The organism is Streptomyces sp. NPDC029292 (assembly GCF_055569295.1).
In genome coordinates this window covers 373,918-486,310 of the sequence record NZ_JBVHXR010000002.1, presented here as the reverse complement: position 1 = coordinate 486,310, position 112,393 = coordinate 373,918, and the positions used below count along the sequence as shown (strand labels likewise).

Here is a 112,393-nt window from a genome sequence, read left to right as displayed (position 1 = left end):
CGGCCACCGAGCGCGGCACCCGGTTCCAGTAGATCTTGGCGATCTGCCACGGTTCGCCGAGATCCGGACGGAAGGAGGCTTCTGCGGCCAGCTCGGCGGCCCGCATCGCGACGCGGTGGGCCTGGATGTGGTCCGGGTGCCCATAACCCCCGTCGGGGTCATAGGTGACGAGCACCTGGGGACGTACCTCGCGGATCACCTCTACGAGGCTCTCGGCGGCGTCGTCGACGGCGGCGGACCAGAAGGCGCCCGTGCGGTGGTTCTGCTCGACGCCCATCATTCCGGAGTCACGGAAGCGCCCGGGGCCGCCGAGGAACCGGTGGTCCGTGACCCCCAGCTCCTTCATGGCGGCGGCCAGCTCACCGATCCGGTGCGGGCCGAGCCCGCCCTCGCGGTCGGGCGCGAGCCGCGCGAGCTCGGGCGGGATGACCTCGCCCTCCTCGCCGAGGGTGCAGGTCACCAGCGTCACATGGGCGCCCTCGGCCGCGTACTTGGCCATGGTCGCGCCATTGTTGATCGACTCGTCGTCCGGGTGCGCGTGCACCAGGAGCAGACGCCGGTCGGGCAGTTCCGTCATGGAGCCACCCTACGAGGTGACCGACCTCCCCCACCGCCTCCCCAGCCGCCGGTTCCGGCCGGTCCGTTTCCGGATCCCACCCCTCCGGACAGCCGGTCACCCGGCCTCTCCAGGTCCTGCTCAGCTGATCGGTAGTCGCGGCACGGTCTCAGCAGTGCCGATGAGCCGACGGTTCAGAAACCCAGATACGTGATCTGGACGATGTAGACGCGCTCGCTTCGCACGACGACCTGGTACGTGAACATGCCGCCGGGGACGATGATGTCGCCGCCCTTCGGGTCGACCCCTCCGTGGGCCCGGCCGTGGACGTGGAAGGCTTCGGCCGCCCTGACCAGTTCGTCCGCCTTTCTTTCCACCCTGGCGAGGAAGTCGGCCGGAGCGGTACGAGCGGCTTGCTCCGCGCCGAAGGCGTACTCCCACTTCCAGCTCACGCGCGGACTGCCTTCATGGCCTCGTCCAGGACGGAGGTCAGTTCTCGCAGGGCTTCCTGAGCGGTGGCCGGATCTTCGTGTTCCAGATGGCTCTTCGCACGGGAGTAACGGGCGGACAGATCGGGGCGGCGCGCGATTTCGATGTCCCTGGCCCAGGTCAGGACCCAGCCCCGCACGGGGCTGAGGGACTGCCACTCGACCGCCTTGGCGAATGCCTCGTCCTTCTTGGCCTGCATCTCGCCCAGGCGGCCCGGGTCGACGACGGCGAGGGCCGCACGCAGGGCGTCAGGGGTGTGCTCGGGACGGGGGATCAGCTCGTGTCCGTGATCAGACTGGGTGCTCATCGTGTCCTCCTGGGGATGCCCCAGCCAGGGTATCGAGCCGGGGCGGCAGCCGAGCCGACCTCGGGCGGAGGCCGGAAGCGCGTCGGCGGAGATTCCGTCCACGGGTGGGGAGCTGACCATGGTGGGGCCCGGAGCCTTTCGTGTCGCGGAGCCGGTGATCTGAACAGGCGTGTGTGTCAGGCGGCCGCGGGAACGTCCACCCGACAGTCACGGCAGCGGCCGGGTTCGGGCGCGCGGAAGGCGCGGTCACAGCCGTCGCAGGTCTGGAGCGGGTGCCGGGTGGCCGGCGGTGGGGTGGGTGCGCGGAATGGGGGCGGGGGCGGCAGCTGGGTGGTGAGGCGGTGGGCCAGGAGGGCGGCGGGCCGCCGTAAACCCTCGGGCGGGAGGTCGGCGGTGAGCGCCTGTCGTACGGCGATGGCACTGACGTCTCGTTCCAGCCAGGCGGCGACGCCGGGGGCGAGGTGGGCCGTGTCGCAGGCGGAGAGGAGGAGGCGGGGGTCGTGGCGGCGGAGGTCCGCGAGGAGGGCGGCGGCGGCCTGGAGGAGGGCGGGGGCGGGGTACGCGGGGCGCGGGACGGCGGGGAGGGGCTTGCGGGGTGCGCGCTGCTTCGGCTGCGTCGGCTGCTTCGGGGTCACCGGGCCGTGGTCGACGGCTGCCTGGCGGTGGTGGCCGGGCTGGTTGCAGGAGATCGTGCGGGTGACGATGCGACCGCCGGGGGTGCGTTGACGTTCGCGGCGCAGGTAGCCGTGGGCCTCCAGCTCGCGCAGGGCGGCGGCGATACGCGTCGCGCCCTCGGGGAAGCGGGCGGCGAGGGTCTTGATGTCGACGCGGGCGCCTGCGGGGAGGGACTGGATGTAGACGGCCAGTCCGATGGCGAGGCCCGACAGCTCCGGGTGCTGGGCGAGGTGGTTGCCGATCACCGTGAAGCGGGTGGTGTGGCGGGCGTTGTCGTGAGTGAGGCCGCCGTGGCCGGAGTCTCCGGAGCGGGGGTGCCGCCGGTTCGGGTGTTTGTCGGCGGCAAGGCGGGACTGGGCGTGCGGGGGCACGCTAATGTCGTGCGTATCCATCAGGAAGGTCCGATCTTCCTCGGTGGTCAGGCCCTCGCATTGGGATTGCCGTCCCGGCGGGGGCCGTCGCATGTCTGCGGTTGTGTTGCGCCGAGCGTAGGCCAGGCAACCGGCCCGGAATCCAGCCGAGTTGGTGATGTTCACTCGCGCGAGTGAGGGGCATGCCGACGTGGGCGGGAGGGTGGGGTGGGGCTTGGTGGAGTCCTTTCACCCGCGTGGTTCTTTGGGAAGAGCGCCCCTGGCACCGGAGCACGTGCGGGCGGACTCCGGTGGGAGGGGTACGAGGTTCAGTTCCGCCCAGACCGTCTTGCGCGGGTGCGGCCCCTGGGCGACGCCCCACCGGTCGGCGAGCGCCTCGACAAGGACGAGACCCCGGCCGGACTCGGCGTCAGGGGTGGGGTCTTGGGGGCGGGGCAGGCGGTCGCCACAGGTGTCGGTCACCTCGATGCGCAGGGTGTCACCGACGACGTAGAGGGTGAGCCTGAAGTCCCGGCCAGGGACGCGACTGTGCGCGGCCGCGTTGGCCGCGAGTTCGGCGACGACTTGGCGTGCCGGGTCCAACGTGAGTTCCCAGGCCCGGAGTTGCTCGGTGGCGAGCAGGCGGGCGAGGCGGGCGCCGCGTGGCGTGGGTGACAGTCGCACGCTGAAGTCGCGGATGGAGTGGTCGAGTCGAGCCTCGGGGGCGGCGGTTTTCTGGATCACGTCACTCAGCGTGGCCGTCCGTGCCTACCGTGAACAGTGACAACTCCGTTGCGTACGGTGACTGTCCGGACGTTGTCCAGTCGTGTCCGGGCTGTCGGGAGCGGTCGTGCGGGTACGGGCGTCGCGGCACGGTCGTACGACGGAGGGGTGCGGGATGCGGCAGGTGGACGGCAGCGCGGCGCGGCTCAAGAGCGAGGCGGACGAGCCGGGTTGGGAGGTGGACCCGGACGACGACTGGGGTGTGGCGGTCGTCGCGACCGTGGGGCGGCAGTTGCGGCTGCGCCGGGAGGCCGTGGGGATGCGGGCCGCCGACTTCGGGGTGGCGGTCGGGTACGGCGAGGACTTGGTCTACAAGATCGAGAGCGGGAAGCGGATTCCACGGCTTGAGTACCTGGACAAGGCGGACGAGGTGCTGGGGGCGGGTGGGCTCATCTCCGCGATGAAGGAGGACGTGAAGAAGGTCAGTTACCCGAAGAAGGTGCGGGATCTGGCGAAGATGGAGGCGAAGGCGGTCGAGATCGGGGTGTACGAGTGCAACATCATCCCTGGGCTGTTGCAGACGCCGGAACATGCGCGTGCCCTGATCGAGGCAGCACAGCCGCCGTACTCACCGGGTGATGTGGAACGCATGGTCGCCGCTCGGTTGGCCCGGCGGTCGGTCTTTGAACGGGACCCGGCCCCGTCGATCCACTTCGTGCTGGAAGAGGCACCGCTGCGCAGACAGGTTCGGGGCACAATGGCCTGGCGACAGCAGCTCGAACATCTCCTGGAAGTGGGGCGGTTGCACCACGTCACGCTCCAGGTCATGCCGACGAACACCGACCCCCATCCCGGGCTGGACGGCAGGATCGAGTTGTTGAAGTTCCCGGACGGGACGGCGGCAGGGCGTTCCGACGGCGCCTTTAGTGGTCGGCCGATCACCGATCCAAAGCAGCTTCGCATCCTTGAGCTGCGATACGGCACCATCCGGGCGCAGGCTCTCCCACCACGGGAGTCGCTGGCCTTCATCGAGCAACTGCTGGGAGAAACATGATCCGCAAGGCCTCCGCAGGGGACGCCTCCGAACTGGCGTGGTTCAAGAGCAGCTACAGCGGCGGCACTGACGGCGAGTCCTGTGTTGAAGTCGCGCTGGCGTGGTTCAAGAGCAGTTACAGCAGTAGCTCCGAAGGCGACTCCTGCGTCGAACTCGCCACCACCCCCGGCACCGTCCACGTCCGCGACTCCAAGAACGTGGACGGCCCCCGCCTGGCCTTCTCCCCCGCCGCCTGGGCCGACTTCGTGCCGTACGCGTCCGAAGACTGACCGGCCCCGCTACTCGGTGGGTTGCCCGCAGCTCCGCGACCTGCGTCCGCAGCTCCTCGATCTGTTCGGCGTACGCGGTCTTGGTCTGCTGGGCACTGGCATGAGGGCCTCGGCCTCTTCACGGGCCCGCCGCGGGGATTCGGTCCCCGGCTCCTGGCACTCACCCAGCACCCGTCAGAACTTGATGCTGCCGATCATGCCCGCGATGTTCGTCGTCACCTCGTTGATCGTGGGAGCGACGGTGGAGGAGGCGAGGTAGAACCCGAGCAGGACACACACGATGGCGTGCGCGGCCTTCAACCCTGACTTCTTGACCAGGATGAAGACAATGATCGCCAGCAGCACCACCGCCGAAATCGAGAGTGCCACGGCAGTTCACCTCCAAAGATCACAAACAGAGCAGAGAAATTAGTACATCCATACAGCGGCCAGCAGGTTCATACCCACACAGCGCTAGTGATCATAACTATCCGTACGCGCGCATCGATCGGCGCACGGCCGCACAAGGGGGCGCATGGCCAATATGGTCGGGGCATGACGACCGAGCCTCTCTCCTTCCCGCGCCGGTACGCCCGCACCCAGCGGTTCACCCTCGGCGCGCCACACGCGTTCACCGTGTCGCCCGACGGTTCCCGGGTCGTGTTCCTGCGGTCCAGCTCCGGTACGGACCGGGCGAATCAGCTGTGGGTTCTCGACGTGGCGGACGGAGCGATGGGGGTCCCCCCGGCCGGAGGCTGGGGGAGGATCGCGGCCGATCCGGCGGCACTGCTCGGGGGTGCCACGGAACGCCTGTCGGCCGAGGAGCGGGCACGCCGCGAACGCAGCCGCGAGGGCGGTGCCGGGGTCGTCGCCTACGCCACCGACACGGCGGTCGAGTTGGCCTCTTTCGCGTTGTCGGGGCGGCTTTTCACAGCGGAGCTGCAGGCCGGCACGGCACGTGAACTGCGCGTACCGGGACCGGTGATCGACCCGCGCCCCTCGCCCGACGGACGGCTCGTCGCATACGTCGCCGGGGGCGCCCTCAGGGTGGTCGGCGCCGAGGGCGAGGACGACCGGGCGCTCGCGGAGCCGGAGCCGGCGGCGGGATCGGCGTCGGTTTCCTATGGGTTGGCCGAGTTCATCGCGGCCGAGGAGATGGGGCGTTCGCGCGGCTTCTGGTGGTCGCCGGAAGGGGACCGGCTGCTCGTCGCGCGGGTCGACGACACGCCCGTACGCCGCTGGTGGATCTCCGATCCGGCGCATCCCGAGCGCGATCCGCAGCGCGTCGCGTATCCGGTGGCGGGAAGCGACAACGCGGACGTACGGCTCTTCGTCATCGGTCTCGACGGGGTGCGCACGGAGGTCGTGTGGGACCGGCGCCGCTACCCGTATCTGGCACATGTGCACTGGTCAGCGGCGGGTGCCCCACTGATTCTGGTGCAGGCGCGGGACCAGCGCAGCCAGCTGTTCCTGGCCGTGTCGCCGGACACCGGGGCGACCCGGATGGTGCACGCGGACGAAGATCCACAATGGCTTGATCTTTTCCCCGGTGTGCCGTGCTGGAGCCCCGGCGGTCAGCTCGTGCGGATCGCCGACGAGGGCGGCGCCCGGGTGCTCGCGTTCGGCGAACGCCCGCTGACCGGACCGCAGTTGCATGTGCGCGCGGTGCTCGACGTGTCCGACGACGACGTGCTGATCTCGGCGTCTGCGGGCAAGGCGGCGACCGCGCCCGAAACAGGCGAAGTGCATGTGTACCGCGTCAACGAGCTCGGTATGGAACGCCTTTCGCAGGAGCCCGGCGTGCACTCCGCGGTGCGCGCCGGGGGCGTGACCGTGCTCGTGTCGGCGGCGCTCGACCAGCCGGGCGCCCAGGTGCAGGTGCTGCGCGAGGGCAAGCGAAGCGCGACGGGGGTCTCCCCGGCCGGAGGCTGGGGGAAGACGGCGACCGTGGCCTCGTACGCAGAACATCCCGGTTTGTCCCCGCGCGTAACCCTCACCCAGGGGGGCGCACGGAAAATCCCATGCGCCGTGCTTATGCCAACGGACTACCACGGTGACACCCCCCTGCCGGTCCTCATGGATCCCTACGGCGGCCCGCACGGCCCGCGCGTGCTGGCCGCGCACAACGCGCACCTCACCTCGCAGTGGTTCGCCGACCAGGGTTTCGCGGTGGTGGTCGCCGACGGCCGCGGCACCCCCGGCCGCTCCCCCGCCTGGGAGAAGGCGGTCCGCGACGACTTCACGCTCTCCCTCGACGACCAGATCGACGCGCTGCACGGTCTCGCGGAGACCTTCCCGCTGGATCTGTCCCGGGTGGCGATCCGCGGCTGGTCGTACGGCGGCTGGCTCGCGGGGCTGGCCGTGCTGCGCCGACCGGACGTCTTCCACGCGGGCATCGCGGGCGCTCCGGTCACGGACTGGCGGCTGTACGACACCCACTACACGGAGCGGTACCTGGGCAATCCGGCAGCGAGCCCGGACACGTACGCGAAGAGTTCACTGATCACCGACGAGGGACTCTCCGCGCCCGCCGAGCCGCACCGGCCGCTGATGATCGTGCACGGTCTCGCGGACGACAACGTGGTGGTGGCGCACGCCCTCCGGCTGTCCTCGGCGCTGCTGGCCGCGGGCCGCCCGCACGAGGTGCTGCCCCTCTCCGGTGTCACGCACATGACCCCGCAGGAGCAGGTCGCCGAGAACCTGCTGCTGCTCCAGGTGGACTTCCTGAAGCGCTCGCTGGGACTGGCGTAGGCGGGGCAACGGGCCGGGGAGACATGGCGCGCCCCGGCCCGTTTACGGCACCCGCACGGCCGTACGTTGTTCAGATTGACGCGTCCGTATATCGGGATGGCGTCAGCTAAGTTGCCTGCTTGTTAACGCAGTTGATGCGCATTTGTGCGGTTATTTTGGCTCGTCACCATGATCGTCCGGCGCTTTCTCCTGCGGCACGACCCGCTTCTCCTCCGCGAAATGACAGGCCGAGTCGTGCGCGGCCGGACCCTCGGTGAGGCGGAATTCCGCGGGCACCGCGAGCAGCGGCACCTCCAGCGTGCACCGCTCCTGCGCCTTCCAGCAGCGGGTGCGGAAGCGGCAGCCGGAGGGGATGTTCGCCGGGGACGGCACGTCTCCGGTGAGGATGATCCGCTCCCGGTGCTCACGGGCCTCGGGGTCGGGGACGGGCACGGCGGACAGCAGCGCCTGTGTATAAGGATGCGTCGGGTGGTCGTAGATCTCGGCGTCCTTGCCGGTCTCCACGATCCGCCCGAGGTACATCACACCGACCCGGTCGGAGATGTGCCGCACGATCGACAGGTCGTGCGCGATGAAGACGTAGCTCAGGTCGAACTCGTCCTGGAGCCTGTCCAGCAGGTTGATCACCTGGGCCTGCACGGAGACGTCGAGCGCGGAGACCGGCTCGTCCGCGACGATGATCTCGGGGCGCAGCGCCAGCCCCCGCGCGATGCCGATGCGCTGGCGCTGGCCGCCGGAGAACTGGTGCGGGTAGCGGTTGATGTACTCGGGGTTGAGCCCGACCACGTCCAGCAGGTCCTGGACCTTCCGCCGGCGGTCGCCCTTCGGCGCGACCTCGGGATGGATCTCGTACGGCTCCCCGATGATGTCGCCGACGGTCATCCGGGGGTTGAGCGAGGTGTACGGGTCCTGGAAGACCATCTGGATGTTGCGGCGTACTGCCTTCAGCGCACGCCCCGACAGTTTGGTGATGTCCTCGCCCTTGTACTTGATCGTCCCGGCCGTCGGCTTCTCCAGGTTGACCAGCATCTTGGCGACCGTCGACTTGCCGCAGCCGGACTCGCCGACGATGCCGAGGGTCTCGCCCCGGCCCAGCACGAAGTCGACGCCGTCGACGGCCTTGACCGCGCCGACCTGCTTCTTGAAGAGGATGCCCTGGGTGAGCGGGTAGTGCTTGACGAGCCCGCTGACCTCCAGGAGCGCCTCAGGCACCGAGCCCTCCCGACTCGCCTCAGTCGCTGTCCCGGCCATCGCGGCACTCCCTCCAGAAGAAGCAGGCGCTCCTGCGCTCCTCGTCCACCTCGAACAGCGGCGGCACGTCGGTCCGGCAGATGTCCTGGGCCATCGGGCAGCGCGGGTTGAAGGCGCAGCCCGGCGGGATGTGCATCAGGTTGGGCGGCAGGCCCTTGATGGCGTAGAGCTCCTGGCCCTTCTGGTCGAGCCGCGGGATCGACTCCAGGAGCCCCTTCGTATAGGGGTGCGCCGGGGCTTTGTAGATGTCGTGGACCGGCGCCGACTCGACGATCCGGCCCGCGTACATCACGGCGATCTTGTCGGCGACGTCCGCGACCACGCCGAGGTCATGGGTGATGAGGATGAGCCCCATGTTGAGCTCGCGCTGGAGCTCGGCGAGCAGGTCCATGACCTGGGCCTGGACGGTGACGTCGAGCGCGGTGGTGGGTTCGTCGGCGATGATCAGCGCGGGTTCGAGGGCCAGCGCCATGGCGATCATGATGCGCTGGCGCATCCCGCCGGAGAACTGGTGCGGATAGTCGCGCACCCGGTCGGCGGCGGCCGGGATCCGTACCCGGTCCATCAGCTCGATCGACTTGGCGCGGGCGTCCTTGCGGGACATCCCGCGGTGCACGGTGAACATCTCGCCGAGCTGGTCGCCGACGCTGAGCACCGGGTTCAGGGAGGACAGCGCGTCCTGGAAGATCATCGCCATCTCGGCGCCGCGCACCTTGCGCCGCTCGTCCTCCTTGAGCTTGAGCAAGTCCTTGCCCTGGAAGAGGACTTCGCCAGCGGTGATCTTCCCGGGCGGCATGTCGAGGATGCCCATCACGGCCTGCGCGGTCACCGACTTGCCGGAGCCGGACTCGCCGAGCACGGCGAGCGTCTCGCCCTCGTCCACGCTGTAGGTGACCCCGTTGACGGCCTTGGCGACCCCGTCCCTGGTCCGGAACTCCACGTGCAGATCGCGCACTTCGAGCAGCACGGCCGTCACCTCAGCTTCGGGTCGAGGGCGTCGCGCACCGCGTCGCCGAGCATGATGAACGCGAGCACGGTGATCGCGAGGGCACCGGCGGGCCACAGCAGCATGTGCGGGGCGTTGCGGATGTAGGCGGAGGCCGAGGAGATGTCGATGCCCCAGCTGACCGTCGGCGGCTTCAGCCCGACGCCGAGGTAGGAGAGCGTCGCCTCCAGGGAGATGTACGTACCGAGCGCGATCGTCGACACGACGATCACCGGCGCGACGGCGTTGGGCGTGATGTGCCGCAGCATCAGCCGCGAGTTGGAGGCACCGAGCGCGCGGGCCGCCTGCACGTAGTCGTTCTGCTTGGTGGTGATGACGGAGCCGCGGGCGATCCGGGAGACCTGCGGCCAGCCGAGCAGCACCATGAACCCGATGACCGGCCAGATCGTATTGCTGGTCACCACGGAGAGGAGGACCAGACCGCCGAGCACGACGGGGATGGCGAAGAAGATGTCGGTGATCCGGGACAGAACCGCGTCCCCCGCCTTGCCGAAGAACCCGGCGAGCCCGCCGAGCACCGAGCCGAGGATCGCGACGCCGAGGGTGGCGCAGACGCCGACGCTGATCGAGACGCGGGTCCCGTACACCACCCGCGTGTAGACGTCGCAGCCCTGGCCGTCGAACCCGAAGGGGTGTCCGGGCTGGGAGCCCTCCTGAGCCTTGGCGAGGTCGCACTTGAGGGGGTTCTGGGAGGCGATCAGCGAGGGCCACAGGGAGATGACGACCAGGAAGAGGATGACGAGCGCGGAGATGATGAAGACGGGGTTGCGCCGCAGGTCGCGCCAGGCGTCGGACCAGAGGCTTCTGGGCTTCTCCTGCGGCCCCGTGCCTTCCGGTCCGCCCGGAGCCCGTCCGCCGGAGGCGGCTGATGGATGCTGCTCCAGAGTCTCCGCCTCGCTGGTGCCGAGGTCCATGGTTCCCCCCATGCCGGTCGGGGCGATGGCGAGGTCCTCCGGGGGAGGACCTGCCTGCCCCCCAGGTCCCTGCCCCCCGATGGCCTCTGGCTCGTACGGCGGCTGCTCAGGCATAGCGGATCCTGGGGTCGAGTACGGCGTAGAGGAGGTCGACGAGCAGGTTGGCGACCAGGAAGACGAGGACGAGGACGGTCACGAACCCGACGACCGTCTGGGTGTTCTGGTGCACGATGCCCTGATAGAGCTGATAGCCGACGCCGTGGATGTTGAAGATCCGCTCGGTGACGATCGCGCCGCCCATCAGCGCACCGATGTCGGTGCCGATGAAGGTGACCACGGGGATCAGCGAGTTGCGCAGCAGGTGCTTGGTGATCACCCGGTGCCGGGGCAGGCCCTTGGCGATGGCCGTACGGACGTAGTCGGACCGTTTGTTCTCCGCGATGGAGGTCCGGGTCAGCCGGGTCACGTAGGCGAGGGAGATGGAGGCCAGGACCAGGCCCGGCACGATCAGTTCGCCGATCGTGGCGTCCGTGGAGACGGACGGTTTGATCCAGCCCCACTCGACGCCGAGCAGCAGCTGGAGCAGCAGACCGGTGACGAAGGTCGGCACCGAGATGACGACGAGGGTGAGCAGCAGGACGCCGGTGTCGACGGGCCGCCCGCGGCGCAGGCCGGTGATGACGCCGAGCACGATGCCGATGACGATCTCGAAGAGGATCGCGACGATCGTCAGCCGGATGGTGACCGGGAAGGCGGTCTTCATCAGTTCGGTGACCTCCTGCCCGTTGAAGGCGGTGCCGAAGTCGCCGGTGAAGACGTTGCCCATGTAGGTCAGGTATTGCTGCCACACGGGCTTGTCGAGGCCGAACTCCTTGCGCAGCTGGGCGGCCGTGGCGGGGTCGCACTGCTTGTCGCCGCACAGGCCCGCGATGGGGTCGCCCATCACGTTCACCATCAGGAAGATCAGCAGTGTGGCGCCGATGAAGACCGGGATCATCTGCAGCAGACGCCGGATTACGTACCGTCCCATGAGGGCTCCGGAGGTAGTGGGACAGCCGTGGTGAACGGCTGTCCCCGCGGCTCAGCTGACCGTGATCTCGTTGTAGACGGGGACGCTGAACTGGTTGAGCGCCACGTTGGAGATCTTGTCCGAGTAGCCTGCGCTGCCGTTCTGGTACCAGAGGGGGATGGCGGCCATGTTGTCCCGTACGACGCCCTCGGCCTGCTGGAAGAGCTTGACGGCCTTGGCCCGGTCGGTCTCGGCGTTCGCCTGGTCGACGAGCTTGTCGAAGTCCTTGTTGGACCACTTGCCGTCGTTGGAGGAGGCGTTGGTGTAGTACAGCGGCTGGAGGAAGTTCTGGATCAGCGGGTAGTCCATCTGCCAGCCGGCCCGGAACGGACCCGGCATCTTGTGCCGGCCGATCTGGTTGCGGAAGTCGGCGAAGGTGCCGATCGGGTTGCCGACGCAGGCCTTGTCGTTGCCGAGCGCGTTGTTGATGGAGTTGCAGACGGCGTCGATCCACTCCTTGTGCGAGCCGGTGTCCGCGTTGTACGAGAGCTTGATCTGCCCGCCGGGCAGGCCGCCGCCCTCCTGGATCAGCTTCTTCGCCTGCGCGGGGTCGTACGTGCAGGAGTCGCCGCACAGCCCGTCCTGGAAGCCGCCGTCCGTGCCGAGCACCGGTGAGGTCCAGTCGGTGGCCGGGGTGCGGGTCTTCTGGAAGATCGTGTTGGTGATCTGGTCGCGGTTGATCGCCATGGACAGGCCCTGGCGGACCTTCACCGCCCCGCTCGTGTCCCAGTTCTTGTCATAGAACGGGAAAGCGAGCGTCTGGATGATGCCGGCCGGTGTATTGATGTAGCGATCACCGAGGTCGCTCTTCACGTTCTTGAGCTGAGAGGCGGGCACGTCGTCGACAAGGTCGAGGTTGCCGGCCAGCAGGTCGGTGTAGGCCGTGTTGTTGTCGGTGTAGACCTTGAGGTCCACGCCATCGTTCTGCGCCTTGTCGTCGCCGGAGTAGCCGTCCCACTTCCGCAGGGACATCACCGAGCCCTTGGTGTAGGAGTCGATGGTGTACGGCCCGTTCCCGACCGGCTTCTTCACCCAGGCCGCGTGGTCGTCGAAGAACGCCGTGGGCAGCGGCGCGTACGCCACATAGCCGAGGGTGTCGGGGAACGTCGAGAACTTCTGGTTGAGCTTGACGGTGAAGGTGTCCGTGCCCGTCACCTTGAGCCCGGAGAGAGTGTCGGCGCTCTGCGTCCCGGCGTCGGGGTGGACCTTGTCGTATCCCTCGATGTATCCGAAGAAGTACGCGTTCTTCTGGTTGTTCTTGAGGCTGGCCCCGTAGTTCCACGCGTCGACGAAGGACTTCGCGGTGACGGCCTCGCCATTGCTGAATTTCCAGCCGTCCTTGATCGTGATCGTGAAGTTCTGCGAGTCGGACGTATCGATCTTGTCGGCGAGCATGTCCTCGGCCGCGCCGGTCTTGGCGTCGTAGCGCTTCAGGCCGCGGAAGAGCATGTCGAGGACCTTGCCGCCCTGCACCTCGTTGGTGTTGGCCGGTTCCAGCGGGTTCTGCGGGTCCCCCCAGGAGGAGGAGACGATCCCGGAGCCGTTGCCGCCACCGCCGCTGCTCCCTCCGCCCCCGCAGGCGGTTGCCGCGAGGGCTACCACCGCCGCGCATGCGGCCCATTTGGCGTGCGTGGCTCCACGCATGGAGTGCCTCCTCAAGAGTGCGCTGTGCCGCCGGCGCCGGGGCGTCGGACTCCGGCTCCGGTGCGCTGTACCTTTAGCGCCCAATATCGGGGCATACAGGGCGCATCGCACATTCACTCCACCCTTCCGGGTGCCAATGTCATCCAGATGATTCGGATGCGGACACTCCGGATCCCGGACGCAATGGATCTTTGCCGTTCGATGCGCAACCGTTGGATTGAGTGCACCGGATGTACGCATTCCGAGACTCTGGCGTCCGCTTATCGAACTCCTTGCCCGATTAGCGCAGTTGGTCCGATTCCGGACACAGAACGGCCACAGTGCGCTACACGCGTAGTTACGCTAAGGTCAAGTCCAGGCAAAGAAGGTAAAGAGAAACCCAAGGCGACCGAGAATTTATTGACCTTGAATGAATTGCGTTGAAAAAGTCCGGCGTAGCCCGTAGGGAGCGCCCTGCGGAGCCCTTGACGTCCTTCGGGCCTGGAGCACCATGACCCCCCCTACTCCTTCCGCGGCCGCCCCGCTTGAGGTGACCGACGAGAGCGTCGAGAAATCGGCGCCCTCTCCCGCCACCAAGGCCAACGAGAGCCGGTCCCCGGGACAGCTCGCATGGCTCCGCTTCAAACGGGATCGCACGGGCGTCATATCGGCGTGCATCGTGATCTTCTTCTTCGTGATCGCGATCGCCGCTCCGCTCATAGCCAAGCTGTACGGCAAGGACCCGTACACGACATATGGCATCAACATCCCCGGCCTGCTCGCCGACAACAGCCTGCCGGTGGCCCCCAACGGCGGCATCAGCAGCGACTACTGGTTCGGCATCGAGCCCCAGCTCGGCCGGGACGTCTTCACCTTCCTGCTCTACGGGATCCGCAACTCGCTGCTGATCGCCGCGGCGGTCACGGTCCTCGTCGTGATCATCGGTGTGGCGGTGGGCATCACCGCGGGCTATCTGGGCGGCAAGACCGACTGGTTCATCGGCCGGGTCATCGACATCCTGCTCGCCTTCCCCTCCCAGCTGTTCTTCGTCGCGTTCACCCCCGTGGTGCTGGCGCTGTTCGTCTCCGCCGACGAGAACACGCCGGTCTGGCTCACCGTGGTCTGCCTCATCGGCATCCTCACCGTCTTCGGCTGGGCCTCCATCGCCCGACTGCTGCGCGGCCAGGTACTGGCCCTGCGCGAGCGGGAGTTCGTCGAGGCCGCCAAGGTCACGGGCGCGTCTCCGGCACGCATCATCTTCAAGGAGCTGCTGCCCAACCTCTGGACCCCGATCCTGATCCAGGCAACGCTCAACCTGCCGCTGATGGTCACCACGGAGGCGGGTCTCGCCTTCCTCGGTGTCGGCATCCAGGACCCGACCCCCGACTGGGGCGTCATGATCGGACGCGCCGCCTCGATCTACCAGGACGACATCACCTTCCTGCTCTTCCCCGGTCTGACCATGGTGATCTTCGTCCTGGCGTTCAACCTCCTCGGCGACTCGATGCGCGACGCGCTCGACCCGAAGACCAAGCGCTGACTCCGGCTCTTCAGGACCACGGCAACGATGCCGGGTGCCGGCTTCTCTCATCACACTCACTCAAGGCAGGATGCGATGTCGTTTTCGCGTAGAAACTTCCTGATCGCCACCGGTGTTGCGGCCGCGGCGGGCTCGGTGCTGACCGCGTGCAGCAGCGGCAACTCCGGCAGCAGCGGTGGCACCGGCGGCAAGCAGGGCGCCGCCAAGGCAGACACCACGGTGGTCAAGATCGGCACCAAGGCCGACTCCACCGGTCCGGCCCCCGAGGTTTCCGGCGCCACCAAGGGCGGCACCGTCTACCTGCTGAACGACGACGACGAGTCGCACCTCGACCCGCAGCGCATCTACTACGCGTGGAACTCGCTCGCGTCGATCGTGCTCAACCGCGCCCTGACCGGCTACAAGGTCGCCGACGACGGCACCATGACCCTGGTCGGCGACCTCGCCACCGACACGGGCACCATGTCGGACGGCGGCAAGACCTGGGCCTTCACCCTGAAGGACGGCGTCAAGTGGGAGGACGGCACCGACGTCACCGTCGACGACGTCCGGCACGGCATCGAGCGCGCCTTCGCCAGCTACATCACTGAGGGCGCCATGTACGTCCAGCAGTGGCTGACAGGCTCGCAGGACTACCGCAAGTCCTACTCGGGCCCGTACAAGGGCAAGCACCTGAAGTCGATCGAGACCAGCGGCAAGACGGTCACGTTCCACCTCTCCGAGGCGCGCCCCGACTTCAACTACGTCGTCGCGATGAGCACGTACGCGCCGACCACGGTGAAGAAGGACACCAAGGAGGACTACGACAAGAAGCCGCTCTCCAACGGTCCTTACCGGGTGAAGTCGCACGTCACCGACAAGTCGATGGTCCTGGTCCGCAACGAGCACTGGGACGCGGCCACCGACCCGATCCGCAACGCCTACCCGGACGAGTTCGACTTCAGCTTCGGCATCGAGCAGCTCACCGCCATCGACCGCCTGCTGGCCGACTCCGGCAAGGACCAGTACGCCGTGTCCTGGCGCACGATCCCCCAGGAGCGCATCGCCAAGGCGCAGTCGACGGCCAAGGACCGCATCTTCGAGGAGCTCGGCAGCGGCGTCAGCGTCTACTGGATCAACACGACCCGGATCACGGACAAGTCCGTCCGCGAGGCCATCATCAAGGCCTGGCCGACCGCCGCGATCCGCCAGCTGCAGGGCGGCTCGGTGCGTGGTGACTACGCCACCGGCATCATGAGCCCGCTCGTCGCCGGCTACGAGTCGCAGGACGTCTGGGGCAAGCTGAAGACCCCGGCGGGCGACCCGGCTGCCGCGAAGAAGATCCTCGCGAAGGCCGGCAAGACCGGTCAGAAGATCGTCTACGCCTACCAGCAGGACGACACCCAGTCGAAGATCAAGGTCGTCATCGAGCAGGCCCTCAAGGCGGCCGGCTTCGACGTGGTCACCAAGGGCATCGACTCGACGACCTGGTACGACCAGACCGGCAAGGTCGCCAACCCGTACGACGTGTACTGGGGTGGCTGGTCCGCCGACTGGCCGACCGGTTACTCGGTCTTCCAGCCGCTGTTCGACAGCAAGGGCATCACCGACGGCGGTTCGAACTACTCGCACCTCAAGGACCCGGCCGTCGACGCCGCCATCAAGGCCGCCACGGCCGAGACGGACCAGACCAAGGCCAACAAGATGTGGGCGGCCCTGGACAAGCAGGTCACGGAGACGGCGTCGTTCATCCCCGACGTCTACATGCGCCGTATCTACCTGCACGGTTCCAAGCTCGGCAACGTGAAGATGGACCCGAACTTCGACGGTTGCATGCTCTACAAGATGTACGTCAAGTCCTGATCCACACCTGATGGGTGGGGCGGCGCGAGCCGCCCCACCCTCGGCCCCGCCTTCCGTGGCCTCTCGTCACACCCGGTCCGAACTCGCTCCGCACGACGGCCCATCCCAGGAAAGCCACTCCCATGCTTCGCTTCCTCGTCCGCCGCATCCTCGGCGCCGTGATAACGCTGGTGATCATCAGCGCCGTCACGTTCATGCTCTTCTACGCGGTGCCGCGCGATCCGGCCCGGATGGCCTGCGGCAAGCTCTGCACCCCGGAGACGCTCGAGCTGATCCGCCACAACATGGGGATCACGGACCCGCTGCCCCTGCAGTACTGGCACTGGCTGACGGGCATCTTCCTCGGCCGGGACTTCACGTCCTACGGCCACTGCAACGCGCCGTGCCTGGGCTACTCGTTCGTCAACCGCGAGCCGGTCCTCGCCACGATCATGGACCGGTTCCCGACGACCATCTCGCTCGCCCTCGGCTCGTCCGTGGTGTTCCTCATCGGCGGTATCGGCGCCGGCATGATCGCCGCCGTCAAGCAGGGAAAGGCGCTCGACAAGATCGCCAGCAGCGCCTCGCTGATCGCCTCGTCGATGCAGATCTACTTCGTGGGCACGCTGGCCCTGTACTTCTTCGTGTACCAGTGGCACATCCTGGACCAGCCCTCGTACACGGACTTCACCAAGAACCCGGCCGAGTGGGCCAACGGACTGCTGCTTCCCTGGCTGGTCCTGGCGCTGATCTGGACCGCGAACTACACCCGCATGACGCGCTCCCAACTGGTCGAGACGCTCAGCGAGGACTACGTCCGCACCGCCCGCGCCAAGGGGCTCTCCAGCAGAAACGTCTTCTTCCGCTTCGCCTGGCGCGGCGCGATGGGACCGATCGTCACCATCTTCGGCATCGACCTCGGCGTCCTGCTCGGCGGCGCGATGATCACCGAGAAGACCTTCAGTCTTCAGGGCATCGGCATGCTCTCCGTCAAGTCCGTGCTGACGAACGACCTGCCCATGCTGCTCGGCATCATGGTGATCACCGCATCCTTCGTGGTGATCGCCAACATCATCGTGGATGCCCTGTACGCCCTGATCGACCCGCGTATCCGGCTCGCCTGATCCGCCGCCCCCACCAGCTACCCCGCATCACCCCCTCAGGAGCGTCCCCGTGACGAGCACCGACCAGCAGCCCTTCCTGTCCGTCAAGGACTTGAAGGTGCACTTCTCGACCGAGGACGGCACCGTCAAGGCCGTCGACGGTCTCTCGTTCGACCTCGTACGCGGCAAGACGCTGGGCATCGTGGGTGAGTCGGGGTCCGGCAAGTCGGTCACCAACCTGACCATCCTGGGGCTGCACAACCCGGACAGCACGACCGTCGAGGGCTCCATCACCCTCGACGGCCAGGAGCTGAACGGCGCTTCGGAGAAGACTCTGGAGAAGCTGCGCGGCAACAAGATGTCGATGATCTTCCAGGACGCGCTGACCTCCCTGTCGCCGTACCACACCATCGGCAAGCAGATCGGCGAGACCTACCGCAAGCACACCGGCTGCTCCAAGAAGGAGGCCCGGGAGCGGGCCATCGAGATGCTGACCCGCGTCGGCATCCCGCAGCCGGACGTGCGCGTCGACGACTACCCGCACCAGTTCTCCGGCGGTATGCGCCAGCGCGCGATGATCGCCATGGCGCTGGTCTGCGACCCCGAGCTGCTGATCGCGGACGAGCCGACGACCGCCCTGGACGTCACCGTGCAGGCGCAGATCATGGACCTGCTCAAGGACCTCCAGCAGGAGTTCGGCACGGCGATCATCTTCATCACCCACGACCTCGGTGTCATCGCCGACATCGCGGACGAGGTGCTGGTGATGTACGGCGGCCGGTGCGTGGAGCGCGGGACGAAGAAGGAGGTGCTGCGCGCGCCGCAGCACCCGTACACCTGGGGTCTGCTCGGCTCGATGCCGAGCCTGGAGGGGCCGGTCGACGTACCGCTGTCGCCGATCCCGGGCTCGCCGCCCTCGCTGCTGAACCCGCCGTCCGGCTGCCGGTTCCACCCCCGGTGCAGCTTCACCGAGAAGGTCAAGGACGGGCTCTGCTCCTCCGAGCGCCCCCTGCTCCAGCTCACGGACGGACGCGGCTCCGCCTGCCACCTGACCGCCGACCAGCGCCGCGACTTCTTCGCCGACTTCGCCGGCAGCCGGGCCAACTGACGTACACAAGACGGGAATTCACCACCATGGGCATCACCACTCCCCTCCTGGACGTCTCCGGGCTCACCAAACACTTCCCGATCAAGGGCGGCTTCCCCATCCGGCGTACGGTCGGCGCGGTCCAGGCCGTCGACGGTCTGGACTTCCAGGTCGCCGAGGGCGAGAGCCTGGGTCTCGTCGGTGAGTCCGGCTGTGGCAAGTCGACGACAGGCCGGCTGATCACCCGGCTCCTGGAGCCGACGGCGGGCCAGATCCTGTACCGCGGCAAGGACATCACGCACGCGGACCGCAGGCAGCTGGCGCCGGTCCGCTCCGAGATCCAGATGATCTTCCAGGACCCGTACGCCTCGCTGAACCCGAGGCACACGGTCGGAAAGATCATCTCGGGTCCGATGGAGGTCAACAACATCAACCCGGCGGGCGGGCGCGAGAACCGCGTGCGCGAGCTGCTGGAGACCGTCGGTCTCAACCCCGAGCACTACAACCGCTTCCCGCACGAGTTCTCCGGCGGCCAGCGCCAGCGCATCGGGGTGGCCCGCGCGCTGGCCCTGGAGCCGAAGCTGATCGTGGCGGACGAGCCGGTCTCCGCGCTGGACGTCTCGATCCAGGCGCAGGTCGTCAACCTGCTCCAGGAGCTCCAGCGGGACCTGGGCATCGCCTTCGTCTTCATCGCCCACGACCTGGCGATCGTGCGGCACTTCTCGCAGCGCGTCGCGGTCATGTACCTCGGCAAGATCGTCGAGATCGCCGACCGCGAGGACCTGTACGCGAACCCGCGCCACCCCTACACGCGCGCCCTGCTCTCCGCCGTCCCCGAGGCGACCGCGGACGACACCCCGGCCCGCGACCGCATCCGCCTCACCGGCGACGTGCCCTCACCCATCAACCCGCCGTCCGGCTGCCGCTTCCGCACCCGCTGCTGGAAGGCGACGGAGAAGTGCGCGACGGAGGCCCCGCCGCTGGTGCACGTCGAGGGCAACACCGAGGGTCACCTGACGGCGTGCCACTACCCGGAGGTCAAGGAGACCGTTCCGGCTCCCCGCCTCTCCAAAGACCCCGAGGTCACGGCCTGACACACCCCTTTACCGTCAGCCCGTGACCGGCGGGACCCGACTTTCGCCGGCCCATTGACCCGAGCCCGAACGTCCGGTTCCCGGGGAACAGAAGGCCCGTGCCCTCCTGAGGAGGACACGGGCCTTCGCCCTGCCGGTGCGCGTCAGCAGTACTTCTTCTTGGCCCCGTGGAATTCTTCGAGGAAATGTTCAGCCCCGGGCGGGCCGGCCCGCGCGTACCTCGACCACCAGGATCCATTGTTTGCCGTGCTCGATCGAGACACGGCGGTCCCGGCCGTCCTCGCCCGTGCCCACGTAGGTGTTCGGCGCTGTGCCCGTGGGCTTGAGACCACAGGTGGACAGGGTTTCGTGCAGGTCCTTGAGCAGGGCGTCGACTGTGCCCGTGCCGTCGAGGTCCGCGTAACGCTGCCAGGCCACGGCGTCCCGGCTGCCCTTGTACTCAAAGGTGTACCGCCAGCCGGAGTACTTGTCGGACCCGGCCCACCCGTCGCAGACCATCACCCTCGACAGCGAAGCGTCGGTGTCGTTCGACGGCACGTCCTGCGTCTGCCAGTGCCACGTCCCGTTCCACGGCAGTTGCTCGGCCCTCCGCAACTCGAGGGTGTCGCCCTTCTTGTACGGGCTGTAGTCCCCCTCGATCGAGGGGGAGGCCGTCGGTGTCTTCTCAGGGCGAGCGGGACGCGATCCGTCCCCGGGCAGCGCCGCCCACGACGTCCCCGCCACGATCGCCGCGACGACGGCTGCCACCGCGCCTGCGCGCCGCCGGTTGCGCCGCTGGTTTCCCCGGGCGCGCAGTGTTGTGGCCGGGGGCAGGTTCAGCACCACGTCATCCAGCAGTTCCTCGACCTCAGCCATGCTGGGCCACCCCCTCGGTGGTGAAAACGGTGGGCTCGGCGAGCCGTGCGCCCAGGGTCTTGCGGGCCCGGCTCAGCCGGGTGCGGACCGCGCCGCTGGACGCACCGGTCTCGCGCGCGACCTGCTCCACGGGCAGGTCCAGGAGATGGTGCAGGACGACCACCTGGCGCTGCTCCGGGTTCAGCTCACGCAGGGCGTTCATCAACGCCACGCGGTCCGCGGACAGTTCGGGCACGTCGGCCTGCGGGCCGTGTCGGAACTGGGCGCGCAGCCGACCGCGCGTCCTGCGCCAGGTGCTGATCGCCAGCCGCATCGCGACGGTCCGCACCCACGGCAGCGGGTCCTCGTCGTCCCGGGTCAGCCGGTCCCATCTCTGCCACGCGCGTATGTACGCCTCCTGCACGGCGTCCTCGGCCTCCGCCACGTCGCCGGTCATCGCATAGACCGTGGCGACCAGGCGCTTGGCCGTGGCGGTGTAGAACGCGTCGAAATCCTCCGACTGCGTCGCCATCTCTCCCCGTTCGTCATGCTTCTCGTCAGCACTTCTCGTCATCGCTTCCCGGCGGGTGCGATCACTCTCCCCGTCGTTCCCGCTGACTTGAACACGCCTGAGGGGCCGAGGATGTTACAGGTGACTTTCGTGCGACAGCAGACAGCAGACAGCACGAAGGCCCGTGCACCCTTCAAGGGTGCGCGGGCCTTCTCTCTCCTGCGTGGGCTCAGACTCTCTCCTGCTCGGGATCAGACCGCGGACAGGTCCAGTTCCCCCACGACCTGGTCCCCGCTCGTCTCTCCCGCACGGCGGAACCCGAGCCGCAGATAGAACTCCTCGGGTCCGCCCTCCCCCTCGACCCAGGTCACCGTGAGGCGGGAGTCGCCGCGTCGACGCCGCCCGGCGTCACCTTCTCCGGGCTCAGCACCGTCGCTCAGCCCAACTCGCCGCGCTCCACACAGAATTCGTTCCCCTCGAGGTCCGCCAGGATGACCCAGCCGCCGCCGTCCGGGCGGGTGTGGTCCGCGATCTGGCGGGCGCCGAGCCCGAGCGCGCGCTCGACCTCCGCCGCGCGGGTGCGTCCCTGGGGCTGAAGGTCGAGGTGGATGCGGTTCTTGGCCGACTTGCCCTCCGGGACGTGCACGAAGAGCAGCGTCGGGCCGCCGCCCGGGTCCCGCAGAACCGCCTCAGGATCCCCGGGCTTGTCGTCCTCGTCCAGTGGCCGCCCGAGCAACTCGCTCCAGAACAGCCCGAGGTCGTACGGGTCACCGGTGCAGTCGAAGGTGATGGTGCGGATGGTGGGATTCAACGGCCCTGCCTCTGCCATGGTCTAGGCGCCCGTCCGGCCGTCGGCCAGTTCGCGCAGGATGTCGAGGTGGCCGTTGTGGCGGGCCGTCTCCTCGATGAGGTGGAGGATGATCCAGCGGAGGTCGACGTGGCGGCCGTCACGGATGGGCCGCTCGGCCTTGTCGTCCAGCGAGTGCTCGGCGATCAACTTCCCGTAGCGGGCGCTCTGTTCCTCGTACTGGGACAGCAGGTCCGCCAGCGGCACGTCGACGGCGATGCGCATCTCGCGGTCGGGATCCTCGTCCGTCCAGGGCCCTTCGTCCTCCTCGCCGAGGAACACCACCTGGAACCAGGAGTACTCGACCCAGCGCAGATGGCTGATCAGTCCGCACAGGGTCATCAGCGGGGAGCCGGGCAGCGGGGCCTTGCGGGCGTCCTCCGCCGAGACACCGTCGCACTTGGCACGAGCCGTGTCGCGGACGTAGTCGAGGAAGGTGGTCAGCTGGGTGCGCTCGTCCCAGGCGGGAGGCGTGTCAGTTCGAGTCATCGGGGGAAGCATCCCCGTCCGCCCGTTCGGTGTCGAGCGATTAAGGCACACCGGATTCCTTCCCGATCACTGGTTCGGCGGAGCCTACGGGCTGAGACACTGCTGCGATGGCTGATCATTCGTTCAGTGATGTCTCGCTCGCCGCCCTGTACGACGCCCTCAATCCATGGGGTCCGAGTGACGACTTCTACCTGGACCTGGTGATGTCCGCGCGGTCCGTGCTCGATGTCGGGTGCGGGACGGGGCGGCTGTTGGCGCGAGCCCGGGAGGCGGGGCACGCGGGGCGGTTGTGCGGGCTCGATCCCGCCGCGGCCATGCTCGTGCAGGCGCGGCGGCGGGCCGCCGTCGAGTGGGTGCTCGGAGATCTCGCCTCGGCGCGCTGGGAGCGGGAGTTCGACCTCGTCGTGATGACCGGGCACGCCTTTCAAGTACTGCTCGGGGACGAGGAGTTACGGGCGTCGCTGGGCGCGATACGCGACGCGCTCAGCGACGGCGGGCGGTTCGTCTTCGAGACGCGGAACCCGGCCGCCCGCGCCTGGGAGAGCTGGACCCCGGAGCACGTGCGCGAGGTCACCGGCTCCGACGGCGCTCTTGTACGTGTCTGGCACGAGGTCGAGACACCCGTCGCCGGGGACCGCGTGACGTTCACCGAGACGTTCGAACACCCGGCGTGGGACCGGCCCCGGGTCAGTCGCAGCACGCTGCGGTTCCTGGGCCCGGACGCCCTGTCGCGGTTCCTCGGCGAGGCCGGGCTCTGCGTGCACGAGCGGTACGGGGGCTGGGGGCGGGGGCCGTTCACCCCCGCCTCCTCCGAGATCGTCACGGTGGCCCGGCCCAACAGGGCCTGAGGCCTGTCCGGCGGATCAGCGGATCAGGCCGGACACGCGGCCCCGGACAGGTCCTAGCTGTCCGCGATGCCCTCCTCCAGCGCCGCCAGCGCCGGGTCCAGCACGATGTCCTCGGCACGGGCCTCGATCGTCGGATCCTCCGGGAAGTGACAGGCCGTCAAATGACCCTCGGCGTTGCCCGAAAGACGGATCAGCGGCGGTTCCTCCTGCGCACACTTGTCCTGCGCCTTCCAGCAGCGTGTACGGAAGCGGCAGCCGGACGGCGGGGAGATGGGGGACGGGACGTCGCCCTGGAGGCGGATGCGTTCCTTCTTCTCGGCGTCGATGTCCGCTTCCGGTACGGCCGACATCAGCGCGTGGGTGTAGGGGTGGCGGGGTCCGGTGTACAGCGACGCACGGTCGGCGATCTCCACGATCTTGCCGAGGTACATGACCGCGACACGCTGCGAGAAGTGCCGCACGATCGCCAGGTCGTGGGCGATGAAGACGAACGCGATGCCCATCTCCCGCTGGACCTCCTGGAGCAGGTTCACGACCTGCGCCTGGATGGAGACATCGAGGGCGGAGACCGGTTCGTCCGCCACGATCAGCTTCGGCGACAGCGCCAGCGCACGGGCCACCCCGATGCGCTGCCGCTGGCCGCCGGAGAACTCGTGCGGGAAGCGGTTGTAGTGCTCGGGGTTGAGGCCGACGGTCTCCAGGAGTTCGCGTACACGGGCCTCGCGGCCGCCGGGCGGATGGATGCCGTTGATCTCCATCGGGGAGTTGATGATCGTGCCGACCGTCTGACGGGGGTTCAGGGACGCGTACGGATCCTGGAAGATCATCTGGATCTCGGAGCGGATCGGGGACAGCTGGCGCCGGGTGGAGCGGCTGATGTCCTTTCCGCGGTAGGAGATCGTGCCCTGCGTCGGCTCGAGCAGCCGGGTCAGCAGCCGTCCCGTGGTGGACTTGCCGCAGCCCGACTCGCCCACCAGGCCCAGGCTCTCGCCGGGGAAGACGTCGAAGGAGACGCCGTCCACGGCCTGCACCGCGCCGACCGTACGGCGGATCGGGAAGCCTCCCTTCACCGGGAAGTACTTCGTCAAGTCGCGTACCCGCATCAGCGGTTCGGCCGGGTCCGCGTCCCGCTGCCCGGGGATCGCGTCGGTCACCACCGCGGTCTTCTCGTCGCTCACAGTCAGTCCCCTCAGCCCAGCCTGGGCCGAATCGTCTCGGTGAAGATGCGGTTTTTTTGATCCGGCGTCAGATGGCAGGCCGCGCCACGCCCCACCGGCAGTTCGGGCCGTACGTCCACACACCGGTCGGAGCCCTCGACCTCGCTCCGGAAGGCGCACCGCGGATGGAACGGGCACCCCGAGGGCGGGTTCAACAACGACGGGGGCGCGCCCGGAATGGGCGTCAGCGGCTCGTCCACGTCCGCCGAAAGGCGCGGCATGGAGGTCAGCAGGCCCCAGGTGTACGGGTGCCCGGGAGATTTGAGCACCTCACGGACGGTGCCGCGCTCCACCGCCCGTCCCGCGTACATCACGAGGAGGTTGTCCGCCATGTTCGCGACCACCCCGAGATCGTGAGTGATCATGATGATCGCGGAGCCGAACTCCTGCTGGAGATCCTTCAGGAGGTCCAGGATCTGCGCCTGCACGGTCACGTCGAGGGCCGTCGTGGGCTCGTCGGCGATCAGCAGGTCCGGGTTGCAGACCAGGGACATCGCGATCATCGCGCGCTGGCGCATACCGCCGGAGAACTGGTGCGGGTAGTCGTCCACGCGCTGTTTGGGGTGCGGGATGCCGACCTTCGCCAGCATCTCGATCGCCCGGTCCCGCGCCTCCTTCTTGGAGGCCCCGGTGTGCTTGCGGAACGGCTCGCCGATCTGCCGGCCCACGGTGTGGTACGGCGACAGCGCGGTCAGCGCGTCCTGGAAGATCATCGCCATCTTGTTGCCGCGGAGCTTCTCCAGCTCGGCCTCCGTGGCGGTGATCAGCTCCTTGCCGTCGAGGATGATCTCGCCGTCGATCGTGGTCGTCATCGGGTTGTGCAGGCCGAGGACGGTCAGGTTGGTGACGGACTTCCCGGACCCGGACTCACCGACGATGCCGAGTGTCGTACCGCGCTCCAGGTCGAAGGAGATGCCGTCGACCGCCTTGACGACGCCGTCCTCCGTGGAGAACCGCACATGCAGGTCGCGGACCGAGAGGAACGCGTCGGATCCGGTGGGCGCCGGGGAGTCCTCCGGCTTGGTGAGTGTGGTCACTGCGGTTTCTCCCAGGAGCAGGACTACGAGCGGGACGACTACGACATGACGACGAGCAGGGCTACGACAGACGGACGCGTGGGTCGATCACCGCGTACAGGGCGTCCACGATGACGTTGAGCAGCAGGATGAACGCGGCGCTGAAGATCATCACGCCCATGAGTTTCGGCAGGTCCTTGCCGACCACGGAATCCACGGCGAGCCGGCCGAGACCCGCGAGACCGAAGGTGAACTCGGTGACGACGGCACCGCCGAGCAGCGCCGAGAGGTCCATGCCGAGGATGGTCAGGATGGGGATGAGCGAGCCGCGCCAGGCATAGCGGAAGAAGACGTATCTGCCGGTCATGCCCTTCGCGCGGGCCGCGCGCACATGCTCCTCCTGGAGCTGCTCGATCATCGTCGAGCGCGCCATGCGCGTGTAGTTGGCGGTGAAGATGACGGACATGACGAGCCAGGGGATCAGCAGGCCCATGAACCACTGGGCCGGATTCTCCGTGAGGGGCACGTATTTGGGTTTGTCCAGCCAGCCGGTGCTGTACACGAAGATGCCGAGGACGACCGGGCCGAGGAAGTAGATCTGCATGGAGCTGAGCACCAGCGAGATGCTGCTGAACGTCTTGTCGAGCCAGGTCCCCCGGAAGCGCGCGGCGATGAGGCCGGTGCCGAGGCCGACGACGAGGAAGACGAGGAGACCGCCGACCGTGAGGGACAGCGTCAGCGGGAAGCGGTCCATCATCGTGGACCAGACCATCTGCTGGTCGCGGAAGGAGACACCGAAGCAGGGGGCCGGGCAGTGACCCACGGCGAAGTCGCGCCCGGCGAAGATGCCGACGAGGAACTTCCAGTACTGCACCGGCACCGGATCATCGAGGCCCAGGTTCTTGTGGATGATCGCCAGCGCGTCCGGGGTGCAGTTCTTGCCGCACGCGAGGGTCGCCGGGTCCTGGGGGATCGCGTAGTACATCCAGAACGTGAACGCGCTGATCAGCAGGAGGATGAGCACAGCGCCGAACGTCCGGCGAAGGAGGAATCGAAGCATGGCGGAACGCTGCTCTCAGGACGGCGGCCAGGGACAGGAGCGCCCGGGGCGCACCGGAGTGCGCCCCGGGACCGTGGTCAGCTCTTGAGGAAGATCCGGGTCGGGTCGGTGTAGCTGGTCACCGTGGAGTAGCGCAGGCCACCCACGTTGGAGCCGGCGATCTGGAACACCTTGGTGTAGTAGATCGGCGACGCCGGGTTGACCTTCTCGCTGATGTACTGGTTGAGGGCGGTCCAGGCCTTGGTGGCCTCGGCGGTGTCCGTGATCTTCTGGATGCGGACGATCTCCGAGTTCACGTGGTCGTCGTTGATGTGCGCGTAGTTCGACGCACCGTCCTGGATCTGCGTGCCGTCGTACAGCGGCGGGAAGACGGTGTTGGCGGACGGCCAGTCCTGGCCCCAGCCGGTCATGTAGATGTCGAAGCCGTTCTTGACCTTGCCGACCTGCTCGTACCAGGTGGCGGCGTCGATCTCCTTCTTCTGGACGTCCAGACCGATCTTCGTGAGGGCGTTCTCGACGAGGACGGCCTGCTGCTGGCGGACCGGGATGTTGGCGTAGGCGTAGACGATCTTCATGCCCTTGGCGCCGGCCTCGTCGATCAGCTTCTTGGCCTTCGCGATGTCACCGTTCGGGTGCTTGGCCCGGTCGAACGGGTCGTAGTCCTTCTGGTAGCCCGGAGTCGTGGGCGACATCAGGCTGTTGGCGACCTCACCGCCGTACGCGCCACCGTCTGCCTTGTACACCGCGGTGGACGGCATGGCGTAGGTGATCGCGTCGCGGATCTTCTTGTCCTTGAGGCGGTCCATGTTGAAGTTCATCTGCCACACGTACGGGGCGTAGCCCTGGATCGTGCGCTTCATCGCCGCGGGGTCGGAGACGACCTTCTGCACCTGGGTGGTGGCGACCTGACCGGTCATCATGATGGCGTTCTTGGCGTCACCGCGGTCGGCGAGGATCGTCTTGGTCTGGTCCTCGTCGTCGTGGTTGATGTCGATGTTGAAGCCGTCGACATACTGGTGACGCATCGGGTCCGTCTTCGGGTCCCAGTTGGTGTTCTTGACCAGCTTGACGCTCTTGCCGGCCTTGAACTCCGAGATCTTGTAGGGGCCGACGGCGACCGGCTTGGTGTCGTACTTCGCCTTGGTGTCCGTCTTCTCGGGGACGACGGAGTAGCCGGCCATGGCCAGCGCCTGCGGCAGGTCGGGCTGCGCGGCCGCGAAGTGGAAGACGACCGTCTTGTCGTCGGGGGTCGCGAGGACCGTGTCCGGCAGGTGCTTGCCCTTGAACGGACCGGCGTACGCCTTGCGGTAGGCGGTACCGGAACCCGACAGCCACTGCTGGATGTAGGACGGGCCGTCGGTGATGAACGGGTCGTAGAGCCGCTCGAAGGTATGGCGGATGTCGGCCGAGTCGATCACATGACCGGTCTCGTCCTTGACCCCGTCCTTCAGCGTGTACGTCCAGGTCTTGCCGCCGTCCGAAATCTTGCCGGCGTCCGTGGCGAGGTCACCGACGACGGTGAGACCGCCCTTGGCGTCCTCCTTGTACGTGGTGAGGCCGCGGTAGATGAGCTTCGAGAGCAGGCCGCCGTCACTGACGTAGATCTGGCCCGGGTCGAGGTGCGAGAAGTCGTCCTCCTCGTACACCTGGACCGTGCCGCCGGGCTTGGCTCCCGTGACCTCTTCGGCGGGGCCCGTCGAGTCCTGCGCGGTGCCCATCTTCACCGCCGCGGACTGTGCGGCCGCCTGCTTCTTGTCTTTGCTCTTGTTCTGGCCGTTGCCGTTGTCGCTGCTGCTGCAGCCGGCCAGCGCGAGGGCGCCGGCCGCTACCGCGACGACGGCGGTCCGCGCTCTGCGGGAACTGAGGATGCTCATCGAGTCGAGTCCACCTGCCTGTGAGTTGTGATCAGTGATCCACTGGTACTGCCTGGCAGTGCACGGCCGGTCGTCGCCGGCTCCCGGGTGACAGCGGTCTCCCGCTCTCGAAATCAGCGGCCCGTCTTGGGATCGAAGGCATCCCGGACCGAGTCACCGAGGAGGTTGAACGCCACGACGAAAACGACCATGGCGACACCCGGGAAGAACATGTAGACGGGGTCCTGTTCGTAGATGTCCGACCCGATGGCGAACATCCGGCCCCAGTCGGGGGTCGGTTCGGAGTAGCCGACGCCGACGAAGGAGAGAAAGGCGACCGAGAGAATGGTGTTGGGCAGCATGTAGGTGCCCTGCACCAGGATCGGTGTGACGAGGTTGGGCAGCAGTTCCTTGCGGATGATCCGCCAGGGGGAGGCGCCCGCGACCTTCGCCGCCTCCACGAACTCCCGCTCGCGCAGCGAGAGGGTGACCGCCCGGAGCAGCCGGGCGAGGCCCATCCAGCCGAGGAACCACAGCACGCCGATGATCGCGAGCGCGTGGATGTAGGTGGGCGTCTCCTCGTCGGGGGCGACGAACACCGCGGTGATCACCGGCATCGACGCGATCATGAACAGCTGCTGCGGAAAGGCGAGCAGGAAGTCCGTGAGCCGGCCGAGCCAGTAGTCGACCTTGCCGCCGAAGTAGCCGCCGGCCAGGCCGATCAGCACCCCCATCAGCACCATCGCGACCGTCGCCGCGAGCGCCGTGAACAGCGAGGTGCGCATGCCGTACAGGAGCTGCATGAACACATCGCGCCCCAGGGTCGGTTCGATCCCGAACCAGTACTCCGAGGTGATGCCTCCGTTGGGTCCGGAGGGCATGTTGAAGTCGTTCAGGAGCAGCGGGTTGTCCTGCCCGTAGAGCGTGTACGGGTTCTTGCCGTACAGCTTCGAGATCAGCGGAGCGAGGGCGGCGACCAGGAAGAAGAAGATCACGATGTACGCGGAGACGACACCGCTGCGGTCGCGCTTGAACCGGCGCCACATCAGCTGGCCGGGCGATCGGCCCGCCAGCTTCTCCGGCGTGCCGGAACGCTTCTGCTTGACCTGCTCGTCGACCTCGGTGGAGGCTTCCGCGCCCTGGATCTCGATCGGACTCGTCATGATTCGTCCATTTCATGGGTACGCCGAGTCCGCGGCCGCCACAGGGTGTGGGCGGCCACGAATCGGACCATGCGGATCAGGAGAGACGTATGCCTATCGGTCGCTGGGCGCCGGGGCGCGGCGTGCGACAACTCGCAGATGAACACGCGTAGTTGGCATCTGATGCCTCCTCATGACTCAACCGGTGCACGGACAGGAGGGGTCCCTGACTGACCTCCGACACCCCTGACGGAGGGTCAAACACCCCACTGTGCTCGTGAGTCGGCGCTGTCCCCACAGCGCATGACCCATTGACCCGAGCGTTACGCGGCTAACTATCTGACATGAGTCAGATACCGACCACCGCCTTTAGGTCTCGGTTCCATCACAGCTGACGCGTACATCTTCCAAAATCTGGACAAACTGATCCGAGGGAGAAGCCCGCGAAACGGACGTGTTACATGCGTATCGGGCGGGAGGTTCCGCATTTCGGACGCGGCGAGCGGAAAAAACCGGTTGCAAAAAGCCCGGGTGCCCCCAGCATGGGGACACCCGGGCTCAGTCGGTACGGACCAGCCGTACCGGACAGCCGATCAGCCGTGCTTGGCGCGGCTCGCGGCGCGGCCACGCTCGCGGGCGTCCAGGTTGACCTTGCGGATGCGAACGGCCTCCGGGGTCACCTCGACACACTCGTCGTCGCGGCAGAACTCCAGCGACTGCTCCAGGGAGAGCTTGCGCGGCGGCACGATCGCCTCGAACGAGTCGGCCGCGGCCGACCGCATGTTGGTGAGCTTCTTCTCCTTGGTGATGTTCACGTCCATGTCGTCAGCGCGCGAGTTCTCGCCGACGATCATGCCCTCGTACACCTCGGTGCCCGGGTCGGTGAACAGCACGCCGCGCTCCTGGAGGTTCGTCATCGCGAACGCGGTGACGGAGCCGGAGCGGTCGGCGACCAGCGAGCCGTTGTTACGGGTCGTCAGCACGCCGAACCAGGGCTCGTGGCCCTCGTGGATCGAGTGCGCGATGCCGGTGCCGCGGGTGCCGGTGAGGAACTCGGTCCGGAACCCGATCAGACCGCGGGACGGCACGACGAACTCCAGACGCACCCATCCCGAACCGTGGTTGGACATGTTGTCCATCCGGCCCTTGCGGACGCCCATGAGCTGCGTGACCGCGCCCATGTGCTCCTCGGGGACGTCGATCGTCATGCGCTCGACCGGCTCGTGGACCTTGCCGTCGATCACCTGGGTGACGACCTGCGGCTTGCCGATGGTCAGCTCGAAGCCCTCGCGGCGCATCTGCTCGACCAGGATGGCGAGCGCGAGCTCACCACGGCCCTGGACCTCCCACGCGTCCGGGCGCTCGGTGTCGAGCACACGGAGGGAGACGTTACCGACCAGCTCGCGGTCGAGGCGGTCCTTGACCTGGCGGGCGGTGACCTTGCGGTCCTTGACCGCGGCCTTGGCGTCCGCGCCCTTGCCGGTGCCACCACGGCCGACCAGCGGCGAGGTGTTCGTACCGATCGTCATCGAGATCGCCGGCTCGTCGACCGTGATCAGCGGCAGCGCGATCGGGTTCTCGGGGTCGGCCAGGGTCTCGCCGATCATGATGTCCGGGATACCGGCGACGGCGCAGATGTCACCGGGGCCGGCCACCTCGGCGGGCTTGCGGGTGAGCGCCTCGGTCATCAGCAGCTCGGTGATGCGCACGTTGGACATCGTGCCGTCGCGCTTGATCCACGTGACGGTCTGGCCCTTGCGCAGCTCGCCCTGCTCGACGCGGAGCAGCGCGATACGGCCGAGGAAGTTGTCCGCGTCGAGGTTGGTGACGTGCGCCTGGAGCGGGGCGGTCTCGTCGTAGGACGGGGCCGGCACGGACTCCAGGATCGTGGAGAAGAACGGCTCCAGGCTGTCGCTGTCGGCCGGGACGGTGCCGTCCTCCGGCTTGGTCAGCGAGGCCACGCCGTCACGCGCACACGCGTAGACGATGGGGAACTCGATCTGGTCCTCGTCGGCGTCGAGGTCGAGGAAGAGGTCGTACGCCTCGTTCACGACCTCGTCGATGCGCGAGTCGGGGCGGTCCGTCTTGTTGATGCACAGGATGACGGGCAGGCGGGCCTGCAGCGCCTTGCGCAGCACGAAGCGGGTCTGGGGCAGCGGGCCCTCGGAGGCGTCGACGAGGAGGACGACCGCGTCCACCATCGACAGACCGCGCTCGACCTCGCCGCCGAAGTCGGCGTGGCCGGGGGTGTCGATGATGTTGATCGTGATGGCCTCGCCGCCATCCTTGGGGTGGTACTTCACGGCCGTGTTCTTGGCCAGGATCGTGATGCCCTTCTCACGCTCCAGGTCGTTGCTGTCCATCATGCGGTCGTCGAGCGACTCGGCGGCGTGCGCGGCGAAGGCACCGGCCTGCTTGAGCATGGCGTCGACCAGGGTGGTCTTGCCGTGGTCGACGTGGGCGACGATGGCAACGTTGCGGATGTCGTGGCGCGTGGCCATATTGAGGCGCTTCTCCCGGGGTGAGTGGACGGCCGCCGCTGCGCGGGGCCTGCCGGGCTGAACACGCCACGGCCTTACCCCATGGTACGTGGCCTTGACGGAGGCGGCCTCCGCGGGCCCGAGCGCGAGGGCCCGGGACCGCGATCCCGGCCTCGTGATCAGGCGCTCTTCGCTGCCGGTGAACCGGCCGGGCAGGTCTCGCGGGCGGCGGTGCGCGCGGCGGCGTCCGACTTCGAGGGGCCTTCGTCGATCATGGGGTCACCGCAGGTCAGGAACCCGCCGCCGAGCGTCTCCCAGCTCATCACATGGCCCCTGACCGGCTCGGCGCCGCCGCCCGGGCAGGTGTACGTGAAGTCGGCCTCGACCAGAGCGACGGACCCCCACGCGTAGTACGACCCCTTGAGGTCCCCCGTGTTCATCCGGAAGTACTCCCCGGTCTTCTCCGGCACGGCCGACTCCGAGGGGTCCGCGAGCGGTTCCTCCGTCTTGAGATGCCGGCCCAGGGCCTTGATGGCGTCCGCCGCGCGGACTCCGGCCCCCGTGGACGTCATGTGGGGCTTGTAGCTGACGCCCTGCACCGGCTTGATCAGCACCGATACGGAGTCCGTCTTCTTCTTCAGCGTGATCGGGTCGGCGAGCCCGGTCAGCTTCTGCTCGCGCACGATGCCGGACCAGACGTACGTGCCGCGCGCACACGCCGCGGCGCCCTTGTCGCCCTTCTCGTCCTGGCCGTCCCCGCCGCCGGTGCAGGCCGTGGCGCCGAAGAGCAGTGCCCCCGCGGCGAGGCCCGCCACCGTGTTCGTGAGCGCGCGCCGGCGCATGGTCGTCCCCCGTTGTGTCCCCCGTATCCAGTGATGATCACTGGATACGGGGGACACCCTACTTGTCCGTCCGCGCCGCCCCAGGCGTCTGCTCCGCCCGCCGCACACCCTTCTTCAGGAAGCCCATGTCCTCGTAGACCGGGGTCTGGAAGCCGAAGGCGCCGGTGTTGGCGAGGTCGGCGCGGGCGGCGGTGAGCTGGGGGCGCTGGTAGAGGGGGATGGAGCCGGCGGCGGCCCAGATGCGGGCGTCGGCCTTGCGGACCAGGGAGCGCTCCTCGTCCTCGTCGAGTGTGGCGATGGCCTGGTCGAAGAGCTGGTCGACCTGGTCGGTGCCGACGCGGGTGTAGTTCTGCTCGATGGTCAGGGAGCCGTCGGCGGCCGGCACCGGCTTCGCGTAGATCGGGCGGGCGTCGGTGGCCGGGAAGGCGGAGGCGGGCCAGGAGTACAGCGCCAGGTCGTACTGGCCGGAGGCGATGTGGTCCTTGAAGTAGCTGTTGTCCGAGACCTTGGTCGTCTCCGTACGGATGCCGATGCGCTCCAGCATCTGCGAGATGCGGTCGGCGACGACGTGCAGGGGCTCCGAGCCGGGACCGGAGGGCAGTACGAAGCGGAGCGTCAGCGGCTTGCCGTCCTTGGCGAGCGCACCGGCCGCGGCTCCCGCGGGGGCGGCCGTGCCCTTGGGGGCGGCCGTGCCCTTGGGGGCGGCCGTGCCCTTGGGCGCGTACGCCCCCGGCGCCCCGCCCTGCTTGACGTCGTTGTGCTCGTACTGCTTGCCGTCGAAGTGCTTCCCGGCCTGCTCGTCCGTGTGCTTGTGCTTCTCGGAGTGGTCCTTGGGGTGGTCCTTGGGGTCCTTCTTCTCCCGGTCGGCCTCGGCGGGCTTGTCGTCCTCGCCGACGATGTACGTCCCGTCGTCGCCGGTGCCGTCCGAGTCGTCCTCGGAGTCCGCCTTCTTGCCCTCGGCTCCGGCCGCCTTCTCCGGCTTCTTCTGCTCCTTGACCGGCCCGCCGGGCACCCATCCGGCATCGGAGAGCAGCGCCTGCGCCTCGCCGGTGTCCTGGCCGCCGAGAGCGCCGCTGTTGTCGGCGTACGCCTGCTGGCCCGAGAGGGCGAGGTGGCTGCCGACCGGCACGGCGGGCAGTCCCAGCGGCTGGAGCACCACCCGGGCGAGCTCCTGGCGGTCGAGGGCGCGGGCCACGGCGCGGCGGACGCGCTCGTCGGCAAGCGGGCCCTCGGAGCCGTTGAGGGCGAGCTGGGTGAAGGCGGGTTCGAGGGACTTGCGGACCACGAAACCGCTCAGGGCGGACTGCTGGCCCGCGTACTTCGCGATCGCCTTGCGCTGCTCCTTGCGGGCGCGGGTCTCCTTGCCGGCGGCGTCCTCGTCGGTGCCGTGCGCGACGGCCCAGGAGCGCAGCGCCTTCGAGGGGGTGACGGTGGCTCCGGGCCCGTCCAAGGGGGTGCTGCTCTTGGCGCCGGCAAGCGTGATCCGCTGGGCCTCGGCGGGGTCGATCTCGGCCAGGTCGAGTTGGCCGGCGGCGAGCGCGGCGGCCCGCTTGTCGCGGGCGACGGCGACCAGATCGATCTCGGCGAGCTTGGTGGGGCGGCCCCACCAGCGCGGGTTGCGGGTGAGGCGGACCTCGCCGTCCTGGCGGTCGTCCGTCTTCAGCGCGAAGGGACCGGCGGTGACCTTCAGCTTGCGGCGCGCACCGTCGTTGAAGGTGTCCGGGGTGCCCATGACGTCCTTCGGGTACAGCGGCGAGAACAGCGACTTCCAGTCGGCGTACGGCCGGCTGAAGGTGACACGGACCTCCAGGTTGTTCTTGCCGCGCTCGATCTTCTCGATGCGGTCGTAACCGGCGTTGCGGGCCGTCCAGTACGCGGTGTCCTTGCCGGAGAGGGCGCGCCACTGGGCGGCGAAGTCGGCGGCGCCGATCTCGCGGCCGTCGCTCCAGACCGCCTGCTGGTTGAGCTTGTAGAGCACGACCTGCTTGGGCTCGCGCTCGACGACCTTCGCGGACTCCAGGTAGTCGGGGTTGACCTGCGGGCGCCCCATCGCGTCGAACCGGTACATCGAGGGCAGTACGGCTCCGGCGACCCGGGTGGTCGCGGCGTCGGCGTCCGCCTGGAAGGTGTTCAGGGTCTCCGGTACGGCGTCCACGGCCCAGCGCAAGGTGCCGCCGTCCGCGATCAGATCACGGGCCGCGGGCGCGATGTCCTGCGCGGCGACGGGCTTGCTCGCCTCCTCCTCGGCGCTGCACGCGGCGAGGGCGGGTACCGCGAGCGCGCCCGCGGTGAGGAACGCGACCGAGCGCATCACCGCGCGCAGTCCGACGCCGTCGTGGGACATCACTGCAACCTCCGGGGGACGCTCCGCTGTGGGGGCAGGTCAGGTTCTGATCACGTTTGGCGGTATATGGAGCTGATCAGATCTATGCGCCCACTGAAGGGGGAGAGGGTCGGGCGGGGGCGGCGACACGACGGTGGGCGGGCCGAAGATCACCCGTGCGGCGCAATCTGCGCGGCACGGAGTGGGCTGCCGAGAGGCGCGGGCCCGCGCCGGAGAGCCGGGCGGTGCTCGACTGGACTGCGGCTCCGGATGGTGCTCGACTGGACTCACAAGGTGCCCGGCCTGCGCCGGAGAGGTGTGCGCGGCCGCACTGGGGAGTGCACGCCCGTTTCGGGCGCAGCCCGGCGCATTCGGAGCGCACATGGGCGCGTTCGGAGGGTCGCGATCCGCCAATCGGTGCACATCCCTTCACACGGCCAGGTGTGACGCGCAACACTCGCAGGCGCATGAACGTTGCCGCCTTGGTCCCGGACCCACGGAAGTGAGGTCACGTCATGTCCGTGCACGACGAACTGACGTCAGTCCAGCGCTGCCTCGACGACCTGAACCGGTCAGTGGGGCGGCTGGAGCAACAGATCGGTAGCGGCGGGCTCGACATGCGCCGCGTCCACACCGACGCCGACCACCTGCGCGAGAGCGTGGCACTGCTGCGCGAGGCCCTCCCCGGACTCGCGAACCCCCGGCGCCCTGATCTCGTCGCCATTCCCGACGCGCCGTACGACAACAGCTTGTGGACGGACTCGGACGACGAGGGACTCGGCGCCCGCGACCGCCACGCCCCCTGAGCATTGAGCACCCGCGGTCGGCACGCTCCTCGCTTCAAGGACCGGCCGACCACGCCTCTACTGCTACTTCAAGGAGTGGACCGATTGACCACTGGTACGGAACCGTTCCTCGGCACCGGAGTAGCACAGGCCTGTCCGGCGGCACGCCCCGAACGGTCTTGGGCGCACTGGTCGCCCGCTTTCGCCCCCGGGCGGCGACGCATGTCCTGCATGCGGTCCGAGTACGGGAGGGCGGGGTCCCTCACGACCCGGATCACCTGGTGAGGCAACCGACTTCGAAGAGGCCCTGGCCCATCTCTCTGGTGGGGCAGGGGCGACGAAGCCGACCCACAGGCAGATGTCCCGAATCGCACCCCGAACGCTAGCCGAGATCGCCGGAGGACCCACAAGCCGATGATGCGAACATCACTCGATCAGGGGACGTCCGACGTCGGTAGCCGACAAGGCGGCGTACGCACCGGTACGCGCGCCGCGATCGCCGCCCCGCATCTGCGGACCGACCGCTGGTGGCTGGCGCCCGCCGCGACGGCGGCCGGCCTGCTGGCCTTCGTCGTCTACTCGACCTGGCGGGCCTTCGCGGACACGCACTACTACTCGGCCCCGTACGTCTCGCCGTTCTACTCGCCCTGTCTGGCGGAGCGGTGCCGGACCATGCACGCCGGGCCCAACGCGGACCTCTTCGGGAGCTGGTGGGGCATCTCCCCCGCCATCATCATCCTGATCTTCCCGCTCGGCTTCCGGCTGACCTGCTACTACTACCGCAAGGCCTACTACCGCGGCTTCTGGGCGTCGCCCCCGGCCTGCGCGGTCCCCGAGCCGCACAAGAAGTACACCGGCGAGACCCGCTTCCCGCTGATCCTGCAGAACATCCACCGGTACTTCTTCTACGCCGCCATCGTCGTCGCGGGGATTCTGACGTACGACACCGTGCTCTCCTTCCGCGACGAGCACTATCGCTGGGGCCACATGGGCCTGGGCACCGTGGTGTTCCTGATCAACATCACGCTGATCTGGGCGTACACCGTCTCCTGCCACTCCTGCCGGCACATCGTCGGCGGGAAGCTGAAGCACTTCTCCAAGCACCCCGTGCGCTACCGGATGTGGCAGTGGGTCGGGAAACTGAATGCCCGTCACATGCTGCTCGCCTGGGCTTCGTTGGTGAGCGTGGCACTCGCCGACTTCTACGTCTTCCTGGTCGCGTCCGGCGCCTTTGACGATCCGCGCTTCTTCTAGATGAGTGGGGCCTTTTGATGTCCGTGGTCGACCGGCAGGAGTGGGACGTTGTCGTGGTCGGCGCCGGGGGCGCCGGACTGCGCGCCGCCATCGAGGCGCGGGAGCGCGGCGCCCGTACGGCGGTGATCTGCAAGTCCCTGTTCGGCAAGGCGCACACCGTGATGGCCGAGGGCGGCATCGCGGCCGCCATGGGCAACGTCAACTCCGGTGACAACTGGCAGGTCCACTTCCGCGACACCATGCGGGGCGGGAAGTTCCTCAACCAGTGGCGGATGGCCGAGCTGCACGCGCAGGAAGCACCCGACCGCGTATGGGAGCTGGAGACGTGGGGCGCCCTCTTCGACCGTACGAAGGACGGGCGGATCTCGCAGCGCAACTTCGGGGGGCATGAATATCCGCGGCTCGCGCATGTCGGCGACCGGACCGGGCTCGAGCTGATCCGCACCCTCCAGCAGAAGATCGTGTCCCTCCAGCAGGAGGACAAGAAGGAGACGGGTGACTACGAGAGCCGCCTGAAGGTCTACCAGGAGTGCACGGTCACCCGGGTCCTGAAGGACGGGAACCGCGTCTCCGGGGCCTTCTGCTACGAGCGCGAGTCCGGCCGTTTCTTCGTCCTCGAAGCGCCCTCGGTCGTGATCTCCACCGGCGGTATCGGCAAGTCCTTCAAGGTGACGTCGAACTCGTGGGAGTACACGGGCGACGGACACGCGCTCGCACTGCTGGCCGGGGCGCCCCTGCTGAACATGGAGTTCGTGCAGTTCCATCCGACGGGCATGGTCTGGCCGCCGTCGGTGAAGGGCATCCTCGTCACCGAGTCGGTGCGCGGTGACGGCGGGGTGCTCAAGAACTCCGACGGCAAGCGGTTCATGTTCGACTACATCCCGGACGTCTTCAAGGAGAAGTACGCGCAGTCCGAGGAGGAGGGCGACCGCTGGTACGACGACCCGGACCACAACCGCCGTCCCCCTGAGCTGCTCCCCCGCGACGAGGTCGCGCGCGCCATCAACTCCGAGGTGAAGGCCGGACGCGGATCGCCGCACGGCGGCGTCTTCCTGGACGTCTCCACCCGGATGCCCGCCGAAGTGATCCGGCGCCGGCTTCCCTCCATGTACCACCAGTTCAAGGAGCTGGCGGACGTCGACATCACCGCCGAGGCGATGGAGGTCGGGCCGACCTGTCACTACGTGATGGGCGGCATCGCGGTCGAGTCGGACACCGCGGCGGCCCGCGGCGTGCCCGGACTGTTCGCGGCCGGGGAGGTCGCGGGCGGCATGCACGGCTCCAACCGGCTCGGCGGCAACTCGCTCTCCGACCTGCTGGTGTTCGGGCGCCGGGCGGGGCTGCACGCGGCCGAGTATGCCGCGGGGCTCCCCGACGGGCGCCCCGCCGTGGACGAGATCCAGGTCGACACGGCCGCCGCGGAGGCGCTGCGGCCCTTCTCTGCGGAGGGTCCCGAGCCCGGCCAGGAGAACGGCCGCCCGCCCGAGAACCCGTACACCCTCCACCAGGAACTCCAGCAGACCATGAACGACCTGGTCGGCATCATCCGCCGCGAGGGAGAGATGGCGCAGGCCCTGGAGAAGCTCGCGGATCTGCGGGTACGGGCGCGCAGGGCGGGCGTGGAGGGGCACCGGCAGTTCAACCCCGGCTGGCACCTCGCCCTCGACCTGCGCAACATGCTGCTCGTCAGTGAGTGCGTGGCACGCGCCGCCCTGGAGCGTACGGAGTCGCGCGGCGGCCACACCCGCGAGGACCATCCGACGATGGAGCGGGCCTGGCGGCGCATCAACCTCCTGTGCCAACTCGCCGATCCCACGGGCGGACTGGCGGCGACCGACGCCGTAGGCGGCCAGATCGACCTCGTACGCGAAACCACCGAACCCATCCGTCCCGACCTGCTCGCCCTCTTCGAGAAGGAGGAGCTGGTCAAGTACCTCGCCGAAGAGGAGCTGTACGAGTGAGCAGCTACGAGGCCCGCTTCAAGGTGTGGCGCGGGGATGTGAAGGGCGGCGGCCTGGAGGACTTCAAGGTCGAGGTGAACGACGGTGAGGTGGTGCTGGACATCATCCACCGCCTCCAGGCCACCCAGACCCCGGACCTGGCCGTGCGCTGGAACTGCAAGGCGGGCAAGTGCGGTTCGTGTTCGGCGGAGATCAACGGGCGCCCGCGGCTGATGTGCATGACGCGGATGTCGGTGTTCACGCGGGAGGAGACGATCACCGTCACGCCGTTGCGCGCGTTTCCCGTCGTACGGGATCTCGTCACGGACGTCGGCTTCAACTACCACAAGGCGCGCGAGGTGCCCGCCTTCGTACCCCCCGCCGACCTCGGCCCCGGCGAGTACCGCATGCAGCAGGAGGACGTGGACCGCTCGCAGGAGTTCCGCAAGTGCATCGAGTGCTTCCTGTGCCAGGACACCTGCCATGTCGTCCGCGACCACGAGGAGAACAAGCCGGCGTTCGCCGGGCCGCGCTTCCTCATGCGGGTCGCCGAGCTGGACATGCACCCGCTGGACGCGGCGGCGGAGTCGGGCCTGGACCGCAAGCGGACGGCCCAGGACGAACACGGCCTCGGCTACTGCAACATCACCAAGTGCTGCACGGAGGTCTGCCCCGAGGGCATCAAGATCACGGACAATGCCCTGATTCCCTTGAAGGAACGGGCAGTTGACCGCAAGTACGACCCGCTGGTGTGGCTGGGGTCGAAGATCAGGAGGCGGGAGTCGTAGCGGGGCCGCGGCGGCGGTCGCGCATCGCACGATTCCGCATGACGACGCCGGTGATGATCCCGGCGCCGGTCATGAGGGAGGCGGCGAACTGGACGGGGCCGGGACCGAACAGGGCCAGGGCCAGGGGCTGAAGTGCGAGGGACGCCGTCAACACCAGCGTCGCCTGGCCCCACAGCCGTCGCCGGACGACGCTGCCGCGCGCCCGCCTCGGCAGCCAGCCGGTGTGTATGGCGGCGATCCCGACGGCGGCCGCGAGTCCCAGGGCTACGCCCATGGCAAGCCCCAGCGCGAAGTGCCAGTCCGCGATCACCGCGGGCCCCCCATCATCCCGGGTCTGTCGTCATCGGCTGTGCCGGGCGGCCGGGGCGCTTCCCCGCCCACTGGAGCGTCCCGCCCACGAAGAACAGGACCAATCCGCTCATCGCGTAGGGCGCCATGTCGAGGTCGGGCCCGCGCAACGGCCCGAGGAACATGAACAGGGACATGCCGACGGCGCCCACCACAGCGCCGGATCCCCACAGCCTCGGCCGCAGAACGCGGCCGCCCCACGACGGCAGCCAGCCAGTCGTCACCGCCGCGATCCCGAGCCCCGCCAGAAGGGCCACGGAGAGCGCGCACACCGACACCAGAATCCAGTGCATCATTTCCCCATCCCGGTGCGTGCCGGACGCGGCACGCACCCAGATCATGGCACGCCGGGATCAGATCCGATCCGGGTCCTCAAGGAACATGACCGTCTGTTGAATGTTGAAGAGGCGGTAGACGCCCTTCCTTGACGGTCATCGGACCCATCCCTCCTCGTACGCCGTCCAGTCCTTTTCCCGCGCGGCGAAGTCCACGTACAGGGCGACGCCGAAGTGTTCGCGGGTGCGGTCGGTGCGGGAGAGGCCGAGGCGGGTGCCGCGCACGGCTGCCGGGACCGTCTCGGCGTTGCCGTGGTGGTCCATGTTGTCCTCGTAGTAGAAGGGCAGGCCCATCAGCAAGTCGGTTGATTTCGGGGTGACTTCGAGGGCGAGGGAGGTCTGTTCGGCGACGTAACCGCCGTACAGGCTCTCCAGCGGCTGCGCCGTGTCGTACGACATCACGGCGATCTGGTCGACCCGGCGGGCGACCTGCCCGAAGAACGACTGGGACCACCACTTGGGGTGTTTCGTGAAGACGCCCCAGACGGAGTGGAGGTTCGGGAGCGGGTCGATCTGGTGGGCGGCGACGGAGAGTTGGGCGTCATGGGCGCGGGTGACGCGGCGCAGGTCGTCGAGGAGGGAGAGGTAGTTCGAGTCGCCGGAGTGCAGGGGCTCCAGGTCGAAGTGGGCGCCGTCGAAGCCGGTGTCGAGGATCTGCCCGGCGGAGCGGACCACGGCGGCGCGGGTCGCCGCCCGTTCCAGGTGCAGCCCGACCTCTCCCTCGGTGGCGAGCACATCGCCGAGCCAGGCCTGGACTCGCACGCCGGGCAGCTCACGATGCACGGCCGCGATCAGCCAACGGGCCCACGAGTAGGCGGACTTGGGCAGCGTGCCGTCGTGCTCCAGCGGTCCCGCGTGCACATACAGATCCCGGATACCGGTGGTGCGCAGCCGCTCGGCCAGCGCCTCGACATCCGCGTCCCGCTTCCGCCCGTCGACCCAGGCGTGGCCCATCCAGAGAGCGTCACGGTTTCTGGTCTGGGTGCCGGGGGCCGGGTCTCCGGCGTAGTTCACGCGGAGGGCGATTCCGGCCGCGAGGGTCGGCAGGAGGAGGGCGAGGAGCAACGCGAACGCGATGCGCTTGGGCCAGCGGAGGCGGGGGTGCCGCCAGGTCCGTGCGAGGCGGGCCCGGGCGGGGGCGGGAGTGCGCTGCGAAGACTCCCCGGGGTCACCGGCCGACTCATCGGGGCCACGCGCTGGGTCCCTGTCGCTGTCCGCCGACTCATCGGGGCCACGGCCTGGGTCCCCGTCGCCGTTCACCGACCCCTCGGCGCCACGGCCTGGGTCCCCGTCGCCGCCCGCCGACCCCTCGGCGCCACGGCCTGGGTCCCCGTCGCCGCCCGCCGACACCTCGGCGCCACGCCCTGGGTCCCCGTCGCCGCCCGCCGACACCTCGGAGCCACGCCCTGGGTCCCCGTCGCCGCCCGCCGACACCTCGGAGCCGACCGCCGGCTCCCGGACGCCGTCCGCCGACTTCCTGACGGCCCCCACCGACTCCCCGGAGTCGCCCGTCCGGCGCTCTCCGTCCTCCGCCGCGAACTCCACCCGCTCCGTATTCATCCCCCGCGCCCCTCCCGTACGCCCCCGTATCCCCCCGTACCTTAGGCGCCCTCACCTCGGCGTACGCCCGGTCGCGTCGGCGCGCAAGCGGTCATACGCTCCCAAATGTGACGTCGCCCCTGAGTCGAAACCGGTCGCGCCGAGCGACGTCGCACATAGCCGTGCGCATAGCGCATACCGTGGTCGGGGGGCTGGCGGCGGTGGGGTGGCTGGTGCTGCCGCTCGCGAGGGTGAACGCCGGGGATCCGGTGACCGTCGCGGGGAACGTGCGGGTCGCCGAGGAGGCGGGGGACCGGGAGGGCGAGGCCGCGCCCGATGGGAACCGGACGGCCACCGGGGACCTCGTACTCCCCCTCGTCGCGGTGGGCGCCGCGGGCGTGCTGGCGGCGTACGGGTACGCGCGGCGCAGGCGGCGAGCGAGGACGCGTACGACACCGGGCGGGGGCACCCCACAAGTCGTACCGATCCGCGAACTCGACCGGCAGATACGGCAGTTGCTGGTAGAGACGGACGACTGCGTCCGCACCAGCGCCGAGGAACTCGGCTTCACCACGGCCCAGTTCGGGGTCGAGGCGGTCAGGCCGTACGCGGAGTCGCTGGCGTACGCGCGGTCCGAGCTGGCGGCGGCCTTCCGGCTGCGGCAGCGGATCGACGACACCGCCCAGCAGGACAGCCGGCGCCTGCTGGAGGAGATCGCCACCCACTGCACGGAGGCGGGCGGGCGGCTGGACGCGGAGGCCCCCGGATTCGACCAGCTGCGCGCCCTGGAGCGGAACGCGCCGACCGCGCTGGAGTACGCGGAGACCCGTTTCCGGGAGCTCGCCGCCCGCACGCCCGGCGCGGAGGCGACGATCGGCGAACTCCACAAGCGGTACGCCCCTTCCGCGTCCCTGCCCGTCGCGGGCCATGCCGAGCAGGCGAAGGACCGGCTCGTGTTCGCCACGATCCACCTCAACCAGGCTCGGCAGTCGCTCGACCGGGGTGACGTCGGGAAGGCGGCGGCTCATCTGCCCGCGGCGGAGGGGGCCATCGGGCAGGCGGCGGTCCTGGTGGCCGGCGTCGAGCGGCTCGCCGGTGAACTTGCCTCGGCTGCCGAGCAGTTGCCCGCCGCGCTCAGTGGAGTGGTGGCCGACCTCGCGGAGGCCCGCGGCCTCCTGGGGACCGTGGGCGTCGGTGAGCTGCCCGGTCGTGTCGCACACGCCGAGTCGGTCGTCGCCGAAGTACACCGGGAGACGGCGACCGGCCCGTACGACCCCCTCGACGCCCTTCGTCGTGTCGCCGAGGCCGGTACGGGGCTGTCCGATGCGCTCCCCGAACGCACCGACGAACGCGCCCGCGCCCTCCTCGGGCACTCCCTCCTCCCGGCTCGTGGCGCCGTCGCCACCGCGGGCGACTTCGTCACGACGCACCGGGGGGCGGTGGGCAGCGTGGCGCGCACGCGGCTGGCCGAGGCGGAACGGCACCTCGCCCAGGCCCTCGCGCGGGATCTCGCCGGGGCGCCTCGGCGTGCGTCCACCGCTCTGCCCGATGTCCTGCGGGCCGATGTGCTCGCCCGGCAGGCGCAGCAGCTCGCCGAGCGGGATGTGCGGGCGTATGGGAATCCGTATGGCGGGCGCGAGGGTGCGGGGGTGGGTGGGGCTGTGCTGGGCGGGATCCTGTTGGGGGTCGATGGCGCGCCCGCGCGTTTCGGCGGGGGCCGGACGCGGGGGCGACGGGTGGCGTCGTGAGGTTTTTTCGCCCCCACCCTCAGAACAGGCTCAGCAACGCCTCCGCCGGATCCGTCAGCCCCGTCTCCCCGTCAGGGAGGGGGAGTTCGAACCAGACCGTCTTGCCGCGTGGCGTGCGACGCGAACCCCAGCCCGCGGACAGCAGCCCGACAAGCTGCAACCCCCGCCCCCCCTCATCCGTATCCCGCGCCCGCCGCCGCCGCGGCTGCACAAGCCCCGCGTCCCAGACCTCGCACACCAGCGTCCGGTCGAGAAGCAGCCGGAGCCGGATCTCGCCCTCGCCGTAGCGAAGGGCGTTGGTGACCAGTTCGCTGACCAGCAGCTCCGCGGTGTCCACCAGCGGCTCCAGGTCCCAGGACTGCAGCTGCGCACGCGCGTACTCCCGGGCCCGGCCCACACTGCGCGGCTCGCGCGGCAGCGTCCAGTCGCCGACGGACTCGGCGGGCAGCCCCTGGACACGTGCCATCAGCAGGGCGATGTCGTCCTCGCCGTGGTGCGTGTCGAGGGTGTTGAGGACGTGGTCGCACACGTCCTCCAGCGGGCGGGAGGGGTCGGTGAGGGCGCCGACGAAAGCCTGCAGGCCCTCGTCGAGCGGATGGTCGCGGGATTCGACCAGTCCATCCGTGTAGAGCGCCAAAAGCGCACCTTCCGGAAGCTCGACCTCCACCTCCTCGAAGGGCTCCCCGCCCACACCCAACGGCATGCCCGGCGGCACGTCGAGCATCAGCGCGCTCTCGCCCGGCTCGACGAGGACGGGAGGCAGATGACCGGCGTTCGCGAAGGTGCACCGGCGCGTGACGGAGTCGTACACGGCGTAGACGCACGTCGCGAGGTACACCTCGGAGAGGTCGGCGTCGCGGGACTGGCGGGCCGTGCGGGTGGCCTGCTGGACGCCGCCGGGGGTGCCGAGACCACGGGCGATCTCGTCCAACGCCGAGAGGACTTCAGCGGGTTCGAGGTCGAGCAGCGCCAGGGTGCGTACGGCGGTTCGGAGTTCGCCCATCGCCACCGCGGCGCGCAGCCCGCGCCCCATCACGTCACCGACGACCAACGCGGTGCGATGGCCGGGCAGTTCGATGACGTCGAACCAGTCGCCGCCCACCTCCGTCGCCGCGTTGCCCGGCAGGTACCGGCAGGCGATGTCCAGGCCGGAGGCCTCCGGGTCGCCGGGGGGCAGCAGGGACCGTTGCAGGATCAACGCGCGCTCGTGCTCGCGGCGGTACAGGCGCGCGTTGTCGATGCAGACGGCGGCGCGCGCGGCGAGCTCCACCGCGAGCGAGCGGTCGCGTTCGCCGAAGGGCTCGCTGCCCTTCGTGCGGGAGAACTGCGCGAGGCCCACGACGGTGTCGTGGGCGACCATCGGCACGGCGAGCGTGGACTGGATGAGGCCGCCCTCTTCGGCGGGGATGTGCTGGGGACGCGCCGTGCGCAGGGCGTCCGCGCAGGGCGAGTTGAAGGGAAAGTGGTGGACGGCGCCGACGGCGACGGGCGCGGGGCCGCCGACGAACGGCGCGTCGGAGACCGCGCTCGCGAAGGCGACCCGGCGGAGTTCGGCACTGCCGTCGGCCAGGCCCGGCGGGGTCTCGTCGCCGGCCAGGAGGCCCTGGTAGAGGTCGACGGTCGCGAGGTCGCAGAATCCGGGCACGACGACATCAAGGAGTTCGCGTGCGGTGGTCTCCAGGTCGAGGGAGTTGCCGATGCGGGCGCCGGCCTCGTTCAGAAGGGCGAGATTGCGCCGGGCCGCGGCGGCCTCACGGGCGGCGGCGCGGCGGGCGGTGATGTCGGTTCCGAGCCAGGCGATGCCGATGGGGCGGCCGGTGCCGCTGTGCACGCGGTAGAGGTTGATGGACCAGTGGCGGCGGTCTTCGGAACCGGGCACATGGCCCGTGACGTGCATGTCCGTGATGGAGTTGCCGGTCTCCAGGACCCGGCGCAGCGTCGCGGCGACGCGCTCGGCCTCCGCGCGCGGCAGATAGTCGCGGACGGTGCGCCCGCGGTGGTCGTCGACGGTGCCGCCGAAAGTCGAGGCGAACCGCTGGTTGACGCGCCGGACCCGGAGGTCCGTGTCGATCAGGAGAAAGCCGAACGGAGATTGACTGAAAATCGCCTGCGAGGCGGCGAGGTCCGTCTCGATCCGGCGCAGGGTTCGAACATCCACGACGATGCATACGGCGGCCCGCTCGCCGTCCTCCGTCGTGGTGGGCATCACATAGACCTCGGCGAGGCCTTCCGCGCCGCTTCCGCCCTCCTGCGGGGACGGCATCCGGAAGGGGACCACGCCGGTCCACTCCCGGCCGTCCAGGATCTCCGCCATCTTGCGCTGCCCGAACTCACGCCGGTCGGGGGCGACGAACGCCTCGATGGGATCCATCCCGACGGCCCGTTCAGCGGATATCCCGAAGAGCTGCTCGGCACGCAGACTCCACTGGTCGACGAGCCCGTCGGCGCCGATGGAGAACGAGGCGACCTTGATGTAGTCGTAGATCGAACCGGGCGGACTGCTCTGCCACATCGCGTCGCCCGCGCCCTCATCGGGCACACCGCGCGCGGAATCACCCGCGGCATCTGCCCTCGCGCCGTCCGACGGGTCCTCGGACTCCGTGGCCTTCGCTGGTATCTCGCTCACGCGAACCGTCCCCTCCAGCTCACCGCGTCCGGCACCGGTCACCGGGGGCGGCTGCCCGCAGTATCCAGCACTACGGCGCCGCACAACACGGTGTTCACGATCACAGCACGGTCCCGATGATTTTTGGACCGGCCGCGACATACTCCCAGTCTTCTAACCAGGTGGCGCCCCATCGAATCAAAGAGTTGGGCAGGCGCCAGTGGCCTGAACCAATCGGTCGCTCCGCACGCGCGCCCACGCGCCCTCAGTCCGGGCGCGCCCGACTCTCCCTCAGCCGGGTACCGCCAGCTCGAACCAGACCGTCTTTCCGTCGTCTCCGGGACGCGTGCCCCAGCGTCGCGACGAGGAGGCCACGAGCTGGAGTCCGCGGCCGCTCTCGTCGTCGGCATCGGCGGACCGCTTGCGGGGCGGGTCGGGCAGCGGATCGGAGACCTCCACCAGCAGGGCGCCCGGCACCCCGGCGGGGCGCACCAGGCGTACGCCGATGGGGCCCGTGGCGTGCCGCAGGGAGTTCGTCACCAGCTCGCTGACCAGCAGTGCGGTGATGTCACCGAGGAAGTCCAGTTCCCAGGTGCGCAGCTGACCCCGGACGACGGCGCGAGCGGTGCGGACGGCACCTGGCTCCGCGGGAAAGCTCCACTCGGCGCAGTCGCCTTCGGTGTCGATCACGCCGATCACTTCCCAGGCCAGGAACCCATGTCCGGTTTCGTGGGGTTAATGGGCACATACCCGATATCCGGGGTGCCTTACCGCACGCGAAGGCGCACTGTGGCACGAACGGCGTACGAGCCGTTGACCCCGCCCCTTACACGCGCCCCACCAGGCCTGCTTACGCCCCCGCGTCCAACCTGGAGAGCGTGCCCTTCACCGCCGGCACGTCCTGGTCCAGCCAGTCGACGTCCCAGATCTGGTCGGGGGTCAGCCAGCGCAGCTCGTCGTGGTCCTCCAAGGGCTGCGGTTCGCCGGAGAGCAGTCGCGCGGTCCACACCCGCAGCACGTATCCCGGCTTCAGGGGCCACTCCCCGGGGACACGTTCGACCGGCTCGGCCTCGACTCCGAGTTCTTCGCGCAGCTCCCGTACGAGGGCATGCTCGGGAGTCTCGCCCGGCTCGACCTTTCCGCCCGGCAGCTCCCAGCGCCCGGCCAGCTCGGGGGGCGCGCTGCGGCGGGCGGCGAGCAGGCGCCCGGCGCTCAACAGGGCGGCTCCGACCACCACGATCCGTTCCGTCATGCGCCGGAGCCTACGGGAGCGGGACCGAGCCCCGGACGAGACCGATCACCAGACCCTGGAGGGGCGGATACCCGAGCCCCCGAGAGGGCGGATCACCTGCTCCCGTTCTGCGCGATCCGCTCGACCCAGTAGAGCTGCTTGTGCCCGCGGTCGTCGAGACTGTCCGCGATCTTCTGGGCCTCGGCGCGGGTCGCGTACCTGCCCACGCGGTAGCGATTGCCGTTGTCGTCCTGCCGTATGACGAGCCAGGGAAGAGTGATCGTGCCGTCGTTCATCGCGCCCCTCCACTTCCCGCCCCGGGCCCCCGCCGTACCCCGCCCTCTAAGGAAACCGCAATCCGCATATGCCCGAGCCTACGCCTAACCTTCACGCAGCGAATACGGCTTTTCACAAAGAGGTACGCAACCGGCCAAGACAGCGGCACGAACGAGAGGTTGCACGCCGTCGAACGCGCCGTCGACCGCTCTTCGCGCGCCCCCAAGCAGCGCAAAGCCAGGGCCGGACAGGGCCCTTGAGAACGACCGGATTCCAACCGGGCGCTGCGCGCCGTCCACTTGGCGCGCGCCTGCCGCCCGGCACGCGCCTCCCACTCGGCACGCGCCTGCCGCGGCTACTCCACCGGGACTACTTCACCGGCAGGTGATACGCGATCCGGTACCGGTCCGCCGGTACGACGACGTCGGCCGTCTCGACCGGGCGGCCGGACGCGAAGAACGTCCGCTGGACGACGACGACGACATGCCCGGGGACACCGCCCAGGGCGAGGAGTTCCTCGGCGAGGCCTGGGCGCGCTCCCACTTCCTCCGTGACGTTGTCCACGATCACGTCGATGGCCGCCATGCGCTCGACCACGCCCATGCCGCCGAGCGGGCCCTCCTCGGGGAGCATCACCGGCGTACGGCCCGTGACGGCGAGGGGCTCCCAGGACGTGGAGAGCATCATCACCTCGCCGCCGTCCCGGTAGACGTAGTTCGTGCACATCACGCGGTCGCCAGGCTTGAGGGACAGACGCTCGGCGATCGCGCCGCTCGCCTCGACCTGACGGCTGTGCGACTCCCAGGTGCCGCGCGCGGAGACGTCGGCCTGCTCCTGACGGAACGGGGTGGCGCCGCTGTCCGGGCGGTACCCGGAGCGGGCCACCCGGCGCGGCACCGGCCGCTCCCGTACATACGTGCCCGACCCGGAGCGGCCCTCGACCAGCCCTTCGGCCATCAGCACCTTGCGCGCCTCCAGCGCGACCGTGTCCGAGACGCCGTACTCCTCGCGGATCCTGGCCTGCGACGGGAGGCGGGTGTGCGGTGGCAGCGAACCGTCGACGATCTTCTTGCGGAGATCACCCGCGACACGCAAGTACGCCGGCTGCTCACCGAAAGTCACTGGCCGCTCCCATCAGGTTGTACAGACAGCAACAGCGTGGCAACCGTGGGTTGGGCCATGCAAGCAAAGGCCAAAGAATCACTCGATGTGATGACGTGCGCGCCCCGAAGGCTTTACGCAGGCACTTTCTCCCCGGTATGACCGCCGTCACACCTCGGCGCCGGTGCCGCCTCCGCCGCCGCCCTGGTCGCCGCCGCCCAGGTCGTACGACGGCACGGTGGTGGCGAGGCCCAGAGCCTTGCGCGTGGTGACCGTCTTCTTGGGGTCGATGAGCTTGATGCCCTTCTCGTAGTGCGCATAGAAGGTGTCCACGTCCTGCGCGGCCGCCGCCTTCGCCCACTCCTTCTGGGACAGGTCGAGGTCCTTCGCGAGAGCGGCGACCAGCTTCCCGGCGGCCGGGGCGAAGGTGTGGCCGCGGAGCATGCCCGCCTGCTTCGTCAGCGCCTTCGAGACCCTGGTCGCCCACTTCTTGTGGCCCGGCAGGTCGTCCTCGACGTACTCCGCGTCGGGCGCCGAGTTCATCGCCGCGTTGATGACGCTCGCGGCCTGGAGATAGGCCAGCTGGTCCGGGTCGAGCGTGGACGCGTCCTTGCGCAGCGAGCCCGTCAGACTGCCCTTCTCGTCCGTGTTCCCGAACATGCAGGTGATCTCGCGGTCGCCCATGCTCCAGCTCTGCCGGGTCGGCGTGAAGTAGTACACGTCGACGTTGTCCGGGACGGCCCAGCCGTCCATCGCGTACGTGTCCTGGAGCGCGTAGCACTTGTCGTCGGCGGCGGCGGTGATCTTGCCGTCGCCCGGGTAACTGCCGCCGCTCAGCTTGAAGCCGGCGAACACCTCGGCGTCGTGCTTCCCGGCGCACGGCACCTTGTCGACGTCGTACGCCATGCCTTCCAGCGCCCCGCCGGGCGCGTCGAAGCACTCCCCCTTGTCGAGCGAGAAAGCGGCGCCCGTGCCGTCGCCCGCCGCGTCGCTGATGCCGCCCCAGATACGGCCCGGGCCGCCCGCGGCCAGGACGAGCACGAGCAGCACGATGCCGATCGAGGACATGACCATGCCCCCGATCGCCATCCCCTTGCCGCGCTCGCCCCGCTTCTTGATCTGCGCGAGCCCCACGATCCCGAGCACCAGCCCGACGGCGGGCAGGAAGCAGAGGATGCCGAGCACGAGCGCGGAGATCGCGAGTCCGTTGACGGGCGCCGGGCGGTTGTACGGGGAGTAGCCCTGGCCCCAGGTCTGGTACGGCTGCTGGTACGGGCCTTGGGGGTACGGGGGCGGGTACCCGCCCGGTGGCATCCCCGGAGGCGGGTACTGACCCTCGGGCTGCTGGGGCCCGGGCGGCGGGGGAATGGCCACGAGTACCTTGCTCCTAGTCCACGCTGGCGGTACAGAACTCACGTACGACTGCCGTACGGATGCGCGCATCGTAAGCGTGCCGGGGTGGGGGGCGGAATGCGGGTTGCCGACGCGACGGTTCGGGCGGTCAACGGGATGACGGCGCGCTGGGCACAGGCGTCGGCGGCGGCTTCGGAGGACACCGTGTTGTCCGCCGCCGGGGTGTGGCCGCCTGCTCGGCTTCCTGACGGACGGCGCGGCGCTCGCGGGGAGCGCGGAGACGATGCCGAGGACGAGCGCCGCGGATTGGGACCTGCGCAGGAATGGCACAAAGGCCCCTGCGGGGACGTAACGCGGGTGCCATATGCCAGTCATGACACAACGTCACCAAACAGCCCATCTAACCTGCGCTCATGACACCTTTGCCGGATTGTTTCTGCCCGACGGACGGCACACGCGTCCCGGCCGGCTCGCTCGTCTGGTGCTGCCCGGTCTGCCGCGGCCCGCTCGATCTGGACTTCGCCCCGACTCCCGCGCCCCTCAAGTCCCTGGTCGGGCGGGTGAATTCACTGTGGCGGTACGCGGAGTGCCTGCCGCTGGCGACCTCCTCCGTCAGCATGGGAGAAGGGCGCACCCCTCTGGTCCCCCTGCGCGACGGTATCTCCGCGAAGCTCGACTTCCTCATGCCGACGCTGTCCTTCAAGGACCGCGGGGCCGTGCTGCTGGCCGAGCTGGCACTGCGGCTGAAGCCCCGGCAGGTGCTCGCGGACAGCAGCGGCAACGCGGGGACGGCGATCGCCGCGTACTGCGCGCGGGCCGCGCTGCCGTGCACGGTGTACGTCCCCGAGGGCACCTCCCCGAAGAAGCTGGAGCAGATCGAGGCGCACGGGGCGCGGGTGCACGTGGTCGACGGCGACCGGGAGGCCGCGGCGGTGGCCGCGCGGGAAGCGGCGGACGAGGAGGGCGTGTTCTACGCCTCGCACGTCTTCAACCCGTACTTCCTGCACGGTACGAAGACCTACGTCCACGAACTCTGGGAGGACCTCGGCGGACGCCTCCCCGACGTCATCGTCGTCCCCGTCGGCAACGGCACGCTCCTGCTCGGCGCCGCCCTCGCCGTCGCCGAGCTGCACGCCGCGGGGCTGATCGACCGGCGGCCCGCGCTGTACGCCGTCCAGGCCGCCGCGGTCGCGCCGCTGGCCGACGCCTGGTCTTCGGGGGCGGACGATCTCGTCGGGGTCACCCCCATGGCGCCCACCTTCGCGGAGGGCATCGCGATTCCCCGGCCGCCGCGGGCGCGGCAGATCCTGCGGGCGGTACGGGGGTCGGGGGGCTCGTTCCTGACGGTGACCGAGGATCAGATCCGGCACGCTCAGCTCGACCTGGCCTCGCGGGGGCTGTATGTGGAGTCGACGGGGGTGGCTTGCTGGGCGGCCGTACGCGAGGGGGCCCTGGGGGCGCGTACCGCGGTGGTGCCGTTGTGCGGGGCGGGGGTGAAGACGGGGTTGGCGACGGCTGCGTAGCTGTGGGGGGCGCCTCGCCGGGCGCGGTCGCAGCCTCCGTAACTGTGCGTGCGCGCGGCAGGGGGTGACAGGGACGGGGCTTTCCGTTTATCGGCCGTGCGGCGCGAAGTGCCGCGGTGTCGCGTCTGAATGCTCACTCAGAGCGCTGCTGGTTCTCGACGTACTGGCGGACGGCGATCAGCGGTGCTCCGCCGCAGCTTCCGGCGAAGTAGGAGCCGGACCAGAAACGTCCGCCCCACAGGTGGCAGCGGACGTGGGTGTCGTACTCCTTGCCCGGGTAGCGGGAGGAAACGCCCTTGAGGGAGTTGACCGACTTGGAGAGATGCACGGCCCGCTTCGTCCGCGTCACGGTCCGGGGACCGGCGGCGCTCGCCGAACTCGACGTGCGCCGCTGGGGCCGCCGTGCGGCCGGGGCTCACCCTCGCTCGATCGCGAGGCGCCGCTGTTCCTCCTCGACGATGCGGCGGGCGAGGGTGGTGTCGGAGATGTCGATGGCGTCCGGGGTCGCCTCGGCCATGTCGCTGCGCCGGGCGTAGGCGTCGAAGAGCCGGTCCTTGTTCCGCAGGATGCGCAGCAGGCGCTGGTCCACGCCGTCGGTGGCGAGGAGGCGGTGGACCTGGACAGGGCGGACCTGGCCCATGCGGTGGGCGCGGGCCACGGCCTGGTGTTCCATCGTGGGCTTGACCTGCGGCTCGCAGAGAATGACGACCGACGCGGCCTGAAGGTTGAGGCCGATGCCGCCGGCCTCGATCTGGCAGAGCAGGACCGCGTGCCCCGGGGCGGCGGTGAAGTCGTCCACCAGGCATTGTCTGCGCGCGGCGGGCACGGCGCCGGAGACCGGGCCGAACACCCCTTTCCCGAGGGCCTGTTGGGCCGTGCCCAGGACGTCCTTGAAGTACGAGAACACGACCACCTTCAGCCCGTTCTCGGCCGCCTCGGACACCAGCTCGCGCAGCCGCTGGAGCTTCGCGGACTTCTCGGGGTCGGCGTACGCGGCGCGGCGCATCGCCATGAAGTTCCCGGCCTCGACCGCCTTGCGGTAGGCCTCCTGGTCGGCGGCGCTCAGCTCCTCCCACTCGTCGACCTGGAGGAGCGCGGGGAGTTCGGTGAGGACGTCCTGCTGGTTGCGGCGCAGATAGGCGGGGGCCACGGACTTGCGGAAGGCGTGCGGCCCCGCGGCGGCGCTGCTGTTGTGGATCTGCGGCAGCAGCTCGGGGCGGAGGTAGCGGACGAGGCTGCGGAACTCCTCGACGCGGTTCTCCATCGGCGTACCCGTGAGGAACAGGACGCGGTCGCAGCGGTCGGTCCAGGCCGCGACCGCCTTGGAGCGGCGGGCGTCCGGGTTCTTCACGTAGTGGGCCTCGTCGACGACGAGCACCCCCGGCTCCGCGGCGCCGGGCGTCCCAGTCGTCCCGGGCGCCCCGGACTTCGTACCGCGCGCGGTCTCGGACTTCGGGAGGCTGTGCAGGACGTCGAAGGTGGTGATCGCGACGCCGCCGCGCTCCCGCCACTCGGCGTACGCGTCCTGCCGGTCGGCGCCGTGCACCGGCAGAGCGCGCAGGGTGCTGCGCGAGCGGATCTCGCGGGTCCAGTTGATCAGCACACTGGCCGGGCAGACCACCAGGAAGTGGCTGTGCCCCTCCGCCGCGAGGTGGGCGAGCACGGCGATGGCCTGGACCGTCTTGCCGAGCCCCATCTCGTCGCCGAGGACGACCCGGCGCTGGGCGAGCGCGAAACGGGCGCCGAAGGACTGGTAGCCGCGCAGCGAGACCCGGCGGTGGGTGTCGTCGAGGGGCTGTCCGTGCACGCGGGCGGCGACCTCCGACGGCAGGAAGCCCTCGACGGCCGCCTCGTCCGAGGTGTGCTCGGAGATCTCGGCGAGCTGGCTGTAGTACTCCGCGGAGCGCAGCTCGAAGTCGACCCAGGCCTCGATGTCGGAGGCCGGTTCGCGCAGCAGGTCCGTGGCGGCCTGGACGAGCAACAGCCGTACGTCGCGGGCGGCCGCGTCGGCCGTCAGCTCGCGGATCCCGGCGACCGCGGCGAGCGCGCTCTCCCGTCGGCGCCGGCCCGTGAACGCCATGCGCAGCCGTCCGCCGGCCGGGCGGGCCACGGGCAGCAGCACGCCGAGCCGCTCGTCGAGCCGCCGGGCGGCATCCACGGCCCGCCGCAGCTCGGGCCCCGCCTCAACGAGCTTGCGCAGCGCGACGACCAGGGCGGTGGTCCCGGTCTCGGGACGGTCCACGTCGATCCGAACGGAAACGGTCTCCTCGACCGCCCGCGCGATCTGGCGCGCGGCGCTGAGCGCCTGGTCGGCGGTCTGCGCGCCGACCCCCGGGATCTGCCGCAGTTCGTAGCGGCTCGCCTCGTGCACGGCACGCACCGAGCCGAGCCCCGCCGCCTCGACGGCGGCCAGCCGCAACCGCCCCTCGGTGACGTCCTTCAGCCGGGAGACGGGGATGGACTCCAGCTCCTTGGCCACGAGTTCGGCCAGCAGCGGGGCCAGTGCCGTGCGCACCGCTTCGAGCGCGCGGGCGTGGTCGTCGAGCACGGTGCGTGCGGCCTCGTACAGCCGGGTGCCCTCGGTGAGCAGCTGCCGCGCCTTGCGGCCGGCAGGGGGCTGCTCCCTCTCCATCACCATGACACCCCTCACGTGCCGTCCGCCCCGATGCGCGCATCCTTCCACGCGCCACTGACAGTCGACGGCAGTGCGACTTCCGCGGGATCCATCCCGGCATTTCCCGACCTGGTGGGCTGAGTTCCGGGAGTTCCAGGCACACTTCACGTGTCGCAGTCACATCACCAAGAGGATCACGCATGATCACGCTGAAGAAGGAAGACGGCCCCGCGGATCTGGACGGGGTGACCCATCTGTCCATCGGGGTGTCCTGGGACCCCACCTCCGGGAGCAGTGGCGGTCTGGTGGGGAAGCTCCGCCGGACGACCGGTACCGACCTCGACCTGGTCGCCATCGCGATGCAGGGGGCGGATCCGGTGCGGCTGGCCGGCCTCGACTCCGGGGATCCGCTGGGCAACGGCGCGTTGGTGCACAGCGGGGACAACCAGACCGGGAAGGGGGAGGGCGACGACGAAACGGTGACCGTCGAGTTCTCCCGGGTTCCGCCCAACGTCACTTCCATCGTGTTCGTCGCTGCCGCGTACAAGAAGGGCAGCAGCTTCCAGAAGGCACGCAACATCAGTTTCAAGGTGTACGACGCGACGGGCGGCAGCTCCCAGCAGGTCGCCGACATCTGGCCGAGCCTGCTCAGCACCGACAACGGCTGCGCCGTGGCCAAGGCGATAAGGGACGGCGCGGTCTGGAAGCTCCAGGTGATCAACGAGACCGGGAAGATCAAGCAGGGGGACGAACACGCCCTGATGCGCTTCGCCGTGAGCAAGTAGCGCACGTCGCCTCGGCCCGGATGTCCGGGCCGAGGGCGGCCGCGTCCCAGGATCTGAGCGGGAGCACATTGCTGACGATGCTCTTGCGCGGGGCTCCCTTGTACATTCCGGTCCGACGCCCCCACGGAATCACCGGAAAAGGGCGCCTGCTGCCGAATGCGGAAACCTACGTGGGCTCAGACGCCTCCCATCTCCGTTCACAGCGTGAACCTCCGGCAGCTCCGTGGTTCCAGGGGCACTCGCCATGCGAGAGACCTCGGGCTCCGCGGCTATCGGGGCTGCCACGCCCGTACGAGGTCCTCCGGCCCCCAGTGCGCGGTCAGCGGCAGATCATCGGCCACCCCGCAGCGGGAGACCGCGACCAGTGGAGTGTCCGGGGCGGTACCGGGGACGGCGAGCATGTCGCGTACCAAGGCGTCGTACTCATGACGGCCGAAGGGCTGGGTCTCCAGCCACTTGACCGACCCGACGAAGTGCACCTGGCGGGCCACCGGCTCGCGGTCTGCACCGATGACGTCGATCTCGGGGTTGTTCTGACGGTTCCACCAACCGCCGATGGCCTCAGTCTCGGGCCACCCATCATTGGGCATCAGACGCAGCAAGGACTCGCGGATCAGTGGCTCGACCGCTCGCCCGCGCCAAGTGGTCCATGACCGCTCGATGCGTTCCAGTGCCAAGTCGCCGCGGCCTCGCTCGATGAGTGGGATGGCGCGTGCCAGGAACGCCAGCCAGAACCGCAGATACGGGTCGGCGATCCGGTAGCGCTTGTTCTTGCTGTCCGGCTTGACGGACAGGGGGAGATCGGCGGCCAGGACTCGCTTGGCCTGCAGCATGGCCAGCAGCGGGGAGAGCGTGCCGGACGGCAGCGGGCTAGCACCGCCGGCCTGGGCTGCGATTGCGCTGAACGTGCGCTCACCGCTGCCAACCGCTTCCAGTACGGCCCGTGAGTGCGAAGCCTCGGGGAATTCGCCCAGCAGGGACAGCTCGCCGGCGACCAACAGGGGCGAGAGAGGATTGGCGACGGAAGCCTGCAAGAAGGCCGTACGCCCCATTCCCGGCCGCCAGGACTGCACGATCTCGGGGAATCCTCCAGTGATCAACTGGGCGTCGACGGCCCCTGCGGCGTCGAGCTCGGTCATGGCCTGCACGTCGGCCAGGTTCAGGGGGTGGACGGTCATTTTCGCCGCCCGGCCGAAGAAGGGGCGTCCGTACGACTGCAGTGCCTCCATCACCGATGTATCGCTGCCAACCAGCAGCAGAAGCACGGGCTTGGAAGACAGGTGACGGTCCCAGACAGTCTGGAGTGCGCCCTCGAATTCCTGATCCTGCTCGACCAGCCAGGGCACCTCGTCGATCACCGCGATGCTGGGTGAGTCATCGGGTACCGCGAGCGCCAGCGAGCGCAGGGCCTGGTTCCAGTCCTGCGCCTGGAGGCCGGCGACCAGCTCCGCCCCCGGCAGTAGTGACTGCGCGAGGGTAGCGGCAAAGTCGGCGCGCTCCGTCACAGGGTTACGCCCCCGGGTGGCCTGGAACACCACGTACGGCGCTCCCGAGCGGTCGCAGAACTCCTGGACCAGTCGTGACTTAACGTAGATAGATTCTTACGTAGATTGAATCTCACTTCACCTCAAGCGGCCTAGTGGATCGAATGCAGAGGCGGATACAAATGCCGCCTGTGGAGCTGCGGCCGCCAGCACGGGCAAAAGCCAAGGGCCCGACTCCGAAGAGTCGGGCCCCATCTGACCTGCATGTTTGCCAGGCCCCCAACGTGGTGTTATTTCACCCGCTCACACGTTGAAGCGGAACTCCACCACATCGCCGTCCTGCATGACGTAGTCCTTGCCCTCCATGCGGGCCTTGCCCTTGGCGCGGGCCTCGGCGACCGAGCCCGTCTCGACGAGGTCGGCGAAGGAGATGACCTCGGCCTTGATGAAGCCCTTCTGGAAGTCGGTGTGGATGACACCGGCGGCCTCGGGGGCGGTGGCGCCCTTCTTGATGGTCCAGGCGCGGGATTCCTTCGGGCCGGCCGTCAGATAGGTCTGCAGGCCGAGGGTGTTGAAGCCGACGCGGGCCAGGGTCGCCATGCCGGGCTCCTCGACGCCGACCGACTCCAGGAGCTCCTTCGCGTCCTCCTCGTCGAGCTCGGCGAGGTCCGCCTCCAGCTTGGCGTTGAGGAAGATCGCCTCGGCCGGAGCGACGAGGGCGCTCTGCTCGGCCTTGAAGGCGTCGTCGACCAGCTCGTCCTCGTCGACGTTGAAGACGTACAGGAACGGCTTGGTGGTGAGCAGGTGCAGGTCGTGCAGCAGTTCCTCGTTGCCGGAGCCCTGGACGATGCCCGCGGAGAAGAGGGTCTCGCCCTTCTCCAGGATCGCCTGGGCCGCCTCGACCGCCGCGACCTTCGGGCCGATGTCCTTCTTGATGCGCGACTCCCTCTGGAGGCGCGGCAGGACCTTCTCGATCGTCTGGAGGTCCGCGAGGATCAGCTCGGTGTTGATCGTCTCGATGTCGTCCTTGGGCGAGATCTTGCCGTCGACGTGCACGACGTTCTCGTCCTTGAAGGCGCGGATGACCTGGCAGATCGCGTCCGACTCGCGGATGTTCGCGAGGAACTTGTTGCCCAGGCCCTCACCCTCCGAGGCACCCTTCACGATGCCCGCGATGTCGACGAAGTCGACGGTCGCCGGGAGGATCTTCTGCGAACCGAAGACCTCGGCCAGCTTGGTCAGCCGGGCGTCGGGGACGCCGACCACGCCCACGTTGGGCTCGATCGTGGCGAACGGGTAGTTGGCCGCGAGCACGTCGTTCTTGGTCAGGGCGTTGAACATGGTCGACTTGCCGACATTGGGCAGACCGACGATTCCGATCGTGAGCGACACGTTGCGACTTCCCGTACGTGAGGATGGGCGAAGGGCCCCCTGAGTGCGCGGGCCGATCCACCAGTCTACGGCGTGCCCGGGCCCGCACCGGCGACGTATCGAACGCATGGCCAAGGTCTGCTCATCGGCGTGTCTGAAGGGCTATTCCACACATAAACCGACCTAAGTTGGTCCAGTGGAGCAACACAGGACGCGTCCCCCTCAGTACAGACCGCGACGCGGCACGCCCGTTCCGGCGCAGGCCGGGCGGGGCGCGGCCGTCGGTGTCCGGCGGGGTGCCCCTGTGACGCGGCGGCCCGCCTCGCCGCTGGTGCAGGCGGTGCGGCGGATGCCGAATCCCCGGCTCACCGGGCTGGGCAGCGGGTTGTTCTGCGGGGCGGTCATGTTCGCGCTCGGCTGCCTCGACCAGTTGCTGTTCGGGGCGTCGCCGGTGGTGTACGGGGTGCTGTTCCTGCCGGTGTGCGCGCTGACCGCGGTGTGGGTGCGCCGGGGTGACCTCGTGACCGGGCCCGTCGTCGTGCCGATCGCGTTCGCCTTCGGGCTGCTGCCGGTCGCCGACGACAGCGGGGGCGGGATCGGGGGCCGTTTGATGGGGCTGGTGACCACGCTCGCCCTGCAGGCGGGGTGGCTGTACGGCGGCACACTGATCACCGGCCTCATCGTGACCGTCCGCAAGGTTCGCCTCATGAGCCGCAGGGCCGCCCAGCGCCGGGCGCAGGCCGCCGCTTCGCGCCGGAGCTTCCCACCCGGCCCGCGGTCCCGGTCAGCTGGATAGCCCGGCTCGAAACTCCCCCGCGCCCCGGGCCCCCGCAGCAGCGCCGCGCCTACGCCGCCTTCGCCGCCCTCATCGCCGCCCCTACGATCCCCGCGTTGTTCTGCAGCTGCGCCGGGACGATCTCCGCCTTGATGCCCTCGATCAGGTGCAGGAACTTGTCGGCCTTGCGGCTGACGCCGCCGCCGATGATGAAGAGCTCGGGCGAGAAGAGCATCTCGACGTGGGCGAGGTACTTGGTGACGCGGCGCGCCCAGTGCTCCCACGTGAGGTTGTTGTCCTCCTTGACCTTGGTGGAGGCGCGCTTCTCCGCGTCGTGGCCGTGCAGCTCGAGGTGGCCCAGCTCCGTGTTCGGGACCAGCAGGCCGTCGATGAAGAGCGCGCTGCCGATGCCCGTGCCGAAGGTGAGGACGATGACCGTGCCCTGACGGTCGCGGCCGACGCCGAACTGCATCTCGGCGACGCCCGCCGCGTCCGCGTCGTTCAGCACCGTCACCGGAAGGCCGCCCAGCCGTTCGCCCAGCAGGGCGCGGGCGTCGGTGTCGATCCACTTCTTGTCGACATTGGCGGCCGTACGGATGGTGGCGCCGCCGGTGACCACGCCGGGGAACGTGATGCCGACCGGGCCCGTCCAGTCGAAGTGACCGACGACCTCTTTCACGCCGTCGGCCACCGCATCGGGTGTCGCCGGATGCGGAGTGAGCACTTTGTAGCGCTCCTCCACGAGATCGCCGCGGTCCAGGTCCACAGGGGCGCCCTTGATCCCGGATCCGCCGATGTCCACGCCGAAGATCTGCATGGCCCTACGTTACGTCGTACGACTGACAGTCACTTCCCGGGCGGCCCACCGGACTCCGGACCGCCCCGGAACCTTCACTTCTCGCCGGTGCGCTCCGCCACCAGCGCCGCCGCCTCCGCACGCAGATCGCGGCGCAGCTCCTTGGGCAGCGAGAAGGTGATGGACTCCTCGGCCGCCTTGACGATCTCGACGTCCTCGAAGCCGCGCTGCGACAGCCACTCCAGGACCTGCTCGACCAGGACCTCCGGGACGGAGGCGCCCGAGGTGACACCGACCGTGGTCACGCCCTCCAGCCAGCCCTCCTCGATCTCGTCGGCGAAGTCCACGAGGTACGCGTCGCGCGCGCCCGCGAGCTTGGCGACCTCGACGAGGCGCACGGAGTTGGAGGAGTTGCGCGAGCCGACCACGATCACCAGGTCGGCTTCCTCGCCCATCTGCTTCACCGCCAGCTGACGGTTCTGCGTGGCGTAGCAGATGTCGTCGCTCGGCGGAGAGATGAGCTGCGGGAACTTCTCCTTGAGGGCATCGACCGTCTCCATGGTCTCGTCGACCGAGAGCGTGGTCTGGGAGAGCCAGACGACCTTGGAGGGGTCACGGACCTCGACCTTGGCGACGTCCTCGGGGCCGTCGACCAGGGTGATGTGGTCGGGCGCCTCACCGGACGTGCCGATGACCTCCTCGTGGCCCTCGTGACCAATGAGGAGGATGTCGAAGTCCTCGTTCGCGAAGCGAACGGCTTCCTTGTGGACCTTGGTGACCAGCGGGCAGGTCGCGTCGATGGTGGCGAGCTTGCCGGCCGCGGCCTCGTCGTGGACGACCGGGGCGACGCCGTGCGCCGAGAACATGACGATGGCCCCCTCGGGGACCTCGGCCGTCCTCTCGACGAAAATCGCGCCCTTCTTTTCCAGGGTCTGCACCACGTACTTGTTGTGGACGATCTCGTGGCGGACATAGATGGGGGCCCCGTACTGCTCGAGAGCCTTCTCGACGGCGATCACGGCGCGGTCCACGCCCGCGCAGTAGCCCCGGGGGGCGGCGAGCAGGACACGGCGGCCAGGCGAAGCAGTCATGCACCCCATCGTAAGGCCGCGTCCGGCGGGTCAAAGATCGCCTCCTTGGAGAGACTGATGAGCAGCTGGGAGGGGTGGGGCCAGGCGCGACTCTCGGGAGGCAGGAATGTCCGACACGGAGATCTCGGCCCACGCTGCGGACGATGAACACGAACTGCGGCGCAGCCTCGGCTTCCGGGACCTCGTCGTCTACGGGCTCCTGTTCATCGCCCCCATGGCGCCGGTCGGTGTCTTCGGAACCCTGGACGCCAAGTCGCACGGCGCGGTGGCGCTGGTCTACGTCGTCGCCACGGTGGCGATGGCGTTCACCGCATTCAGCTACGCCCAGATGGTCCGTGTGGTCCCCCAGGCGGGTTCGGTGTTCGCCTACGCGCGCGCGGGGCTCGGAAAGGAGGCCGGGTTCATCGCCGGGTGGATGGCGATGCTGGACTACCTCCTCATCCCGGCCGTGGCGTACCTCTTCTCCGGGATCGCCATGAACTCCCTGGTCCCGGACGTCTCCCGGTGGGTGTGGACGGCGCTCGCCGTGGTCATCACGACGCTGCTGAACCTGTGGGGCGTACGGACCGCGGCCCAGGTCGGCTTCCTGGTGCTCGCGATGGAAATCGTGGTCCTTCTTGTCTTCGTCGTGTCGGCCGTCGTCATGCTCGCGCGCGACGGGGCCCACCGCGGCTGGCTGTCGCCGCTGTCCGGTGACGGCACCCAGGGCGCGTTCGCCCTGTCGGCGGTCATCGGCGCGGTCTCGATCGCCGTGCTGTCGTATCTCGGCTTCGACGCGATCGCCTCGTTCGCGGAGGAGGTGACGGGCGGCTCGGAGAAGGTGGCCCGGGCGGTGCTGTTCTGTCTGGCGCTGGCGGGTGTGCTGTTCGTGGCGCAGACGTATCTGGTGGCGCTGCTCGAGCCGCTGTCGTCCGCGCAGCTGGCCGCCGACCCCGGCAAGCAGGGATCGGCCTTCTACGACGCGGTGGACTCCTCCGTCGGCTCCTGGCTGCACAACCTGGTGGCCGTGAGCAAGGCGATCGGGGCGGCCTTCGCGGCGCTCGCCGGGCAGGCCGCGGCGGGCCGTCTCGTGTTCGCGATGGCCCGCGCCCGGCGGCTGCCCCGGGCCCTTTCGCGGACCGACTCCGGGGTGCCGCGGGCGGCGCTGCTGTGCGCGGCCGTCATCACGCTGGTCGCCGCGGTCTGGGCGGCGCGGCGCGACGACGGGCTCGACAAGCTGGTGTCGGTGGTCGACATCGGCGCGCTGACCGCCTTCACACTGCTGCACGCGAGCGTGGTGGGCTGGTTCGCCGTACGCCGTCTGGGCGGGCCCGTGGTGTGGTGGCGGCACGTGCTGATCCCGGTCGTCGGCGCCGCGATCACCATCGCCGTGATCGTCGAGGCGTCCGGCACCGCCCAGGTGGTGGGCGCGATCTGGCTGATGGTGGGGCTGGCCGTGCTGATCGCCCAGCGGGGGCGGGCCGCCCCGGAGGCATAGCCCCTACGCGAGGACCGCGATCGGTTCCCGGCGCCGTCCCAGCCAGACCGCGGAGGCGAGGTGCAGCGCCGCTGCCACCGCTCCCCCGACGGCCATGCCGGGGATCCCCGAGGTGCCCCCGATGAGCGCGTCGCCGGCCTGCGCGATCCCGCTGACCGCGAGTACGGGCACCAGGTGCTGCCGGTACCTGCTGGTCAGAGCCACCAGGGCGGCCGCCGTCAGCGGGAGCTGGCGTACGGCATAGGCCTGCGCGTAGACCTCGATGCCATTCCCCGGAGTGCCCGGAGTGCCTCCCTGGAGCAACAGGCCAGGGTCGATCATGCCCACGACACAGGACGCCCCCGAGACCGTCGCGGCCACGGCGTTGGCGATGAGAACCCACTTCTCCCGCGTCTCTACCTTGCCCATTTTCACTCACTCCTCGAATCGTTCGAGCCAAGAACGATGCAATGACGTTAGCATTGTCGACGTGAACGATGTCAAGGCTTCCCAGGAACCCGACGGGCTGACCGGAACGCTCGCCTTCCGGCTCGGCACCGTCGGCACGCTGGTCACCGCACGCTTCGCCGCCGCCGTCGAAGAGCTCGGCCTGAAGCCCAAGCACGTGGGGCTGCTCTCCGTGCTCAGCCGCGGGGCGCCCGCGTCGCAGCAGGACGTCGCCCGGACGATGGGCGTCGTACCGAGCCTGGTGGTGACGCTCGCCGACCAGCTCGAAGGCCTGGGCGCCATCCAGCGCGTACGCGATCCGGACGACCGGCGCAGGCACCGGCTCGGGCTGACGGACAAGGGGCACGCCCTGCTCGCCGAGTGCACGGCACGCGCGCGTGCCCTCGACGAGGAGCTCACAGCGGGACTGAACGCGGCGGAACGGACCGCGCTCGCCCGCGCGATGGGCGTCCTCGCGCGGGAGGCGGGGCTGCCGTAGCGCGCCGCCCGCCGCCGTAACCCGCGCCTCAGGCGTGCGGGCGCTGTCGGTGGCGGCCGTTACGCTCGGGCGCATGGCTCTCAACACGTCCGCGGACGCTCCGCTGCCCGTCGGCGAGGTGTCGCGGCTCATCGGAGGGTGGATCGACCGGCTCGGCGCGGTGTGGGTCGAGGGGCAGATCACCCAGTTGTCGCGGCGCCCGGGCGCGGGCGTCGTCTTCCTGACGCTGCGCGACCCGTCGTACGACATCTCGGTGAGCGTGACCTGCTACCGGCAGGTGTTCGACGCCGTCGCCGACGTGGTGAGCGAGGGCGCCCGTGTCGTCGTCCACGCGAAGCCCGAGTGGTACGCGCCACGGGGGCAGCTGTCGCTGCGGGCCGCCGAGATCAAGCCGGTGGGAGTGGGTGAACTCCTCGCCCGGCTGGAGCAGTTGAAGAAGTCACTGGCGAGTGAGGGGCTGTTCGCGGCCGAGCGCAAGAAGGCGCTCCCCTTCCTGCCGCAGCTCATCGGGCTGGTCTGTGGACGCGCGTCCGCCGCCGAGCGGGACGTGCTGGAGAACGCGCGGCACCGCTGGCCCGCCGTCCGCTTCGAGGTGCGCAACGTCCCCGTGCAGGGTGTGCACGCGGTTCCGCAGGTCGTGCAGGCCGTGAAGGACCTGGACGCACTCGACGAGGTAGACGTGATCATCGTGGCGCGGGGCGGCGGCAGCGTGGAGGACCTGCTGCCGTTCTCGGACGAGCAGCTCGTACGGGCGGTCGCGTCCTGCCGTACGCCCGTCGTCTCGGCCATCGGACACGAACCCGACAACCCGCTGCTCGACTACGTGGCCGACCTGCGTGCCTCCACACCGACCGACGCCGCCAAGAAGGTCGTGCCGGACGTCGGCGAGGAGTACGAGCGGGTGCGGTTCCTGCGAGACCGGGCCCGGCGCAGCGTCCAGTCCTTCATCGAGCGCGAGGAGCGCGGCCTGGCGCACGCGCTGGCCCGGCCATCGATAGAGGATCCGCACCGGATGGTCGACGAGCGGGCGGACCAGGTCGCCGCGCTCCTGGACCGTGGCCGGCGCACCGTCGGCCACCTCCTCGACCGCGCCGACTCGGAGCTGACGCACACCCACGCGCGCGTGGTGGCCCTCTCCCCCGCCGCGACCCTTCAGCGGGGTTACGCGGTGCTCCAGAAGGCCGACGGTCATGTGGTCCGGGACCCCGGCGAGGTGGCGGCGGACGAGCCGCTGCGGGCGCGGGTCGCCGAAGGTGAATTCACGGTTCGAGTCGATGCATAGGGTGGGCGCATGACCAGCAAGGTGGACGAGGCGCTCGGGTACGAGCAGGCGCGGGACGAGCTCATCGAGGTCGTACGCCGTCTGGAGGCGGGCGGTACGAGCCTGGAGGAGTCCCTCGCACTCTGGGAGCGCGGCGAGGAGCTGGCGAAGGTGTGCCGACGCTGGCTCGAGGGCGCACGGGCGCGGCTGGACGCGGCGCTGGCGGAGGAGGAAGAGGCGGAAGCCGGGGACGACGCCGAGTCCGAGTGACCAGGCGGCCACAGGAGCCCGTAGCGACCCGGCTGCCGCACTAGGCCGAGCGACCCGGCGGCCCCACGAATCCGAACAGGCCCGACAGGCTCCCGCACGGAGCACGAGCGCCCGTCGCACGCGGAAAACGTGAGCATCTGTGAAGCGGATCACGATGCGCCGGTTTTGGTTGAACCTTAAACCTCATCGCCGTACTGTCGACGTTGCCAGCTGATCCCCCCGGATCCGACGCACGTCTCAAGAAGGTTCTCTCATGTCTCTCGTTCTTGACCCCGCCGCCCAGGACCTGCTGTTCCGCGAGGCCCGCACCGCGAACACGTTCACCGACGAGCCGGTGACCGAGGAGCAGGTGCAGGCGATCTACGACCTGGTCAAGTACGGCCCGACCGCCTTCAACCAGTCGCCGCTGCGCATCACCCTGGTCCGCTCCGACGAGGCCCGCGAGCGCCTCGTGCAGCACATGGCCGAGGGCAACCAGCCGAAGACGGCCACCGCCCCGCTGGTCGCGATCCTCTCCGCGGACAACGAGTTCCACGAGGAGCTCCCGGAGCTCTTCCCGCACTTCCCGCAGGCCAAGGACGTCTTCTTCTCCGAGCGCCCGGCCCGTGAGGGTGCCGCCGCCCTGAACGCCGCGCTGCAGGCCGCGTACTTCATCATCGGCGTCCGCGCCGCCGGCCTCTCCGCCGGCCCGATGACCGGCTTCGACTTCGCCGGCATCCAGAAGGAGTTCCTGGACGACGACCACACCCCGCTGATGATCGTCAACATCGGCAAGCCGGGCGAGGACGCCTGGTTCCCGCGCTCCCCGCGCCTGGAGATCGACCAGGTCATCACGACCGTCTGATCCCGCCGCACGTACGAGAAGGGCCCCCGGCAACGCGCCGGGGGCCCTTCTCGCATGTCCGCACAGGTCACGAGTCACGCGGCCGCACAGGTCACGAGTCACCTGTCCGCACAGGTCACGACGTCTTCAGTGCCTGGGCCATCTTCGTCAGCTCACCGAACGACGCCGTCCCGGCCACCACCGTCGTGGAGCCCTTGCTCTTGAGTACGAGGGCGTCGTACTTGCTCCCCTTGTACCGCTGCCACGTCTGGTCGCCGATCCGCTGGGTGACCTTCGTCTCCTCGGCGCCCTGGCTGGCCGAGTCGATGAAGACGGCCGCCCGCTGAGTGGACTGCTCGATCGCCACGTACTGACCGTCGGGGGCATGGAATCCCAGATGCCAGGCGTCGAACTCCGCGCCGTCATACCTCACCGACGTCGCCTTCCACGTCTTGGGCAGACCCTCGGGCGCCGCCACGGGATAACTCGCCGCGCGGCGGGCCGTGAGCAGCTCGACGCGATAGTCGACACGCTTGAGCGGAGGCGCGGTGTCGTCATGCGGGATGAAGATGTAGATCACGCCTGCCATGAGCCCGATCAGACCCAGGGAGAGAAGCATGTCCCGGACCGTCTGCTTGCCTTTCGTACCTGCCACGCCCCTATCGTCGCAGGTGCCCTGGCCTGCTCATCCGTGGGGCCCCCTGCTCATTTTGTCAGCCTGACGATAGAGTCGGGGCATCACCCTCATCCGGCCGTCGTCGTATCAGAAAGGTGCGTCTCGATGACCGAGAATCATCAGCTGCCGTCCGAACTCGAGGTCCCCTCCGAGGCCCCCGACCGAAATCTCGCCCTGGAACTGGTCCGCGTCACCGAGGCCGCCGCGATGGCGGCGGGCCGCTGGGTCGGCCGTGGCGACAAGAACGGTGCCGACGGCGCCGCCGTGCGGGCCATGCGGACCCTCGTCTCCACCGTCTCGATGAACGGCGTCGTCGTCATCGGTGAAGGTGAGAAGGACGAGGCCCCGATGCTCTTCAACGGAGAGCGCGTCGGTGACGGGACCGGCCCCGAGTGCGACATCGCCGTCGACCCGATCGACGGAACCACGCTCACCGCCAAGGGCATGTCGAACGCGATCGCCGTGCTCGCCGCCGCCGACCGCGGCACCATGTTCGACCCGTCCGCGGTCTTCTACATGGACAAGCTGGTCACCGGCCCGGAGGCCGCCGACTTCGTCGACATCAACGCGCCGGTGTCCGTGAACATCCGCCGGGTCGCCAAGGCCAAGCGCTCCACGCCCGAGGACGTCACGGTCGTCATCCTGGACCGGCCGCGCCACGACGGGATCATCAAGGAGATCCGCGAGACCGGCGCCCGGATCAAGCTGATCTCCGACGGCGATGTCGCGGGTTCGATCCTGGCGCTGCGCGAGGGCACCGGCATCGACCTGCTCCTCGGCATCGGTGGCACGCCCGAGGGCATCATCTCGGCCTGCGCCGTGAAGTGCCTGGGCGGCACCATCCAGGGCAAGCTGTGGCCCAAGGACGACGAGGAGCGGCAGCGGGCGATCGACGCCGGCCACGACCTGGACCGCGTCCTGTTCACGAACGACCTGGTCTCCGGCGAGAACGTCTTCTTCGTCGCGACCGGCATCACGGACGGCGAGCTGCTGCGCGGGGTGCGGTACCGCGCGGAGACCGCGACGACCGACTCGATCGTGATGCGCTCCAAGTCCGGCACGGTTCGCCAGATCACGTCGGAGCACCGGTTGAGCAAGCTGCGGGCTTACAGCGCGATTGACTTCGACCGCGCGAAGTAGCTCCGCCGGTTTCGCCGGACAACTGCGGGCCGTGGCCGGCTGCGGGTCCCTCGTGGCTGGTCGCGCCCACGCGGCGGAGCCGCATGATGTCACCGCCCCGCGCCCCTTACGAGGTGCGTCCTTACGAGGCGCGGTACAGCAGCGGAAAAGGGGCGCCCCCTGTGCGGAGGGGGCGCCCCTTTCCCGTTCGTGGCGGTCAGCCGGCTGCCGCTATCGGCCCCCGCGCGGTCTTCTTGAGTTCCAGATCGCGGCGGCGGCGCCGGGCGAGCACGACGCGGCGCTCGGCGGCGGTGAGGCCGCCCCACACTCCGTACGGCTCGGGTTGCAGCAGCGCGTGTTCGCGGCACTCGACCATCACCGGACAGCGTGCGCACACGCGCTTCGCCGCCTCCTCACGGGACAGCCGGGCCGCGGTGGGTTCCTTGGAGGGGGCGAAGAACAGGCCGGCTTCGTCTCGTCGGCACACCGCCTCCGTGTGCCATGGGGCTTCCTGATCCCTGTCCCGCACTGGCGCCCGCGGGGCCGGAACGGCAGCTACCTGCAGGGACTGATGCGGCGGTTGCAGCACGGTCTACTCCTGACGACGGCTTCGCGAGCGTGCCGGGCACCGCGGAAAATTCCACAGCGCCCTCCAAGAGACGATGCAGCAAGGCCTACCCGCTGTGCGCGCGCCTATGCACTGAGTTCCGAAGCCCGGGAATTCTCGTCCGCGGCAGGACTCGTACGACTGGACCAATGCGCCGCCGACGCCGTCGAATTCACAAGCGTCAACGATCCAGGTGCTTGCGCAAACTCTTGTCCACCCGGTCGCTCACGCGGTCGAGAATGTCGGCGACCAGCTTGCCCCGCTTGGGCTTTGCCTCGACATTTCCCAGTACGGCCGTTCCGTCCACATAGACCACGGGGGCGTCGGGATCGCCCGAATCCCGTGTGTCCACCTCGAAGTTGCCGAGGACTCCCGCGCCATTGCCGCGCAGCGACACGTTCTCCGGGACGCGGACCTCCACGTTGCCGAAGACCGCGATCGCCCTGATCACGACCTGCTGGTACTCGAAGATGGCCTCGCTGAGGTCTATTTCGACGCTGCCGAAGACGGCGTACGCGTGGATGCGGCGTCCCGCGCGCCAGCGGCCCTTGCGGACGGCGGCGCTGAAGACCGCCGTCACGTTCTCGTCGGGCTCGACCGGGATCGCGCCCGCGGTGGGGCGGTTGGGCGCGGAGGTGTACGCGGGGATCGCGCGGCCCTGGTGGGCGGCGGGCAGGTCCCGTACGAACTGGTCCAGCTCACCCACGGTCTTCGTGACCAGCACCCCCTCGACCCGCTCGGCGTGCTCCTCGGCGGTGAGGCGCCCCTCGGCGAGGGCCTCGCGCAGGATGTCGGCAATCCGGTCACGGTCGGCGTCGGAGGCACGGAGCTCGGTCGGCTTCGCCGACGTGGGCGCGGTCGGGTCGGGGCGCTTCTGAAGGTCCACGGCAGCAGCGTACCCAATCGCGATAGATCGCGACTAGGGGTGTGGACAGAGATGTGGACAGGGAACTGAGCCTTACCTCACAAGCTCGGTGTCCGTGCCAGGTTCTACGCTGGTGGACGCTGCCAATGGAGGCACGCTGCTGTCTGTCGAGTGAGGAATGGGCGAGATGCCTGAGTTCGCGTACACCGATCTGCTCCCCCAGGGAGAGGACACCACCCCGTACCGGCTGGTGACCTCCGAGGGTGTTTCCACCTTCGAGGCCGACGGGCGCACGTTCCTCAAGGTCGAGCCGGAGGCGCTGCGCAAGCTCGCCACGGAGGCCATCCACGACATCCAGCACTACCTGCGCCCGGCCCACCTGGCGCAGCTGCGGCGCATCATCGACGACCCCGAGGCGTCCAACAACGACAAGTTCGTCGCGCTGGACCTCCTGAAGAACGCGAACATCGCCGCCGCGGGCGTGCTGCCCATGTGCCAGGACACCGGCACGGCCATCGTCATGGGCAAGCGCGGCCAGCACGTCCTCACCGAGGGCGGCGACGAGGCGGCCCTGAGCCGCGGCATCTACGACGCGTACAAGAACCTGAACCTGCGCTACTCGCAGATGGCTCCGCTCACCATGTGGGAGGAGAAGAACACCGGCTCGAACCTGCCGGCGCAGATCGAGCTGTACGCGACCGACGGCGGCGCCTACAAGTTCCTCTTCATGGCCAAGGGCGGTGGCTCGGCCAACAAGAGCTTCCTGTACCAGGAGACGAAGGCCGTTCTGAACGAGGCCTCCATGATGAAGTTCCTGGAGGAGAAGATCCGTTCGCTCGGTACGGCCGCCTGTCCGCCGTACCACCTGGCGATCGTCGTCGGCGGTACGAGCGCCGAGTACGCCCTGAAGACCGCCAAGTACGCCTCCGCGCACTACCTGGACGAGATCCCGGCCGAGGGCTCCGAGCTCGGGCACGGCTTCCGGGACAAGGAGCTGGAGGAGAAGGTCTTCGAGCTGACCCAGAAGATCGGGATCGGCGCGCAGTTCGGCGGCAAGTACTTCTGCCACGACGTCCGTGTGGTCCGCCTCCCCCGCCACGGCGCGTCCTGCCCGGTCGCCATCGCCGTGTCCTGCTCCGCCGACCGGCAGGCCGTCGCGAAGATCACCGCCGAGGGCGTCTTCCTGGAGCAGCTGGAGACGGACCCGGCGCGGTTCCTCCCGGAGACGACGGACGAGCACCTCGACGAGTCCTCCGACGTGGTCAAGATCGACCTGAACCAGCCGATGGACGACATCCTCGCCGAGCTCACCAAGTACCCGGTGAAGACCCGGCTCTCGCTCTCCGGCCCGCTCGTCGTGGCCCGCGACATCGCGCACGCAAAGATCAAGGAGCGGCTCGACGCGGGCGAGGAGATGCCGCAGTACCTGAAGGACCACCCGGTGTACTACGCGGGCCCGGCCAAGACCCCTGAGGGGTACGCGTCCGGCTCCTTCGGCCCGACGACCGCCGGGCGCATGGACTCCTACGTCGAGCAGTTCCAGGCGGCGGGCGGGTCCAAGGTGATGCTGGCGAAGGGCAACCGCTCCGCCCAGGTCACCAACGCCTGCGACACGCACGGCGGCTTCTACCTCGGCTCCATCGGCGGGCCCGCCGCGCGGCTCGCCCAGGACTGCATCAAGAAGGTCGAGGTCGTCGAGTACGAGGAGCTCGGCATGGAGGCCGTCTGGAAGATCGAGGTCGAGGACTTCCCGGCGTTCATCGTGGTCGACGACAAGGGCAACGACTTCTTCCAGAATCCGGCCCCGCAGCCGACGTTCACGTCGATCCCGGTTCGAGGCCCCGGGCTGGCATAGGTCTTCATCCCGGTTCGCGCCGGAAGCCGACCCACCCGTAGAGGTCCCGCAGAGAGCCCCTGGCGAGTCCGCCAGGGGCTCTCTCCTTGCCATCAGGTGAGGACAAGCGCACTCCGGTCCCGGTACGTGGCGTACGGGACCGGAAGTGTCACAGGAATCACCGTCGCCCTGCTCATACGCAAGGGCCGGAGTTGATTGGCGGATCCGCCCCTTCGCGATGCCCCCGACGGTGACGCGATCGCCGGGCGGCCGGCCTGATCCGCCGGACAGGCGCAGCCCGGGACGCGACGCCGCGTCCCGGAACGGTTCCGGGATGCGGCACAGACCCGCTCACGTCGCCGCGTGACCTCTCGTCATGCCGAATCACCACTGGTCCCGCACAGGGATGCTGTCCCACTTCGTCCCAGGAACGAGTGGGACAGCATCCTTGCGAGTTTTGCCGGAAACACTCCGTAATGACCGGGTCACCACCTGTGATCCGAAGGTCAACTCGGAGGGACATTCCATGATTCGACGCACACTGCGCAACGGCCTGGTGGCCGCGATCGCGGCTGTCGCCGTCTTCCCGGTGACGGCCGTCGCCTGCCCGGGCACGCACACTTCCGCCCACACCACGCCCCCGCAGATCTCGATGCCGAGCCTGCCGCCGACGATCCCGCAGCCCTCGGTTGCGGGCCTCCCCGGCACCGGTCTCCCCAAGCCGAAGGCGCCGAAGCACCACGCGAAGCGCCACGTGACCACCCGCTCCCGGCACTGCGCGAAGAGCCACGCCCGGCGCCACGTGGTGACCACCCACGCCCGGCGCCACGTCACCACCCACGTCCTGGGCCGCGTGGCGACCCACCACATGCGGCTGAACGTCCGGTACGGACCGGGAACCGGCTACCGGGTCATCGGCTCGCGGCACGCCGGCCGAACGGTGGCCATCACCTGCAAGAAGCGCGGCTCCAACGTCCTGGGCAACAAGCGCTGGTACAAGCTCGCCCACCACAAGGGCTACGTCTCCGCCCACTACGTAGTGAACCGCCGCACCGTTCCCTGGTGCTGACCCCTTCCGGCCGGCCGGATGCCCGGTGTCCGGGGCACCGGTGACACCGGCCGGCCGGAACCCTCGCCGTACGACAAGTCGATCAACCGACGACACCACCGCCAAGTGGCGTAACCGCAGGTCAACTCCCCTCCCTCTTACGGTAATCAGGGTGTGGCCCGGCGTCGCACCGGAAATCACTCATGACGGTCACCCCCGGCACGGCGAGGGAGCGAGATGGAGAGCCACGTGACGGTCAAGAGGCAGCCGCCGCCCGACTCGTCGGACGACGGGCAGCTCCTGGTGGAACAACTCCGGGACCTCAAGCAGCGGACGGGGCTGAGTCTGGCCGCGCTGGCCACCGCCACCCCGTTCAGCAAGTCGACCTGGCACCGCTATCTGAACGGCGACCAGTTCCCACCGCGCGCCGCGGTCGAATCGCTCGGCCGCCTCGCGGACGCCGATCCCGGTCCGCTCCTCTCCCTGTGGGACGCCGCGTCCCGGGCCCAGTCCAGGGCGGCGGGTCCGCCGCAGCAGTCGCCGGCCCCGGACACCCGCGTCCGACGGCGCTTCCGGCACCCGAACCGGGCCATGGTCACCCTCGCGGCGATGGCCGCCACGGTGGCAGTCACGGCCGGCGCGGCGGACGTCCTCGACGCCGACCTGCCCGCGGCACCCAGCACGGCCGCCTCCTGCCACGGCGAAAGCTGCCAGGGGCAGTTCCCGACCTCCGAGACCTGCGTCCGGGACGCGCGTACCGAGAGCTCCGTCACCCGGGCCGCCCAGGTCGTGCTGCTGCGTTTCTCGCCGTCCTGTGCCACGGTCTGGTCCGAGGTACGCACCCGGACCGGCGGCGCCCGGGAGATCTCGATCAGGTCCGGCCAGAACGAGCTGTCCGCCACCTACCCGGGCGACCGGTGGGACGGCTACAGCAGCCCGATGCTGGCCGCGTCGAGCCCGCGAGGAGCGCAGGCGTGCGCCAAGGTCGCAGGGAAGCCGGCCTGCACCGGCCCGGACGCCGCCCCACGACGCTGACTTCGCCACCGCCACCGCCACCGCCTCCCGCACGCGCGCAAGCACGCACGCACGCACGCACGCAGGACACTCCGTTCCCGTCGCCCTGCCACGGGAACACGGGACACGTCCGCGATGCTGTCCCCACTGGAGGTGATCGGCAATGGCCGATGAGCAGGCAGAAGGCGCGTACCGGATCGAGCACGACTCCATGGGTGAGGTCCGGGTACCCGCGGCCGCGAAATGGCGGGCCCAGACCCAGCGCGCCGTGGAGAACTTCCCCATCTCCGGGCAGCACCTCGAGCGCGCGCACATCGAGGCCCTCGCCCGGATCAAGGCGGCCGCCGCGAAGGTCAACGGTGAGCTGGGCGTGATCGACAAGGACGTCGCGGAGGCGATCCAGGAGGCCGCAGGCGAGGTGGCCGAAGGGCGTTGGGACGAGCACTTTCCCGTCGATGTCTTTCAGACGGGGTCCGGGACGTCCTCCAACATGAACACCAACGAGGTCATCGCCACCCTCGCCACCGAGCGGCTCGGCAGGGACGTCCATCCCAACGACCATGTGAACGCGTCCCAGTCCAGCAATGACGTGTTTCCGTCCTCCCTCCACATCGCGGCCACCGCCGCCGTGACCCGGGACCTCATCCCCGCACTCGACCACCTCGCCGCCTCCCTCCAGCGGAAGTCCGAGGAGTTCGCCGACGTCGTGAAGTCCGGGCGTACGCACCTCATGGACGCCACGCCCGTGACGCTCGGGCAGGAGTTCGGGGGGTACGCGGCCCAGGTGCGGTACGGGGTCGAGCGGCTCCGGGCCTCCCTCCCCCGGCTCGCCGAACTGCCGCTCGGGGGCACGGCCGTGGGGACCGGGATCAACACCCCGCCCGGGTTCTCCGCCGCCGTCATCGCGGAGGTGGCCCGGAACACGGGGCTGCCGCTCACCGAAGCGCGGGATCACTTCGAGGCGCAGGGCGCGCGGGACGGGATCGTCGAGACGAGCGGGCAGCTGCGCACCATCGCGGTCGGGCTGACGAAGATCGCCAACGACCTGCGGTGGATGGCGTCCGGCCCGCGCACCGGGCTCGCCGAGATCAGTCTGCCCGATCTGCAACCCGGATCCTCGATCATGCCGGGCAAGGTGAATCCCGTCATTCCGGAGGCCGTGCTGATGGTCGCGGCCCAGGTGATGGGCAATGACGCGACGGTCGCCGTCGCCGGGGCCGCGGGCAACTTCGAGCTGAACGTGATGCTGCCCGTCATCGCGAAGAACGCGCTGGAGTCCATCCGGCTGCTCGCCAACGTCTCGCGGCTGCTCGCCGACCGGACCGTCGACGGGATCGTCGCGCACCGCGAACGGGCCCGCGAGTACGCCGAGTCGTCGCCGTCCGTCGTCACACCGCTCAACAAGTACATCGGGTACGAGGAGGCCGCCAAGGTCGCCAAGAAGGCGCTGGCGGAGCGGAAGACCATCCGCCAAGTCGTCCTGGAATCCGGGTACGTGGAGCGCGGCGACCTGACTCTGGAACAACTGGACGAGGCACTGGATGTCCTGCGGATGACACACCCGTAACGGCGATCGTCCCGCCGGTGACACCTCCGTTACGTCATTCGTCCCGTGGCGCGAACCGTGACGCGCGCCGCAGCGTCGTATGCCTGGGACACCTAATATCTGGCCATGACAGACGGTGGAGCGGTGAGACGGGTGGAAGCGGACGGGTCGACGGCGCACTGGGCCCCCGGGAGTCAGATCCTGTGGCGGTACCGGGAGAACGCCGGCGAGCGCTTCCACATCTGCCGCCCCGTGACCGTCGTACGGGACGACGGCGAGCTGCTCGCGGTGTGGATGGCGCCCGGCACCCAGTGTGTGCGGCCGGTGCTCGCCGACGGTACGCCGGTGCACGGGGAGCCGCTCGAGTCCCGCTACACCAAGCCGCGCACGGTGCGCCTCGACCGCTGGTTCGGCACCGGGGTGCTCAAGCTGGCGCGGCCCGGCGAGCCCTGGTCGGTGTGGCTGTTCTGGGAGCCGGGCTGGCGTTTCAAGAACTGGTACGTGAACCTTGAGACGCCGCTGGCCCGTTGGGAGGGCGGCGTCGACTCGGAGGACCACTTCCTGGACATCTCCGTGCACCCGGACCGGAGTTGGCGCTGGCTCGACGAGGACGAGTTCGCGCAGGCCCAGCGGGCCGGTCTGATGGACGCTCAACTGGCCGCGCGGGTAAGGGAAGCGGGGTGGTCCGCGGTGGAGGTGATCCGTTCCTGGGGCGCGCCGTTCTCGGACGGCTGGCAGCACTGGCGCCCGGATCCGGCGTGGCCGGTTCCCGCCCTGCCGGACGACTGGGACCGCACGTCGGCGCATGTGTCCTCATGAGACCCTTGATGCGCCCCCGTGATACAACCGTAGGATCGTCCTCCGCAAGGGCGCACAGCAGCAACTACCGCAGCATGCGCTGGGCTTGACCATACGTCACCGAGGGGCGGCAGGACGTGAGCGAGGGGTACGAGAGCCACGGCAGCACGGTCCGCAGACGGCCGGACGGTCCGCACGGGACCGCTACGGCGTCCCGGTCGACGACGGCGTTGAGGCCGGCGACGGCCGGACCCGGCCCGGCGGCGCACGCGTCTGCCGTGCGGCCCGGTCCTGACGACGCGCAGATTCCGTTCCTGGGGCACACATTCCGGGTATCGGGGCTGCGGGACGAACTGCGCGCACGGCGTGCAGCCCCGGACGGATGGATTCGACACGCGTGACGGAGCACCCCACCTCGCACGAGCGCCGCACGACCGGCGCCGGCCGGACGCCCGCCCCCGCGGACCCTCGCGGGGCGCTTCTGCGTACCCCGGAGCAGCCGTCCCAGATTCCGGGAGCCACCGCGTTACCCGGTCAGGCCCGCGCGGGCGACGCCCCGGCCGGACCCGGTGCCGGCGCGCCCTGCGGCAAGCACGGACCCTCCGGCACTCAGGCGTCCGCCGGTACCGACCTGCCCTCGTCCTCCGGCACCGGCGCGCCCACTCCGCCGCCCGCCTCCCCCGGCGCCGAGCACTCCCAGCCCTCGGCCGCCGAGCCCGATCCGCACCGCCCGCGCCCCGCTCCCGAGGGCATCCCGGCCCAGCCCGCCGGCCAGGACCGGCCGTCGGGGAAGCCCGGCGGCAAGGAACGGCGCACCGGGCAGGGGCTGCCGCAGAGCGGTCCGATGCCGATGCGGCGCGACGGGGACCGGCTGCGCTTCGTGGGCGCCGCGACCCGCCGGATCGCCCGCGGCATCGACCTCGACGAGATCGTGATGGGCCTGTGCCGGGCCACCGTGCCGACCTTCTCGGACGCGATCCTCGTCTATCTGCGCGACCCACTGCCGGTCGGCGACGAGCGGCCCACCGGGCCCCTCGTGCTGCGGCTGCGGCGCACCGACCGGATCCCCGAGGAGCGGGACACCGACGGCGGTTTCATGCCCGCGCTGCGGCCCGAGCCCAGCGAGCTGCAGGCGATGACCGCCGAGCTGTGCGAGGTGCGCCCCGGCGGCGCCCTCGCCGAGGTGCTGCGCGGCGTACGCCCCGTCTTCGCGGACGCGCCCGCCGCCCGCGCCGCGCTGCCCGAGCTGCTCGGCGACGAGCTGGTCGTGCCGGACGGCCAGCGGGCGATCCTGGCCCCGCTGCGCGGCCGCCGCCGGGTGATCGGCGCGGCGCTGTTCCTGCGCCGCCCGGAGCGCCTCGCCTTCGAGGCCGACGATCTGCTGGTCGCCGCCCAGCTCGCCACGCACAGCGCGCTCGGCATCGACAAGGCGGTGCTGTACGGGCGCGAGGCGTACATCGCCGACGAGCTGCAGCGCACGATGCTGCCGGAGACGCTGCCGCGGCCCACCGGCGTACGGCTGGCGTCCCGCTATCTCCCGGCCGCGGAGACCGCGCGCGTCGGCGGCGACTGGTACGACGCGATCCCGCTGCCCGGCAGCCGCGTCGCCCTCGTCGTCGGTGACGTCATGGGCCACTCCATGACCTCGGCGGCCATCATGGGCCAGCTGCGCACCACCGCGCAGACCCTGGCCGGGCTCGATCTGCCGCCGCAGGAGGTGCTGCACCACCTCGACGAGCAGGCGCAGCGGCTGGGCACCGACCGCATGGCGACCTGCCTGTACGCCGTCTACGACCCGGTCTCGCATCGCATCACCATCGCCAACGCGGGCCATCCGCCGCCGGTCCTGCTGCACCTGGGCGGGCGGGCCGAGGTGCTGCGGGTGCCGCCGGGTGCCCCCATCGGCGTGGGCGGGGTGGACTTCGAGGCCGTGGAGCTGGACGCGCCCGCGGGGGCGACGCTGCTGCTGTACACCGACGGCCTGGTCGAGTCGCGCCTCAGGGACGTGTGGACCGGCATAGAGCAACTGCGCGAGAAGCTCGCCGCCACCGCGCAGCTGACCGGGCCCGACCATCCGCCGCCGCTCGAAGCGCTCTGCGACGAGGTGCTCGACATGCTCGGTCCCGGCGACCGGGACGACGACATCGCGCTGCTCGCCGCCCGCTTCGACGGGATCGCGCCGAGCGATGTCGCGTACTGGTTCCTGGAGCCGGAGGACGCGGCCCCGGGCAAGGCCCGCCGGCTCGCCCGGCGTGCGCTGTCCCGCTGGGGCCTGGAGGACATGAGCGACTCCGTGGAGCTGCTGGTCAGCGAGGTGGTGACCAATGCCGTGCGCTATGCGTCACGGCCGGTGACGCTGCGGCTGCTGCGGACCGACGTACTGCGCTGCGAGGTCGGCGACGACGTGCCGCAGCTGCCCCGGCTGCGGCAGGCACGCGCCACGGACGAGGGCGGACGCGGGCTCTACCTGGTGAACAGACTGGCCAGACGGTGGGGCGCGACCCGGCTGAGCACCGGAAAGGTGGTCTGGTTCGAGTTGAACCGCGGCTGAGGGGTACCCAGGGGGGAAGCCCCCCGGCCGCCGGTTCATGTTGCCGACATCCCGTCGGCGGAGTTGACTGCTCGGGTGAGCGAAGCGACCTGACCACCCTCTTCCATGACGGGAGGACGCTCTCGTGACCCAGGCACCCCAGAAGGCTCCGTACACCACGAACAACGTCGGAATTCCGGTGGAGAGCGACGAACACTCGCTCACCGTCGGCCCCGACGGCCCGATCCTGCTCCAGGACCACTACCTCATCGAGAAGATGGCCCAGTTCAACCGGGAGCGGGTCCCCGAGCGGGTGGTGCACGCCAAGGGCAGTGGCGCGTACGGATTCTTCGAAGTCACCAACGATGTCAGCCAGTTCACCAAGGCCGACCTCTTCCAGCCGGGCAAGCGCACCGAGATGCTGGCCCGCTTCTCGACGGTGGCCGGCGAACAGGGTTCGCCCGACACCTGGCGCGATCCACGCGGCTTCGCGCTCAAGTTCTACACCGAACACGGCAACTACGACCTGGTGGGCAACAACACCCCGATCTTCTTCGTCCGTGACACGATCAAGTTCCAGGACTTCATCCGCTCGCAGAAGCGCCGCCCCGACAACGGACTGCGCGACAACGACATGCAGTGGGACTTCTGGACGCTCTCGCCCGAGTCGGCTCACCAGGTGACCTATCTGATGGGCGACCGGGGTGTTCCGAAGTCGTACCGACACATGAACGGCTACGGCTCCCACACCTATATGTGGATCAACGGCGCCGGTGAGCGGTTCTGGGTGAAGTACCACTTCAAGACCGACCAGGGCATCGACTTCCTCACCCAGGCGGAGGCCGACGAGCTGGCCGGTACGGACCCGGATCTGCACCGCAACGACCTGTACAAGTCGATCGAGTCCGGGAACGCGCCGAGCTGGAGCCTGAAGGTCCAGATCATGCCGTTCGAGGACGCGGCGGACTACCGCTTCAACCCCTTCGACCTGACCAAGGTCTGGCCGCACGGGGACTACCCGCTGATCGACGTCGGCCGGATGACCCTCGACAAGAACCCCGAGGACTACTTCATCCACATCGAGCAGGCCGCCTTCGAGCCCTCGAACCTGGTGCCGGGCGTCGGCCCCTCGCCCGACAAGATGCTGCTCGGCCGGCTGTTCTCGTACCCGGACACCCACCGGTACCGGATCGGCCCGAACTACACCCAGCTGCCGCCCAACCGGCCACGCTCCCCGGTGAACTCGTACGCCAAGGACGGCCCGATGCGCTACGAGAAGTCGAACGCGGCGATGCCGTACGCGCCCAACTCCTACGGCGGCCCCGCGGCCGACTACGGACGCTTCGGCGACCCCGCGAGCTGGGAGACCGCCGGTGAACTGGTGCGCGAGGCCACCAAGCTGCACCGCGAGGACGACGACTGGGGCCAGCCGGGCACGATGGTCCGCCAGGTCCTCGACGACGCGGCCCGCGACCGGCTGGTGTCGAACGTCAGCGGACACCTGAAGGCCGGTGTGTCCCGCCCGGTCCTGGACCGTGCGGTGCAGTACTGGCGCAACATCGACAAGGAGATCGGCGACCGGATCTCCCAGAACGTCAACGGAGGCTGAGTACGCACGACGAGGGCGCCCGGTGCATCACCGGGCGCCCTCGTCGTGCGCTCACTGACCGTTGTTCGGACTCACCGGATTCTGGGTCAGCCAGCCGGACGGGGTCGGCGAAGAAGTGGTCGGCTGCGTCGTCGACGGAGTGGTCGAGGGCTCGCTCGGCGAGGTCGAGGGCGACGTACTCGTCGGCGGCTCGGTCGTCGGCTCCTGGGTGGTCGGCGACGACGAGGGCGTGCTGCTCGGCGTCTGCGAGACCGTGGCGGTCTCGGTGGGCTGGACCGCCGCGCCCTGTGTGGTGTCCAGCTCGAACTTGCTGACCTTGCCCATCGCCTTGAAGGTGTACGCCGCCCAGATCTGGGCGGGGTAGCCACCACCGTTGATGCGGCCGGTGCCCGGGATGAGGCCCGTGGCGCCCGTCAGGGACACCTGCTTGCCCGCGTTGGCGGTGCCGACCGCGCCCTCGCCGAACATGCCGACCGAGGTGACCAGGTTCGGCGTGTAGCCGGTGAACCAGGCCGACTTGTTGTTGTCGGACGTACCCGTCTTGCCCGCGACCTGCTGCCCGTTGCGGTCGGCCGACTGGGCCACCGAGACCTTGGCCGTACCGTCGTCGACCACGCCGGTCAGCACCGAGGTGACCGTGTCGGCCGCCTCCTTGCTGATGACCTGCTCGCCGATCGGGTCCGGGAAGTCGACCGAACGGTCCTTGTGCTCGGCCGACGCCACGATGGCCGGGGTGACCTTCCTGCCGTGGTTGTCGAGCGTCGCGTAGATACCGGCCATCTCCAGCGGGCTCGCGCCCATGCTGCCCAGCGTCTGCGCGGGCACCGCCTCCAGGCCCTCGGTGTCCATGCCGAGCTTCTTCGCGACCGCCAGCACGTTGTCCATGCCGACGTCGACGCCCATCTGCGCGAAGACGGAGTTGATGGACTTGTTCATCGCGGTCTGGACGGTGACGTTGCCGTAGTTGTGGTCGTCCTCGTTCGGCGGCGAGAAGGCGATGTCGCTGCCCTTGACGGCCCGGCCGCTGGTGCCGTCGTAGATCGTGTTCGCCGTGATCGCCTTGCCGTCCTGCGTCTTGGCCTGCTGGTCCAGGGCCGCCGCGAAGATCAGCGGCTTGAAGGTGGACGCGGGCTGGTAGTCACGGCGGGTCGCGTTGTTGTAGTAGTGCTTGAAGTAGTCCTGTCCGCCGTACATCGCCACGACCTTGCCGGTCTTGGGATCGACGGACGCGGCTCCGGCCTGGACGACGGCGTCGACCTTGCGCTTCTTGGAGTTCAGCTTGCTGGTCAGCTGCGTCTTGACGGCCTTCTCCAGCTGCGCCTGCTTCTTCTTGTCGATGTTGAGCGTGACGGTCCAGCCGCCCGCGTCGACCATCGCCTGGGCGGTGTCGAGGTCGGCGGCCGAGCCCTTGGCGACGAGCTGCTTCGCCAGCGCGCTGTCGGCCGCCTTCACCAGATAGCCGGTCTGGCCCTCCATGCCGGGGGCGCCCTGGGGGTCCTTGGGTGTCGGGAACTTCATGGCCTGGCGCTTGGCGGAGTCCAGCCAGCCCTGCTCGACCATGTTGTCGAGGGTGTAGTTCCAGCGGGCCTTGACGAGCTTCTTCCCGGTGTCCGTGGCGACCGCCCAGTCGTACTGACTCGGAGCCTGCAGCAGCGACGCGAGGTACGCGCCCTGCCCGACCGTCAGGTCGCTCGCGTCGACGCGGTAGTACGCCTGCGCCGCGGCCTGGATGCCGTACGCGCCCTCGCCGTAGTAGCTGGTGTTGATGTAGCCCGCGAGGATGTCGTCCTTGGACTGCTGGCGGTCCACCTTCAGCGAGATGACCAGTTCCTTCAGCTTGCGCGTGACGGTCTGGTCCTGGTTCAGGTAGTAGTTCTTGACGTACTGCTGGGTGATCGTCGAACCACCCTGCTTGCCCTTGCCGGACAGGGTGTTGATCAGACCGCGGGCCGTGCCCTTGAGGTCGACGCCGGCGTCGCTGTAGAAGGACTTGTTCTCGGCGGCGACAAAGGTCTTCTGGACGCCCTTGGGCACCTTGGAGAGGTCCACGACCTCACGGTTGAGCTTGCCGGTGCGGGCGAGCACCTTGCCGTCGCTGTACTTGTAGATGTTGCTCTGCAGCGTCGCGGCCGCGTTGCCCTTGGGTACGGACACGACCATGTAGAGCACGATGAAGGCGCCCATGCCGAGCAGGCAGAAGCCCAGGAACGTACCGAGGATCGTCTTCCAGTTGACGAACCGGCGTATGCCGCTGCGGCGTGCCTTCGTCCCGGACGAGCTCTTGGGCGCCGCGCGGCGGCCACCGCGCTGCCGCGCTCGTCTCTCTTCCGCTCGTCCCATGGGTCGATCCGCTCCGCTTCACTCTCGTGTGTCACACAGGCTCGTGGCTCAGGTCAGCTCAGCAAGCTAACACCGCGCGCTATGACAAAGGGCCGCCGATCCTGTCTTTTACGGACGTGAGAATCAGCACCTGCCCCACAAGAACCGACGAGTGAGGGGCCCGGAAGGTTGCCAGGCCACTTAAAGTGTTATCACTTGGATAGACCAAAGATATGCCGTACGAAACGGCGGAGCAGCCATGCCCACACCGGACTCTCACGACTCCCGCACCTCCACCCCGCGGCAGCGCAAGCAGGTGTTGCTGCGACTGGATCCGCTCGTCCATGACGCGCTGGCCAGGTGGGCCGGGGATGAGCTGCGCTCGGCCAACGCCCAGATCGAGTTCCTGCTGCGCAGGGCGCTGGCCGAGGCGGGGCGCCTGCCCGGCGGGGCGGGGCCGATTCCCCGGCGGGGGCGGCCGCCGGTTTCCGGGGAACCCGAGGCGTAGACGCGGTAGCAGAACCGTGACATTCGGCCCTGACCTGCCGACTCGCCCGCTCCACCATGATCTATACGCGGCACGTATACACACCATGTATACGCCGTGTGTAGAGTGCTCCGCATGTCCATCGGTCACACCCTCCTAGGGCTCCTCGAGTCCGGGCCCCGTCATGGTTACGACCTGAAGCGGGCCTTCGACGAAAAGTTCGGTCATGATCGGCCGCTGCACTACGGCCAGGTCTACTCGACGATGTCGCGGCTGCTCAAGAACGGCCTCGTCGAAGTCGACGGGATAGAGGCGGGCGGCGGGCCCGAGCGGAAGCGGTACGCGATCACCGAGGCCGGGATCACCGACGTACAGCAGTGGCTCGCGACGCCGGAGAAGCCCGAGCCGTATCTGCAGTCGACCCTGTACACGAAGGTCGTCCTCGCGCTCCTCACGCACCGCGACGCGAGCGAGATCCTCGACACCCAGCGCTCGGAGCATCTGCGCATGATGCGCATGCTGACCGACCGTAAGCGCAAGGGCGACCTCGCGGACCAGCTGATCTGCGACCACGCCCTCTTCCATCTCGAGGCCGATCTGCGGTGGCTGGAACTGACCGCCGCGCGTCTCGACAAGCTCGCCGAGGCGGTGACCACCCGATGACTCCTCCCGCCGGCTCCCTGCTCACCGCGTCGGAGCTTCGCAAGACGTACGGACCGACGACCGCTCTGGACGGCGCCGAGTTCTCCATTCACCCCGGCGAGGTCGTCGCCGTGATGGGCCCCTCCGGCTCCGGCAAGTCCACGCTGCTGCACTGCCTCGCCGGGATCGTGCCGCCGGACTCGGGCTCGATCACGTACAACGGCCGGGAGATGGCCGGTATGAGCGATGCCCAGCGCAGTGCGCTGCGGCGCAGCGAGTTCGGGTTCGTCTTCCAGTTCGGACAGCTCGTCCCGGAGTTGACCTGTGTCGAGAACGTGGCGCTGCCGCTGCGGCTGAACGGCATGGGGCGCAAGGCGGCGGAGCGCACCGCCCTGTCGTGGATGGAGCAGCTGGAGGTGGACGACCTCAGGGGCAAGCGGCCCGGTGAGGTCTCCGGCGGTCAGGGGCAGCGCGTGGCGGTGGCCCGCTCGCTGGTGACCAACCCGCGCGTGCTGTTCGCGGACGAGCCGACCGGCGCGCTCGACTCGCTCAACGGCGAGCGCGTGATGCAGTTGCTGACCGACGCGGCCCGCTCGACCAACGCCGCCGTCGTGCTCGTCACGCACGAGGCGCGGGTGGCCGCGTACTCGGACCGCGAGATCGTCGTCCGGGACGGGAAGTCCCGGGACATGGAGCGGATCGTATGAGTGCGCGCCAGTGGTCCCGTGACCTCGGCATGGGCGCCAAGTTCGCCGTGACCGGCGGCCGCGAGGCCTGGGTGCGCGTGCTGCTCACGGCCGTCGGCGTCGGTCTCGGGGTGGCCCTGCTGCTGCTCACGACGGCGATACCGAGCGCGCTGGAGTCCCGGCACGACCGGGAACGCGCCCGCAACGACATGACGTACAGCTCGACGGTCAAGACGAAGTCGGACCGTACGCTGCTGGTCGGTACCGCCGACACCACCTTTCGGAGCGAGGACGTGCGCGGGCGCCTGCTCCAGCCCGAGGGTGTACGGGCACCGCTGCCGCCCGGCGTGGCGAAGTTTCCCGGGGACGGCGACATGGTCGTCTCGCCCGCCCTCGACAAACTCCTGAAGTCCTCGGACGGCAAGCTGCTGCGCGAGCGCCTGCCCTACCGGGTCACCGGGACGATCGGCGCCACGGGCCTGGTCGGCCCGTACGAACTCGCCTACTACGCGGGCACCCAGGACCTGGACGCGACCGCGAAGACGACCTCCCGGATCGAGCGCATCGACTCGTTCGGGTCCACGGAACAGGGCGACCAGCTGGACCCCGTCCTGATGCTGCTCATTCTGATCGTCTTCGTGGTGCTGCTGATGCCGGTCGGCGTCTTCATCGCCGCGGCCGTACGGTTCGGCGGCGATCGGCGCGACCGCAGGCTCGCGGCGTTGCGGCTGGTCGGCGCCGACGGGCGGATGACCCGCCGGATCGCGGCCGGCGAGGCGCTGGCCGGAGCGCTGGTCGGGCTGGTCTTCGGCGCCGGGTTCTTCCTGGCCGGGCGTCAACTCGCCGGACTGATCACGATCTTCGAGATCAGTGTGTTCCCGAGCGATCTGAACCCCACCCCTGCGCTTGCGGCCCTTGTCGCTGTCGCCGTCCCGGCCGCCGCGGTCGCGGTGACGCTCTTCGCGCTGCGCGGTGTCGTGATCGAGCCGCTCGGGGTCGTCCGCACAGCCAGGCCCGCGCGACGCAGGCTGTGGTGGCGGCTGCTGCTGCCGGTGGGCGGACTCGCGCTGCTCTACCCGATGATCGGGCAGGGGCGGGACAACGGGAACTTCAACCAGTACATGGTGACCGGCGGCGTCATCCTGCTGCTGGTCGGCGTCACCGCGCTGCTGCCCTGGGTCGTCGAGGCGGTCGTCGCACGGCTGAACTCCGGCGGGGTCGCCTGGCAACTGGCCATCCGCAGGCTGCAGTTGAGCAGCGGCACGGCGGCCCGCATGGTCAACGGCATCGCGGTGGCGGTGGCCGGCGCGATCGCCCTGCAGATGCTGTTCGCCGGGGTCGAGGGCGACTACACGAAGGAGTCGCAGAACGACCTCACGCGCGCGCAGATGTCGGTCTCCGTGCCGGGCACCGTCTCGATCGGCGAGGCCACCCGGCAGCTCACGCAGACCAAGGGTGTGCGGCACGCGACGGCCCTGTCCTCCGGCTCGCTGGGCGAGCGGCGCAAGGATCCCGAGCTCTACGCGGGACTGACCGTCGGCACCTGCGCGGCGCTGCGCGAGGTGGCGAAGCTGCCCTCGTGCCGCGACGGCGACGCATTCCTCCTGCACGGCTCCGAGTCCGACACGGACCCCTCGAAGCTGGGCACGGCCGGCCGGACGATCTACATCGATCCGTCCTACGACGACTCCAAGGGCAAGGAGGTCGCCTGGACGGTGCCGCAGGCCATCAGGAAGGCCGATTCGATCAAGGACCCGACGGGCTACAAGCGCGGGGGCATTCTGTTCACCCCGGGCGCCCTGCCCGCGAAGGCGGCATCGGCAGTCACCGGGGAGGTTTTCCTCAAGCTCGACGAGTCGGTGTCGGACGTCCGTGACCTCGTACGCAACACCGCGGCGAAGATCGACCCGCTCGCGGACCCCATGACCTGGGCGGCGAGCGAGCAGTCCCGGCGCTTCTCGTCCATCCGCACCGGTCTGTTCGTCGGCGCAACCTGCGTCCTCGTACTGATCGGCGCGAGCCTTCTCGTCTCCCAGCTGGAGCAGCTGCGCGAACGCAAGAAGCTCCTGTCGGCCCTGGTCGCCTTCGGCACCCGGCGCCGCACGCTGAGCCTGTCGGTGCTGTGGCAGACCGCGATCCCGATCGCGCTCGGTCTTGCCCTGGCGTCGATCGTGGGCGTGACCCTGGGCACGGTCCTGCTGAAGATGACCGGCACCTCGGTGAGCGTGGACTGGATGAGCGTGCTGTCGATGACCGGCATCGGGGCGGGAGTCGTGGTCCTGGTGACGGCGCTCAGCCTTCCGCCGCTGCTGCGGCTGATGCGGCCGGACGGGCTGCGGACCGAATGACGCCGGACGGGCCGCGGACCGTATGACGCCGGACGGACTGCGGACCGTATGACGCCGGACGGACTGCGGACCGAATAGCGCCTGCCGGGCTGCGTATCGAATAACTCAGAGGACCCTGACCGGCAACGGCCGCAGCGCTTCGCGGAGCGCTGCGGCCAGTTCCTCGTACTCGGCGCCCCGCGCCGCGCCCGCGCGCATCGCCAGTGCGATACGCCGCGTCGGCGCCGGATCCGCGAAGTACCCGGTGAGCAGCTGGTTGCTGCGGGTCGTCTCCACCTTGACGGCGGTGCGCGGCAGAAGGGTCACGCCGAGCCCACCGGCGACGAGTTGGACGAGGGTGGACAGCCCGGCGGCGGTGGTGGTGACGGGCGCGTCCGCGCGCCCGGCCTCCCGGCAGATGTCCAGCGCCTGATCCCGCAGACAGTGCCCCTCGTCCAGCAGCAGCAGATTCAGCTCCCGCAGCGCCTCGCGCGGGATCCCCTCCCGCCCGCCCAGCCAGTGGTCCAGCGGCGTGACGAGCACGAAGTCCTCGTCGAACAGCGGGAGTTCGACGACTGTGGGCACGCCGAGCGGCACGGCGAGCAGCAGCAGGTCGAGCCGTCCGACCGCGAGCCCCTCCAGCAGGTTCGCCGTCTGCTCCTCGTGGACCTGGAGGTCGAGGTCCGGGTAGCGGTCGTGGACCAACTTGAGGACGGTGGGCAGCAGGTAGGGCGCGACGGTGGGGATCACGCCGAGCCGCAGGGCTCCGGTGAACGGGGCCCGTACCGCCTCCGCCTCCTCCATCAGCGCCCCGACCTCGTCGAGGACCGCCTTCGCGCGTACGGCGAGACGCTCGCCGGCGGGCGAGAGGAGCACCTTGCGGGTCGTACGCTCCAGCAGGGTCACCCCGAGCGTCTCCTCCAGGGCCGACACCGCGCCCGACAGCGCGGGCTGGCTCATGCCGATCGCGGCGGCCGCGTCACGGAAGTGCAGATGCTCGGCCACGGCGGCGAAGGCACGCAGCTGGGCGAGGCTGGGCTGGCGGCGCCCGTTCCCCTTGGAGCTCGCCTTGCCCATGGGGCTCGCCATGGCCACACCTCTTACTCGTAGTCACTGATAGTTGCAACCGATCAACACGACCGAGTGTAGCTATTTCACTAATCAATGCAGCCTGTGCCAACATCGACGTCGTCCAACCCCTGGGAAACGCCCCCAAAAAGGGTGTTCCCACGCTGCAAGGAGAGCGCGTGCTCACTGTCGGTGACAAGTTCCCCGAGTTCGATCTGACCGCTTGTGTCTCGCTGGAGAAGGGCAACGAGTTCCAGCAGATCAACCACAAGACCTACGAGGGTCAGTGGAAGGTCATCTTCGCCTGGCCCAAGGACTTCACCTTCGTGTGCCCGACCGAGATCGCCGCCTTCGGCAAGCTGAACGACGAGTTCGCCGACCGTGACGCCCAGGTGCTCGGCTTCTCCGGCGACTCCGAGTTCGTGCACCACGCCTGGCGCAAGGATCACGACGACCTGCGTGACCTGCCCTTCCCGATGCTGGCCGACTCGAAGCACGAGCTCATGCGTGACCTCGGCATCGAGGGCGAGGACGGCTTCGCCAAGCGCGCCGTGTTCATCGTCGACCAGAACAACGAGATCCAGTTCTCCATGGTGACCGCCGGCTCCGTCGGCCGTAACCCCAAGGAGGTCCTGCGGGTCCTGGACGCCCTGCAGACGGACGAGCTGTGCCCGTGCAACTGGACCAAGGGCGAGAACACCCTTGACCCGGTCGCGCTGCTGGCCGGTGAGTGACCTTCCATGGCACTCGACACACTGAAGTCCGCCATACCGGACTACGCCAAGGACCTGCGCCTGAACCTGGGCTCGGTCATCGGCAACTCCGACCTGCCGCAGCAGCAGTTGTGGGGCACCGTGCTGGCGTGCGCGATCGCGTCCCGCTCGCCGCGCGTGCTGCGTGAGCTGGCGCCGGAGGCCAAGGCGAACCTGTCGCCCGAGGCGTACACCGCCGCCAAGTCGGCCGCCGCCATCATGGCGATGAACAACGTCTTCTACCGCACGCGCCACCTGCTCTCGGACCACGAGTACGGGACACTGCGCGCCGGTCTGCGGATGAACGTCATCGGCAACCCCGGGGTCGACAAGGTCGACTTCGAGCTGTGGTCGTTCGCCGTCTCCGCCATCAACGGCTGCGGCATGTGCCTCGACTCGCACGAGCAGGTGCTGCGCAAGGCGGGCGTCGACCGCGAGGTCATCCAGGAGGCGTTCAAGATCGCCTCGGTGATCGAGGCCGTCGGCGTCACGCTGGACGCCGAGGCGATTCTCGCCGAGGTCTGATCCTCACCGAGATCTCAACCGACAGGGCCCGCCGGCATGCCGGCGGGCCCTGTCGCGTATGCGCAGTGGCGGCCGGGGCGTGATGCCCCGCCGAGCGCGCCCGCACCGCTGTGACCAGTGAACTCTCCCTGGAAGGCACCCGACGGTGAGCGCTTTCCGCTCGCCGCACGGCCCCTTCGGTCCACCGGCGCGAGGGCTACTGTCCGTCGTCCGGCCGGGAGGCCGACGGCGAGGCACCGGCGGGCGTCAGCCGCGTCGGGGCGATGGCCGTCGCGGTCGCCCCGTGCGGTGCCGGGGACTGACGCAGCGCCGCCTCCTGTGCGTAGGAGCGCAGATAGCCGACGACGGTGTTGGTGACCGCCACGAGCGGTACGGCGACGACCGCGCCGCCGATCCCGGCGATCATGCCGCCGGCCGCGACCGACAGCACCACCGCCAGCGGATGGACCCGGACCGCCCGGCCGAGGATGAACGGCTGCAGGATGTGGCCCTCGATCTGCTGGACCGCGAGGACCACCACCAGCGTCATCACCGCCGTGAACACGCCCTGGGTGACCAGCGCCACGACCACCGCCAGGGCGCCCGACGCGACCGCGCCCACCAGCGGGATGAAGGAGAAGAGGAAGATGAACACGGCCAGCGGGACGGCCATGGGCACGTCCAGGAAGTAGATGCCCAGGCCGATGAAGATCGCGTCGATCAAGGCGACTATCACCGTGCCGCGCACATACGCCGTCAGCGTGCGCCAGGCCCGCGGCCCCGCCCCCGCGACCCCCTGCCGGGCGGCCGCGGGCACCAGCTTCAGCGTCCACTCCCAGATCCGCTTGCCGTCGTACAGCAGGAACAGCGTGGAGAACATCGTGAGCAGGATGCCGGTCAGCGCTTCGACGATGACCGTCACGCCCTGGAGGCCCGCCGACGTGATCTGATCCGTGTTCGCGCCGATCGCCTCGCGCAGGTTCTTGGCGATCTCGTTGATCTGCTTGTCCGTCACATGGAACGGGCCCTTGAGGAGCCACTTGCGCAACTCGTCGATGCCGTCCTGGATCTGGTTGGAGAGGCTGTCGATGTTCTCCTGGACCTGCCAGACCACGAACCAGCCGACGAGCCCCATGACGACGAAGCCCAGGATCGCGGTGAGCGCGGTGGCGAGCCCGCGCGGAAACCCGTAACGCTGCAGGCGGGCCACCGTCGGCTGCAACAGCGCGGTGATGAGCAGCGCGGCCACGAAGGCCAGCACCACGAGTTGTACGGCGCTGATGACACGCATCAACACCCAGACGGTGCCCGCGAGTACGAGCAGCCGCCAGCCGGCCTCGGCCGCGACCCGCACACCCCACGGCACGGCCAGGGTGGGGTCGGGGCGCGGGCCCATGACGGCCGCGTACGCGGGAGCGGCGGATACCGGCCCGGGAGGCGTCTCGGGCGTGGGCGCCGCCGCTTCGGAGTCCGCCGGGGCCTTCCGCACATCCGGTGACTCGGCAGGGGGCGGCGTGTCGGCGGGGGGCGGCGCGTCGGACGCCTCGTCCGAGCCGAGGGAGCCCTGCGACTCCTTCTCCACCTCGGCGCGGCGCTTGTCCAACCGCTCCCCCAACTCGGTCAGTCCGGCGCCGAGCCGACCGAGCCACCCTGGCACTCGCGACATGATCCGTCCTTTTCCCCCGTTGCTCCCCACCACTCCCCCCGGAGTCGTCGGTTCCGACCGTACATGGCCGAAGCCCCTCACCTTATGACGGTGAGGGGCTTCAGAAGGTTGAGCGGCCGACGAACGGCGTGCGGCTCAGTACCAGTTGTTGGCCTGCCAGAACGTCCAGGCCTCACACGGACTGCCGTACCGGCTGTTCATGTAGTTGAGGCCCCACTGGATCTGGGTGGCCGGGTTCGTCTGCCAGTCGGAGGCGACCGACGACATCTTGGAGCCGGGCAGGGCCTGGAAGAGACCGTAGGCACCGGAAGAGGCGTTGACCGCGTGGTAGTTCCAGCTGGACTCGTGGTCCACGATGTTGCTGAAGCACTGGAACTGGCCGCTCGGCACCATCTGCCGCGCCATCGCCTGGATCTGCGCGACGGAGTACGAACTCTTCACGGAGAAGCTGGAGGCGTCACGCGTCGCGGAGCGGCTGGCCGCTTCCTCGGCCGCCTTGCGCGCCTTGGCTTCCTTCTCGGCCTTCTCCGCCGCCTTCTGCTTGGCGACCGCGTCCTCGGCCGCCTGCTTGCGGGCAGCCGCCTCCGCGTCCTTCTTGGCGCTCGCGTCGGCGGCGATGGCCTGCGCGTCGGCCTGCTGCGTCAGGGACGCGGTCTGTACCTGGGCCTGCTGGCCCGCGGGTATGTCCGCGAGGAGGGTCGAGTCGCTTGCCGTCGCCTCGGCATCGTTCGGCTGGGCGGTGCTGCCCGAGGCAACTCCGACGACGCTTCCGACAGCGGTGACCGCGGTGGCCGAGGCCACTGCGAATCCCCGGACCGAAATCCGGCTCACACGATTTCCTTCCAGCATCGCCCGCTTAGGTGACCCTCGCGGACGCAATCGTGCCCCTGGCGCTGGCCTCCCAACTGCGGGGTCACGGGAGGCGCGGGCCCGGTGGGCAACTCCCGCGAGGGGAGCGCCGCGTGGTGCGCGGGCGGCATACGACGGCTTTATGGAGTTCTGATGTTCCTGTGGTGCCGTACCGCTGGGGGTACAGATGTGTCGTATGCGGGGCCTGACAGGAGTGAGACTCTGCCGTAACCCGACGCCGCAAGGCAATTCTGAGTTGCGTGTGAAAGCTCACACCTCGTTTGCCCCGACAGTTTTCCGGAAACGAGCACACGCCAAGACGCCGCCCGGCTAGGCTCTTCGCCTTTGCCGGACGGCGCCAACTACCGTGTACCCGCCACCCTTTGACCAACCGGGCCAGGCGGGGTCAGATCTGCCCGTCCTCCAGCATTTCGGTCACAAGGGCAGCAATCTGGGACCTCTCGGACCGGTTCAGGGTCACGTGCGCGAAGAGCGGATGTCCCTTCAACTTCTCGACGACGGCGACCACTCCGTCGTACCGGCCGACGCGCAGATTGTCCCTTTGTGCCACGTCATGGGTGAGGACAACCCGCGAATTGGCGCCGATTCGGGACAGAACGGTCAGCAGCACATTCCGTTCCAGCGACTGTGCCTCGTCCACGATCACGAAGGCGTCGTGGAGGGAGCGGCCGCGGATGTGGGTGAGCGGCAGGACCTCCAGCATGCCGCGCGCGGTGACCTCTTCGATGACCTCCCGCGAGGTGACGGCCGACAGCGTGTCGAAGACCGCCTGCGCCCAGGGGCTCATCTTCTCGGACTCGGAGCCGGGCAGATAGCCGAGCTCCTGCCCGCCCACCGCGTACAGCGGCCGGAAGACCATCACCTTCTGGTGCTGGCGCCGCTCGAGCACGGCCTCCAGACCCGCGCAGAGCGCGAGCGCCGACTTGCCGGTGCCGGCCCGGCCGCCCATCGACACGATCCCGATGTCGGGGTCGAGCAGCAGATCGAGCGCGATGCGCTGCTCGGCGCTGCGGCCCTTGATGCCGAAGGCCTCCCGGTCGCCACGTACGAGCCGGACGTTGCCCTCGGACGTGACCCGGCCCAGCGCCTTGCCGCGCTCGGACTGGATCGTCAGACCCGTGTGCACGGGGAGGTCGGCGGCCTCGGGGACGTATGCGTGCCCTTCCTCGAAGAGGATGTCCACCTGCTCGCCCGCGAGGGTCAGTTCGGACATTCCGGTCCAGCCGGAGGAGCCCGTGATGGCGAGTTCCGCGCGGTACTCCTCGGCGAGGAGTCCGACGGACGAGGCCTTGATCCTGAGCGGCAGGTCCTTCGACACGACCGTGACGTCGTACCCCTCGGCCTGCAGATTGCGGGCGACCGCGAGGATGCGGGAGTCGTTGTCCCCCAGGCGGTAGCCGCTGGGCAGCACGCTGGGGTCCGAGTGGTTGAGCTCGACACGTACGGTCCCGCCGAGGTCCCCGATCGGAATGGGGGCATCGAGGCGGCCGAACCGCACCCGGAATTCGTCGAGCAGGCGCAGGGCCTGCCGGGCGAAGTAGCCGAGTTCGGGATGGTGCCGTTTGGCCTCCAGCTCCGTGACCACGACGATCGGGAGCACGACCTCGTGCTCGTCGAAGCGGTTCAGAGCGTTCGGGTCGGCCAGCAGGACGCTGGTGTCGAGAACATAGGTGCGCCGGTCTGGCATACGGCGCTTTGTGCTGGTCACCACGGAAGGACGTACCCCCTCGGATGAGGTCGGGGAGCGACGGAGAGGAGCTGGACCGGTCCCGGCCGCGATGCGCGGGCCGAAAACCGGCCCTCCGTCTCGTCCGTACTGACCGCACGGTCGGGCTGGTGCAAAGGGCCTCCCGGGCGGACGGCCCCGTGCCGTCCGCTGAGATACGACACCCGTGGTTCGGGCATCGACCTGGAAGGCTTATGCCCTCGAACAGGCCACGCCATGCCACGGCATATGACGGCGCGTTCGTTAACTCCTGATGACGTACGTCCCCGGGGTGCCGGTGGAGTGCCGGTGGAGTAGCGGCGAGTGAGCCGGTACGTCCCCTGGGCACCGGTGACCTACCGGCCAGTGAGCTGGTACGTCCCTGGGCGCCGGTGACCTACCGGCGAGTGAGCCGAAGGAGCGCGCCTGTGTCGAGAGGCCGAGCGCGCGGAGGCCCGACGAAGGAGGGCTGAGCACGGTCGGCCTCTCGACACAGGCTTCTGCGCCCCGGAGGCGAACCGAGCCTCAAAAAGAGGTGTGTCAGCCGCCGTAACGGCGGTGTCGCGCCGCGTAGTCACGCAGGGCGCGCAGGAAGTCGACCTTGCGGAAGGCCGGCCAGAAGACTTCGCAGAAGTAGTACTCGGAGTGGGCCGTCTGCCAGAGCATGAATCCGGACAGCCGCTGTTCGCCGCTCGTCCGGATCACCAGGTCCGGGTCGGGCTGGTCACCGGTGTAGAGGTGCTTGCCGATGAGGTCGACGTCGACGGTGTCGGCGAGGGCCTCGATCGAGGTGCCCTTGTCGTGGGCGTCCAGGAGCATCGAGCGCACCGCGTCGGCGATCTCCTGGCGGCCGCCGTAGCCGATGGCGACGTTGACGAGTATCCCGTCGACGTGCGCGGTGGTCTCCTCGGCCTCCTTGAGGACCGTCTGCATCTGCGCGGGCAGGATGTCCGGCGTGCCCACGTGGTGCACGCGCCAGCGGCCGTCGGCGGCGAGGGTCTGGACGACGCCCTCGATGATGCCGAGCAGCGGGACGAGCTCGTCCGCGGGGCGATCGAAGTTGTCCGTCGACAGCAGCCAGAGGGTGACGACCCCGACGTCGGTCTCGGAGCACCAGCCGAGGAACTCCTCGATCTTGTCGGCTCCGGCCCGGTGACCCTGGGCGGTGGTGGAGCCCGCCGCCTTCGCCCAGCGCCGGTTGCCGTCCATGATGACGCCGATGTGCTTGGGCACCTGGTCGTGGTCGAGGTGGCCTTCCACCCTGCGTGCATAGAACCTGACCAGCAGACGGCGCAGGTTGTCGCGCAGGTTCACGTGTTGTCAGCCCCTCCGTGTGTATGGCGGTCCCCGGGGGCGAAGCCTACCCCCGTGCCGAGTCGCCCCGGGGGGACACCCCCGGAGCCCCGGCTGAGCCCTGGCTGTGGGGTGTCAGTGGGCTCACGTAGCTTCGTATGCATGAACGACATGTCTGTATACCGCGCCGCAACGGAGCGGTACGACTCGATGGAATACCGGCGCACGGGCCGCAGCGGTCTGAAGCTGCCCGCCGTCTCGCTCGGCCTGTGGCACAACTTCGGCGACGACCGCTCGCTGGACTCCCAGCGCGCCATCCTGCGCCGCGCCTTCGACCTGGGCGTCACCCACTTCGACCTGGCGAACAACTACGGGCCGCCGCCCGGCTCCGCGGAGCTCAACTTCGGCAAGCTCCTCAAGGAGGACTTCGCGCCATACCGGGATGAACTGGTCATCTCGACCAAGGCGGGCTACCTCATGCACCCCGGCCCGTACGGCGAGTGGGGCTCCCGCAAGTACCTGCTGTCGTCCCTCGACGCGTCCCTGAAGCGGATGGGCGTCGACTACGTGGACATCTTCTACTCGCACCGCTTCGATCCGGACACCCCGCTGGAGGAGACGATGGGCGCGCTCGCGTCCGCGGTCCAGCAGGGCAAGGCGCTGTACGTGGGCGTGTCCTCGTACACCAGCGAGCAGACCGCCGAGGCGGCCCGGATCCTCACCGGGATGGGCGTCCGTCCGCTCATCCACCAGCCCTCGTACTCGATGATCAACCGCTGGACCGAGGGGAGCGAAGCGAGATGGGGGTCCCCCCGGACGGAGTCTGGGGGAGGCCTGCTCGACACGCTGGAGGCGGCCGGCATGGGCTGCATCTCCTTCGTGCCGCTCGCGCAGGGCCTGCTGACCGGCAAGTACCTCAAGGGCATCCCGGAGGGCTCGCGCGCCACGCAGGGCAAGTCACTCGACCCGAACCTGCTGAGCGACGAGGTCGTCCGCCGGCTGAACGGGCTGAACGACATCGCGGCCCGCCGCGGCCAGTCCCTCGCCCAGCTCGCGCTCACCTGGGTGCTGCGCGACGAGCGGATGACCTCCGCCCTCATCGGCGCGTCCAGCGTGGCGCAGCTGGAGGAGAACGTGGCGGCGCTGTCCGCGCCGAAGCTCACGGACGAGGAGCTGAAGGAAATCGACACGTTCGCGGTGTCGACGCCGGGGACGAACATCTGGGCCGGACGGCGCTGAGTCACCGGGGCCGCGGTGCCCGTGGGCCGGGGGCGCACGGGGGCGCCCATCGGGGCGCCGCGTGCGGGCACAAAAAACGGGCCGGTCCGTGGGGGGGAGACGGACCGGCCCGAGGGGGGGTTTCCACCATAACCCTTCGTAAGTGATGCTGCGTGCATCGGCGTGCCACAACTACTCTCCGAAACCGGCCGACGACGCCACGGTGGGCCCGGAAGCCCCGATTCAGGGCCTGATCATGGCCGAATCACAGCGGATTCAAAGGGAAACGCGGAGGATCCAGGGAGATCCAGAGGGTTTGCTCCCTGCTGCGATCCCCTCGGCGACTCGCCCCGGTGTACTCCAGGTGGGTGACGCGCGTGGCGGACGCGCGCTTGACGCCGCCGCTAACTTCGCAGCCATGGCCACGTTCACCACGCAGGAGACATCCGAGCCGGTGCCACTGGAACTCGCCGAGTCGGCGCGGGCTCGGCGGCGCGGGCTGCTCGGGCGCGACGGGATCGAGGGCGCACTGCTGCTGAGTCCGGCGAACGCGGTGCACACGCTGGGGATGCGGTTCGCCGTCGACGTGGCCTACCTGGACCGCCAGTTGCGGGTCCTGGCGGTGCGGACGATGCGTCCGGGCCGGGTGGGGCTGCCGCGCCCGCGGGCCCGGCACGTCCTGGAGGCGGAGGCCGGGACGATGAGGCGGTGGGGCGTACGGCGTGGGGTGCGGGTCGCGGTCCGGGACGCGTGACGTCGCGTCAGGAAGTGGGCGCAGCACCGCGCAGCCCCCTCCACTGCGCGGCACCACACGCGCAGCTTTGCTCACGCGAATTACCTTGGTCTGAACTTACGTGAGGCGGTCAGTCGAGGCGAGACGCCCCCGATAACGATGTGGAAACCCCGTGAAGTCGCCCGACATGCGTCCGCCATACGGACCGGCATCTCACGCGGACCGGCCCGCATCGGCATGTTTTCGGTCAATCAGTTCCCGCGTGTGACGATCACCCCATTCGCCGAGCAGCAGCAGTGCGATGCAGAGGACAGGATCCGGCCTCATTCGGTTCTAGCGTCGCCCCATGACCTTGAGGATCACATGGGACGAGGCGACCGCTCGGCGAATGGAACGGCAGTTCCTGACCGTTCCGGCACGGACCGGCGCGCCGCTCGCCGAGGTGGTAGGCGCGATGCTCGGCGCGCATGCGCAGGTGCTGTCGGCGGCCGAGGTGTCGGTGGGGGTGCGGGCCGAGGGGGTGACGCGGGCGGACGTACGCGCGGCACTGTGGGAGCACCGCTCGCTGATGAAGACGTACGGCCCCCGAGGCACCCTGCATCTGCTCCCCACCTCCGAACTGCCCTTCTGGACGGCCGCGTTGACGGCGGTCCCGGCCGGGCCGAACCCGTTCCCGCCGGACGTCCGGCTCACCGAGGCGCAGGCGGACGAGGTGGTGGCGGCGATCGGTGCCGCCCTTGACGGCGCGTACCTGACCCTCGACGAGCTGAGCGACGCGGTGGTGGCGCGCACCGGGCCGTGGGCCGGGGACCTGGTGATGCCCGCGTTCCAGACCATGTGGCCGCGCTGGCGGCAGGTGATGCACCGGGCGGGCCGGCAGGGCGCGCTGTGCTTCGGCCCGAACCGGGGACGCCAGGTGACGTACACGCGGCCTCCGCGGTTCGAGCCGCTCGCCGCGGACGAGGGGCTCTCGACGCTCGTACGGCGTTATCTGCGCGCGTACGGACCGGCGACTGCGCCGCAGTTCGCCAAGTGGGCGGCGGCTCCCCGGGGTTGGACTCTTGACCTCTTCACCTCGCTGGCCGGCGCGGGTGAGATCGAGGAGGTCGATTTCGAGGGCGGCCCCGCGTGGGTGGCGGCGGGCGACACGGAGTTTCCGGGGGCGCCGGTGCGCGGGGTGCGGCTGCTCCCGTATTTCGACGCGTACGCCATTGCCGCCCAGCCGCGTGAGGTGCTGTTCCCCGGGGAGGCGTACCAGCGTGCCCTCGCCGGCGGGCAGGCCGGGAACTACCCGGTGCTGCTGGTCGACGGCGTGGTCGCCGGGGTCTGGCACCAGCGGCGCAGGGGGCGGCGTACGACGGTCACGGTCGAGCCGCTGGGACGGCTGACGGCCGCGCGGGAGCGGCAGTTGGCCGGGCAGGTGGAGCGGGTGGGTGAAGTGCTGGAGGCGAGGGCGGAGTTGGTGATCGGGAAGGTGACGGCGGGAGCGCATGCCTGAACCGGCGCCCGCTACGACTTCCACGGCTCGCCCGCTACGGCTTGGCGGATCGCCCGCTACGGCTTGACGGCTTGCGCGTTACGGCTTGCGCGCCTCGATCAGGAAGCGGGTGCTGTGGGCGACGAAGGGGCCCTTCGCCTCGATCTGCTCGTGCAGGGCGCGGAGTTGGGGCAGGTACTGGTCGACGGTGAAGCCGGGGACCATCCAGATCACCTTGCGCAGGAAGTGGACGACGGCTCCGATGTCGAAGAACTCGATGCGGAGCCGCTCCGAGCGGAGGTCGACGATGTCGAGCCCGGCGGCCCCGGCGGCGGCGCGGGCACGGTCGGGGTGACGGCCGTTCCTGGCTTCCTCCGGCTGCGGTCCCAGGAAGTACTCCACGACCTCGAAGGCGCTCGCCGGACCGACCTGCTGGGAAAAGAAACTGCCGCCGGGGCGCAGCACGCGGGCGACCTCGTCCCAGTACGTGTGGACGGGGTGCCGGCTGGTGACCAGGTCGAAGGCCTCGGCCGCGAAGGGCAGCGGGGCGTCCTGAGGGGAGGCGACGACCACGGCGCCGCGCGGGTGGAGCAGGGCGGCGGCCTTGGCGACGTTCGGAGGCCAGCCCTCGGTGGCGGCGGTGAGCGGGGGCAACTTCGGGGCGGACGCGAGGACTTCACCCCCGCCGGTCTGGATGTCGAGCGCGGCGGACGCGCGGGCCAGCCGCTCACCCATCGCCCGCGCGTACCCCCACGAGGGCCTCTCCTCGGTGGCCCGTCCCTCGAACCAGGAGAAATCCCAGCCTTCGACGGACACGGCCGCGGCTTCGGCGACGAGGTCTTCGAAAATGCGGGTGGCGGTCACACAGGGGATCTTCTCAACGGCTGCGTGGGGAGGCGAGGCATTTTCCCTCGGTTCCCCATGGTTCCCCACGGTTCCCCTCGGTCGGCGTTGTCAGTGGCCGCTGCTACGTTCCGGGCATGACGAGCAATCCCGGGGCCAGGCGGGTGCCCTACACCGGTGGCGAGAAGGAAAGTCTGCACGCGAGTCTCGACCGGCATCGGGATGCGGTGCTCTGGAAGCTGGAGGGCCTGGACGACGAGCAGATGCGGCGTCCGATGACCCCGTCCGGCACGAATCTGCTGGGCCTGGTGAAGCATCTCGCCTCCGTCGAGTACGGCTGGTTCTGCTCGACCTTCGGGCGCGAGGTCGAGCCGCTGTGGTTCGATCCGGCCACCGAGGAGGACATGAGCGCGGGCCCGGACGAGACCACCGCGCAGATCGTCGAGTTCTACGCCCGCGCCCGCGCCGCCGCCGACCGCGCCGTCTCGGAGCTGTCCCTGGACGACCTGGGCACGTCCTGGAACGGCACGACGGTCTCCCTGCGCTGGGTCCTGATCCGCATGGTCGAGGAGACGGCACGGCACGCGGGGCACATGGACATCGTGCGGGAGCTGATCGACGGGGGTGCGGGGGATCACCGCCCGGGGTGAGTCAGGTGCGGGAGCACTCGCTGGTACGCGGCCTCCGCCGTGGGGGCGTCGAGGAGGCCGTCGACGGTCAGACAGCGGCGGGCCAGGGCGGTGGAGACGGCTCCGCCGCCCTGGATCCCGGCCTCGGCCGGGCTGTGCAGCAGGGCCCAGAGGTTCATGAGCAACTCGCTGAACACGGCGAGCGGCCCGTCCACCGGGCCTTCGCGACGAGCCCAGCGAGCGCCGATCCGGCCCCCGACACCCGGCACGTTCTCGATGCCTGTCCAGTACGCGTCGGAGGCGGCGTACACGACATGGCGGACGTGCGCGTGGATGAGGGCGCTGCTGCACAGGAGGCAGGGTTCGAGGGTGGTGTAGAGGCGGTGGTTCTCGTAGCGGCGGCCCGCGGGGAGCTGCGCGAGGGCGTTGATTTCGGCGTGGGCGATCGCGGTTCCGACCAGTTGGCCGGGCGGGGCGGTGGATTCCTGGCTGCGGTTGCGGCCGGTGGCGACCACCTGGCCGTCTCCGTCCAGGAGCGCGGCGCCGATGGGGCGGCTTCCGGCTCGGAAGGCCTCCCAGGCGAGTTCGAAGGGGAGCCGCCACAGGGCGGGGACGGTGGGCGTGGTCACGGGTTGAGTACGAGCATGGCGTGCTCGTCGTCGCCGTGTCGGACCGTCCCCGCGTGCTGGAAGCCGTGCTTCTCCAGGAGGCGGACCGAGCCGGTGTTGCCGACGAAGGGATCGGCGTACAGGGGCCGGTTCTTCTCGAGGCGCAGGAAGAGGGCGAGGGCCTTGGTGCCGATGCCCCGCCCCCAGTAGGGGCGCCCGAACCAGTACCCGATGAAGCGCTGTTGGCCCTCCCACCACGCGACGATGTTGCCGGCCGGCTCGCCGTCCACGATCACCGCCTGGACGAAGACGGTGCTGTCGCCGAGGATCCTCTCGACCCAGTGGGTCATGAAGGCCTCCCGCTCCCGGGAGGGAAACCTCGACCGCCGCACCGCCTCCGGGTCCAGCTGCTGCTCGTAGAACGCCTCCAGATCGGCTTCGTCCACGTCCCGCAGGCGCACGTCGTCTTTCATCGGCACGCCGTCATTCAGGGGCACGTCGTCATTCAGACTCATGCTCAGCGAGTGTGGCAGTGGGCACTGACAATCGGCGTCGGCGTTGCGCGAACTGGGCGACCAGGGCGACCTAGGCGACCAGGGGCCGTACTTCCTCGGCCGCGAAGCGCACGAACCCTTCGGGATCCGGTTCGTCGGCGGTGGGCTGGAGGACGACGGTGTCGGCCCCCGCGTCCGCGAGGCGCTGGACGGCCTCGGCGACCGCGCCCGCGTCACCGGCGACTCCGTGTTCCGGAACGGGCTTCTCGCCGTTGGCCTCGATCTCGGTGCGCAGCCGGGCGGCGGCGTCGGGTCCCGTCGCGGTGTGGAGGTAGACGACCACCCGGTGCCGGTCGGTCCTTCCAGCCAACTCCCGCCCCTGGTCGATGAGTTGGCGAGCCAGCCGTACCCCTTCCAGCGCGGTGGAGGCGGTCAGGATGGTGCCGTCCGCGGCCTCGCCGGACAGCCGCAGCGAGCGCGGCCCGGTGGCCCCGGCCAGCACCTCCGTCGCCCCTGCCGGCGGCCAGTCGAGCGCGACGCCGTCGAGCTTCACATACCGCCCGTCCGTACTGACGCGCTCCCCCCGCAGCAGCGCGCGCAGCGCGTCGAGGTACTCACGCAACAGCGTCACGGGCGACTCGGCCCGCGCCCCGACCTGCCCCATCCAGTCCTGCACGCCGTGGCCGACGCCCAGGATGGCGCGTCCCGGGAACAGCCGGTGCAGCGTGGCGGCCTCCATCGCGGTGACGGCGACGTTCCGCAGCGGTACGGGCAGCAGCCCCACTCCGACGCGTACCCGTTCGGTCCAGGCGAGGGCGGCCGCCGCGGCCGAGATCCCCCCTTCGAGGAAGCAGTCCTCCCACAGCCACAACTCCTCGAGGCCCGCGTCCTCCGCCACGCCCGCCAGGGCACGCAGTCGTTCGGGAGGCAGCTGAGGCCGGAACACAACACCGAGTCCAGTCATGCGGCCTTCCTACCGACCGCCCGCCCCACGGACAACTGCTTTACGCACCCCCATCGTTGGCACGCTCATACCGCAGCAGTACGACACCGTTGCCGAAAGCCCGTGTCCCGACCAGATTCAGCCGCGTCAGGCCGTCCGCCTCCGGGAACAGGGGCTTGCCACGTCCGATGAGTACGGGATGGACGTACACCCGAAACTCATCGACCAAGTCATGCCGCATGAACGCGCCCGCGAGATCGGCCCCGCCGAGGCCCAGATCCCCGCCCGGCTGCTCCTTGAGCGCCCGGATCTCCTCCGGCACGACCTCCCGCACGATGGTGGTGTGCCACTCGGCCCGCTTCAGCGTCCGCGAGAACACCACCTTGGGCATGTTCCGCCAGATCCGGGCGAACTCCACCACCGACGGCGTACTCTCCGGATCCTTGTCGGCCGTCGGCCAGAACCCCGCCATCAGCTCGTACGTCACCCGCCCGCTCAGCAGAGCACCGAACTGCCGGATCTCCTCATTGAAGTGCCGGTGCAACTCCTCATCGACCATGTGCCAGCCGATATCCCGATCGGGCCCCTCGATGAACCCGTCGAGGGAAACCGACATCATCAGCACGATCTTCCTCATCACGGACCTCACCGGGGTCGTTCGCGGGCCTTCCCGGGGGCATGGTGACATCACCGTCTCCGCCCGACCAGGACGCGAGCACCCGTGTCGCTAAGCCCGTGCCGCCGCCCCGGGCCTCACACCCGACGGATTTCCCTGGAGAGGTCACCCAGCCCCTGCCACGTCCGATGATTGGCAACTTCGTGCCACTCCCCTGCCACGGAGCCCAGTCCTGGCTTGACCCAAGTCGGCACAGATCTGCCATTCACCCCTGTACGGCCGCACGCGACCGCACGACTGCTCCTGCTCGCCGAAGGCGAGCCTTCCCCGACCGGCCGCTCGCCGCCAAGCCCGCCCGGCGAGACGCGACCGCGCTCCACCCTCACCGGCCACTGCCGAACCCCGGGCAACGCAGGCCCACCCGGGCCCCCACGTTCCCCCGGCCACCCGCTCGCTTCTCTCCCGCGCTGGAGCGGGCCGAGTCAAGGGTGGAGCGCAGCGGAATCGGCGCAGCCTACGCGACCGCAGGGAGCGCCGTTTACTCGGCACGCGGAAGCACGACACTGCCCAAGAAGCGGGCGGCCCACGCCCGCTCCACGACTCCGGGCACCGGCACCCCCACAACAGGCCCCACTTCCTCAGCTACGCCGCATGCTCCCCGAACGCCACCGTGTTGTGCCCGCCGGACACCACATGCACATCCAAGGTGACTTCCAGCGCGGTCGCCAGTCGGACCAGGAGATCGGCGGTGACCGGCAGCATTCCGCCGAGCTCGATTGCCTCCACATCGCCGGAGGTCATTCCAAGTCGCTCACCGAGTCCGGACCGCGTCAGCCCCAGAGCCACCCGACGGTCGTACACCAACTGTCCCAGGTCGTGCGCCAGCCGGATCTGCTCACGCTCGGCGACTACCTCCGGGGGCTCGACGTACCCCTCCATGGCCTTCCGCTCGCGCGTCAGCTTCCAGTGGGTGTGGTTCACAACTCCTCCCGGAAATCGCGAGTGAACTCCTCGTGTGCGGGACCATGCTCCGCCTCGCACAGTACCTTCGCCTGCTTGGCGCGCTTGACCTCGGCTGCCTCCCGCATCGTGGTCTTCCTGAAGACCGTCAACAGGATGATGCGCCGACCGGGCGGAGCCGCACTTCAGGCTCCAGCTCGATCACGTACGACTCGATCACGCCGAAACCGTAGGCAGGCGCATGGGCAGAGGGCCCCGTATCCCCGCCGATGTCACCCACGAGTGTCGTCCGACTCGTCATAGCCCCGCGCACCCCCACGAGGCAGCACGGCCCACATGCGCGTGCCACCGCCCGGTTCGCGGGCCTCGCCGAAACCCCAGTCACCGTCACAGGCCCGTACGACGCAGGCCAGGACGCGGAGGGCCGCGCGGCGGCGGGTGTCACAGGCCGCCGCGAGGCGGGGGTTCGTATGGCGGGGGTGGCCGTCATAGAGGATCACGCGGAGGGCTCCGTCCCGGTAGCGCAGAGATACGTACACCTCGGTGGCGGGCGTGAACTGGCAGGCACAGGCGGCCAGTTCGGACACCGTCTGGACCGCAGCGTCCGTGATGTCGGACAGGCCGTGCGCCCGCAGGATCGTACGGGTTGCGGCGCGGGCGATGCGCGGGGTGGTGCAGCTGGCAGGGAAGGTGAAGCTGTACGCGAGTGTCTCCGGGTCGGGCGGAGTGGGGCGAGCTTCGGCGGTGACCAGGCATGCGGTGACGATTCCGGGCATGGGCAACTCCCTGATGGTGTGGGGGTATTGAGAGCGGCACGAAGTGACACGCATGACGTGACGCGAAGTGACGTGACGCGAAGTGACGTGACGCGAAGTGAGGAAATGACGTGACGTGACCGCACGACCGGTGTGCCTGTCTCCCTGGCGCAGCCCACCCCTCCCAGGGCAGGAGGCTGCGGGCAGGCTCGCGCGATGCGCTTCCGACTGCGTCGTGCGTAAGCGTTGCGTCACTCACCGTAGAGGAGTAGGTGGCACGTGTGCCACCCGCTTGAGTACATTGCCTCCACCTAAGTGGACCTGTGCGACACGCAGCGGGCAGACTGAGCGGCACCAAGTGGGGAGGAAGGTGCCGATGCCGACACGGGTCACGCCGACGGAGCGTCAGAAGCGCCTCGGGGCCGAGCTGCGCAAGATGCGGCTCGCGGCCGGGCTGACCACGGAGTACGCCGCAGGACTGCTCGGAGTGGAACGCACGAAGGTCTCCAACATGGAGACGGGCATCCGCACGACGTCACCGGAGCGCATCCGGATACTCGCCAGCAACTACGACTGCGCGGACCAGGCCTACATCGACGCACTGGTCGACATGGCCGACTACCGCAAGCGTGGCTGGTGGGAGCAGTTCAGAGGCACCCTGCCCCAAGGACTCCTGGATGTCGCCGAGTTGGAGTGGTTCGCCCGACGACTGCGCTCTTACCAGACCGTTCACGTACCTGGCCTGCTCCAACTGAGTGGGTACTCCCGCGCCGTCTTCGACTCCGCGCTACCGCCGCTGCCGAAGTCCGAGGTCGAGCTACGCGTCGTACAGCGGATGCAGCGACAGCAGGTACTGGATCGCGACCACCCCGGTGAGTACGTCGCCTACGTGCACGAGTGGGCCTTGCATATGCAGTTCGGCGGACTCCGTACCGCGCGGGAGCAGCTCCAGCACCTCTGCGAGATGTCCGAGCGGGAGAACGTCGAGCTACGCATCCTCCCGATCGAGGCCGGTGCCTTTCCGGGCGCGGGACACGCCGTCTTGTACGCGGAGGGCGCGGTCCCACGACTGGATACCGTGCAATTGGACTCCGCCCATGGCGGGGAGTTCACTCACGCCGAAGCGCAGCTCGCCAAGTACCGGGCACACATGGACTGGTGGCACGCCCACACCCTCACCCCGCAGGAATCGCGCGACCTCATCCACAACATCGCCCACCAACTTTGAGGACAGCCCCCATGCCAGAGATCACCTGGGAAGAGCCCTTCTGCGCGGAGGGCAACAACTGCTTCCGCATAGGCACCGACACCAACGGCAACGCCTACATCGCCGTCGCCGGCCAGGAGGACCGCTACCTCACGGACACCCGCGAGGCGCTGACCACCCTCATCCGGGACATCAAGGCGGGGAAGGCCGACCACCTCCTCTGATCGGCCCAGGGCCACCGAAGAGTAAGGGCAACTGGGCGCGCAGTCCCAGGACTTCATCACCAGGCTTCTTGTATCCGCAGGTCAGTCGCCTGACGCCATCGGACGCCTGGGACTCAAAGGACACTTAACGCCCCTCGCGGGGGTTATCCACAGGCATCCCACGGCGGGGTGGGGTGCGGGAGGGTTGGGGGGTGCGGGAGTTGCGGGATGTGGCAGTTGGCGGGCTGTTGCTCACGTCGTGGGCTGCGGCCGAGGGGTGGTCGCGGACCTCTCTCTATCGATGCCTGAGGGAGGAGGGGTGGACGGCGCTCGGCGAGGGAGCCTGGGCGGAGCCGAGGGTGGCGGCGGATCTCCGGACGCAGCTCAGGGCGGTGCAGCTCACCGCGCCGGAGATCGTCGTGAGTCACCGGGCGGCGGCCTGGCTGTGGCGGATCGAACTGCTTCGGGTGGAGGCGGAGTTCACCGATCCGGACGGGCTGAGGAAGCGGAAGGGTCTGCGGGTCCATCGCAGTGCGCTGCCCGCCACGGACGTGGTCGAGCGGGGCGGGCTACGGATCACGAACGTCGACCGCACTTTGGCCGACCTGTTGCTTTCGGGTCCGCGGGACGAAGCCCTAGTAGCCGTCGACTCGGCGCTCGGCGGCCGCACGGTCGGGGTGGGCGACCAGCGGATCCGCCGGGCGCCGCTCACCCGCCTCGACGCGGTCACCACCGCCCTTGCGCATCGGACGCGCGGTACCGTCCGGGCCCGGGACTGGCTCGCGCTCGCCGACCCGGCGTCCGGCTCGCCGGCGGACACGGTGGCCCGACTGCGCATGTACGACGCCGGCCTGCACCCCGAAACACAGGCCGAGGCGGTCACCTCCACCGGGCGCGTCCTGCGCCCCGACTTCCTGTTCCGGGCGGAGGGCGTCGTCGTCGAGATCGAGGGGTACGCCTATCACGGCCGCCGAGAGGACCACCGCCGCGACGTCATCCGCTTCAACGAGCTTCAGCAGTGCGCCGAGGTACGGGTCACACTGCGGTTCACGGCAGAGGAGGTTTTCCACTCCCCGAGGACGATGATCGCCACGATTCGACGGGCGTTGGGGGACGCATGAGGTGCCTGGCGTGGAGGCCTGACATGGGCGGTCGGGTATGAGCGCGTCCACCGGGTGAGCCACGGACTCAGCAGGTGCGGGGCCTCCGTGAAGCGAGTAACAGGCCAGAGCTCGCCCGCGCGCTCCTGGAACTCTTACTCCCTCAGCCCGTCCAACCCGGCTCCTTCACGACATTGACACGGGCATGCAGGGAGTCACGGGCTTGCAGCGACTCGGCCTCCGGCTGCTTCCGCGAGCGGCTTCGATCCGATCCCTTTTGTGCTTCACCCTCTGTCCGTATCAGCTCTGGGTTCCCGAGGAGTCGCCGCTTGATGCCCCGCGTGGGAACGTCACCTCGACCCGGCGGTTCTTGCGGCGGCCCTGCTCCGAGGTGTTGTCCGCGATCGGGTAGTCCTCGCTGTAGCCGCGTACCTCGAAGGTGATGTCCGTCGAGCCGAGTGCGGAGGCCAGTTGGTCGTGGACCGCCTCCGCGCGCTTCTTGGAGAGGGTCAGGCCGTGGGCGTACGAGCCGAGGTTGTCGGTGAAGCCGAAGACTCTGACCGTCGTCGCGTTCTGGGCCTTGATCTCGTCCGCGATCGCCTGGATACGGGAACGGGCGTCGGGGTTCAGTTTCGAGCTGTCCTTGGGGAAGAGGACCTCGGCCTGCAGGGCGAAGGTGACGTCCGAGTTCGTGTCCTCGCGGCGTTCCTCGCCGCCCAAGTCCTCTACTACTGACTTGATGTCCAGGACCTTGGCCGGAGCGAGCGTGGCGCCGTCGGCGAGTTTCAGGCCGGGGCTGTTGGCGTCCACTTCGGGGGGTGGGGATGTCGTCACGCTGCCCGGGGGTGCGCTCGGGTCCTCGCCATCCGCGTACGCCGGGCTCGGGAGGCCGAGCGTGACCAGCACGGCCAGGGCCGTGAACGTCGTCGCGGTGGTACGGCGTGGGAGGGCCATGAGTCACTCGCCCTCGGAGATTTCGATGGAGGCGGGGGGCATGGAGCCGACTTGGAAGTCGACCTTGGTGGTGTCGGCGGGTGGAGCTGGGAATTGGGCGAACCACTGGGCGGTCGCGCCCTGGCGAACGCCGCCGGTGAACTGTGTGCACAGGCAGCGCCCCGAGGTGTCCCGCAGGATGAGGTACTTCTTCTTGCCCTTTTGGTCGATCAGGCTGGCGCCAGCGATTGACCCGCCGTTCTTGGCCAACTCGCTTTCATCACCGCGCCAGTTCGCCGCGACCCAGAGGGTGCTCGTGTTGTTCGTGACCGTTCCCTCGACGGTGACGAACCCTCCCTCGTCGCGCTTGGCGGAAGTGACAGTGAGCACCAGGCCGTTCTCACCCTTGACCTCGGCGAGCACCGCGCCCGACTCCGGTGCTTTTGATTCCGTTTTGCCGCCGTCACTGCTGCTTTTCGTAGCGGTCGACGGAGACGAGGCTCCCTTGTCGCTCCCGTCACCTCCCCCTCCACAGCCGGCCACCGTGAGGAGCAACCCAGTCGTGATCGCCACCGCGCTCAGCGCCCCGCGGCCCTTCATGGTGTGCCGAAAGTCCATCGGTACGGCTTCCTCTCACTCGGCCAGGTGCACGGAGAACAGCACGGACGCGTCCGGAAGGTCGTCCGGGTTGAAGTCTCCGGGGTCGATGTTCACGATGTCGCCGTCACAGTTCAGTTCGACGGGCTTCTCGGGATCCGCGTCCAGATTGAAATCACAGCGCGGCTGGATGACGGCGATGGCATGGGCCTTGGCCCGCTTGGTCTCCGTACCGGGAATGATCGACTTGCCGACCGTGTAGTTGGTCTCGATGTCGGCCCGATACCCGGGAAAGCCGTTCCGCGTGACGAATTGCGCGTTGCCCTGCAGGGTCGAATCATTCTCGGCGGCCAACTGCTGAGCTGCGGCGGTCGCCCCCGCCCCCGGAGGGTTCTGGGTACCGTCGAGCCAGTCCAGCCAGTTGCCGTCCTGGCCGATGGCGCCCGTCAGGCCGTCGATCAGCTCGTCGCGGGCATCCTGTGCTGCCGCCAACGCCGCAGCGTCCGCCGCAGATTGAGCGCCATTGCGGGCGGACGCTGCTTGGGCGAATGCGAAGAAGGCGAACGCGGCGAAGAGCAGAATCCCCGTCAGCCAGATGTAGATCGGGAGAGTCTGCCCTTGATCGCTCAGAAGGCGTATGGGGGTCAGCCGCCGATGACGTTGTTGACCGCGTTCATGATCGCTCCTGAGATCGCGCCATCCAGGCCCAGTCCGTCGATCATCGTGAAGATCCCCGCAATAATGATCATCAACCCCGCATACTCCACAAACCCGGCCCCACCGTCCCGCCCCCGCCCCCGCATCCGGCCGGAGACCGTACTCGCCCAGGTTTCCACGCGAACCGTCGCCCTCAGCTTCCAGTTCTTCGCCACCATGACCCCTGCCCTCCCACCCGACGCCACCACCAACCCGAGCACCGTACGTGAGAACACCCTCACTCCGGGTGGGCCCAGGGGCCCAACTTCTCGTTCTCGTGGGTGGAGTCATCGGGTCCACCCCTCGTGGGCCGTGCCCAGCCAGTGGGCGATCGCTTCGCTGCGTGAGGAACTGTGCAGCTTTGCGAAGATGCGATTGATGTGGTTCTTGACGGTCTTCTCGCTGATGAAGCAGGTGGCGGCGATCTGGCGGTTGTTCATGCCGGCCGCGATGAGGTCCATCACCTCCACCTCCCTTGAACTCAGGCCGAAGTCGGGCTGGTTGGGGGCGCGGCGGTGGAGTCCCGCCGCATGTACGGGTCGAGCCTTTGACGACTGTGTCATAAATGATTGCAGGTGCGAAGAGTTTTCGTTCGGTTCGTACGAAACTCCGAGCGAATTCATGACAGTTGGCCGCCCGTGGCGCACGTCTCGCACCGCCGCGATCAGTTCGGCGGCCGTGAACCCGCCGTGGATCAGGTAACCGGACGCGCCCCGGCGCAGCGCCTCCGCCACGACCTCGGGTTCGCTGCTGTACGTCAACATCATCACGGGGGCCAGGCGGGCCAGTTCAGGCAGTGCGGTCAGTCCGTCCGTGCCGGGCATGCGGACGTCGAGGAGGACGACGTCCGGGGTGAGACGGGTGGCGGAGGCGAGGGCCTCGTCACCGTCCGCCGCCGCCGCGACGACCTCGATGTCCGGGTGGCCGCCGAGCAGTGCGGTCAGGCCGGCCCGGACAACCGGGTTGTCGTCTGCCACGAGTACACGCAGGGGCGGGCCGGTAAGTGCCTGGTCAGGCATGTGCGGCCTCCTCTTGGGGGGTGTGGGGAGTGGAGGGTGCGCGGGGGTGGGCGAGGGGGACGGAGACGGCTACCTCGGCGCCCCCTTGGGGGGAAGGGTTCAGGTGGATACGTCCGCCCAGGGAAGCGGCTCGTTCCGTCATGCCCAGCAGGCCGAAGTGGCCGGTTTTCGTCGCCTCGGTCAGGGTCACCGTGGGTGGGAGGCCCACGCCGTCGTCCTGGACCCGCACCGTGAACTCGGTGTCGGAGACGTTCAGTTCCACCGTGACCCGCGTGGCGTTCGCGTGGCGGTGTGCGTTCTCCAGGGCCTCGGACACGATCTCCAGGACGTGGTGGGCCGTGGTGCGGGGGAGGGTGGGGTGGTCGCCCTGGTGGATCAGAGTGGTGGGGATGTGGGTGCGGGACTCGAACTCCGTCGCACGGGCCGCCAGTTCGGAGAGCACATCCCTTTCGGGGGTGGTCAGATCCGTGTGGCGGCGCAGGTCCGAGAGGAGTACGCGTGACTCCGTCGCCGCTCTGCGCGCCGCGCCCGCCACCACCGTCGCCTGGCGTTTGAGCGTGTGCGGGTCCGACCCGTCCGCCGAAGCGGCCAGCGCCTCGGCCGCCAGGGCCAGACCGTGCAGCGTCTTCGCCACCGAGTCGTGCATCTCGCGGGCCAGCCGGGCCCGTTCGGACTCCACCGCCTCCGCCACGGCGAGGCGGGAGGTCGCCTCGGCCAGCGCCTGGCTGGCCGTACCGAAGCGGAACATCAGGTTGCGGAGGGTTACGCCGATGATGCCGGCGCCGATACAGAAGCCCGCGATGAGGAGGGTGTTGGCGCCGGCTCCCGGGCGGTGTTCCCAGGCTCTGAACACGGTCAGGAGGACGATCAGTTGCAGGCCCGTGAAGACTCCTGAGCCGCGCCAGCCGTACAGCAGGCCCGCCAGGAGCGGGGTGCAGACCGTCGCGTACGCCAGCGGGGACGCCGGGGACGCGGTGAGGAGCAGGATCGCGCCGAAGGTGAGGTCCACCGCCATCAGGGTCGGATGGGCGAGGAGCCGGGGGCCGAAGCGGTCCCAGTCCCTGAGCATGGCGTACGAGCCCATGACTCCCAGTACGGCTGCGGCCAGGACCGTGTAGCGGGGTGGGCCGTCCGTGGCGTTCGTCATCGCGAAGGGGGCGCCTATCGCGATGGCCGCGAGGCGTACGGCGAAGGCCTGGCGGCAGAGGGCCTGGAGGGCGTTGAGCTGGAGGCGGACGCTTCCCGGGGGTGGGGCGTCGTCTGCGAGGTAGCCTGCGGCGGTGCCTTGGGGCCAGCCTGCGGTTGCCTTTGTTGCCAGGTGCCCCGTGTCCCGGTGGCCGTCGGGGTGGGGGCCCCTGCCGGGGCTGACCGGGTGCCGCTCTCCTTGGGACGGGTGCCGCCCCAAAGTGAACGGCACGATTGCCCACAGCGAAGTCGGCCGGATCCTCATCAGCGGCCCAAAATCGAGCCGAAGTTCGTGCCCGAGCCCAGGAACATGCCCGTCGCGATCAGGATCATCGTCGCCGGGAGCATGAAGACGAGGGTCACCATGGTCGCCTTGGGGATGGTCTTGGCGGCGCGGCGGCGGGCGTTCTGGGCGTCGGTGCGGCGCATGTCGTTGGCGAGCTGGATCAGGGTCTCGGCGATGGGGGAGCCCAGTTCCTCGCCCTGCTGGAGCGCGGAGACGAACTGAGCCACCTGCTCGGACGAGTTGCGCTTGCGCAGTTCATCGAACGCCTGGCGGCGGCTCACGCCCATGTCCATCTGCCGCAAAGTGATCCTCAGCTCGTCCGCCCACGGGCCCTCGTACTTCTCCGCCACCCGGTCGAGGGCCTGGCGGAAGCCGAGGCCCGCCGAGACGACGACGGCGAGGACGTCGAGGAAGTCGGGGAGGGTGCGGTCGATGACCTCCTTGCGCTCGCGGACGGCCTGCCAGATGAGGGCGTCGGCGGCGATCAGGCCGAAGGCCAACGTGAGTGCGGCGAAGAGGAGTTGGCCGTTGGAGAGAAAGACCAGGCCGAGTACGACGCCGAAGATGCCGTACACCGCGCGGCGGGCGGCGTAACGGTTGAGGGTCAGGCCGCCGGGGTTGCCCGCCATGTCGATGCGGCGGCGCTTGGCGTCGACGCGGCGGGGGCCCATCAGGCGCAGGACCAGGGGCGCGAAACGCATGCCGAGGCGGTCGACGGCGGAGTCCGCCTTGGAGACGCGGGTCGCGCCGACCTCCAGGGCGAGCGCGAGGTCGCTGGGCAGCTTGGCGTCGGCGCGGATCATGCGGATGCCCAGGAGGACGCCCGCGACAGCCACGCCCATCAGGACGGCTAGCAGCAAGGCCGGCAACGTAACCCCTCCCTCATACTTCGATCTTGCCGAGGCGGCGGATGACGAAGAAGCCGACGGTGTAGAGGCCCAGCGAGATCAGGACCAGGGCCTGGCCGAGCGGGCTGCCGGTGACGCGGGCCAGCGCTCCCTCGTTCGAGGAGTTGATCAGCACCAGGGAGCCGATGCCGAGGAACGGGACCGTGAAGGCCGTCGCGTTCACCTCGGAGAGCATCGTGCGGACCTCGCGGCGGGTCTCCTTGCGGTCCTCCAGGGTCTGGGTGAGGTTGCGCAGGGAGCTGACCACCGATCCGCCCGCCTTGTTGGCGAGGACGAGGGTGGTGACGAGAACGATCAGCTCGCGGGAAGGGAGGCGTTCGGCGAGTTCGGCGAGGGCGTCGTCGACCGTTCTGCCCATCGTCAACTGGTCGGCCACGTGGGCGAGTTCCTCGCCGGCCGGGGCTTCCAGTTCCTCCGCCGCCATCGCGAGCGCCGTGCGCAGGGCCAGTCCCGCGGCGGTCGCGTTCGCCAGCAGGCGGGCCACGTCGGGGAGTTGGTTGATGAAGGCCTCGATGCGCTTCTGGCGCTGCCAGTTGAGGAAGATGGCCGCGCTCCAGACGCCCACGAGGGCGGCGATCGGGCCGAAGAAGGGGGCGAGTACGGAGGCGGCGATCAGCCACAGCGCCACCACCACGGCGGTGACGTACGTGAAGAACTCCCCCGCCGTCACGTCGAGTCCCGTCGCCGACAGCCGCAGGTGGATCGTGCGGCCGAGGCGGGTGCGGCGCAGCCGGCGGTCGATGCCCGCGAAGCGGCGTACGCGGCCCGCCGCCGTGCGCAGCGGGCCGCCGCCGGAGAGGCGGTCGACGAGGGCCTGGCGCTGGGCACGCCCCGAGGCGTACGTGTGCACGCCCGCGACGGCGAGTGTGCCGCCGAGGACGGTGGCGCCGAGGGCGAGGAGGTCGGGGTTGTTCATGGCTGCCTCCCTTCGGGGGCGGGGGTCGCGGGGGTCGTCATCCGATGGCCTGCCTGGTGTCGAGTACGTCGATGGCCTCCGCGACGCCGAAGGCGGGCGGCAGCGGCTCGTTGGCGACGTACAGCTTCTCCGCGATCTGGCGCGGCAGCGGGAGGTGCTCGAAGTGGCCGCGGACGACGCGGTCGGCGCCGACGGGGCGGGGGACGAAGCGGGTGACCGGCGCGATACGGAACTGTTCCCGGCCGTGCGAGACGAGCAGGGCTATCTCCACGACCTTGCGGGAGCCGTCGGCGTGCCGGGCCAGCTGGACGACCACGTCGACCGCCGAGTTGATCTGATCCTTCAGAGCCTCGAAGGGGATCTGGACCTCGGACATCGAGCCGAGGGTCTGGAGCCTCATCAGGGCGTCCTCGGCGGAGTTCGAGTGGACCGTGGCGAGCGAGCCGTCGTGGCCGGTGGACATGGCCTGGAGCATGTCGAG

106 protein-coding genes and 3 pseudogenes (2 of these 109 running past the window's edge) are annotated in these 112,393 nt (G+C 69.3%); 43 read left to right on the top strand and 66 right to left on the bottom strand.

Annotation, left to right across the window (positions count from 1 at the left end):
• The 5 genes from mshB to ACZ4WS_RS07065 form a co-directional block, all read right to left on the bottom strand.
• Positions 1-577, bottom strand: partial view of an N-acetyl-1-D-myo-inositol-2-amino-2-deoxy-alpha-D-glucopyranoside deacetylase gene (gene mshB / locus ACZ4WS_RS07085; RefSeq protein WP_467977929.1) — the 5' portion only. The gene continues 329 nt to the left of window position 1, outside the view; 577 of the gene's 906 nt are visible here — the first part of the coding sequence; the start codon lies at positions 575-577; its stop codon lies off the left edge, out of view.
• Positions 578-750: 173 nt separating this feature from the next.
• Positions 751-1,008, bottom strand: a complete 258-nt coding sequence (locus tag ACZ4WS_RS07080; RefSeq protein WP_467977928.1) for a hypothetical protein — start codon at positions 1,006-1,008, stop codon at positions 751-753.
• Positions 1,005-1,352, bottom strand: a complete 348-nt coding sequence (locus ACZ4WS_RS07075; RefSeq protein WP_467977926.1) for a hypothetical protein — start codon at positions 1,350-1,352, stop codon at positions 1,005-1,007. The genes ACZ4WS_RS07080 and ACZ4WS_RS07075 overlap by 4 nt, the downstream gene beginning before the upstream one ends.
• 176 nt (positions 1,353-1,528) lie before the next feature.
• Entirely contained in the window at positions 1,529-2,419 is an 891-nt protein-coding gene (locus ACZ4WS_RS07070; RefSeq protein ID WP_467977924.1) for a helix-turn-helix domain-containing protein, read from the bottom strand.
• Between the two features lie 207 nt (positions 2,420-2,626).
• Entirely contained in the window at positions 2,627-3,121 is a 495-nt protein-coding gene (locus ACZ4WS_RS07065) for an ATP-binding protein (RefSeq protein ID WP_467977921.1), read from the bottom strand.
• Between the two features lie 154 nt (positions 3,122-3,275).
• On the opposite strand from ACZ4WS_RS07065, the gene ACZ4WS_RS07060 reads away from it, so the two are divergent.
• Positions 3,276-4,154, top strand: a complete 879-nt coding sequence (locus ACZ4WS_RS07060) for a helix-turn-helix domain-containing protein (RefSeq protein ID WP_467978336.1) — start codon at positions 3,276-3,278, stop codon at positions 4,152-4,154.
• On the top strand, positions 4,151-4,423 hold the full coding sequence (locus tag ACZ4WS_RS07055) for a DUF397 domain-containing protein (RefSeq protein ID WP_467977919.1): 273 nt from the start codon (positions 4,151-4,153) through the stop codon (positions 4,421-4,423). The genes ACZ4WS_RS07060 and ACZ4WS_RS07055 overlap by 4 nt, the downstream gene beginning before the upstream one ends.
• Before the next feature lie 174 nt (positions 4,424-4,597).
• Here the strand turns inward: ACZ4WS_RS07055 and ACZ4WS_RS07050 are convergent, their stop codons facing one another.
• A complete protein-coding gene (locus ACZ4WS_RS07050) occupies positions 4,598-4,792 on the bottom strand; it encodes a hypothetical protein (protein WP_467977917.1) in 195 nt (64 codons plus the stop codon).
• A gap of 165 nt (positions 4,793-4,957) precedes the next feature.
• Here ACZ4WS_RS07050 and ACZ4WS_RS07045 point away from each other — a divergent pair, with 165 nt between their 5' ends.
• Positions 4,958-7,153, top strand: coding sequence for a S9 family peptidase (locus tag ACZ4WS_RS07045; protein WP_467977916.1), 2,196 nt, complete (start codon positions 4,958-4,960; stop codon positions 7,151-7,153).
• Positions 7,154-7,303: 150 nt separating this feature from the next.
• On the opposite strand, the gene ACZ4WS_RS07040 is transcribed toward ACZ4WS_RS07045, so the two are convergent.
• From ACZ4WS_RS07040 to ACZ4WS_RS07020, 5 genes are read right to left on the bottom strand one after another with little or no spacing between them, the layout of a single operon-like run.
• Complete coding sequence (locus ACZ4WS_RS07040) at positions 7,304-8,404, bottom strand: ABC transporter ATP-binding protein (RefSeq protein ID WP_467977914.1); 1,101 nt, start codon at positions 8,402-8,404, stop codon at positions 7,304-7,306.
• On the bottom strand, positions 8,385-9,371 hold the full coding sequence (locus ACZ4WS_RS07035) for an ABC transporter ATP-binding protein (RefSeq protein ID WP_467977912.1): 987 nt from the start codon (positions 9,369-9,371) through the stop codon (positions 8,385-8,387). The genes ACZ4WS_RS07040 and ACZ4WS_RS07035 overlap by 20 nt, the downstream gene beginning before the upstream one ends.
• Positions 9,372-9,376: 5 nt before the next feature.
• A complete protein-coding gene (locus ACZ4WS_RS07030) occupies positions 9,377-10,438 on the bottom strand; it encodes an ABC transporter permease (RefSeq protein WP_467977910.1) in 1,062 nt (353 codons plus the stop codon).
• Positions 10,431-11,354 carry an ABC transporter permease gene (locus ACZ4WS_RS07025; RefSeq protein ID WP_467977908.1) on the bottom strand — a complete coding sequence of 308 codons (924 nt, stop codon included), beginning with the start codon at positions 11,352-11,354 and terminating at the stop codon, positions 10,431-10,433. Before ACZ4WS_RS07025 ends, ACZ4WS_RS07030 begins: the two co-directional genes overlap by 8 nt.
• Positions 11,355-11,405: 51 nt before the next feature.
• Positions 11,406-13,037 carry a peptide ABC transporter substrate-binding protein gene (locus ACZ4WS_RS07020; RefSeq protein ID WP_467977906.1) on the bottom strand — a complete coding sequence of 544 codons (1,632 nt, stop codon included), beginning with the start codon at positions 13,035-13,037 and terminating at the stop codon, positions 11,406-11,408.
• 490 nt (positions 13,038-13,527) lie between these two features.
• On the opposite strand from ACZ4WS_RS07020, the gene ACZ4WS_RS07015 reads away from it, so the two are divergent.
• The 5 genes from ACZ4WS_RS07015 (at position 13,528) to ACZ4WS_RS06995 (ending at position 19,661) form a co-directional block, all read left to right on the top strand.
• Positions 13,528-14,556 carry an ABC transporter permease gene (locus ACZ4WS_RS07015; RefSeq protein WP_467977905.1) on the top strand — a complete coding sequence of 343 codons (1,029 nt, stop codon included), beginning with the start codon at positions 13,528-13,530 and terminating at the stop codon, positions 14,554-14,556.
• Between the two features lie 75 nt (positions 14,557-14,631).
• Complete coding sequence (locus tag ACZ4WS_RS07010) at positions 14,632-16,398, top strand: ABC transporter substrate-binding protein (protein ID WP_467977903.1); 1,767 nt, start codon at positions 14,632-14,634, stop codon at positions 16,396-16,398.
• Between the two features lie 122 nt (positions 16,399-16,520).
• Positions 16,521-17,501 carry an ABC transporter permease gene (locus ACZ4WS_RS07005; protein ID WP_467977901.1) on the top strand — a complete coding sequence of 327 codons (981 nt, stop codon included), beginning with the start codon at positions 16,521-16,523 and terminating at the stop codon, positions 17,499-17,501.
• A 49-nt stretch (positions 17,502-17,550) separates the two neighbouring features.
• Positions 17,551-18,588 (top strand): ABC transporter ATP-binding protein, encoded by a 1,038-nt coding sequence (locus ACZ4WS_RS07000; protein WP_467977899.1) that lies wholly within the window; start codon positions 17,551-17,553, stop codon positions 18,586-18,588.
• Positions 18,589-18,614: 26 nt separating this feature from the next.
• Complete coding sequence (locus ACZ4WS_RS06995; RefSeq protein WP_467977898.1) at positions 18,615-19,661, top strand: ABC transporter ATP-binding protein; 1,047 nt, start codon at positions 18,615-18,617, stop codon at positions 19,659-19,661.
• A 189-nt stretch (positions 19,662-19,850) separates the two neighbouring features.
• Here the strand turns inward: ACZ4WS_RS06995 and ACZ4WS_RS06990 are convergent, their stop codons facing one another.
• The 5 genes and pseudogenes from ACZ4WS_RS06990 to ACZ4WS_RS06970 all read right to left on the bottom strand — a co-directional run bounded on the left by ACZ4WS_RS06990 (position 19,851) and on the right by ACZ4WS_RS06970 (position 22,342).
• Positions 19,851-20,516 carry a hypothetical protein gene (locus ACZ4WS_RS06990; protein WP_467977896.1) on the bottom strand — a complete coding sequence of 222 codons (666 nt, stop codon included), beginning with the start codon at positions 20,514-20,516 and terminating at the stop codon, positions 19,851-19,853.
• Complete coding sequence (locus ACZ4WS_RS06985; protein ID WP_467977894.1) at positions 20,509-21,027, bottom strand: SigE family RNA polymerase sigma factor; 519 nt, start codon at positions 21,025-21,027, stop codon at positions 20,509-20,511. The genes ACZ4WS_RS06990 and ACZ4WS_RS06985 overlap by 8 nt, the downstream gene beginning before the upstream one ends.
• Before the next feature lie 230 nt (positions 21,028-21,257).
• A pseudogene (locus tag ACZ4WS_RS06980) lies at positions 21,258-21,404 on the bottom strand (GNAT family N-acetyltransferase); the annotation flags it as partial.
• A 38-nt stretch (positions 21,405-21,442) separates the two neighbouring features.
• Positions 21,443-21,817: a VOC family protein gene (locus tag ACZ4WS_RS06975; protein WP_467977893.1), complete on the bottom strand. Its 375-nt coding sequence runs from the start codon at positions 21,815-21,817 to the stop codon at positions 21,443-21,445.
• Positions 21,818-21,838: 21 nt separating this feature from the next.
• Entirely contained in the window at positions 21,839-22,342 is a 504-nt protein-coding gene (locus ACZ4WS_RS06970; RefSeq protein ID WP_467977891.1) for a DinB family protein, read from the bottom strand.
• Between the two features lie 107 nt (positions 22,343-22,449).
• Here ACZ4WS_RS06970 and ACZ4WS_RS06965 point away from each other — a divergent pair, with 107 nt between their 5' ends.
• On the top strand, positions 22,450-23,190 hold the full coding sequence (locus ACZ4WS_RS06965; RefSeq protein WP_467977889.1) for a class I SAM-dependent methyltransferase: 741 nt from the start codon (positions 22,450-22,452) through the stop codon (positions 23,188-23,190).
• A gap of 53 nt (positions 23,191-23,243) precedes the next feature.
• Here ACZ4WS_RS06965 and ACZ4WS_RS06960 read toward each other — a convergent pair whose 3' ends face one another.
• From ACZ4WS_RS06960 to ACZ4WS_RS06925, 8 genes are all read right to left on the bottom strand, one after another.
• Positions 23,244-24,347, bottom strand: a complete 1,104-nt coding sequence (locus tag ACZ4WS_RS06960) for an ABC transporter ATP-binding protein (protein WP_467978335.1) — start codon at positions 24,345-24,347, stop codon at positions 23,244-23,246.
• Between the two features lie 32 nt (positions 24,348-24,379).
• Positions 24,380-25,444: an ABC transporter ATP-binding protein gene (locus ACZ4WS_RS06955; protein WP_467977887.1), complete on the bottom strand. Its 1,065-nt coding sequence runs from the start codon at positions 25,442-25,444 to the stop codon at positions 24,380-24,382.
• A gap of 61 nt (positions 25,445-25,505) precedes the next feature.
• A complete protein-coding gene (locus ACZ4WS_RS06950) occupies positions 25,506-26,483 on the bottom strand; it encodes an ABC transporter permease (protein WP_467977885.1) in 978 nt (325 codons plus the stop codon).
• A 77-nt stretch (positions 26,484-26,560) separates the two neighbouring features.
• Complete coding sequence (locus tag ACZ4WS_RS06945) at positions 26,561-28,357, bottom strand: ABC transporter substrate-binding protein (protein ID WP_467977884.1); 1,797 nt, start codon at positions 28,355-28,357, stop codon at positions 26,561-26,563.
• A gap of 113 nt (positions 28,358-28,470) precedes the next feature.
• Positions 28,471-29,499, bottom strand: a complete 1,029-nt coding sequence (locus ACZ4WS_RS06940) for an ABC transporter permease (RefSeq protein WP_467977882.1) — start codon at positions 29,497-29,499, stop codon at positions 28,471-28,473.
• Between the two features lie 572 nt (positions 29,500-30,071).
• Positions 30,072-31,979 (bottom strand): translational GTPase TypA, encoded by a 1,908-nt coding sequence (typA, locus tag ACZ4WS_RS06935; protein WP_467977880.1) that lies wholly within the window; start codon positions 31,977-31,979, stop codon positions 30,072-30,074.
• Between the two features lie 158 nt (positions 31,980-32,137).
• Positions 32,138-32,800: a hypothetical protein gene (locus tag ACZ4WS_RS06930; protein ID WP_467977878.1), complete on the bottom strand. Its 663-nt coding sequence runs from the start codon at positions 32,798-32,800 to the stop codon at positions 32,138-32,140.
• Positions 32,801-32,858: 58 nt separating this feature from the next.
• Positions 32,859-35,144, bottom strand: coding sequence for an ABC transporter family substrate-binding protein (locus tag ACZ4WS_RS06925; protein WP_467977876.1), 2,286 nt, complete (start codon positions 35,142-35,144; stop codon positions 32,859-32,861).
• Between the two features lie 494 nt (positions 35,145-35,638).
• Between ACZ4WS_RS06925 and ACZ4WS_RS06920 the strand changes: the two genes are divergently transcribed.
• The 4 genes from ACZ4WS_RS06920 to ACZ4WS_RS06905 all read left to right on the top strand — a co-directional run bounded on the left by ACZ4WS_RS06920 (position 35,639) and on the right by ACZ4WS_RS06905 (position 39,890).
• On the top strand, positions 35,639-35,929 hold the full coding sequence (locus ACZ4WS_RS06920; protein ID WP_467977874.1) for a hypothetical protein: 291 nt from the start codon (positions 35,639-35,641) through the stop codon (positions 35,927-35,929).
• Between the two features lie 396 nt (positions 35,930-36,325).
• The gene (locus ACZ4WS_RS06915; RefSeq protein ID WP_467978334.1) at positions 36,326-37,162 is read left to right on the top strand and encodes a hypothetical protein; all 837 of its coding nucleotides are present in this window, start codon (positions 36,326-36,328) and stop codon (positions 37,160-37,162) included.
• Positions 37,163-37,179: 17 nt separating this feature from the next.
• Positions 37,180-39,123: a fumarate reductase/succinate dehydrogenase flavoprotein subunit gene (locus ACZ4WS_RS06910; RefSeq protein WP_467977872.1), complete on the top strand. Its 1,944-nt coding sequence runs from the start codon at positions 37,180-37,182 to the stop codon at positions 39,121-39,123.
• Positions 39,120-39,890 carry a succinate dehydrogenase/fumarate reductase iron-sulfur subunit gene (locus tag ACZ4WS_RS06905; protein ID WP_467977871.1) on the top strand — a complete coding sequence of 257 codons (771 nt, stop codon included), beginning with the start codon at positions 39,120-39,122 and terminating at the stop codon, positions 39,888-39,890. The genes ACZ4WS_RS06910 and ACZ4WS_RS06905 overlap by 4 nt, the downstream gene beginning before the upstream one ends.
• Here the strand turns inward: ACZ4WS_RS06905 and ACZ4WS_RS06900 are convergent.
• The 3 genes from ACZ4WS_RS06900 to ACZ4WS_RS06890 all read right to left on the bottom strand — a co-directional run bounded on the left by ACZ4WS_RS06900 (position 39,871) and on the right by ACZ4WS_RS06890 (position 41,965).
• A complete protein-coding gene (locus tag ACZ4WS_RS06900; protein ID WP_467977869.1) occupies positions 39,871-40,200 on the bottom strand; it encodes a hypothetical protein in 330 nt (109 codons plus the stop codon). The two genes, ACZ4WS_RS06905 and ACZ4WS_RS06900, sit on opposite strands and share 20 nt — an antisense overlap.
• Positions 40,201-40,213: 13 nt before the next feature.
• Entirely contained in the window at positions 40,214-40,534 is a 321-nt protein-coding gene (locus ACZ4WS_RS06895; protein ID WP_467977867.1) for a hypothetical protein, read from the bottom strand.
• A gap of 135 nt (positions 40,535-40,669) precedes the next feature.
• Entirely contained in the window at positions 40,670-41,965 is a 1,296-nt protein-coding gene (locus ACZ4WS_RS06890) for a glycoside hydrolase family 18 protein (protein ID WP_467978333.1), read from the bottom strand.
• A 329-nt stretch (positions 41,966-42,294) separates the two neighbouring features.
• Here ACZ4WS_RS06890 and ACZ4WS_RS06885 point away from each other — a divergent pair, with 329 nt between their 5' ends.
• Complete coding sequence (locus ACZ4WS_RS06885; protein ID WP_467977865.1) at positions 42,295-43,860, top strand: TPM domain-containing protein; 1,566 nt, start codon at positions 42,295-42,297, stop codon at positions 43,858-43,860.
• Between the two features lie 19 nt (positions 43,861-43,879).
• Here the strand turns inward: ACZ4WS_RS06885 and ACZ4WS_RS06880 are convergent, their stop codons facing one another.
• From ACZ4WS_RS06880 to ACZ4WS_RS06855, 6 genes are all read right to left on the bottom strand, one after another.
• Complete coding sequence (locus ACZ4WS_RS06880; RefSeq protein WP_467977863.1) at positions 43,880-46,486, bottom strand: SpoIIE family protein phosphatase; 2,607 nt, start codon at positions 46,484-46,486, stop codon at positions 43,880-43,882.
• A 270-nt stretch (positions 46,487-46,756) separates the two neighbouring features.
• Complete coding sequence (locus ACZ4WS_RS06875; RefSeq protein WP_467977861.1) at positions 46,757-47,164, bottom strand: ATP-binding protein; 408 nt, start codon at positions 47,162-47,164, stop codon at positions 46,757-46,759.
• 151 nt (positions 47,165-47,315) lie between these two features.
• On the bottom strand, positions 47,316-47,717 hold the full coding sequence (locus tag ACZ4WS_RS06870; RefSeq protein WP_467977859.1) for a (deoxy)nucleoside triphosphate pyrophosphohydrolase: 402 nt from the start codon (positions 47,715-47,717) through the stop codon (positions 47,316-47,318).
• Between the two features lie 92 nt (positions 47,718-47,809).
• Positions 47,810-47,992, bottom strand: coding sequence for an SPOR domain-containing protein (locus tag ACZ4WS_RS06865; protein ID WP_101400465.1), 183 nt, complete (start codon positions 47,990-47,992; stop codon positions 47,810-47,812).
• Positions 47,993-48,341: 349 nt separating this feature from the next.
• Positions 48,342-49,094 (bottom strand): GntR family transcriptional regulator, encoded by a 753-nt coding sequence (locus ACZ4WS_RS06860; RefSeq protein ID WP_467977857.1) that lies wholly within the window; start codon positions 49,092-49,094, stop codon positions 48,342-48,344.
• 147 nt (positions 49,095-49,241) lie between these two features.
• On the bottom strand, positions 49,242-50,447 hold the full coding sequence (locus ACZ4WS_RS06855) for a DUF4190 domain-containing protein (protein WP_467977855.1): 1,206 nt from the start codon (positions 50,445-50,447) through the stop codon (positions 49,242-49,244).
• A 392-nt stretch (positions 50,448-50,839) separates the two neighbouring features.
• On the opposite strand from ACZ4WS_RS06855, the gene ACZ4WS_RS06850 reads away from it, so the two are divergent.
• A complete protein-coding gene (locus tag ACZ4WS_RS06850; protein ID WP_467977854.1) occupies positions 50,840-51,949 on the top strand; it encodes a pyridoxal-phosphate dependent enzyme in 1,110 nt (369 codons plus the stop codon).
• A 133-nt stretch (positions 51,950-52,082) separates the two neighbouring features.
• Here ACZ4WS_RS06850 and ACZ4WS_RS06845 read toward each other — a convergent pair.
• Positions 52,083-52,277: pseudogene (locus tag ACZ4WS_RS06845) on the bottom strand (IS200/IS605 family transposase); the annotation flags it as partial.
• Positions 52,278-52,364: 87 nt separating this feature from the next.
• Complete coding sequence (locus ACZ4WS_RS06840; protein WP_467978331.1) at positions 52,365-54,581, bottom strand: DEAD/DEAH box helicase; 2,217 nt, start codon at positions 54,579-54,581, stop codon at positions 52,365-52,367.
• A gap of 182 nt (positions 54,582-54,763) precedes the next feature.
• Between ACZ4WS_RS06840 and ACZ4WS_RS06835 the strand changes: the two genes are divergently transcribed.
• Entirely contained in the window at positions 54,764-55,348 is a 585-nt protein-coding gene (locus tag ACZ4WS_RS06835) for a TerD family protein (RefSeq protein ID WP_467977852.1), read from the top strand.
• Positions 55,349-55,617: 269 nt separating this feature from the next.
• On the opposite strand, the gene ACZ4WS_RS06830 is transcribed toward ACZ4WS_RS06835, so the two are convergent.
• Complete coding sequence (locus ACZ4WS_RS06830; protein ID WP_467977850.1) at positions 55,618-56,853, bottom strand: ATP-binding protein; 1,236 nt, start codon at positions 56,851-56,853, stop codon at positions 55,618-55,620.
• Between the two features lie 282 nt (positions 56,854-57,135).
• The gene (gene ychF / locus ACZ4WS_RS06825) at positions 57,136-58,224 is read right to left on the bottom strand and encodes a redox-regulated ATPase YchF (protein WP_467977848.1); all 1,089 of its coding nucleotides are present in this window, start codon (positions 58,222-58,224) and stop codon (positions 57,136-57,138) included.
• A 175-nt stretch (positions 58,225-58,399) separates the two neighbouring features.
• Between ychF and ACZ4WS_RS06820 the strand changes: the two genes are divergently transcribed.
• Positions 58,400-58,999, top strand: coding sequence for a DUF6542 domain-containing protein (locus ACZ4WS_RS06820; RefSeq protein WP_467977846.1), 600 nt, complete (start codon positions 58,400-58,402; stop codon positions 58,997-58,999).
• Between the two features lie 49 nt (positions 59,000-59,048).
• Here the strand turns inward: ACZ4WS_RS06820 and ppgK are convergent, their stop codons facing one another.
• Positions 59,049-59,795: a polyphosphate--glucose phosphotransferase gene (ppgK, locus tag ACZ4WS_RS06815; protein WP_467977844.1), complete on the bottom strand. Its 747-nt coding sequence runs from the start codon at positions 59,793-59,795 to the stop codon at positions 59,049-59,051.
• A gap of 74 nt (positions 59,796-59,869) precedes the next feature.
• Positions 59,870-60,874 (bottom strand): 4-hydroxy-3-methylbut-2-enyl diphosphate reductase, encoded by a 1,005-nt coding sequence (locus ACZ4WS_RS06810; RefSeq protein ID WP_467977842.1) that lies wholly within the window; start codon positions 60,872-60,874, stop codon positions 59,870-59,872.
• A 97-nt stretch (positions 60,875-60,971) separates the two neighbouring features.
• Between ACZ4WS_RS06810 and ACZ4WS_RS06805 the strand changes: the two genes are divergently transcribed.
• Positions 60,972-62,342, top strand: a complete 1,371-nt coding sequence (locus tag ACZ4WS_RS06805) for an APC family permease (protein ID WP_467977840.1) — start codon at positions 60,972-60,974, stop codon at positions 62,340-62,342.
• Positions 62,343-62,345: 3 nt separating this feature from the next.
• On the opposite strand, the gene ACZ4WS_RS06800 is transcribed toward ACZ4WS_RS06805, so the two are convergent.
• Positions 62,346-62,750 carry a hypothetical protein gene (locus tag ACZ4WS_RS06800; RefSeq protein WP_467977838.1) on the bottom strand — a complete coding sequence of 135 codons (405 nt, stop codon included), beginning with the start codon at positions 62,748-62,750 and terminating at the stop codon, positions 62,346-62,348.
• Positions 62,751-62,811: 61 nt separating this feature from the next.
• On the opposite strand from ACZ4WS_RS06800, the gene ACZ4WS_RS06795 reads away from it, so the two are divergent.
• From ACZ4WS_RS06795 to ACZ4WS_RS06780, 4 genes are all read left to right on the top strand, one after another.
• Entirely contained in the window at positions 62,812-63,267 is a 456-nt protein-coding gene (locus ACZ4WS_RS06795; protein ID WP_467977836.1) for a MarR family winged helix-turn-helix transcriptional regulator, read from the top strand.
• Between the two features lie 73 nt (positions 63,268-63,340).
• On the top strand, positions 63,341-64,549 hold the full coding sequence (gene xseA / locus ACZ4WS_RS06790) for an exodeoxyribonuclease VII large subunit (protein WP_467977835.1): 1,209 nt from the start codon (positions 63,341-63,343) through the stop codon (positions 64,547-64,549).
• A 9-nt stretch (positions 64,550-64,558) separates the two neighbouring features.
• Complete coding sequence (locus ACZ4WS_RS06785; RefSeq protein ID WP_467977833.1) at positions 64,559-64,798, top strand: exodeoxyribonuclease VII small subunit; 240 nt, start codon at positions 64,559-64,561, stop codon at positions 64,796-64,798.
• Between the two features lie 253 nt (positions 64,799-65,051).
• Positions 65,052-65,642, top strand: a complete 591-nt coding sequence (locus ACZ4WS_RS06780) for a malonic semialdehyde reductase (RefSeq protein WP_467977831.1) — start codon at positions 65,052-65,054, stop codon at positions 65,640-65,642.
• Positions 65,643-65,757: 115 nt separating this feature from the next.
• Here the strand turns inward: ACZ4WS_RS06780 and ACZ4WS_RS06775 are convergent, their stop codons facing one another.
• Positions 65,758-66,276: a DUF4245 domain-containing protein gene (locus ACZ4WS_RS06775; RefSeq protein ID WP_467977829.1), complete on the bottom strand. Its 519-nt coding sequence runs from the start codon at positions 66,274-66,276 to the stop codon at positions 65,758-65,760.
• 126 nt (positions 66,277-66,402) lie between these two features.
• On the opposite strand from ACZ4WS_RS06775, the gene glpX reads away from it, so the two are divergent.
• Positions 66,403-67,437, top strand: a complete 1,035-nt coding sequence (glpX, locus tag ACZ4WS_RS06770; protein ID WP_467977827.1) for a class II fructose-bisphosphatase — start codon at positions 66,403-66,405, stop codon at positions 67,435-67,437.
• Between the two features lie 196 nt (positions 67,438-67,633).
• On the opposite strand, the gene ACZ4WS_RS06765 is transcribed toward glpX, so the two are convergent.
• Positions 67,634-68,005, bottom strand: a complete 372-nt coding sequence (locus tag ACZ4WS_RS06765) for a WhiB family transcriptional regulator (RefSeq protein WP_467977826.1) — start codon at positions 68,003-68,005, stop codon at positions 67,634-67,636.
• 199 nt (positions 68,006-68,204) lie between these two features.
• On the bottom strand, positions 68,205-68,909 hold the full coding sequence (locus ACZ4WS_RS06760; protein WP_467977824.1) for a DUF1707 SHOCT-like domain-containing protein: 705 nt from the start codon (positions 68,907-68,909) through the stop codon (positions 68,205-68,207).
• 166 nt (positions 68,910-69,075) lie between these two features.
• Between ACZ4WS_RS06760 and ACZ4WS_RS06755 the strand changes: the two genes are divergently transcribed.
• The 7 genes from ACZ4WS_RS06755 to ACZ4WS_RS06725 all read left to right on the top strand — a co-directional run bounded on the left by ACZ4WS_RS06755 (position 69,076) and on the right by ACZ4WS_RS06725 (position 79,267).
• Positions 69,076-70,743 carry a fumarate hydratase gene (locus tag ACZ4WS_RS06755; RefSeq protein ID WP_467977822.1) on the top strand — a complete coding sequence of 556 codons (1,668 nt, stop codon included), beginning with the start codon at positions 69,076-69,078 and terminating at the stop codon, positions 70,741-70,743.
• A gap of 505 nt (positions 70,744-71,248) precedes the next feature.
• The gene (locus ACZ4WS_RS06750; RefSeq protein ID WP_467977819.1) at positions 71,249-71,791 is read left to right on the top strand and encodes an SH3 domain-containing protein; all 543 of its coding nucleotides are present in this window, start codon (positions 71,249-71,251) and stop codon (positions 71,789-71,791) included.
• A gap of 228 nt (positions 71,792-72,019) precedes the next feature.
• On the top strand, positions 72,020-72,805 hold the full coding sequence (locus tag ACZ4WS_RS06745) for a helix-turn-helix domain-containing protein (RefSeq protein WP_467977817.1): 786 nt from the start codon (positions 72,020-72,022) through the stop codon (positions 72,803-72,805).
• 142 nt (positions 72,806-72,947) lie between these two features.
• Complete coding sequence (locus ACZ4WS_RS06740) at positions 72,948-74,351, top strand: class II fumarate hydratase (RefSeq protein WP_467977815.1); 1,404 nt, start codon at positions 72,948-72,950, stop codon at positions 74,349-74,351.
• A 105-nt stretch (positions 74,352-74,456) separates the two neighbouring features.
• On the top strand, positions 74,457-75,149 hold the full coding sequence (gene fomD, locus ACZ4WS_RS06735; RefSeq protein ID WP_467977813.1) for a cytidylyl-2-hydroxypropylphosphonate hydrolase: 693 nt from the start codon (positions 74,457-74,459) through the stop codon (positions 75,147-75,149).
• Between the two features lie 361 nt (positions 75,150-75,510).
• Entirely contained in the window at positions 75,511-77,679 is a 2,169-nt protein-coding gene (locus tag ACZ4WS_RS06730; RefSeq protein ID WP_467977810.1) for a SpoIIE family protein phosphatase, read from the top strand.
• Positions 77,680-77,803: 124 nt separating this feature from the next.
• A complete protein-coding gene (locus tag ACZ4WS_RS06725; RefSeq protein ID WP_467977808.1) occupies positions 77,804-79,267 on the top strand; it encodes a catalase in 1,464 nt (487 codons plus the stop codon).
• A gap of 51 nt (positions 79,268-79,318) precedes the next feature.
• Here the strand turns inward: ACZ4WS_RS06725 and ACZ4WS_RS06720 are convergent, their stop codons facing one another.
• Positions 79,319-81,607, bottom strand: a complete 2,289-nt coding sequence (locus ACZ4WS_RS06720) for a transglycosylase domain-containing protein (protein WP_467977806.1) — start codon at positions 81,605-81,607, stop codon at positions 79,319-79,321.
• A 238-nt stretch (positions 81,608-81,845) separates the two neighbouring features.
• Here ACZ4WS_RS06720 and ACZ4WS_RS06715 point away from each other — a divergent pair, with 238 nt between their 5' ends.
• From ACZ4WS_RS06715 to ACZ4WS_RS06700, 4 genes are all read left to right on the top strand, one after another.
• Entirely contained in the window at positions 81,846-82,094 is a 249-nt protein-coding gene (locus ACZ4WS_RS06715; RefSeq protein WP_467977804.1) for a type II toxin-antitoxin system antitoxin, read from the top strand.
• Between the two features lie 114 nt (positions 82,095-82,208).
• The gene (locus ACZ4WS_RS06710) at positions 82,209-82,736 is read left to right on the top strand and encodes a PadR family transcriptional regulator (RefSeq protein WP_467977802.1); all 528 of its coding nucleotides are present in this window, start codon (positions 82,209-82,211) and stop codon (positions 82,734-82,736) included.
• Positions 82,733-83,422 (top strand): ABC transporter ATP-binding protein, encoded by a 690-nt coding sequence (locus ACZ4WS_RS06705; RefSeq protein WP_467977800.1) that lies wholly within the window; start codon positions 82,733-82,735, stop codon positions 83,420-83,422. Before ACZ4WS_RS06710 ends, ACZ4WS_RS06705 begins: the two co-directional genes overlap by 4 nt.
• Positions 83,419-85,749 carry an ABC transporter permease gene (locus ACZ4WS_RS06700; protein WP_467977797.1) on the top strand — a complete coding sequence of 777 codons (2,331 nt, stop codon included), beginning with the start codon at positions 83,419-83,421 and terminating at the stop codon, positions 85,747-85,749. Before ACZ4WS_RS06705 ends, ACZ4WS_RS06700 begins: the two co-directional genes overlap by 4 nt.
• Before the next feature lie 105 nt (positions 85,750-85,854).
• Here the strand turns inward: ACZ4WS_RS06700 and ACZ4WS_RS06695 are convergent, their stop codons facing one another.
• Positions 85,855-86,817, bottom strand: coding sequence for a LysR substrate-binding domain-containing protein (locus ACZ4WS_RS06695; protein ID WP_467977795.1), 963 nt, complete (start codon positions 86,815-86,817; stop codon positions 85,855-85,857).
• A 158-nt stretch (positions 86,818-86,975) separates the two neighbouring features.
• Between ACZ4WS_RS06695 and ACZ4WS_RS06690 the strand changes: the two genes are divergently transcribed.
• Both ACZ4WS_RS06690 and ACZ4WS_RS06685 read left to right on the top strand, forming a co-directional pair.
• Complete coding sequence (locus ACZ4WS_RS06690; RefSeq protein WP_467977793.1) at positions 86,976-87,530, top strand: peroxiredoxin; 555 nt, start codon at positions 86,976-86,978, stop codon at positions 87,528-87,530.
• A gap of 6 nt (positions 87,531-87,536) precedes the next feature.
• On the top strand, positions 87,537-88,073 hold the full coding sequence (locus tag ACZ4WS_RS06685; RefSeq protein ID WP_467977791.1) for an alkyl hydroperoxide reductase: 537 nt from the start codon (positions 87,537-87,539) through the stop codon (positions 88,071-88,073).
• Positions 88,074-88,269: 196 nt separating this feature from the next.
• On the opposite strand, the gene ACZ4WS_RS06680 is transcribed toward ACZ4WS_RS06685, so the two are convergent.
• From ACZ4WS_RS06680 to ACZ4WS_RS06665, 4 genes are all read right to left on the bottom strand, one after another.
• Positions 88,270-89,718, bottom strand: coding sequence for an AI-2E family transporter (locus tag ACZ4WS_RS06680; RefSeq protein WP_467977789.1), 1,449 nt, complete (start codon positions 89,716-89,718; stop codon positions 88,270-88,272).
• A 135-nt stretch (positions 89,719-89,853) separates the two neighbouring features.
• On the bottom strand, positions 89,854-90,549 hold the full coding sequence (locus ACZ4WS_RS06675) for an aggregation-promoting factor C-terminal-like domain-containing protein (RefSeq protein ID WP_467977787.1): 696 nt from the start codon (positions 90,547-90,549) through the stop codon (positions 89,854-89,856).
• A 424-nt stretch (positions 90,550-90,973) separates the two neighbouring features.
• Positions 90,974-92,299, bottom strand: a complete 1,326-nt coding sequence (locus ACZ4WS_RS06670; RefSeq protein ID WP_467977786.1) for a PhoH family protein — start codon at positions 92,297-92,299, stop codon at positions 90,974-90,976.
• A gap of 534 nt (positions 92,300-92,833) precedes the next feature.
• The gene (locus ACZ4WS_RS06665; RefSeq protein ID WP_467977784.1) at positions 92,834-93,607 is read right to left on the bottom strand and encodes an isoprenyl transferase; all 774 of its coding nucleotides are present in this window, start codon (positions 93,605-93,607) and stop codon (positions 92,834-92,836) included.
• Between the two features lie 141 nt (positions 93,608-93,748).
• Between ACZ4WS_RS06665 and mgrA the strand changes: the two genes are divergently transcribed.
• The 3 genes from mgrA (at position 93,749) to ACZ4WS_RS06650 (ending at position 97,035) form a co-directional block, all read left to right on the top strand.
• On the top strand, positions 93,749-94,825 hold the full coding sequence (gene mgrA / locus ACZ4WS_RS06660) for an L-glyceraldehyde 3-phosphate reductase (protein ID WP_467977782.1): 1,077 nt from the start codon (positions 93,749-93,751) through the stop codon (positions 94,823-94,825).
• A gap of 397 nt (positions 94,826-95,222) precedes the next feature.
• Positions 95,223-95,558, top strand: coding sequence for a DUF192 domain-containing protein (locus ACZ4WS_RS06655; protein WP_467977781.1), 336 nt, complete (start codon positions 95,223-95,225; stop codon positions 95,556-95,558).
• Positions 95,559-95,883: 325 nt separating this feature from the next.
• Positions 95,884-97,035, top strand: a complete 1,152-nt coding sequence (locus ACZ4WS_RS06650; RefSeq protein WP_467977779.1) for a winged helix DNA-binding domain-containing protein — start codon at positions 95,884-95,886, stop codon at positions 97,033-97,035.
• Positions 97,036-97,113: 78 nt separating this feature from the next.
• Here ACZ4WS_RS06650 and ACZ4WS_RS06645 read toward each other — a convergent pair whose 3' ends face one another.
• Positions 97,114-97,878, bottom strand: a complete 765-nt coding sequence (locus tag ACZ4WS_RS06645) for a class I SAM-dependent methyltransferase (protein ID WP_467977777.1) — start codon at positions 97,876-97,878, stop codon at positions 97,114-97,116.
• A 116-nt stretch (positions 97,879-97,994) separates the two neighbouring features.
• Between ACZ4WS_RS06645 and ACZ4WS_RS06640 the strand changes: the two genes are divergently transcribed.
• A complete protein-coding gene (locus ACZ4WS_RS06640; protein WP_467977775.1) occupies positions 97,995-98,507 on the top strand; it encodes a DinB family protein in 513 nt (170 codons plus the stop codon).
• Here the strand turns inward: ACZ4WS_RS06640 and ACZ4WS_RS06635 are convergent.
• The 7 genes and pseudogenes from ACZ4WS_RS06635 to ACZ4WS_RS06605 form a co-directional block, all read right to left on the bottom strand.
• The gene (locus ACZ4WS_RS06635) at positions 98,492-99,115 is read right to left on the bottom strand and encodes a nucleoside deaminase (RefSeq protein WP_467977774.1); all 624 of its coding nucleotides are present in this window, start codon (positions 99,113-99,115) and stop codon (positions 98,492-98,494) included. The genes ACZ4WS_RS06640 and ACZ4WS_RS06635 overlap by 16 nt on opposite strands.
• Positions 99,112-99,609 (bottom strand): GNAT family N-acetyltransferase, encoded by a 498-nt coding sequence (locus ACZ4WS_RS06630; protein ID WP_467977772.1) that lies wholly within the window; start codon positions 99,607-99,609, stop codon positions 99,112-99,114. Before ACZ4WS_RS06630 ends, ACZ4WS_RS06635 begins: the two co-directional genes overlap by 4 nt.
• 70 nt (positions 99,610-99,679) lie before the next feature.
• The gene (locus tag ACZ4WS_RS06625) at positions 99,680-100,552 is read right to left on the bottom strand and encodes an LLM class flavin-dependent oxidoreductase (RefSeq protein WP_467977770.1); all 873 of its coding nucleotides are present in this window, start codon (positions 100,550-100,552) and stop codon (positions 99,680-99,682) included.
• A 40-nt stretch (positions 100,553-100,592) separates the two neighbouring features.
• The gene (locus ACZ4WS_RS06620; RefSeq protein WP_467977768.1) at positions 100,593-101,168 is read right to left on the bottom strand and encodes a dihydrofolate reductase family protein; all 576 of its coding nucleotides are present in this window, start codon (positions 101,166-101,168) and stop codon (positions 100,593-100,595) included.
• A 621-nt stretch (positions 101,169-101,789) separates the two neighbouring features.
• Entirely contained in the window at positions 101,790-102,128 is a 339-nt protein-coding gene (locus tag ACZ4WS_RS06615; RefSeq protein ID WP_467977766.1) for a helix-turn-helix domain-containing protein, read from the bottom strand.
• Positions 102,125-102,280 (bottom strand): annotated as a pseudogene (locus ACZ4WS_RS06610) (type II toxin-antitoxin system RelE/ParE family toxin); the annotation flags it as partial. The pseudogene ACZ4WS_RS06610 and the gene ACZ4WS_RS06615, both read right to left, overlap by 4 nt.
• Before the next feature lie 99 nt (positions 102,281-102,379).
• Positions 102,380-102,883, bottom strand: coding sequence for an ATP-binding protein (locus ACZ4WS_RS06605; protein ID WP_467977765.1), 504 nt, complete (start codon positions 102,881-102,883; stop codon positions 102,380-102,382).
• Between the two features lie 355 nt (positions 102,884-103,238).
• Here ACZ4WS_RS06605 and ACZ4WS_RS06600 point away from each other — a divergent pair, with 355 nt between their 5' ends.
• The 3 genes from ACZ4WS_RS06600 to ACZ4WS_RS06590 all read left to right on the top strand — a co-directional run bounded on the left by ACZ4WS_RS06600 (position 103,239) and on the right by ACZ4WS_RS06590 (position 105,393).
• Entirely contained in the window at positions 103,239-104,090 is an 852-nt protein-coding gene (locus tag ACZ4WS_RS06600; protein WP_467977764.1) for a helix-turn-helix domain-containing protein, read from the top strand.
• A gap of 11 nt (positions 104,091-104,101) precedes the next feature.
• Positions 104,102-104,293 (top strand): hypothetical protein, encoded by a 192-nt coding sequence (locus ACZ4WS_RS06595; protein WP_467977763.1) that lies wholly within the window; start codon positions 104,102-104,104, stop codon positions 104,291-104,293.
• A gap of 338 nt (positions 104,294-104,631) precedes the next feature.
• Positions 104,632-105,393, top strand: coding sequence for a hypothetical protein (locus ACZ4WS_RS06590; RefSeq protein ID WP_467977761.1), 762 nt, complete (start codon positions 104,632-104,634; stop codon positions 105,391-105,393).
• Between the two features lie 279 nt (positions 105,394-105,672).
• Here the strand turns inward: ACZ4WS_RS06590 and ACZ4WS_RS06585 are convergent, their stop codons facing one another.
• From ACZ4WS_RS06585 to ACZ4WS_RS06545, 9 genes are all read right to left on the bottom strand, one after another.
• Positions 105,673-106,326, bottom strand: a complete 654-nt coding sequence (locus ACZ4WS_RS06585; protein ID WP_467977759.1) for an OmpA family protein — start codon at positions 106,324-106,326, stop codon at positions 105,673-105,675.
• A gap of 3 nt (positions 106,327-106,329) precedes the next feature.
• Positions 106,330-106,923 (bottom strand): hypothetical protein, encoded by a 594-nt coding sequence (locus ACZ4WS_RS06580; RefSeq protein ID WP_467977757.1) that lies wholly within the window; start codon positions 106,921-106,923, stop codon positions 106,330-106,332.
• Positions 106,924-106,938: 15 nt separating this feature from the next.
• Complete coding sequence (locus ACZ4WS_RS06575; RefSeq protein ID WP_467978330.1) at positions 106,939-107,505, bottom strand: pilus assembly protein TadG-related protein; 567 nt, start codon at positions 107,503-107,505, stop codon at positions 106,939-106,941.
• A gap of 41 nt (positions 107,506-107,546) precedes the next feature.
• Complete coding sequence (locus ACZ4WS_RS06570; protein WP_467978361.1) at positions 107,547-107,777, bottom strand: hypothetical protein; 231 nt, start codon at positions 107,775-107,777, stop codon at positions 107,547-107,549.
• Between the two features lie 108 nt (positions 107,778-107,885).
• Positions 107,886-108,617, bottom strand: coding sequence for a response regulator (locus ACZ4WS_RS06565; protein ID WP_467977756.1), 732 nt, complete (start codon positions 108,615-108,617; stop codon positions 107,886-107,888).
• Positions 108,610-109,935 (bottom strand): sensor histidine kinase, encoded by a 1,326-nt coding sequence (locus ACZ4WS_RS06560; RefSeq protein ID WP_467978329.1) that lies wholly within the window; start codon positions 109,933-109,935, stop codon positions 108,610-108,612. The genes ACZ4WS_RS06565 and ACZ4WS_RS06560 overlap by 8 nt, the downstream gene beginning before the upstream one ends.
• A gap of 131 nt (positions 109,936-110,066) precedes the next feature.
• Positions 110,067-110,957 (bottom strand): DUF5936 domain-containing protein, encoded by an 891-nt coding sequence (locus tag ACZ4WS_RS06555; RefSeq protein ID WP_467977754.1) that lies wholly within the window; start codon positions 110,955-110,957, stop codon positions 110,067-110,069.
• Positions 110,958-110,970: 13 nt separating this feature from the next.
• Positions 110,971-111,912, bottom strand: coding sequence for a type II secretion system F family protein (locus tag ACZ4WS_RS06550; RefSeq protein WP_467977752.1), 942 nt, complete (start codon positions 111,910-111,912; stop codon positions 110,971-110,973).
• A gap of 37 nt (positions 111,913-111,949) precedes the next feature.
• Positions 111,950-112,393 carry the 3' end of a CpaF family protein gene (locus tag ACZ4WS_RS06545; RefSeq protein ID WP_467977750.1) on the bottom strand. Its footprint extends 897 nt past the window's final position, so only the last 444 of its 1,341 coding nucleotides appear in the window; its start codon lies beyond the right edge, outside the window — the gene reads right to left on this strand; its stop codon occupies positions 111,950-111,952.

What these genes read in the sequence shown, in the direction of transcription:
- ppgK (WP_467977844.1), bottom strand. Translation starts at nt 59,795, where the DNA reads ATGCAGATCTTCGGCGTGGACATCGGCGGATCCGGGATCAAGGGCGCC.
- ACZ4WS_RS06950 (WP_467977885.1), bottom strand. Translation starts at nt 26,483, where the DNA reads ATGCTTCGATTCCTCCTTCGCCGGACGTTCGGCGCTGTGCTCATCCTC.
- ACZ4WS_RS06990 (WP_467977896.1), bottom strand. Translation starts at nt 20,516, where the DNA reads ATGGCTGAGGTCGAGGAACTGCTGGATGACGTGGTGCTGAACCTGCCC.
- ACZ4WS_RS06640 (WP_467977775.1), top strand. Translation starts at nt 97,995, where the DNA reads ATGACGAGCAATCCCGGGGCCAGGCGGGTGCCCTACACCGGTGGCGAG.
- ACZ4WS_RS07020 (WP_467977906.1), bottom strand. Translation starts at nt 13,037, where the DNA reads ATGCGTGGAGCCACGCACGCCAAATGGGCCGCATGCGCGGCGGTGGTA.
- ACZ4WS_RS07030 (WP_467977910.1), bottom strand. Translation starts at nt 10,438, where the DNA reads ATGCCTGAGCAGCCGCCGTACGAGCCAGAGGCCATCGGGGGGCAGGGA.
- ACZ4WS_RS06965 (WP_467977889.1), top strand. Translation starts at nt 22,450, where the DNA reads ATGGCTGATCATTCGTTCAGTGATGTCTCGCTCGCCGCCCTGTACGAC.
- ACZ4WS_RS07015 (WP_467977905.1), top strand. Translation starts at nt 13,528, where the DNA reads ATGACCCCCCCTACTCCTTCCGCGGCCGCCCCGCTTGAGGTGACCGAC.
- ACZ4WS_RS06995 (WP_467977898.1), top strand. Translation starts at nt 18,615, where the DNA reads ATGGGCATCACCACTCCCCTCCTGGACGTCTCCGGGCTCACCAAACAC.
- ACZ4WS_RS06800 (WP_467977838.1), bottom strand. Translation starts at nt 62,750, where the DNA reads ATGGGCAAGGTAGAGACGCGGGAGAAGTGGGTTCTCATCGCCAACGCC.
- ACZ4WS_RS06940 (WP_467977882.1), bottom strand. Translation starts at nt 29,499, where the DNA reads ATGACGAGTCCGATCGAGATCCAGGGCGCGGAAGCCTCCACCGAGGTC.
- ACZ4WS_RS07010 (WP_467977903.1), top strand. Translation starts at nt 14,632, where the DNA reads ATGTCGTTTTCGCGTAGAAACTTCCTGATCGCCACCGGTGTTGCGGCC.
- ACZ4WS_RS06755 (WP_467977822.1), top strand. Translation starts at nt 69,076, where the DNA reads ATGCCTGAGTTCGCGTACACCGATCTGCTCCCCCAGGGAGAGGACACC.
- ACZ4WS_RS06850 (WP_467977854.1), top strand. Translation starts at nt 50,840, where the DNA reads ATGACACCTTTGCCGGATTGTTTCTGCCCGACGGACGGCACACGCGTC.
- ACZ4WS_RS06630 (WP_467977772.1), bottom strand. Translation starts at nt 99,609, where the DNA reads ATGAGTCTGAATGACGACGTGCCCCTGAATGACGGCGTGCCGATGAAA.
- ACZ4WS_RS06945 (WP_467977884.1), bottom strand. Translation starts at nt 28,357, where the DNA reads ATGAGCATCCTCAGTTCCCGCAGAGCGCGGACCGCCGTCGTCGCGGTA.
- ACZ4WS_RS06785 (WP_467977833.1), top strand. Translation starts at nt 64,559, where the DNA reads ATGACCAGCAAGGTGGACGAGGCGCTCGGGTACGAGCAGGCGCGGGAC.
- ACZ4WS_RS07075 (WP_467977926.1), bottom strand. Translation starts at nt 1,352, where the DNA reads ATGAGCACCCAGTCTGATCACGGACACGAGCTGATCCCCCGTCCCGAG.
- ACZ4WS_RS06805 (WP_467977840.1), top strand. Translation starts at nt 60,972, where the DNA reads ATGTCCGACACGGAGATCTCGGCCCACGCTGCGGACGATGAACACGAA.
- glpX (WP_467977827.1), top strand. Translation starts at nt 66,403, where the DNA reads ATGACCGAGAATCATCAGCTGCCGTCCGAACTCGAGGTCCCCTCCGAG.
- ACZ4WS_RS06620 (WP_467977768.1), bottom strand. Translation starts at nt 101,168, where the DNA reads ATGAGGAAGATCGTGCTGATGATGTCGGTTTCCCTCGACGGGTTCATC.
- ACZ4WS_RS06595 (WP_467977763.1), top strand. Translation starts at nt 104,102, where the DNA reads ATGCCAGAGATCACCTGGGAAGAGCCCTTCTGCGCGGAGGGCAACAAC.
- ACZ4WS_RS06920 (WP_467977874.1), top strand. Translation starts at nt 35,639, where the DNA reads ATGTCCGTGCACGACGAACTGACGTCAGTCCAGCGCTGCCTCGACGAC.
- typA (WP_467977880.1), bottom strand. Translation starts at nt 31,979, where the DNA reads ATGGCCACGCGCCACGACATCCGCAACGTTGCCATCGTCGCCCACGTC.
- ACZ4WS_RS06570 (WP_467978361.1), bottom strand. Translation starts at nt 107,777, where the DNA reads ATGGTGGCGAAGAACTGGAAGCTGAGGGCGACGGTTCGCGTGGAAACC.
- ACZ4WS_RS06650 (WP_467977779.1), top strand. Translation starts at nt 95,884, where the DNA reads ATGACCTTGAGGATCACATGGGACGAGGCGACCGCTCGGCGAATGGAA.
- fomD (WP_467977813.1), top strand. Translation starts at nt 74,457, where the DNA reads ATGACAGACGGTGGAGCGGTGAGACGGGTGGAAGCGGACGGGTCGACG.
- ACZ4WS_RS06870 (WP_467977859.1), bottom strand. Translation starts at nt 47,717, where the DNA reads ATGACGGAACGGATCGTGGTGGTCGGAGCCGCCCTGTTGAGCGCCGGG.
- ACZ4WS_RS06705 (WP_467977800.1), top strand. Translation starts at nt 82,733, where the DNA reads ATGACTCCTCCCGCCGGCTCCCTGCTCACCGCGTCGGAGCTTCGCAAG.
- ACZ4WS_RS07070 (WP_467977924.1), bottom strand. Translation starts at nt 2,419, where the DNA reads ATGGATACGCACGACATTAGCGTGCCCCCGCACGCCCAGTCCCGCCTT.
- ACZ4WS_RS06655 (WP_467977781.1), top strand. Translation starts at nt 95,223, where the DNA reads ATGGCCACGTTCACCACGCAGGAGACATCCGAGCCGGTGCCACTGGAA.
- ACZ4WS_RS06865 (WP_101400465.1), bottom strand. Translation starts at nt 47,992, where the DNA reads ATGAACGACGGCACGATCACTCTTCCCTGGCTCGTCATACGGCAGGAC.
- ACZ4WS_RS06710 (WP_467977802.1), top strand. Translation starts at nt 82,209, where the DNA reads ATGTCCATCGGTCACACCCTCCTAGGGCTCCTCGAGTCCGGGCCCCGT.
- ACZ4WS_RS06915 (WP_467978334.1), top strand. Translation starts at nt 36,326, where the DNA reads ATGCGAACATCACTCGATCAGGGGACGTCCGACGTCGGTAGCCGACAA.
- ACZ4WS_RS06600 (WP_467977764.1), top strand. Translation starts at nt 103,239, where the DNA reads ATGCCGACACGGGTCACGCCGACGGAGCGTCAGAAGCGCCTCGGGGCC.
- ACZ4WS_RS07040 (WP_467977914.1), bottom strand. Translation starts at nt 8,404, where the DNA reads ATGGCCGGGACAGCGACTGAGGCGAGTCGGGAGGGCTCGGTGCCTGAG.
- ACZ4WS_RS07060 (WP_467978336.1), top strand. Translation starts at nt 3,276, where the DNA reads ATGCGGCAGGTGGACGGCAGCGCGGCGCGGCTCAAGAGCGAGGCGGAC.
- ACZ4WS_RS06925 (WP_467977876.1), bottom strand. Translation starts at nt 35,144, where the DNA reads ATGTCCCACGACGGCGTCGGACTGCGCGCGGTGATGCGCTCGGTCGCG.
- ACZ4WS_RS06835 (WP_467977852.1), top strand. Translation starts at nt 54,764, where the DNA reads ATGATCACGCTGAAGAAGGAAGACGGCCCCGCGGATCTGGACGGGGTG.
- ACZ4WS_RS06840 (WP_467978331.1), bottom strand. Translation starts at nt 54,581, where the DNA reads ATGGAGAGGGAGCAGCCCCCTGCCGGCCGCAAGGCGCGGCAGCTGCTC.
- ACZ4WS_RS06895 (WP_467977867.1), bottom strand. Translation starts at nt 40,534, where the DNA reads ATGATGCACTGGATTCTGGTGTCGGTGTGCGCGCTCTCCGTGGCCCTT.
- ACZ4WS_RS06985 (WP_467977894.1), bottom strand. Translation starts at nt 21,027, where the DNA reads ATGGCGACGCAGTCGGAGGATTTCGACGCGTTCTACACCGCCACGGCC.
- ACZ4WS_RS06565 (WP_467977756.1), bottom strand. Translation starts at nt 108,617, where the DNA reads ATGCCTGACCAGGCACTTACCGGCCCGCCCCTGCGTGTACTCGTGGCA.
- ACZ4WS_RS06720 (WP_467977806.1), bottom strand. Translation starts at nt 81,607, where the DNA reads ATGGGACGAGCGGAAGAGAGACGAGCGCGGCAGCGCGGTGGCCGCCGC.
- ACZ4WS_RS06625 (WP_467977770.1), bottom strand. Translation starts at nt 100,552, where the DNA reads ATGACTGGACTCGGTGTTGTGTTCCGGCCTCAGCTGCCTCCCGAACGA.
- ACZ4WS_RS06585 (WP_467977759.1), bottom strand. Translation starts at nt 106,326, where the DNA reads ATGGCCCTCCCACGCCGTACCACCGCGACGACGTTCACGGCCCTGGCC.
- ACZ4WS_RS06740 (WP_467977815.1), top strand. Translation starts at nt 72,948, where the DNA reads ATGGCCGATGAGCAGGCAGAAGGCGCGTACCGGATCGAGCACGACTCC.
- ACZ4WS_RS06605 (WP_467977765.1), bottom strand. Translation starts at nt 102,883, where the DNA reads ATGCCCGGAATCGTCACCGCATGCCTGGTCACCGCCGAAGCTCGCCCC.
- ACZ4WS_RS07045 (WP_467977916.1), top strand. Translation starts at nt 4,958, where the DNA reads ATGACGACCGAGCCTCTCTCCTTCCCGCGCCGGTACGCCCGCACCCAG.
- ACZ4WS_RS06685 (WP_467977791.1), top strand. Translation starts at nt 87,537, where the DNA reads ATGGCACTCGACACACTGAAGTCCGCCATACCGGACTACGCCAAGGAC.
- ACZ4WS_RS06580 (WP_467977757.1), bottom strand. Translation starts at nt 106,923, where the DNA reads ATGGACTTTCGGCACACCATGAAGGGCCGCGGGGCGCTGAGCGCGGTG.
- ACZ4WS_RS06695 (WP_467977795.1), bottom strand. Translation starts at nt 86,817, where the DNA reads ATGGCGAGCCCCATGGGCAAGGCGAGCTCCAAGGGGAACGGGCGCCGC.
- ACZ4WS_RS06680 (WP_467977789.1), bottom strand. Translation starts at nt 89,718, where the DNA reads ATGTCGCGAGTGCCAGGGTGGCTCGGTCGGCTCGGCGCCGGACTGACC.
- xseA (WP_467977835.1), top strand. Translation starts at nt 63,341, where the DNA reads ATGGCTCTCAACACGTCCGCGGACGCTCCGCTGCCCGTCGGCGAGGTG.
- ACZ4WS_RS06910 (WP_467977872.1), top strand. Translation starts at nt 37,180, where the DNA reads ATGTCCGTGGTCGACCGGCAGGAGTGGGACGTTGTCGTGGTCGGCGCC.
- mgrA (WP_467977782.1), top strand. Translation starts at nt 93,749, where the DNA reads ATGAACGACATGTCTGTATACCGCGCCGCAACGGAGCGGTACGACTCG.
- ACZ4WS_RS07025 (WP_467977908.1), bottom strand. Translation starts at nt 11,354, where the DNA reads ATGGGACGGTACGTAATCCGGCGTCTGCTGCAGATGATCCCGGTCTTC.
- ACZ4WS_RS06780 (WP_467977831.1), top strand. Translation starts at nt 65,052, where the DNA reads ATGTCTCTCGTTCTTGACCCCGCCGCCCAGGACCTGCTGTTCCGCGAG.
- ACZ4WS_RS06715 (WP_467977804.1), top strand. Translation starts at nt 81,846, where the DNA reads ATGCCCACACCGGACTCTCACGACTCCCGCACCTCCACCCCGCGGCAG.
- ACZ4WS_RS06810 (WP_467977842.1), bottom strand. Translation starts at nt 60,874, where the DNA reads ATGGGGTGCATGACTGCTTCGCCTGGCCGCCGTGTCCTGCTCGCCGCC.
- ACZ4WS_RS06550 (WP_467977752.1), bottom strand. Translation starts at nt 111,912, where the DNA reads ATGAACAACCCCGACCTCCTCGCCCTCGGCGCCACCGTCCTCGGCGGC.
- ACZ4WS_RS06750 (WP_467977819.1), top strand. Translation starts at nt 71,249, where the DNA reads ATGATTCGACGCACACTGCGCAACGGCCTGGTGGCCGCGATCGCGGCT.
- ACZ4WS_RS06930 (WP_467977878.1), bottom strand. Translation starts at nt 32,800, where the DNA reads ATGCGCCGGCGCGCGCTCACGAACACGGTGGCGGGCCTCGCCGCGGGG.
- ACZ4WS_RS07055 (WP_467977919.1), top strand. Translation starts at nt 4,151, where the DNA reads ATGATCCGCAAGGCCTCCGCAGGGGACGCCTCCGAACTGGCGTGGTTC.
- ACZ4WS_RS06970 (WP_467977891.1), bottom strand. Translation starts at nt 22,342, where the DNA reads ATGACTCGAACTGACACGCCTCCCGCCTGGGACGAGCGCACCCAGCTG.
- ACZ4WS_RS06730 (WP_467977810.1), top strand. Translation starts at nt 75,511, where the DNA reads ATGGATTCGACACGCGTGACGGAGCACCCCACCTCGCACGAGCGCCGC.
- ACZ4WS_RS06700 (WP_467977797.1), top strand. Translation starts at nt 83,419, where the DNA reads ATGAGTGCGCGCCAGTGGTCCCGTGACCTCGGCATGGGCGCCAAGTTC.
- ACZ4WS_RS07005 (WP_467977901.1), top strand. Translation starts at nt 16,521, where the DNA reads ATGCTTCGCTTCCTCGTCCGCCGCATCCTCGGCGCCGTGATAACGCTG.